87 protein-coding genes and 2 tRNA genes (2 of these 89 cut by a window edge) are annotated in these 115,343 nt (G+C 64.8%); 31 read left to right on the forward strand and 58 right to left on the reverse strand.

All coding sequences use genetic code 11. From position 1 onward, the window contains the following. The 4 genes in view from K1X11_RS00225 to K1X11_RS00240 are tightly spaced (at most 43 nt apart) and all read right to left on the reverse strand, a layout consistent with a single transcriptional unit that may run on beyond the window. On the reverse strand, positions 1–354 hold the 5' portion of the coding sequence (locus K1X11_RS00225) for an alpha/beta fold hydrolase (protein ID WP_221029145.1). The gene continues 159 nt to the left of window position 1, outside the view; only the first 354 of its 513 coding nucleotides appear in the window; its start codon is at positions 352–354; its stop codon lies off the left edge, out of view. 43 nt (positions 355–397) lie between these two features. Then, complete coding sequence (locus K1X11_RS00230) at positions 398–1,027, reverse strand: nitroreductase family protein (protein ID WP_221029144.1); 630 nt, start codon at positions 1,025–1,027, stop codon at positions 398–400. Positions 1,028–1,055: 28 nt separating this feature from the next. Further along, positions 1,056–1,994: an EamA family transporter gene (locus tag K1X11_RS00235; protein WP_221029143.1), complete on the reverse strand. Its 939-nt coding sequence runs from the start codon at positions 1,992–1,994 to the stop codon at positions 1,056–1,058. Between the two features lie 10 nt (positions 1,995–2,004). Next, on the reverse strand, positions 2,005–2,535 hold the full coding sequence (locus tag K1X11_RS00240) for a DoxX family protein (RefSeq protein WP_221029142.1): 531 nt from the start codon (positions 2,533–2,535) through the stop codon (positions 2,005–2,007). 122 nt (positions 2,536–2,657) lie between these two features. On the opposite strand from K1X11_RS00240, the gene K1X11_RS00245 reads away from it, so the two are divergent. Next, positions 2,658–3,533 carry a LysR family transcriptional regulator gene (locus tag K1X11_RS00245; protein WP_221029141.1) on the forward strand — a complete coding sequence of 292 codons (876 nt, stop codon included), beginning with the start codon at positions 2,658–2,660 and terminating at the stop codon, positions 3,531–3,533. 24 nt (positions 3,534–3,557) lie between these two features. On the opposite strand, the gene K1X11_RS00250 is transcribed toward K1X11_RS00245, so the two are convergent. Both K1X11_RS00250 and K1X11_RS00255 read right to left on the reverse strand, forming a co-directional pair. Beyond that, on the reverse strand, positions 3,558–3,914 hold the full coding sequence (locus K1X11_RS00250; RefSeq protein WP_221029140.1) for a DUF4870 domain-containing protein: 357 nt from the start codon (positions 3,912–3,914) through the stop codon (positions 3,558–3,560). A gap of 115 nt (positions 3,915–4,029) precedes the next feature. Beyond that, positions 4,030–4,914 carry a polyprenyl synthetase family protein gene (locus tag K1X11_RS00255; RefSeq protein WP_221029139.1) on the reverse strand — a complete coding sequence of 295 codons (885 nt, stop codon included), beginning with the start codon at positions 4,912–4,914 and terminating at the stop codon, positions 4,030–4,032. 43 nt (positions 4,915–4,957) lie between these two features. Here K1X11_RS00255 and K1X11_RS00260 point away from each other — a divergent pair, with 43 nt between their 5' ends. From K1X11_RS00260 to K1X11_RS00270, 3 genes are read left to right on the forward strand one after another with little or no spacing between them, the layout of a single operon-like run. Beyond that, positions 4,958–5,563: a DUF4013 domain-containing protein gene (locus tag K1X11_RS00260; protein ID WP_221029138.1), complete on the forward strand. Its 606-nt coding sequence runs from the start codon at positions 4,958–4,960 to the stop codon at positions 5,561–5,563. 31 nt (positions 5,564–5,594) lie between these two features. Next, the gene (locus K1X11_RS00265) at positions 5,595–5,858 is read left to right on the forward strand and encodes an FmdB family zinc ribbon protein (RefSeq protein WP_221029137.1); all 264 of its coding nucleotides are present in this window, start codon (positions 5,595–5,597) and stop codon (positions 5,856–5,858) included. A gap of 24 nt (positions 5,859–5,882) precedes the next feature. After that, positions 5,883–6,536: a hypothetical protein gene (locus K1X11_RS00270; protein WP_221029136.1), complete on the forward strand. Its 654-nt coding sequence runs from the start codon at positions 5,883–5,885 to the stop codon at positions 6,534–6,536. Between the two features lie 44 nt (positions 6,537–6,580). Here K1X11_RS00270 and K1X11_RS00275 read toward each other — a convergent pair whose 3' ends face one another. After that, positions 6,581–7,762: a phosphotransacetylase family protein gene (locus K1X11_RS00275; RefSeq protein WP_221029135.1), complete on the reverse strand. Its 1,182-nt coding sequence runs from the start codon at positions 7,760–7,762 to the stop codon at positions 6,581–6,583. Between the two features lie 14 nt (positions 7,763–7,776). Beyond that, positions 7,777–8,808 carry a phosphate acyltransferase gene (locus tag K1X11_RS00280; protein WP_221029134.1) on the reverse strand — a complete coding sequence of 344 codons (1,032 nt, stop codon included), beginning with the start codon at positions 8,806–8,808 and terminating at the stop codon, positions 7,777–7,779. A gap of 126 nt (positions 8,809–8,934) precedes the next feature. On the opposite strand from K1X11_RS00280, the gene murJ reads away from it, so the two are divergent. The 7 genes from murJ (at position 8,935) to K1X11_RS00315 (ending at position 15,965) form a co-directional block, all read left to right on the forward strand. Further along, positions 8,935–10,533, forward strand: coding sequence for a murein biosynthesis integral membrane protein MurJ (gene murJ / locus K1X11_RS00285; protein ID WP_221029133.1), 1,599 nt, complete (start codon positions 8,935–8,937; stop codon positions 10,531–10,533). Positions 10,534–10,562: 29 nt separating this feature from the next. Further along, a complete protein-coding gene (locus K1X11_RS00290; RefSeq protein ID WP_221029132.1) occupies positions 10,563–11,519 on the forward strand; it encodes a bile acid:sodium symporter family protein in 957 nt (318 codons plus the stop codon). A gap of 89 nt (positions 11,520–11,608) precedes the next feature. Beyond that, positions 11,609–12,184 carry a TetR/AcrR family transcriptional regulator gene (locus K1X11_RS00295; RefSeq protein WP_221029131.1) on the forward strand — a complete coding sequence of 192 codons (576 nt, stop codon included), beginning with the start codon at positions 11,609–11,611 and terminating at the stop codon, positions 12,182–12,184. A gap of 134 nt (positions 12,185–12,318) precedes the next feature. Continuing rightward, positions 12,319–12,666 carry a thioredoxin gene (gene trxA / locus K1X11_RS00300; RefSeq protein WP_221029130.1) on the forward strand — a complete coding sequence of 116 codons (348 nt, stop codon included), beginning with the start codon at positions 12,319–12,321 and terminating at the stop codon, positions 12,664–12,666. A 69-nt stretch (positions 12,667–12,735) separates the two neighbouring features. After that, positions 12,736–13,800, forward strand: coding sequence for an alkene reductase (locus K1X11_RS00305; RefSeq protein ID WP_221029129.1), 1,065 nt, complete (start codon positions 12,736–12,738; stop codon positions 13,798–13,800). A gap of 45 nt (positions 13,801–13,845) precedes the next feature. After that, positions 13,846–14,496, forward strand: coding sequence for an NAD(P)H-dependent oxidoreductase (locus tag K1X11_RS00310; RefSeq protein ID WP_221029128.1), 651 nt, complete (start codon positions 13,846–13,848; stop codon positions 14,494–14,496). 83 nt (positions 14,497–14,579) lie between these two features. Continuing rightward, on the forward strand, positions 14,580–15,965 hold the full coding sequence (locus K1X11_RS00315; protein WP_221029127.1) for an alkaline phosphatase PhoX: 1,386 nt from the start codon (positions 14,580–14,582) through the stop codon (positions 15,963–15,965). Position 15,966: 1 nt separating this feature from the next. On the opposite strand, the gene K1X11_RS00320 is transcribed toward K1X11_RS00315, so the two are convergent. Next, a complete protein-coding gene (locus K1X11_RS00320; protein WP_221029126.1) occupies positions 15,967–16,539 on the reverse strand; it encodes a pseudouridine synthase in 573 nt (190 codons plus the stop codon). Between the two features lie 66 nt (positions 16,540–16,605). Here K1X11_RS00320 and K1X11_RS00325 point away from each other — a divergent pair, with 66 nt between their 5' ends. Beyond that, positions 16,606–17,595, forward strand: coding sequence for a quinone oxidoreductase family protein (locus K1X11_RS00325; RefSeq protein WP_221029125.1), 990 nt, complete (start codon positions 16,606–16,608; stop codon positions 17,593–17,595). A gap of 33 nt (positions 17,596–17,628) precedes the next feature. Further along, a complete protein-coding gene (locus K1X11_RS00330) occupies positions 17,629–18,021 on the forward strand; it encodes a hypothetical protein (protein WP_221029124.1) in 393 nt (130 codons plus the stop codon). A 172-nt stretch (positions 18,022–18,193) separates the two neighbouring features. Here K1X11_RS00330 and K1X11_RS00335 read toward each other — a convergent pair whose 3' ends face one another. After that, positions 18,194–19,057, reverse strand: a complete 864-nt coding sequence (locus tag K1X11_RS00335; protein WP_221029123.1) for a DMT family transporter — start codon at positions 19,055–19,057, stop codon at positions 18,194–18,196. Continuing rightward, a complete protein-coding gene (locus K1X11_RS00340) occupies positions 19,054–20,160 on the reverse strand; it encodes a bifunctional transcriptional activator/DNA repair enzyme AdaA (protein WP_221029122.1) in 1,107 nt (368 codons plus the stop codon). Before K1X11_RS00340 ends, K1X11_RS00335 begins: the two co-directional genes overlap by 4 nt. 321 nt (positions 20,161–20,481) lie before the next feature. Between K1X11_RS00340 and K1X11_RS00345 the strand changes: the two genes are divergently transcribed. After that, complete coding sequence (locus K1X11_RS00345) at positions 20,482–22,575, forward strand: carbohydrate binding family 9 domain-containing protein (protein ID WP_221029121.1); 2,094 nt, start codon at positions 20,482–20,484, stop codon at positions 22,573–22,575. Positions 22,576–22,660: 85 nt separating this feature from the next. Here the strand turns inward: K1X11_RS00345 and K1X11_RS00350 are convergent, their stop codons facing one another. The 5 genes from K1X11_RS00350 to K1X11_RS00370 are packed head-to-tail and all read right to left on the reverse strand — an operon-like array spanning position 22,661 to position 28,953. Further along, on the reverse strand, positions 22,661–24,157 hold the full coding sequence (locus K1X11_RS00350) for a CoA-acylating methylmalonate-semialdehyde dehydrogenase (protein ID WP_221029120.1): 1,497 nt from the start codon (positions 24,155–24,157) through the stop codon (positions 22,661–22,663). Positions 24,158–24,176: 19 nt separating this feature from the next. Next, a complete protein-coding gene (locus tag K1X11_RS00355; protein ID WP_221029119.1) occupies positions 24,177–25,235 on the reverse strand; it encodes a transaldolase family protein in 1,059 nt (352 codons plus the stop codon). 26 nt (positions 25,236–25,261) lie between these two features. Continuing rightward, positions 25,262–26,185: a myo-inosose-2 dehydratase gene (gene iolE, locus K1X11_RS00360; RefSeq protein WP_221029118.1), complete on the reverse strand. Its 924-nt coding sequence runs from the start codon at positions 26,183–26,185 to the stop codon at positions 25,262–25,264. 33 nt (positions 26,186–26,218) lie between these two features. Then, positions 26,219–28,093: a 3D-(3,5/4)-trihydroxycyclohexane-1,2-dione acylhydrolase (decyclizing) gene (iolD, locus tag K1X11_RS00365; RefSeq protein ID WP_221029117.1), complete on the reverse strand. Its 1,875-nt coding sequence runs from the start codon at positions 28,091–28,093 to the stop codon at positions 26,219–26,221. After that, complete coding sequence (locus K1X11_RS00370; protein WP_221029116.1) at positions 28,090–28,953, reverse strand: 5-deoxy-glucuronate isomerase; 864 nt, start codon at positions 28,951–28,953, stop codon at positions 28,090–28,092. Before K1X11_RS00370 ends, iolD begins: the two co-directional genes overlap by 4 nt. Positions 28,954–29,000: 47 nt before the next feature. Here K1X11_RS00370 and K1X11_RS00375 point away from each other — a divergent pair, with 47 nt between their 5' ends. Next, a complete protein-coding gene (locus K1X11_RS00375; RefSeq protein ID WP_221029115.1) occupies positions 29,001–29,774 on the forward strand; it encodes an SDR family oxidoreductase in 774 nt (257 codons plus the stop codon). Positions 29,775–29,778: 4 nt separating this feature from the next. Here K1X11_RS00375 and K1X11_RS00380 read toward each other — a convergent pair whose 3' ends face one another. Further along, positions 29,779–30,789 (reverse strand): Gfo/Idh/MocA family oxidoreductase, encoded by a 1,011-nt coding sequence (locus K1X11_RS00380; RefSeq protein WP_221029114.1) that lies wholly within the window; start codon positions 30,787–30,789, stop codon positions 29,779–29,781. A gap of 158 nt (positions 30,790–30,947) precedes the next feature. Further along, positions 30,948–32,138, reverse strand: a complete 1,191-nt coding sequence (locus K1X11_RS00385; protein WP_221029113.1) for a Gfo/Idh/MocA family protein — start codon at positions 32,136–32,138, stop codon at positions 30,948–30,950. Positions 32,139–32,404: 266 nt separating this feature from the next. Between K1X11_RS00385 and K1X11_RS00390 the strand changes: the two genes are divergently transcribed. Further along, positions 32,405–34,444, forward strand: a complete 2,040-nt coding sequence (locus K1X11_RS00390) for a sodium:solute symporter family protein (RefSeq protein WP_221029112.1) — start codon at positions 32,405–32,407, stop codon at positions 34,442–34,444. An 83-nt stretch (positions 34,445–34,527) separates the two neighbouring features. On the opposite strand, the gene K1X11_RS00395 is transcribed toward K1X11_RS00390, so the two are convergent. Next, positions 34,528–35,589 carry a LacI family DNA-binding transcriptional regulator gene (locus K1X11_RS00395; protein ID WP_221029111.1) on the reverse strand — a complete coding sequence of 354 codons (1,062 nt, stop codon included), beginning with the start codon at positions 35,587–35,589 and terminating at the stop codon, positions 34,528–34,530. A 113-nt stretch (positions 35,590–35,702) separates the two neighbouring features. On the opposite strand from K1X11_RS00395, the gene K1X11_RS00400 reads away from it, so the two are divergent. Both K1X11_RS00400 and K1X11_RS00405 read left to right on the forward strand, forming a co-directional pair. Beyond that, positions 35,703–37,970: a TonB-dependent siderophore receptor gene (locus tag K1X11_RS00400; protein ID WP_221029110.1), complete on the forward strand. Its 2,268-nt coding sequence runs from the start codon at positions 35,703–35,705 to the stop codon at positions 37,968–37,970. A 55-nt stretch (positions 37,971–38,025) separates the two neighbouring features. Further along, positions 38,026–39,861 carry a hypothetical protein gene (locus K1X11_RS00405; protein WP_221029109.1) on the forward strand — a complete coding sequence of 612 codons (1,836 nt, stop codon included), beginning with the start codon at positions 38,026–38,028 and terminating at the stop codon, positions 39,859–39,861. A 253-nt stretch (positions 39,862–40,114) separates the two neighbouring features. Here K1X11_RS00405 and K1X11_RS00410 read toward each other — a convergent pair. Next, positions 40,115–40,190: transfer RNA gene (locus K1X11_RS00410), tRNA-Phe, on the reverse strand. A gap of 184 nt (positions 40,191–40,374) precedes the next feature. Further along, positions 40,375–42,819 (reverse strand): DEAD/DEAH box helicase, encoded by a 2,445-nt coding sequence (locus tag K1X11_RS00415; RefSeq protein WP_221029108.1) that lies wholly within the window; start codon positions 42,817–42,819, stop codon positions 40,375–40,377. 108 nt (positions 42,820–42,927) lie between these two features. On the opposite strand from K1X11_RS00415, the gene K1X11_RS00420 reads away from it, so the two are divergent. From K1X11_RS00420 to K1X11_RS00435, 4 genes are read left to right on the forward strand one after another with little or no spacing between them, the layout of a single operon-like run. Beyond that, positions 42,928–43,488: an RNA polymerase sigma factor gene (locus K1X11_RS00420; protein ID WP_221029107.1), complete on the forward strand. Its 561-nt coding sequence runs from the start codon at positions 42,928–42,930 to the stop codon at positions 43,486–43,488. After that, complete coding sequence (locus K1X11_RS00425) at positions 43,488–44,267, forward strand: hypothetical protein (protein WP_221029106.1); 780 nt, start codon at positions 43,488–43,490, stop codon at positions 44,265–44,267. Before K1X11_RS00420 ends, K1X11_RS00425 begins: the two co-directional genes overlap by 1 nt. Before the next feature lie 8 nt (positions 44,268–44,275). Then, positions 44,276–46,552 (forward strand): NAD(P)-binding domain-containing protein, encoded by a 2,277-nt coding sequence (locus K1X11_RS00430; RefSeq protein WP_221029105.1) that lies wholly within the window; start codon positions 44,276–44,278, stop codon positions 46,550–46,552. 39 nt (positions 46,553–46,591) lie between these two features. Next, entirely contained in the window at positions 46,592–49,459 is a 2,868-nt protein-coding gene (locus K1X11_RS00435; protein WP_221029104.1) for a M16 family metallopeptidase, read from the forward strand. 135 nt (positions 49,460–49,594) lie between these two features. Here the strand turns inward: K1X11_RS00435 and K1X11_RS00440 are convergent, their stop codons facing one another. From K1X11_RS00440 to K1X11_RS00460, 5 genes are all read right to left on the reverse strand, one after another. After that, entirely contained in the window at positions 49,595–49,987 is a 393-nt protein-coding gene (locus tag K1X11_RS00440; protein ID WP_221029103.1) for a SpoIIAA family protein, read from the reverse strand. 82 nt (positions 49,988–50,069) lie between these two features. Beyond that, a complete protein-coding gene (locus K1X11_RS00445) occupies positions 50,070–50,597 on the reverse strand; it encodes a flavodoxin domain-containing protein (RefSeq protein WP_221029102.1) in 528 nt (175 codons plus the stop codon). Between the two features lie 462 nt (positions 50,598–51,059). After that, positions 51,060–52,229: an endo-1,4-beta-xylanase gene (locus K1X11_RS00450; RefSeq protein WP_221029101.1), complete on the reverse strand. Its 1,170-nt coding sequence runs from the start codon at positions 52,227–52,229 to the stop codon at positions 51,060–51,062. Between the two features lie 77 nt (positions 52,230–52,306). Then, positions 52,307–54,346 (reverse strand): alpha/beta hydrolase family protein, encoded by a 2,040-nt coding sequence (locus tag K1X11_RS00455; RefSeq protein ID WP_221029100.1) that lies wholly within the window; start codon positions 54,344–54,346, stop codon positions 52,307–52,309. A 94-nt stretch (positions 54,347–54,440) separates the two neighbouring features. Further along, positions 54,441–55,991: a serine hydrolase domain-containing protein gene (locus tag K1X11_RS00460; RefSeq protein WP_221029099.1), complete on the reverse strand. Its 1,551-nt coding sequence runs from the start codon at positions 55,989–55,991 to the stop codon at positions 54,441–54,443. A 176-nt stretch (positions 55,992–56,167) separates the two neighbouring features. Here K1X11_RS00460 and K1X11_RS00465 point away from each other — a divergent pair, with 176 nt between their 5' ends. Further along, on the forward strand, positions 56,168–56,854 hold the full coding sequence (locus K1X11_RS00465) for a M15 family metallopeptidase (protein WP_221029098.1): 687 nt from the start codon (positions 56,168–56,170) through the stop codon (positions 56,852–56,854). 57 nt (positions 56,855–56,911) lie between these two features. After that, on the forward strand, positions 56,912–57,748 hold the full coding sequence (locus K1X11_RS00470; RefSeq protein ID WP_221029097.1) for a 2-keto-4-pentenoate hydratase: 837 nt from the start codon (positions 56,912–56,914) through the stop codon (positions 57,746–57,748). Between the two features lie 107 nt (positions 57,749–57,855). On the opposite strand, the gene K1X11_RS00475 is transcribed toward K1X11_RS00470, so the two are convergent. Then, positions 57,856–59,742 (reverse strand): sulfatase-like hydrolase/transferase, encoded by a 1,887-nt coding sequence (locus K1X11_RS00475; protein WP_221029096.1) that lies wholly within the window; start codon positions 59,740–59,742, stop codon positions 57,856–57,858. 38 nt (positions 59,743–59,780) lie between these two features. Next, on the reverse strand, positions 59,781–60,845 hold the full coding sequence (locus K1X11_RS00480) for a mechanosensitive ion channel family protein (protein ID WP_221029095.1): 1,065 nt from the start codon (positions 60,843–60,845) through the stop codon (positions 59,781–59,783). A gap of 324 nt (positions 60,846–61,169) precedes the next feature. On the opposite strand from K1X11_RS00480, the gene fusA reads away from it, so the two are divergent. Next, a complete protein-coding gene (gene fusA, locus K1X11_RS00485) occupies positions 61,170–63,251 on the forward strand; it encodes an elongation factor G (protein ID WP_221029094.1) in 2,082 nt (693 codons plus the stop codon). A gap of 109 nt (positions 63,252–63,360) precedes the next feature. On the opposite strand, the gene K1X11_RS00490 is transcribed toward fusA, so the two are convergent. After that, positions 63,361–64,182: a sugar phosphate isomerase/epimerase family protein gene (locus tag K1X11_RS00490; protein WP_221029093.1), complete on the reverse strand. Its 822-nt coding sequence runs from the start codon at positions 64,180–64,182 to the stop codon at positions 63,361–63,363. A 254-nt stretch (positions 64,183–64,436) separates the two neighbouring features. Here K1X11_RS00490 and K1X11_RS00495 point away from each other — a divergent pair, with 254 nt between their 5' ends. After that, positions 64,437–66,812 carry a TonB-dependent siderophore receptor gene (locus K1X11_RS00495; protein ID WP_221029092.1) on the forward strand — a complete coding sequence of 792 codons (2,376 nt, stop codon included), beginning with the start codon at positions 64,437–64,439 and terminating at the stop codon, positions 66,810–66,812. A gap of 517 nt (positions 66,813–67,329) precedes the next feature. Here K1X11_RS00495 and K1X11_RS00500 read toward each other — a convergent pair. The 12 genes from K1X11_RS00500 to K1X11_RS00555 form a co-directional block, all read right to left on the reverse strand. Continuing rightward, positions 67,330–68,583, reverse strand: coding sequence for an acetylxylan esterase (locus K1X11_RS00500; protein WP_221029091.1), 1,254 nt, complete (start codon positions 68,581–68,583; stop codon positions 67,330–67,332). A 20-nt stretch (positions 68,584–68,603) separates the two neighbouring features. Next, positions 68,604–69,386, reverse strand: coding sequence for an SDR family NAD(P)-dependent oxidoreductase (locus K1X11_RS00505; protein ID WP_221029090.1), 783 nt, complete (start codon positions 69,384–69,386; stop codon positions 68,604–68,606). An 18-nt stretch (positions 69,387–69,404) separates the two neighbouring features. Beyond that, positions 69,405–70,295, reverse strand: a complete 891-nt coding sequence (locus K1X11_RS00510; RefSeq protein ID WP_221029089.1) for an alpha/beta hydrolase — start codon at positions 70,293–70,295, stop codon at positions 69,405–69,407. 20 nt (positions 70,296–70,315) lie between these two features. Continuing rightward, entirely contained in the window at positions 70,316–72,448 is a 2,133-nt protein-coding gene (locus K1X11_RS00515) for a heparinase II/III domain-containing protein (RefSeq protein WP_221029088.1), read from the reverse strand. After that, a complete protein-coding gene (locus K1X11_RS00520; RefSeq protein WP_221029087.1) occupies positions 72,445–74,373 on the reverse strand; it encodes a DUF2264 domain-containing protein in 1,929 nt (642 codons plus the stop codon). The genes K1X11_RS00515 and K1X11_RS00520 overlap by 4 nt, the downstream gene beginning before the upstream one ends. 16 nt (positions 74,374–74,389) lie before the next feature. Next, complete coding sequence (locus K1X11_RS00525) at positions 74,390–75,394, reverse strand: hydroxyacid dehydrogenase (RefSeq protein ID WP_221029086.1); 1,005 nt, start codon at positions 75,392–75,394, stop codon at positions 74,390–74,392. A 4-nt stretch (positions 75,395–75,398) separates the two neighbouring features. After that, positions 75,399–76,478, reverse strand: a complete 1,080-nt coding sequence (locus K1X11_RS00530; RefSeq protein ID WP_221029085.1) for a class I mannose-6-phosphate isomerase — start codon at positions 76,476–76,478, stop codon at positions 75,399–75,401. Between the two features lie 9 nt (positions 76,479–76,487). Further along, the gene (locus K1X11_RS00535; protein WP_221029084.1) at positions 76,488–78,260 is read right to left on the reverse strand and encodes a sodium:solute symporter family transporter; all 1,773 of its coding nucleotides are present in this window, start codon (positions 78,258–78,260) and stop codon (positions 76,488–76,490) included. 126 nt (positions 78,261–78,386) lie between these two features. Continuing rightward, positions 78,387–79,442, reverse strand: coding sequence for a LacI family DNA-binding transcriptional regulator (locus tag K1X11_RS00540; protein ID WP_221029083.1), 1,056 nt, complete (start codon positions 79,440–79,442; stop codon positions 78,387–78,389). Between the two features lie 128 nt (positions 79,443–79,570). Beyond that, positions 79,571–85,024, reverse strand: coding sequence for a chondroitinase-B domain-containing protein (locus K1X11_RS00545; protein ID WP_221029082.1), 5,454 nt, complete (start codon positions 85,022–85,024; stop codon positions 79,571–79,573). 208 nt (positions 85,025–85,232) lie between these two features. After that, positions 85,233–86,099, reverse strand: a complete 867-nt coding sequence (locus tag K1X11_RS00550; RefSeq protein WP_225919216.1) for a PEP-CTERM sorting domain-containing protein — start codon at positions 86,097–86,099, stop codon at positions 85,233–85,235. Positions 86,100–86,145: 46 nt separating this feature from the next. Then, the gene (locus K1X11_RS00555; protein WP_221029081.1) at positions 86,146–86,940 is read right to left on the reverse strand and encodes a hypothetical protein; all 795 of its coding nucleotides are present in this window, start codon (positions 86,938–86,940) and stop codon (positions 86,146–86,148) included. Between the two features lie 245 nt (positions 86,941–87,185). On the opposite strand from K1X11_RS00555, the gene K1X11_RS00560 reads away from it, so the two are divergent. After that, entirely contained in the window at positions 87,186–88,718 is a 1,533-nt protein-coding gene (locus K1X11_RS00560) for a sialate O-acetylesterase (protein WP_221029080.1), read from the forward strand. 67 nt (positions 88,719–88,785) lie between these two features. Continuing rightward, positions 88,786–88,860: transfer RNA gene (locus K1X11_RS00565), tRNA-Glu, on the forward strand. 311 nt (positions 88,861–89,171) lie between these two features. Here K1X11_RS00565 and K1X11_RS00570 read toward each other — a convergent pair. The 10 genes from K1X11_RS00570 to pcaC form a co-directional block, all read right to left on the reverse strand. Continuing rightward, complete coding sequence (locus K1X11_RS00570) at positions 89,172–90,428, reverse strand: anaerobic sulfatase maturase (RefSeq protein WP_221029079.1); 1,257 nt, start codon at positions 90,426–90,428, stop codon at positions 89,172–89,174. 126 nt (positions 90,429–90,554) lie between these two features. Further along, complete coding sequence (locus K1X11_RS00575; protein ID WP_221029078.1) at positions 90,555–91,460, reverse strand: alpha/beta hydrolase family protein; 906 nt, start codon at positions 91,458–91,460, stop codon at positions 90,555–90,557. Between the two features lie 102 nt (positions 91,461–91,562). Further along, the gene (locus tag K1X11_RS00580) at positions 91,563–92,981 is read right to left on the reverse strand and encodes an SLC13 family permease (RefSeq protein ID WP_221029077.1); all 1,419 of its coding nucleotides are present in this window, start codon (positions 92,979–92,981) and stop codon (positions 91,563–91,565) included. A 3-nt stretch (positions 92,982–92,984) separates the two neighbouring features. After that, on the reverse strand, positions 92,985–94,175 hold the full coding sequence (locus K1X11_RS00585) for a 4-hydroxybenzoate 3-monooxygenase (protein WP_221029076.1): 1,191 nt from the start codon (positions 94,173–94,175) through the stop codon (positions 92,985–92,987). A gap of 6 nt (positions 94,176–94,181) precedes the next feature. Next, positions 94,182–95,525, reverse strand: a complete 1,344-nt coding sequence (locus tag K1X11_RS00590) for a 3-oxoacid CoA-transferase (RefSeq protein ID WP_225919215.1) — start codon at positions 95,523–95,525, stop codon at positions 94,182–94,184. Between the two features lie 7 nt (positions 95,526–95,532). Next, complete coding sequence (locus K1X11_RS00595) at positions 95,533–96,792, reverse strand: thiolase family protein (RefSeq protein WP_221029197.1); 1,260 nt, start codon at positions 96,790–96,792, stop codon at positions 95,533–95,535. A 71-nt stretch (positions 96,793–96,863) separates the two neighbouring features. Then, positions 96,864–98,183, reverse strand: a complete 1,320-nt coding sequence (locus K1X11_RS00600; protein ID WP_221029075.1) for a lyase family protein — start codon at positions 98,181–98,183, stop codon at positions 96,864–96,866. Then, the gene (gene pcaG, locus K1X11_RS00605) at positions 98,180–98,794 is read right to left on the reverse strand and encodes a protocatechuate 3,4-dioxygenase subunit alpha (RefSeq protein ID WP_221029074.1); all 615 of its coding nucleotides are present in this window, start codon (positions 98,792–98,794) and stop codon (positions 98,180–98,182) included. Before pcaG ends, K1X11_RS00600 begins: the two co-directional genes overlap by 4 nt. 8 nt (positions 98,795–98,802) lie before the next feature. After that, positions 98,803–99,531 (reverse strand): protocatechuate 3,4-dioxygenase subunit beta, encoded by a 729-nt coding sequence (gene pcaH, locus K1X11_RS00610; RefSeq protein WP_221029073.1) that lies wholly within the window; start codon positions 99,529–99,531, stop codon positions 98,803–98,805. After that, entirely contained in the window at positions 99,524–99,937 is a 414-nt protein-coding gene (gene pcaC / locus K1X11_RS00615; RefSeq protein ID WP_221029072.1) for a 4-carboxymuconolactone decarboxylase, read from the reverse strand. The genes pcaH and pcaC overlap by 8 nt, the downstream gene beginning before the upstream one ends. 209 nt (positions 99,938–100,146) lie before the next feature. Between pcaC and K1X11_RS00620 the strand changes: the two genes are divergently transcribed. Beyond that, positions 100,147–101,247: a LacI family DNA-binding transcriptional regulator gene (locus K1X11_RS00620; protein WP_221029071.1), complete on the forward strand. Its 1,101-nt coding sequence runs from the start codon at positions 100,147–100,149 to the stop codon at positions 101,245–101,247. A 322-nt stretch (positions 101,248–101,569) separates the two neighbouring features. Beyond that, positions 101,570–104,434, forward strand: coding sequence for a TonB-dependent siderophore receptor (locus K1X11_RS00625; RefSeq protein ID WP_221029070.1), 2,865 nt, complete (start codon positions 101,570–101,572; stop codon positions 104,432–104,434). Positions 104,435–104,569: 135 nt separating this feature from the next. On the opposite strand, the gene K1X11_RS00630 is transcribed toward K1X11_RS00625, so the two are convergent. From K1X11_RS00630 to K1X11_RS00660, 7 genes are all read right to left on the reverse strand, one after another. Beyond that, positions 104,570–105,505: a transposase gene (locus K1X11_RS00630; RefSeq protein WP_221029069.1), complete on the reverse strand. Its 936-nt coding sequence runs from the start codon at positions 105,503–105,505 to the stop codon at positions 104,570–104,572. 167 nt (positions 105,506–105,672) lie between these two features. Then, on the reverse strand, positions 105,673–106,251 hold the full coding sequence (locus K1X11_RS00635; protein WP_221029068.1) for a hypothetical protein: 579 nt from the start codon (positions 106,249–106,251) through the stop codon (positions 105,673–105,675). A gap of 173 nt (positions 106,252–106,424) precedes the next feature. Beyond that, positions 106,425–107,381, reverse strand: a complete 957-nt coding sequence (locus K1X11_RS00640) for an ROK family protein (protein WP_221029067.1) — start codon at positions 107,379–107,381, stop codon at positions 106,425–106,427. Next, positions 107,378–109,072: a beta-galactosidase gene (locus tag K1X11_RS00645; RefSeq protein WP_221029066.1), complete on the reverse strand. Its 1,695-nt coding sequence runs from the start codon at positions 109,070–109,072 to the stop codon at positions 107,378–107,380. The genes K1X11_RS00640 and K1X11_RS00645 overlap by 4 nt, the downstream gene beginning before the upstream one ends. Before the next feature lie 26 nt (positions 109,073–109,098). Beyond that, entirely contained in the window at positions 109,099–110,538 is a 1,440-nt protein-coding gene (locus tag K1X11_RS00650; RefSeq protein WP_221029065.1) for a sulfatase family protein, read from the reverse strand. Then, entirely contained in the window at positions 110,535–113,090 is a 2,556-nt protein-coding gene (locus tag K1X11_RS00655; RefSeq protein ID WP_221029064.1) for an alpha/beta fold hydrolase, read from the reverse strand. The genes K1X11_RS00650 and K1X11_RS00655 overlap by 4 nt, the downstream gene beginning before the upstream one ends. A gap of 123 nt (positions 113,091–113,213) precedes the next feature. Continuing rightward, entirely contained in the window at positions 113,214–114,452 is a 1,239-nt protein-coding gene (locus K1X11_RS00660) for an alpha/beta hydrolase fold domain-containing protein (RefSeq protein WP_221029063.1), read from the reverse strand. Positions 114,453–114,812: 360 nt separating this feature from the next. Here K1X11_RS00660 and K1X11_RS00665 point away from each other — a divergent pair, with 360 nt between their 5' ends. Continuing rightward, positions 114,813–115,343, forward strand: partial view of a sulfatase family protein gene (locus tag K1X11_RS00665; protein ID WP_221029062.1) — the 5' portion only. 801 nt of this gene lie beyond the right edge of the window; the window shows 531 of its 1,332 coding nt (coding positions 1–531); its start codon is at positions 114,813–114,815; its stop codon lies off the right edge, out of view.

Below are 115,343 nucleotides of genomic sequence, written 5' to 3' on the forward strand. Positions count from 1 at the left end.
CAACACGTCGGCCGGAGTTGCGGCATTGCCCTCGCGATAGGAAATGAGCCAGCGCTCGGGTTCGTCGTCGTCCTCCAGAAAGAAGGGCGAGATCGAGCCGAGGATGAGGTGCCGCGCCTCGAGCGCGCCGAGGTGGGCGTAGAGCGCGCCAAGCGAGAAGCCCATGACGATCTTGCCGGCGGTCTGCGCCCGCACCTGCGTGAAGACGGAAGTGACGCCGAAGGGCGGATGCGGGCCTTCCCAGTGGATTTGCACAAACTCCGTGTCCCAGCCGCAGCTGTGCACGAAATCGACGAAGGGACGGAACCGGCGTTTGGCGCCGGGCATGGGCGGCACGATGCAGAGCATGGGCATGGCGTCACGTTGCCCTGCACCGTGGCCGCGTCAATCCGAGCGCTCAAACGCGCTCCAGGACTTCGGAGAGGGGGCGGCGCGGCTTCTGTTGCCAGTTGCGCTCCGCGGCGTGACCGACGGTGACCAGCATGACCGGGATGTTATGCGCCGGCAGTTCAAAGGCTTCGGCCAGCGCAGCCGGATCGAAGCCACTCAGCGCCCCGGAGGCGTATCCGAGTTCGTTGGCGGCGAGCATGAGGGTCATGGCGGCGAGCGAGGCCGAACGGAAGGCTTCGTCGCGCTGCAACTGCGGGTTGTTCTCGTGGGAAGCCGTCGCCATGTCGGACCAGCCCTGTTGGACGGCGGACGGAATCATGCCGGCGTCGACCGCGGGTTGCAGGCGGGCGAAGAGGTGACGGTAGGCTTCGGTCTGACCGCAGACAATGAAGGTGACGGAGGCATCGCGCACCTGCGGTTGGCCGTAGGCGACGGCCTGGAGGCGTTCCTTGGCGGCGTCGGACTCGACCGCGATGAAGCGCCAGTTCTGCAGGTTGAAGGCGGTCGGCGCGCGGGTGGCGAGGTGTATCAGCTTTTCGACGACGCCTTCGGGGAGCGGGCGATCGGGGATAAAACGACCGACGGTGCGGCGGGTTTCGAGCAGGTCGGTGAGGGAGGATGTGGTGGTCGTATTCATGATGAGGATGGGATTGAGCGTTGCGTGTTTAGCGTTGCGGGCGCAGGGCCCACTGGAGGGTGAAAATGGCGGCCAGCACGATGGTCATGCCGGCGAGTTGGGTGGGGCTGAAAGCCTGGCCCAGCACCAGCCAACCGAGGACCAACGCGGTGAGCGGACTGAGCAGCCCAAGTGCGGACACGGCGCTGGCGGAGAGTCGACGGATGCCGCGAAACCAGAGCGGGTAGCTCAGCAGCGCGCCGGCGAGGCAGAGGTAGGTGTAGCCGACGATGTGCGTGACCTGCAGCTCGGCGATGGGGGCCTCGAGCCACCACGCGGCGGGTGCCAAGAGCAGTCCGGAGAAGGTGAGTTGCCAACCGGTGGAGGTGAGCAGGGGCACCGCCGGCGTTCCGGCCGCGGTGCGGCCGGTCAGGTAGGTGCCGAGCGCGAGGCAGACCGTGCCGCCAGCCGCGGCCAGCAGCCCGACCGGATCGAGATTGCTCGTCGCCGGCCCGGCGAAAATGGCGGCCATCCCGAGCACGGCGGTCAACCCGGCTCCGAGGGCCAGCAGTGGCGGACGGCGTTGGTCGAAGATCCAGGTGAGCCCGAGCACCAGCAGCGGCATGGTGGCGCCGAGGATGGCGGCAATGCCTCCGGGCAGGCGGTAGGCGGCGGCAAAGAGCAGGGCCTGAAAGAGGCCGATGTTGAGGATGCCGAGCAGGAGGAGGCGCGGCCAGGCTCCCCGTGGCAGGCGATGACCTTGCCAAAGCAGCAAGGCGAGACCGGCAGGCAGGGTGCGAATGCAGGCGGCGGTGAAAGGCCGCTCCGGGGGTAGCCACTCGGTGGTGACGAGGTAGGTGGAACCCCAGATCATGGGTGTGAGCGCGGTGAGGGCGGTGTCGGCCCAGCGGCGAGAGGATGCCGCTGCGGCCGAGCCTGCTTCGTCGAGCGGCAGGGAGACGGTGGGAGCTGAGGACGAAGCCGGCATCGGACGACCTTTAGCGGGCGTTGCGGGCGGCGATCAGGCGATCGAGGGAGAAGAGGCCGCCGCCGGAGACGATCAGGGCGAGGACGATGCCGAGCATCAGCAGGGTGTATTCGATGCCTTCACCGGCTTGGTTGCCATACCAGTTCATGAAGAAGCCGTGCTGCAGTTGGACGGTGACCATGGCGACGCTCATGACGGCGCCGATGGCCAGCGCGGCCGGGCGGGTGGCGAGGCCAAGCAGGAGGAGGAGCGGGCCGAAGAACTCAACGAGCACCGCGCCGAGGGCGAGCACGTAGGGGATGCCCATCTGCTCGGTGAAGAAGCTCATGGTGCCGGCGAGGCCGTAGCCCCCGAACCAACCGAGGAGCTTCTGGGCACCGTGCGGGAAGAGCACGACCGCGAGAGCGAGGCGGAGGAAGATCGGCGCGGTGGTGGCCGAGGTGTTGAAGAGCGCCTGACGCAGGATCGAGAACGTCGAGCCGGTGGCGGGAACGTTGAGGGAAGAGGGGGCTGAAGCCGTGGCGGTGGTGGAGGAGGACATGATGGAAAGGGGAGGGTTGGGAGGAGGGTTGGTTTGAACGTTGCCAGCATAGCGGAGCGGCGCGGTGGTGCCTAATACGCCGGTATTGCTTCCGGTATGCGGTTCATGCATACCCCCTCGCCATGAAGACACTGCGGACCTTTTTTGCCGTGATGGAAGAGGGCAGCGTGAACCGCGCGGCCGCTCGACTGGGCGTGGCGCAGCCGACGCTGTCGCGGCAGATTCAGGCGCTGGAGCAGGAGGTGGGGGGCTCCCTTTTTGAGCGCGGCACCTGGGGCGTGCGGCCGACGGACCTGGGTTTCAAGCTACGCGAAATGATGCTGCCGGTGCTGCGGGCCTATGATCAGGCGTGGGCGGAAGTGGCGGCGCACGCGAAGGGACGGCACACGCAGTTGCGGGTGGGTTACCTCGGCATGGCGGCCAACCGTTTCCTGAATCCTGCGCTGGCGCGGCTGCGCGAGGAGTATCCCGACATCAAACTCTGGCTCTTCGACCAGACGCCGGTGGAACAGCTCAAGGCGCTGCGCGCGGGCGAGCTGGACGTCGCATTGATCGGCCAGGAAGGCGCGGCGGTGGGCGATGATTTTTATCGCCGCAAGGTCAGTCGAATCGGGGTGTGCGCAGCTTTACCGTCGCAGCATCCGGCGGCGAAGCGCGAATCGATTTCGCTGGAGGAGCTGAAGCACGATGTGTTCATCGGCGTGGCGGAGTCGTCGGTGCCGGGGCGCAATGCCTGGGTAGCTTCGCTCTGCGCGAAGGCAGGATTTAAGGCCCGGTTTGTGGCGGAGACGTCCGAGGTCACCGAGACCTTCATGCGGGTGGTGGGGGACTCGGCGGCGTGTATTGTGCCCGACTACGTGGAAGGGTCCTCGCCGCCCGGGATCACCTTCGTGAAACTCAACGACGACTTTGCGACGTGGGATTTTTATGTGCTGCGCCAGCGCGGACGCGGCACCCCGGCGATTCGTCGTTTGGTGGAGTTGATCGGCGAACCCTGAGCGTCGGGTAGGGCGTGGCGCGGCTCAGACGTTGAAGAAACGGATCGTGAGCGGGTAACGGTAGAGCTCGTCGTTGGCGGCTTTGACGATGGCGATGATGACGAGCACGAACGCGGCGATGCCGAGCAGGAAAATGAGGAGCGAACCGAGGCCGAAAAGGAGGATGAGCGGCACGCAGAGCAGGCACCAGATCGTCCAGCTGAGGTGGAAGTTGAACGCCTCGGCGGCGTGGGCCGGCACGGTGGTGTGGTCGTCCTTGGTGACGAGGTAGACGACCAGCGGGATCAGTATCGGCGCGCTGAGGAACCAGGCGCCGTGGCTCAGGATATTGAGCAGGCGATGGGAGGATTCGACGGGCGTGACGTTGACGGGAGCGTTCATGGCAAAAGTGGTGTGAAAGGTGATGTTGAAGGTATCACCCGGCAGCTTACGCCAAAGTTGCAGCTCGTGGGTTTATAATTAGCCCGCGGCTATGGAACCGCTATCGGCCGCGGAGCTACGCTGCCCGGCTGGCCATGTTACGGGCGAGCGTCTGCAGGAAGGTGCTGTCGCCGGGCAGGGCGGAGAACGCGGCCACGGCGGCGTCGGTTTGCTCGGTGATGAAGCGACGCGACGCATCCAAGCCGTGGATACGCACGTAGGTGGTCTTCTCGGTCGCTTCGTCCTTGCCCACGGTTTTGCCCATGGTGGCGGTGTCGGAGGTGACATCGAGGACGTCGTCGACGATTTGGAAAGCGAGTCCGAGGTGCCGGCCGGCGGTGCGCAGGCGGTCGAGTTGCCCGACGTCAAAACCGGCCACGAGTCCGCCCATCACGAGGGCGGTTTCGATCATGGCGGCAGTTTTGTTGAGGTGGATGAATTCGAGTTCCTCCGGCGTGGCGTCGCCTTTGGCTTCGCCCTCGAGGTCGGCCATTTGACCGCCGATCAGGCGTCGGCTGCCCGCGGTCGCGGCGAGTTCGCGGATGAGGCCATGGGCGAGGGCGGGCCGATCGGCGTAAGCCTCGGCAAGCAGGGCAAAGGCGTGGGTGAGCAGCGCGTCGCCGGCGAGCAGGGCGGTGGCTTCGTCGTAGGCCTTGTGCACGGTGGGACGGCCGCGGCGCAGGTCGTCGTTGTCCATGCAGGGTAGGTCGTCGTGGATGAGCGAATACGTGTGCAGGCACTCGATGGCGACGGCGGCGGGCAGGGCCTCGTCGCCGTCCAGGCCGCCGAGTTCGGCGGCGGAGAGCAGCAGGGCGGGGCGCAGGCGCTTGCCGCCGGCCTCCAGGCTGTAGCGCATGGCGGCGTGCAGGCGGGCAGGGCGCGTGTCCGCTGCCGGAACATGTTGATCGAGGCCCGTTTCGACGCGGGCGACCAGAGAGTTTAATTTGTTTGTGACATCCATGAGGGCGTCGCTACGGTCCGGCTCAACCTTAGCTTCCGCCGCAATGCCGACCCTAGAACTCGTTTGCAAACGCCTTTTCGCGGACTCCTCGTGGTTCATTAAGAGCATCGTAGGAGCCCTGCTGCTGGTGGTGCCCATCGCGCACTTCCTGGCCTTTGGCTACCTGTATGGGTTGATTGAGCGCGCCCGTCGGGGTGACTCGGTCATTTTGCCGGAATGGGGGGAGTGGCGCCGGCTGTTTTTTGATGGGATCGCCGCGTTTGTGATCTTTTTGGTGCTGGGCGTGGTGCCGTTGGCGATCGCCTGGATGTTCACGCTGCCGCTGCGTCTGCTGGCTTACGGTGCCTTTGTTTACCTCCCGATGGTGCCGGCGGTGCTCATCGTGGGGCCGTTGGTGGTGGCGGGCATTTACCAATACCAGAAGCGCGAGGAGTATCGGGATGCCTTCCGGCTGCCGGTGCTGGGCGCCATGCTGCGGGCGGCGCGCGGTCGTTTTGTGCTGCCGACCCTGGCGCTCATCGGCTTCGTGCTGGCGGGTTATCCGCTCATGACCTTCACCGTTTTTGTGGGCTGGGCGTGCAGCTGGACCTACTACGCCGCTTCCTTCCGCTTTATCGAAGAAACGCGCCGCGGTGGCGTGAAGATTTGATTTTTTGCTCCGGTTAGACACCTAAGCGCTCATGCCGACCTACGACTACGTCTGCACCAAGTGTGAACACGAATTTGAAGCGTTTCAGTCCATGAAGGACGAGCCGCTGAAAACCTGCCCGAAATGCAAGAAACGCGCGTTAAAGCGACTTGTTGGCGGCGGGTCCGGGCTAATCTTCAAGGGCTCGGGTTTCTACATCACCGACTACAAAAACAAGTCCAGCGGCGGCAGTGAGAAGTCGTCGGCCAAGGATTCCGGCACGGCCGCCAAATCGACCGACGCCAAGGCGTCCTGATTCCACCCTCAACCCGTCCGTCTCATGCTCAGCTCCACCAAACCCGCCGCTCCCAGTTTATTTGAGATCACGCTCGGCGCGGTGCTGAGTGTGGTGTTGGGCGCGGTGCTCGCTGCGAGTTATCTGGCGGCCCAGCCGGTCGAGCAGGTGCGTTCGCTGCCGAAGGAGCCGGATGAGAGCACAGTATACTACGTGACGGGCTCCAGTCGCAGTTCGCTGGGACGCCAATGGCTGCGCAAGAAGCAGGTGCTGGTGGAGCAGGGCGCGTTTGAGCTCGAGTTCAATGAGGACGAGCTGAACACGTGGATGTCGTCGTCCCAGGCCAAGCCGGATGGGGAGGAAGAGTCCGGGGTGTTTGTCGCCAAGGGACTGAACTTCCGCATCGACGACGGCCAGTTGCAACTTGGTTTGCCGTGCACGTTTTCGCTGGCGGGAGTGACGCGCGATGTGGTGGTGCAGGCGCGGGGCGGTTTTGTCCGTGATGGAGGCGCTTACGCTTTCAAACCCGCGCAGCTCTACGTGGGCACGCTCGACGTGGCGCGACTGCCGGTGGTGGGTGACTTTTTCTACGATCGTTTGATCGCTGCTCAGGAGATTCCGGAGGATGTGGCGGCGGCGTGGGGGAGCCTCAGCCGAGTCGCCGTCGAGGGCAATGTGCTGAAGCTGGAGCGGCGCTGAGGTCGCCCGAAGGCGGAGCGGGACGAGCGCCGGCGCCTCAGCGCTCAGCGCTTCATGGCTTCGAGCAGGTTGGGGATGCCCACGTGCTCTTGGACGAGACGTTTGATGACCGGAATCTTGTCGGTGTCGCCCGGCTGCGTTTTCACCGTCATGCCGTTGATTTTGGAGGTCACGGTGTAGCTCTCGCCGGAGGCGGTCATCACGGGAATGCGAGTGCGGGAGAGGAGCTCCTTCAGCTTCGGGTGCGGCTCGATGTCGTTGGTGAGAATGATGCCGGCGATGGTGTCGTCGGGCGCGAGCTGGGCGCCGGAGATGGCGGCGAGCAGGATGTCGTCACGGTCGCCGGGGGTGATGATGACGGTGCCGCGCTCGAGGTGTTCAACGATGCCTTTGGCGGTCATGGCGCCGACGACGAGGCGTTCGACGCGCACGCGGGCTGCGCCGGCTTCGGCGTTGAGCCAACGGGCACTGATGTGTTCGGCGATCTGCGAGAGATTGGGATGGGACAGCACCGGCTGGATCGGCAGGACGCCGAGCAAGGGCACGCCGAGGCGAGCGAGACCGCGACCGGCGTAGTCGCGCACCATTTCCATTTTGTCTTCCTCGACCTTGTTGAGGATGGCGCCCACCACCTCGACGCCGGCCTTGTCGAACAGCGCCTTATTGAGGGCAATTTCATCGACGGGGCGGCCGATGCCTCCGGGGCAGACCAGGATGGCTTTAGCCCTCAGTAGCTTGGCGACGCGGGCGTTGGACAGGTCGAACACGCTGCCGACGCCGGCATGGCCGGTGCCCTCGATGAGGGTGAAGTCCTTTTCCCAGGAGACGCGGTCAAAGGCGCGGCAGATTTGGTCTTCGAGTTTGGGCAGGGTTTCGGCCGGGTCGGTGAGATAGCGGCGGGTGAAGCTGCCGTCGATGGCGACGGGGCTCATGCTCTCGATCGGCACGCGCACCTTAAAAATGGTGTCGAGGAGCACGGAGTCCTCATCGATCTGGCGGCCTTCGACCTTCACGAAACGTTGCCCGATGGGCTTGATGAAACCGACGCGCGGGAAGTGGGCCTGCAGCGCGGCGAAGAGGCCGAGGCAGGTGGTGGTCTTGCCGTCGTTCATGCGGGTCGCGGCCACAAACACGCGTTCGGTTTGCGTGTTGGTCGGGGCGGTCAGCAGCGGCAGAGCGGGCAGATTAAAGGGGTTGGTGGACGGAGAAGGTGTCTTGCTAGACATGAGCGTCGGGAAAGTCAGGAGTTGGGGAAGAGGAGGTCGCGGTCGATTGCTTGAAGGCCGCAGACGACGGCGGCGCCAAACACGTCGTGGGCGCTGGAACCACGACTGATCTCGGCGGCGGGTTTGGTCAGCCCGGTCACGATCTGACCGTAGGTGGCGGCCCCGGCGATGTGTTGCACGAGTTTGAAGGCGATGTTGCCGCTGTTCAGATCGGGAAAGATCAGCACGTTGGCGCGGCCGGCGACGGGAGACTCCACGTGTTTGGCCTTGGCGGTGTAGGCGTCGAGGGCGGCGTCGGCCTGGATTTCGCCATCGATCTCGAAGTCGAGTTTGGCGGCGGCCGCGCGCTCGCGGGCGAGTCGGGTGGCTTCACGCATCTTCAGCACCGAGGGGTGGGTGGCCGCGCCGTGGGAGGCGAAGCTGAGCATGGCGATGCGGGGCGACTCGTTGGTGAGGTGATGCGCGATGATGCCGGTGGAGATGGCGATGTCGGCCAATTGGTCGGCGGTCGGCTCGGGAATGACACCGCAATCGGCCATAAAGAGGGCGCCGTGGGTGCCGAGCGGTTTTTCGTCGAAACTCAGAATCATGAGCGACGAGGCGGTGCGCACGTGCGGCAGACGCGGGATGATTTGGAAGAGGGGACGCAGGGCGCTCGACGCGCTCTGGGTGGCGCCACCAACGAGGGCGTCGGCTTGGGCGTGCAACAGCATCATGGTGGCGTAGGTGCTGTTGTCGCTCATCGCTTCGCGGGCGGCCTCGAGGGTCATGCCCTTGGCGGCGCGCATCTGGTGAAACTCGTGCACGAACACCTCAAAGTCGTCGGCCCGGGAGGGATCCAACAGGCGCATGCCCTCGATGTTGATGTCGAGTCGCACCGCGAGACGCTTCATTTCGGTGCGATCGCCGAGGAGGATCGGCACGCCGAGGCGGCGGGTCACCCATTGGCGAGCCGCTTGCATGATGCGGGCATCGGCGCCTTCAGGGAAGACGACGCGTTTCGGGTGCCGTTGTAGTTTGGCCGCAAGTCGATTGAGCAGAGGCATGGACGCGGCGAAAGTGGTTTGTCGGTCGCCGGGCGTCAATGGCACTCACGGACGTTCGCTGGCACGAGCGTGGTCAGGTCAGGGTTCACACTTGTAAGGCCTTGGGGGGCAGGCGAGAACTGCGCGGTGTCCCGCAGTCTGAAGAACATCGGCATCGTCTCCGCCGCGACCATGGTGTCGCGGGTGCTGGGCTTGGGGCGCGACGTGTTGGTGACGGCGGTGTTTGGCACAAGTGCGTTGGCGTCGGCCTTCGTGACGGCCTTTACCTTGCCCAACCTGTTTCGGCGGCTGCTGGGCGAGGGGGCGCTGACGGCGGCGATGGTGCCGACCCTCAACGATGAGTTGGCGGCGCGGCAGAAGGCCGGGGCGTTTGCGCTGCTGAATCAGGTGGCAAGTTGGCTGGGACTGGTAACGTTGCTGATCGTGGGCGGATCCATGCTGGGACTGCACGGGCTCGCCGATGCGTCGTGGCTGGAGCGGGTGGTGGATAACGCGGCGACGGTGGAGCGCTGGCGACTGGCGGCGGAGATCGGCGTGTTCCTGTTTCCGTATCTGTTCTTCGTGTGTTTGGCGGCGGCGTTCAGCGCGGCGTTGCAAACGCTGAACCGTTTTCTGGAACCGGCGCTGTCGCCGATCTGGCTCAATCTCGCCATCATTGGCGCGTTGGGCGGTGCGGTGTGGGGACTGGGCATCGAGGTAGGGGAGGCGCGCATGCGCTGGTTGTGCGGCGGGGTGCTGGTCGGTGGATTTCTGCAGATGGCCGTGCCGGCGGGAGCACTGATGGTGCGGGAAGGGTGGCGGCCGCGGTTGGACCTGAGCCTGAGCCCGGCAGTGCGGGCGGTGCTGGTGTTGATGGGACCGACGGTGCTGGGGTCGGCGGTGTATTTGATCAACCTCGCGGTGTCGCGGGTGATCGGGCTGTCGCTCAACGAGGCGGCGGCGACCATCCTCAATCTCGCGACTCGTCTGATTGAGCTGCCGATCGGCGTGTTTGCGATCGCGGTGTCGACGGTGGTGTTTCCGCTCATCTCCAGTTACGCGGCCAAGCGGGAATGGGGCAAACTGGCGGCGGCGTATCATCACGGCATGCGCCTGGTGTTGGCGATCAACGTGCCGGCTGCGGCGGGTATGGTGGTGCTGGCCTCGCCGATCATTCGGGTGCTGTTTCAACGCGGGGAGTTTACCGGCGCTGATACCACGGCGATGGCGCCGGTGCTGATGGTGTTCGCCGCGGGGCTACCGTTTTTCGCTTACGTCAACCTGATGCTGCGCGCGTTTTACGCGGAGAAGGACACGCGCACGCCGGTGAAGGCGGCGGTGTTGAGTTTTGTGATCAATGTCGGTCTGAGCCTGTTGCTGATGGGGCCGCTCTCGACGATGGGACTGGCGCTGGCGAGCAACCTCGCGGTCGTGGCGCAGGCGGTCTATCTGCAACGCGCGCTCACGCGTCAGCGCCGCGAACTGGGCGTGGCGACCCTGTTGCCGAGCGTGGTGAAGATCCTCGTCGGCAGTGCCGCGATGGGTCTGGTGCTGTGGGGCGGGCTGCAGTGGATCGCGCCGGACGCGCAGACCTGGTGGGCGGATTTTGGCCGCTTGGCGGTGGGCGTGCCGGTAGGGGCGGGACTTTATGCCGCGGTGGTTTGGACCCTGCGGTTGGAGGGACGCGACGAGTTGTTGCGTTTGGTGCGTGGGCGTAAGCCGCGCGTGGATACAAAAGGACTATGATGAAAAAGTGGGTGGCTAAAAACTGGTTCATGCTCGGCATGCCCCTGGCGGTGGCGTTGGCCTGGGTATTCCCGGATATTGGGGCGAAGGGAGGTCTGCTGCGCACGGAAATCACGACGAAGCTGGCGGTGGCCTTTGTGTTCTTTTCGCAGGGACTCACTCTGCCGGCGAAGGCGCTCAAGGATGGCGCGAGTCAGTGGCAACTGCATCTGGCGGTGCAGCTTTTCGGGTTCCTGATTGTGCCGCTCATTGGCCTCGGTTTCGACGCAGTGGTGGGGGCCCAACTCGCGCCGGATCTACGGCTGGGTTTCCTGTTTCTGTGCGTGCTGCCCTCCACGATCGTGATGGCGGTGGCGCTTGCCACGGTGGCTGGCGGCAACGTGCCGGCCGCTATTTTTAACGCCGTGCTTTCCAACGTGCTGGGCGTGTTTGTGACGCCGATGTGGGTGGCGTGGCTGATGAAATCGAGCGGTCAGACCCTGTCGCTCGTCGACGTGTTGCAGGAGTTGTTTTTCCTCCTGCTGCTGCCGCTGGCGGTGGGGCAAATCGTGCGCCGTTTTGGCGCCGAGATTTGGGCCGACGCCAATCGCAAACGCCTCAACAACGCGGCGAACGCGATCATCCTCGTGATCGTTTACGCGGCGTTCTGCAATTCGGTGAAGGCCGATCTCTGGTCGTCGCACGGTTGGAAAACCTTCGTGGCGGCGGCGGTGGGGGTGATGGTGTTGCAGCTCGTCGCAGTGGGGGGCGCGGTGCTCTTGGCGCGCGTGTTTCGCTTCGCGCCCGCAGAAGCCATCGTGTTCACCATCACCGGCGCCCAGAAGAGTCTGGCGACCGGGGTGCCGCTAGCGAAGGTCATCTTCGGCGCGCACCCGGGTCTGGGGCTCATCCTGCTGCCGATCATGATCTATCACCCGTCGCAGTTGTTCCTCTGCGGCACCCTGGCGGGGCGGCACTTACGCAAGCACGGTGTGACGGACCGGTGACAAGAAAGTCGTCGCTCGGCTTGATTGAGCGCGCGGGGTTTGTAGCTTCCCGCCAGATGGGCCGAACCAGCAACGCAGATCAACGTCTCATGGACGCCGCACTCTCTCTCATGTGGGAGGAGAGTTACGGCGCCGTGTCGGTGGATGATATCTGTCGCAAGGCGGACGTCCGCAAAGGCAGTTTTTACTACTACTTCAGCTCCAAGTCCGAACTGGCCGTGCGCGCCTTGGACCGTATGTGGGAAGAACACAAGCGGGCACTGGAAGAGTATTTCGCCGCCAGCCGCGGTCCAATTGAACGCATTCGCGCCCGCTGCGACCAAGCGTTGATTTTTCAGCGCGAAATGAAGCAGCAATACGGCCGCGTCCTGGGCTGTCCGCTGTGTTCGCTCGGTTCGGAAATCTGCAACCAAGACTCGGCGATCCGCGACAAAGTGCGCGAGATTCTCGACCTCAAGGTCGGTTACTGGGAGCAGGCCATCCGGGAGGCGCAGGACTTGGGACTTTTGGTGGCAAACAATCCCACTCAGAAGGCGCGCTGCGCGATGGCCTTCTTCGAGGGCATGATCGCCCAAGCGCGCCTGCACGACGATCTCAGTCGATTGGAAGGTCTGGCTGACCAAATGTGCGAGCATCTCGGTGTGCGGTCTTCGGTGACGGCCTGATCGATGCGGCGAGGGGGTTAATGCCCGCTGCGCACGGGTTTGGGGAATTTAGGGCAGGGGATGAGCCCTCTAATCGTCGGAAAATTGCGTGAACCGCTTGCGCGAATCTAAACCTAGACGATTAGTCAACTATTATGAACCAAACCCCCACACTCCTCCCGGCCGTAACGGCCGCCACCTTTGAACACGATGTCCTCGAGGCCTCCCGCGAACGCCTTGTGGTGGTCGACTTCTGGGCCGAATGGTGCGGCCCGTGTAAGGCCATGGCACCGGTCCTCGAAGAGGCGCTCATCCAACGCGGCGAGGCCGTGAAGATCGTTAAGGTCGACGTCGACCGCGAACCGCGCCTTTCCATGCTGCATGGCGTGCGCTCGATCCCCACGTTGGCCTTCTTCCGCGACGGCCGAAAGGTCGACGAACTCGTCGGCTTGCAGGCGCTCGACCCGCTCTTGCAGCGCATCGACCGCGCCGCCACGGCCTGATCGCGCCGCGCTCGTCCGCTCCTCCGTCAGATTTCCCATTCCCGCTTCACTGTTCTCAACCCTCCGCTGATGCCCGTTCCTCAAACTGCTCTCGCCGCGCCTCTCCAGGTCGGCGCCTTCAATCTGCCCAACCGTGTGGTTATGGCTCCGCTCACGCGTTGCCGCGCCGCCCCCGGTCGGGTGCCCGCCGACTTGGCGGCCACCTATTATGAGCAACGGGCTTCGGCCGGCCTCATTCTGACCGAAGCCACCTCGGTTACTCCGATGGGCGTCGGTTATCCGGACACGCCGGGCATTTGGAACGATGCGCAGACGGAAGCGTGGAAGAAGATCACGGCGGCCGTGCATGCGCGCGGTGGTCGCATCGTCCTGCAGCTCTGGCATGTCGGCCGCATCTCCGATCCGCATTACCTCGAGGGCGCCCAACCGGTCGCGCCCTCGGCGATTCGTCCGGAAGGCCACGTGAGTGGGATCCGTCCGATGAAACCCTACGAGGTGCCGCGGGCGCTGGAGCGCTCCGAAATTCCCGAGGTGGTGCAAGCCTATCGTGACGGTGCGGCGCGGGCGAAGGCCGCTGGTTTTGACGGTGTCGAAATCCACGGTGCCAACGGCTACCTCGTCGATCAGTTCCTCGCCGATGGCTCCAACCAACGCACCGACGACTACGGCGGCTCCGTTGAGAACCGCGCCCGCTTCCTCCTCGAGGTGACGGATGCGGTGGTCGACGTCTGGGGCGCCGATCGTGTCGGCGTGCATCTCAGCCCGGGAGGCGCGTATAATGGCATGAGCGACTCCAACCCGGCCGAAACCTACGTGCACGCGGCCCGGGAACTCGGTCGTCGCGGTTTGGCGTTTATTTTCCTGCGCGAGACCCTCGACGGTCCGCGCCTCGCGCCGGCGATGAAGGAGGCCTTCGGTGGTCCGGTGATCCTCAACGACTCGATCGATCCCGACCAAGGTGCCGGTCTCGTCGAATCGGGTGAAGCCGATGCGGTGTCCTGGGGACGCCTCTACATCGCCAACCCCGATCTCGCCGAGCGCCTCATCGAAGGCGCGCCCCTCACCGAGCCGAATCCCGACACCTTTTACGGTGGTGGTGCCGAGGGTTATACCGATTATCCGTTCCGCAGCTGACCCTGTGCTCAGTCTTTCCGTATCCAGCAACCAACGACACCGAACATGAATCCGATTACCAAGGAAACCCTCCTCGACGCCCTCAAGTGGCGTTACGCCACCAAGCAGTTTGATCCGGCCAAAAAGATCGACGACGCCACCTGGGCCGCTCTCGAAGAAACACTCGTCCTCGCGCCCTCGTCCTACGGTCTGCAGCCGTGGAAGTTCATCGTGGTGGAAGACCCGGCCATCAAGGCGCAGCTCGTGCCGGCGTCCTACGGCCAGACCCAAGCGGCCGACGCCTCCCACTTTGTGGTCTTTACCGTGCGCCGCGGTCTCGACGACGCTCACCTCGATCACTTCATCGAGCGCACGGCCGAAATCCGCGGCATCACCCCCGACGATCTGGCGGGGTTCCGCAAGGTCATCGCCGGTTCCTTGGCGGGTGCGCGCCAAGCGGGTTTCCTGGATGCCTGGCAGGAGCACCAGATCTACATCGCGCTCGGTCAGCTCATGACCGCCGCCGCGCTGCTCGGCATCGACACCTGCCCGATGGAGGGCATCGACAAGGCGAAGTTTGACGAGATTCTCGGCCTCACCGGCACCGACTACGCCACGGGCGTGGCCTGCGCGGTGGGCTACCGTTCGGCCGACGATAAATACGCCGCGGTGCCGAAGGTGCGCTTCCCGGCCGTCGAAGTGATCGAGCGCCGGTAACGGTCCGGTTAACAATCTTCATACCCTGCGTCGAAGGCATGGCGAAGCTTTGACTTCGCCCATCTTCGGCGCAGGTTTTCGGCGTGAAATCACGTCGAGCGTTTATCCGTAGTGCGGGTCTTTATTCCGCGGCCTTTCTGGGGCTGCGCGCGTTGGTCAACAGTCCGCTCAGAGCGGCGTTGGAAGGCGCGGGCTCGGTGGCCGGTTTTGGTCCGCTGCAGGATAGCCCGGATGGCCTGATGCGCGTGGCGGAAGGTTTCCGCTACACCGCCTTTTCGTTCCACGGTGACGAGATGGACGACGGGCTGCTCGTTCCGGGCAAACACGACGGCATGGCCGCTTTTGCCGGTCCAGACGGCACCACGCTGCTGGTGCGCAACCACGAGATCGAGAGCGCGTGGCTCGACGTAAGTCCCTATGGTGAGGGCAACCATCGCTTCGATCGCGTGGACGCCTCGCGCGTTTACGACAAAGGCCATGGGCGTCTGCCGTGTATTGGCGGCACCACGACGCTGGTTTTCGATACGAAGACCCAGACCCTGAAGGGCCACCACCTGTCGCTAGCCGGCACGCAACGCAACTGCGCCGGCGGTCCGACCCCGTGGGGCACCTGGGTGACCTGCGAGGAAGTGAATGGCGAACGCGAGCCCGACGAGGAGGAGTGGCACGGCTACAATTTTGAAGTGAAACCCTCGGCCAAGCCGGGCCTGGTCGAGCCCGTGCCGCTGCGCGCGATGGGTCGCTTCCGCCACGAGGCGATCGCGGTCGATCCGACCTCCGGTGCGATTTACGAGACGGAAGACCTCGGCGACGGTTTGCTCTATCGTTTCCTGCCGAAGGAGCCGGGCAACCTCGCGGCCGGTGGACGGCTGCAGGCGCTGGTGGTCACCGGTATGAACCAAGCGGATACACGCAACTGGCCGGGCACGCCGGGCTTCCCGATCGGCCAGCCGCTGGCGGTGGAATGGCTCGATTTGGAGAATGTCGACAGTCCGGTGCTCGACCTGCGCCACCGCGGTCGCGCGGCGGGCGCGGCGGTGTTTGCCCGTGGCGAAGGTGCGTGGTGGGGCGACGGCGCGGGCTATTTCGCCATGACCAACGGTGGTCAGAACACCATGGGCCAGATCTTTAAATACGTGCCGAGTCCCTACGAAGGCACCGAACAGGAGAAAACGCAGCCCGGCACGCTCGAGCTTTTCGCCGAACCCAACGACACGGGGCTCTTGGCCAACTGCGACAACCTCACGGTGGCGCCGTGGGGCGACCTGATTGTGTGTGAAGACACCAGCGGCGTGTGCCGCGTGGTGGGCATCACGCCGGCCGGCGAATATTACGTCGTCGCACAGAACCCAACCGTGGGCCACGAACTGGCCGGCGCGTGTTTTTCGCCGGATGGTTCCACCTTGTTCGTGAACGTGCAAAACCCCGGTTACACCGTGGCGATCACGGGCCCCTGGCCGACGCGATAGCTCAGGCGAACACCAGCCGACGTTCGGCGTCGTTCAGCCCGCGCCACTCGCCCGGCTGGAGCGCGAGTTTAGCCAGTTCGAGCTGACCGATGGTGGCGCGGTGCAGGCGCAGGGTGGGGTGATCCACCGCGGCGGTCATGCGGCGCACCTGACGGTTTTTGCCCTCGGTGAGCACGAGCGAGATCCAAGCATCCGGCACATTTTTGCGATAGCGCACCGGCGGATCGCGCGGGGGCAGCGTCGGGGCCGGATCCAATAAACGCGCTTCACAAGGCGCGGTGTGATGACCGCGGATGTTCACCCCGGCGGCCAACTGACGCAGCGCGGCGGCATCGGGAATCCGTTCCACCTGTGCCCAATATTCGCGTCGATGACCGCGCTTGGGATCGAGCAAGCGGGTGTTGAGGCCGGGTTCGTCGCTGAGCAGCAGCAGGCCCTCCGAGTCCGCATCGAGCCGACCCAATGGATAGACCCGACTCGGCAGGCCAAAGTCCGCCAGGGTGCTCCACCGCGAACCGGGTTCGGGCGTAAACTGGGAAAGCACCCCGTAGGGTTTGTAGAGGGCGATGAGCACGGTCGCAGCAAAGGGAACCGGCCTGCGGGTTTGCGAGATCGAACAAGTGTGACCACTGGTGTGGGCATGCGAGCTGCGCTGTTTCCTTCCGTAAACGAACTCCAAGTGGGCGAAGTCGCCGATCCCGCGCCGAAAGCGGGCGAGGTTGTGGTCGAGCTCAAGGCGGCTGCCCTCAATCACCGCGATCTGTGGATCAAGCTGGGCAAATATGCCGGACTCAAATGGCCGATCATTCCGGGCTCGGACGGTGCCGGCGTGGTGGTTTCGGGCGGCGAGGAGGTCGGCTTTCGTCCCGGCGATGAGGTGATCCTTTGTCCGAGTCTAAATTGGGGCGACAGCCCGGCGGCGCAGGCCAAGTCCTTTGAGATTTTGGGCCTGCCACGCGACGGCACGCTTGCTCAACAAATCGCCATTCCCGCCGCGCAACTCGCGGCGAAACCCGCGCACCTCTCCTTTGAGGAAGCGGCGGCCTTGCCCTTGGCCGGACTCACCGCCTACCGCGCCCTGTTTTCACGGGCGCACCTGCAGGCGGGCGAGCGGGTCTTGATCAACGGCATCGGTGGCGGCGTGGCTCTGTTTGCCCTGCAGTTTGCGGTGGCGGACGGCGCGGAGGTGTGGGTGACCTCGAGCAGCAACGATAAGATTGCCCAAGCCAAGGCGCTGGGCGCGAAGGGCGGCTTCAACTACAATGACGAAACCTGGCCGAAGGCGGCGGAGCTGGAGGCCGGGGCCTTCGATGTGATTGTCGACAGCGCCGGCGGCGCGGGATTTGGAAACTTGGTCGACGCCGCCGCGCCGGGTGGTCGCATTGTGTTTTTCGGCGCCACCTGCGGCGACCCTGACACGCTGCCGATGCGCAAGGTGTTTTGGAAACAGCTCTCGCTGCTAGGCACCACGATGGGCAGTCCCGACGACTGGCAGGCGATGCTGGCCTTTGTCACCGAGCATCAAATCAAACCGCAAGTGAGCGCGACCTTCCCGCTCGGCGACGCCGCGGCGGCGTTTGATCTGATGGAAAAGGGCGGCCAGTTTGGAAAGATCGTCGTCTTGCCGTAAGGGGCCGAACGGCGTTTGTTGGGACTCGTTACCATGCTGTTCCAAAAGAAATCCTCCGCCCCACTTTCGCTCCCGCAATCGGAACGCGAAGCCATCGTCGATCTTCTGCACCTGTGCCTCTACGCTGATTCACACATCAGTCTGAAGGAAGGTCAGTTCATTGCCGATGTCGTCGACGTGATCGGCTGGGATGCCAATTTGTCTTTCCCGGTTTATGAGTCGCGGTCGATCGCCGCGGCCCGAGTCGCACGAGGTGGTGGTAAGGAAAAGCAGGATTTTCTGAGTTTTGCCGCCGAGCGCCTCCAGTCTCCCGAGGGCCGTTTGCTCGCTGTGGAGTTGTGCCGTGATCTTGCCGCCGCTGATGGAACCGTGCAGCGGGAAGCCACGGTGATCGGCGAGATCGTGAAGGCGCTGGACGCACGCTGAACATCGACGAGCTTCGGCGACAGCGGCGGAGACCGAGAGGCAACGGAGCGCGACCAAGGTCGCAGCCTACAGTGCGCGTCCGAACCCTCACTGTAGGCCGCGAGCTCGCTCGCGCTGCGTATGATGGCGGCGGAGAGGCACCGTGGAGAGGCCGACACGGCCGCTGCTACACTCAGACGCGTTTTTGTCCGACCACCAGCCAGGTGCCGGCGAGCATGATGGCGCAGCCTAGCAACATGCCGCTGGTGATGCGTTCGTGGAGTAGCAGGAAGCCCCACAGCATGCCGAAGACCGGGATCACGAAGGTGACCGTCGTGACGCGGGTCGGTCCGATGTCGGCGATGAGCCGGTAGAAGATCAAGTAAGCGACCGCGCTCGAAAGCACGGCGAGCACCAGCAGGGCACCGATCACGGTGAGCGACGGGACCGCGGTGGGCGGCGCGAACGGCAGGCCGAGCAGCAACACCGGCGCGACCATGAGTTGGCTGAAGGCGGCGTTGCCCTGCGGCGGCAGATGCGGGGCGCGCCGTTTGAGGTAGATGCCGTTGAGCGCGTAACAACAGGGCGCGATCAGGGTGATGCCAATGGCTCCGAGCACGACCGGCGTGAGCGCAACGTTGCCGAGTTTGTTGGCCAGAGTGACGCCGGTGATGCCGAGGAAGACGCCTAATCCGCGGCGCAGGTCAAAGGCTTCCCCGAGCCAAATGGCGGCGAAGAGCGCGCCGAACAGCGGGGTGGTGGCGTTGAGGATGGAGAGCAGCGACGCGGGCAACCACAGCGCGCCGATCGCGTAGCAGATGAAGGGGATGCCGCTGCCGAGCAGGCCGACTTTCAGGTAGCTCCACTTGTAGTCGGCCCAGCGCGCATCGAAGCGGATGGCGCGCAGGTAGAACACCAGCACGAGGCCGGCGATGCCTACGCGCCCCGCGGCGGTCAGCACCGGTCCGAGGACGGGCGCGCAAATGCGGATGAACACGAAGGACGCGCCCCAGATTGCGCTGAGGAGCGTAAATCGAATCCAATCCTGTGTTCTCATGCCGGAGCAGAAACGGCCAAACGGCGCTCGTGGTCGAGCAGCCATTGTTTGCGCCAAAGGCCACCGCCGTAGCCGGTCAGTTTGCCGTCGGCTGCAATCACGCGGTGGCAGGGAATGATGATGGAGATGTAGTTCATGCCGTTGGCGCGGCCGACGGCGCGCGACGCGCCCGGGCGACCGAGGGCGCTGGCCATCTGACTGTAGCTCTGCGTCTCGGCCGGACCGATGGTGCGCAGGTGCGCCCAAGCGACCTGTTCGAAGGGCGTGCCGGTGGGCGCGAGCGGCAGGTCGAAGGTGGTGCGGCGACCGGCGAAGTATTCAGCGAGTTGGGACGCGGCAGCGGTGAGTGTCGGATGCGAACCGGGCACGACGGTGACTTTGAGGCGTTCGCGCAGGGTGATGAGTTTGCGTTCGAGTCCGCGGCGGTCGACGAAGTCGAGCACGTGCAGCCCCTCGTCGTCGGCCAGCGCGAGCATGCGGCCGAGTGGAGTGGTGAAGCGTTCGGCGAAGAGCACGCGTCGCGTGGCGGCGGCATCGCGGGGGGCGGCGCCGAATAGACGGCGGACGGCCTCGCGGAAGCCACTGGCCGATTCGAAGCCTTGGGCAAACTGGGCCTCGGTCACGTTGCCGTGGTGACCAACCTCGCGCAGGGCGAGGCCCATGCGCCGGGCGCGGGCGTAGGCTTGGAAAGTCATGCCGTAGTAGCGGCGAAACTGGCGGCGAGCGGTGGACGGATCGATGCCGCGGGCGGCGAGTTCCTTTTCGGTGATGCGGCCGGTGGGGTCGGCTTCGACGGCTTCGCGCAATTGGATGACGAGAGGCGGTGGGGGCAGCTCGCGATCGATGGGTTTGCAGAGTTTGCAGGGACGGAATCCGGCGTGCAGAGCTTCGGACGGGTTGGCGTAGAATGAGATATTCTCCGGCTTGGGTTTGCGGGCCCCGCAGGTGGGTCGGCAGAAGATGCCGGTGGTGTGCACGCCGACGAGGAAGATGCCCTCCGCCGCGGAGTCGCGGGCGTAGAACGCGCGCATCATGGCGTCGCGGGAAGGCAGGGCGGATTCGGTCGGCGGAGGCATCGGCGCAGGCGCGAGGTGGTAGCTCATGGGGAGGAGCTTAGCAAATCGCCCGGCGCGCCCGCCGCCGATTTTCGGGCAGAGATATCTGTGGAGCTGGGGAACGCCATGAATTCTAACTGATAGACCCGGGACGACTGGTCGCGGGGCGGTGGGGCAAGTGTGATGGCGGTTGCCCCTCTGCCGTTGGCGCGGCCCCGTGTGTCGCGTCTGGACAGCGTGTTCACCCCCCACGATTTTGCCATGTCCCCAACCCCATGCTCCGTCTTGTTTTCTGCGTTCTGTGCCTCGGCCCTTTGCTCCGGGCGGGAGATCCTGAGGCGATGGTGGTCAAACCTGGGATTGGTGTTGTTGAGCGCCTTATGGCTGGGGGCGCAGGACGATGTCGCCACGAAGTTGCTCGAGTTGCCCGAGGCGACAGTCTCGATCTCGGTGGACGGCGCATTGACGGAGGCGTCCTGGTCCGGGGCCGCGGTGAGACGTGACCTGTTGCAGGTGGAGCCTTCGCCGGGTTTGCCTGGCAGTGAACGCACCGAGGTGCTGCTCCTGCGGGACGCGCAGCATCTGTATGTGGGCGTGCGAGCTTACGATCGGGAGGCAACGGGAATCCTGGCGCGGCAACTGCGGCGGGACGCTAGTCTGGGGGGCGACGATCATTTTGTGTTGGTGGTCGATTCGATCGGCGACCGGCGCGAGGGTTACCAGTTCAGCATCAATCCGCGGGGGGCGCGTTACGATGCGTTGGTGACGGGGCAGACCCTGAACGACGATTGGGATGGAATCTGGCAGGGACGCGCGCAGGTCACGGCGACGGGGTGGGAAGCGGAGATGGTGATCCCGTTTGCGACATTGTCGTTCCGCGATGACGGCACACCGTGGAACATCAATTTTGAGCGGCGCATCGCGCGCAAGAACGAGACGGTGCGTTGGACGGCGGCGAGCCGAAATCAGCGTGCGTATTACCTCGGCAGTGCCGGACAGATGACGGGCATGGCGGATCTCAACATCGGGCTGGGGCTGGACTTTCGACCCTTTCTGCGCGGCGGCTGGGAGGATGTCGCCGGCGTCGGGGACGACACTTCGCTGGATGCGGGTTTCGACCTCTTTTGGAAGATCTCACCCACGATATCGACGGCGTTGACCTACAATACTGATTTTTCGGAAACGGAGGTGGATGACCGGCTGATCAATCTGACCCGTTTCTCGACCTTCTTCCCGGAGAAGCGGGCCTTCTTTTTGCAGGACGCCGGGGTGTTCGCCTTTGGGGATCAGTCCAACAGCCTGCTGCCGTTTTTTTCGCGACGCATCGGATTGGATGCCCAGGGCAACACGGTGGATCTGCGTGCGGGGCTGAAAACGACCGGGCGCACGGGACCGTTTTCCTTCGGGGTGTTGGCTGCGCAAACACATGATACTTTGGGCAATCACAACCTGGGCGTGGCGCGCGGACGGTTTGATGTGTTGGAGGAGTCGACCGCGGGTTTCATCTTCACGCGAGGAGATCCGTTGGGTGGCGACAAGGACTGGTTGGGCGGCATTGATCTGAATTTTCAAACCAGCCAATGGCGCGGTGGCGACCAGACGCTGCGACTCAACGCGTATGCGCTCCAGACCTACGATGACGGCACCGACACCAACGCGGGCGCTTACGGCGTGGGGTTGCGCTACCCGACGGATCGCTGGTCGGTTACGACCAATCTGTTTCGCATCGACGAAGGCTTTCGACCGGCGCTCGGCTATGTGCGTCAACGGGGCATTTACAACGCTTCCGGCAAAGTGGTTCGACGCTGGCGCCCGGCGAATTTTGAGAGCATCGACTGGGGCACGGCGGTCAGTTACGTCGCGCGGCTGGACGGCGAACTGGACTACTTCGAAGCGTCGATCGTCGACTTCACCATCACCCCGCCTAGCCGGGAGTTTTTCGGGGCGTCGTGGTTCGTTTACCGGGAGGCGATCACGCAACCGTTTTTCATCGGACCCGGTGTGCTGGTGCCGACCGGAGTGCACGACACCCAACGTTTCTCGGCCTGGTTTGGCACCAGCAGCGCCCGGCCCTGGGGGGTGCGCACGGAGGTGTCGCAGGGTGGGTTTTACAACGGGGAGAGCTGGGAAACATCGCTTTCACTGGAGATGCGCGCGCTCGATCATTTTCACCTGTCCTTGGATCATGGATACTTCCAGGTCGATCTGCCGCAGGGAGAGTTTGATATTCACAATGCGGGCCTGCGGGCGGATGTGCTTTTCTCGCCGGACCTGAATCTTTCGCTGGTGGCCAACTGGGATAGTCTGTCGGAGGACCTGGGGGCAAACGTGCGGTTGCGCTGGACGCGCACACCGGGGCAGGACGTGTTCCTGGTGTTTAACCAAAACATCAGCACCGAGCACAGCTGGCGGGCGCTGCAGACCGGCGTTTCCGCCAAGGCCGTGTGGTCGTTCCGCTTCTGATCGCGGGACAAGAAAAAGCCCCGCCGCGAGTTGCCTCGGGGCGGGGCTGCAGTGCGGTCGGGATGAGCGCCGCACAAGAGGGGGATTACTTGCGCCAGATGTCGCCTTCGTCGGCGTGGAACCAGCGCGAGGTGGTGACCTTGGGTTGGGTGTAGAAGAGGATTCCACCGCGGCCCTGCATGGGCTGATCGCCAAAGAAGGAGTCGTTCCAACCGCTGAAGGGGAACATCGCCATGGGGGCGGGCACACCGACATTTATGCCGATCATGCCGGCGTTGACCCGGTGTTGAAACTCACGGGCTGCTCCGCCGGAGCGGGTGAAGATGACCGCTCCGTTGCCGTAGGCGGAGGCGTTGGCCTGGGCGATGGCCGCGTCGAGATCGTGCATGTGCATGACATTGAGCACGGGGCCAAACACCTCTTCCCGGGCCAGTCGCATGTCGTTCTGAACATCGTCGACGATGGTCGGGCCGAGGTAGAAGCCGTTGGGGGCGTCCGGCACGCGCACGGCGCGTCCGTCGGCGATGACGCGGCCGCCGCTTTGCTCGCCGCTGTCGACCAGGTCGCGCACGCGATCGAGATGCGCCTGGGTGATCAGGGCGCCCATGCCGGGTTGCGTCTCGACGTCGGTGCGGCCGACGGAGAGCTCGCGGGCGGCGCGCTGGAGTTCGGGCATGAGTTTTTGACCGCGATCTCCGACGGTGAGCACACTGGAACCAGCCATGCAGCGCTCGCCGGCACAGCCGAAGGCGGCGTTCATCACCGCCTCGACGGTTTTGGGAATATCGGCATCGGGCATGACCACCACGTAGTTTTTGGCGCCACCGTTGGCCTGCACCCGTTTGCCGTGAGCGGTGGCGGTGGTGTATATGTGACGGGCGATCGGCGTGGAGCCAACGAACGACACGGCGCGCACGTCCGGATGCTTCAGCAGAGCGTCGACAGAGTCGGCGCCGCCATGCACGAGGTTGAACACGCCGTGGGGCAGACCGGCTTCGATCAACAGCTCGGTGAGGCGGACGGCGGTGAGGGGCACCCGTTCGCTGGGCTTGAGCACAAAGGTGTTTCCGCACACCAACGCGAGCGGGAACATCCACAGCGGAATCATGGCCGGGAAGTTAAACGGCGTGATGCCGACGCAGACGCCGAGCGGGTGACGGGCCAGTTCACCATCGATGCCGCGGGCGATATTTGGCAATACCTCGCCCATGAGCAGCGACGGCGCGCCGCAGGCGAGTTCGACGACCTCGTAACCGCGGTAGAGGTCGCCGCGCGCCTCGGCGTAGGTCTTGCCGTGTTCGCGGCAGATGAGTCGGGCGATTTCGTCGAAGTGTTGTTCCAGCAACGCGCGGTAACGGAACATGACGCGGGCGCGCTCCACCACGGGAGTCGCCTCCCAGGCCGGAAACGCGGCGCGGGCGGCGGCGACGGCGGCGTCGACTTCGCTGGACCCGCCGGTGGGAACCTCGGCAATGACTTCGCCTAGCGAAGGATTAAAAACCGGGGTGCGCGGCAGGTCGGAGTAGTTGATCCATTCGCCGTCGATGTAGGCGGGAACAAGGGGAGGGGATTGATCTGACATAAAGGGCGGTGAACGGAGTTCAGTTGAGCATGGCTTCGCGCACGATGCAGAGCAGGTCGGCGTAGCCGCCGAGAAACTGTTTGAGGGTGTGCTGAGTGGCGCCGAAGCGGAGGAATTCGGGCGGTGTCATGCCGGCGGGATCGTAGGCCTTCACGAAATCGGGGAAGGTCTGTTCGAGCTCGTGCACGATCGCGGGGTCCACCGGATCATCGAGGGTGAGGGTGGGCGTGGTGCCGCTGTCGTTAAACGTCCGCCACCAGTTGTAGGGAATGGTCTGGAGCACGTCGGGGCCGATGATTTGTGACCAGTGGCCCTCGTGCCGATAGGCGGCCGCCAGCAGCGTGCCCGGGCGGCCAGCCGAGCGGAAGAGCTCGTGGGCGCGCTTAAACACCGCGATGCCGGCCCAGTTGATGGCTTGCTCCGCGGCGGAAATTCCTTCGGCCGCGGCGACGCGCTTGAGGTGATCGTCCACCCGGCCGATCATGAGAGTGATGTAGGGGCGTAGTCTATCGGTGGATACGCCGGCGGAACGGGCGCGCTGCAGGCCACGTTCGATGGCGTCGGACACAGCGATGGCTTGAGCGACCGAAAAGCTCACGGTCGCGTTGATGCGAATGCCGGCGGCGGTCAGATCTTCCATCGCGACGATGCCCGCCACCGTCGTGGGCAGCTTGATGGCGATATTGGGGGCGAGCGCGGCGAGCTGGCGGGCCTGCGCCACCATGCGCTGTGGGTCCGGGTAGAACTGCGGGTTCACCTGCATGGAGAGGAACCCCTTCTCGCCGTTGGACGCTTCGAAAACGGGCTGCAGGTGGGTGGCGGATTCGATGCCGAGGGCGTGGATCAGTTTCCAGGCGATTTCGTCCTCGGTCGCGTGCGGATGTTCGCGAATGAGGCGTTCGAGATGAGGGCGGCAGAGCTCCGGATGGTCCTGCGCGGCTTTGGAGACGATGACGGGGTTGGAGGTGCCGCCGACCGCGCCGAGCGCGACGGCTTCGGCGAGTTCGGAGGCGACTCCGGAATCGTTCCACCAATCCGCGCCGAGCGCGGTCATTTGCGACATGGGTGAGTCAATCATGGTAAATATGGGGGGGATGGGGAGGTTCAGGCGCCGGTGTGTTGGCGCACGTAGTCGCGGGCCGCGCGGGCTTTGGGCAGCGCGGGCACCTGCACGGGATCTTCCTCGGCCTCAACGACGAGCCAGCCGCGGTAACCGGCTGCGGCGAGGACGTTGAAGAGCGAGGGAAAGGAGATGCCCCCGGCCGGATCGCCGGGGATGGTGAACACGCCGCTCTTTACGGCGCGGTGGAAGGACCAGGCTTCGGTGCGGGCGCGGTCGACGATCGCGGGACGCACGCTCTTGAGGTGCACGTGGGCGATACGGGAGGCGTAGTGTCGGGCAACCGCGATGGGGTCGAGGCCGGCGAAGGCGAGATGGCCGGGGTCCAGCACCAACTGCAGCGATGGCACCGCCTGCATAAGGCGATCGAGGCTGGCCTCGTCCTGAATCACGGTGCCCATGTGATGATGGTAGGCGAGGCGCAGCGGCGTCGCGGCGGCGATGTCGACCAGCCGCGTGAGTCCGGCGATGAGTTGGCTCCATTGATCCGGCGTCAGGCGTGGCTGCGGGTTGTCGCCACTTCCCAAGGCTGTATCAGGATCGCCATGACAGCAGAACGAGCATTCGGCCACGATGGCCACCTGGGCTCCGGCGGCTTGCAAGCGTTGAAGGTGCTGATGAAAGCGGGCCTCTTCGGTCGCGAGATCCCGCGTGGCGAGGAAGGTGCTGTGCCAACCACCGATCAGCTGCAGCTCGTGCGCGGCCAGGGTGGTGCGCAGGTCAACCCCGGAGGCGGGGTAGGCGTGACCCAGTTCGGAGCCGGCGTAGCCAGCGGCGCGCATGTCGTGCAGGATGGTTTCCAGCGGCACGTCTCCGGCGAGATCCGGGAAGTCGTCATTGCTCCAGATGATGGGGTTGGCGCCGACCGAGCAGGCGGCGAGGGAAGAGGAAGCGAGGGGGGCAGACATGGCGGTCGGGGGCGGATTCGCAGGGGGGGCAGGTCAGTAGTGGAACCGTTGTTTCTGCCGGGCTTGTTCGTAGTCCGTGCGGGCTTTCTTGACCGACGGCAGGGCGGAGACTTCGGCCGGCGGCACGTCCCACCAGGAGAACGACTGCATGACCGAAGCGGTGGAAACGGGGATGTAGATGAAGCAGGTTTCCGTGGCCTCGCGGGCAGCGGCGAGAGCGGCCCGGATCGAGTCGCGGTCGGTGGCAGTGAAGGTGCGGGCACCGAGGCTGGCGGCGTTGGCGGCAAAATCGATGGGGATCACCCCGCCGTCGAGGCGGCGGGAGTTGGCGCTGCGTTCACGAAACTCGTTGCCGAAACTGCGCCCGCCACAGCCGCGTTGCAGGTTGTGGATGCAGCCGAAGCCGTGGTTGTCCACGAGTACGACGGTGATCTTTTTGTTTTCCTGCACTGCGGTGACGATCTCCTGGCTGAGCATCAGGTAACTGCCGTCGCCGAGGAAGGCGTAGACCTCGCGTTCCGGCGCGGCGATTTTCACGCCGAGGGCGCCGGCGATTTCGTAGCCCATGCAGGAGTAGCCGTATTCCGAGTGGTAGTCGGTGGCGGAGTGGCCGCGCCAGAGTTTGTGGATGTCGCCGGGGATGCCGCCGGAGGCGTGGACAACGGTGCTGTTGCCATCGCACGCCTCGTTGAGGAGGCGCACAACTTCGCTTTGGTAGATGGCTCCGTCGGGGCCGTGGGCACCGGGAGCGGTCATTGCCTGCCAGGGTTTTTCCCAGGCGCGGCGGGCGCGCGCGATGGCGCGCTGGTGGGTGGTGGGCACCTGCCAGCCGCGCAGGCGGCGACGCCAGGCGGCGAGCGTGGCGCGCGCATCACCCACGAGTGGCAGCGCGCCGTGTTTGGCGGCATCCATGGCGTTGGTGTTGATGGCGACAAAACGAACCTGGGGATGCTGGAACTGGGTTTTGGACGCGGTGGTGAAATCGGAGAGCCGCGTGCCGATCGCGATGACAACATCGGCGCGGGCGGCGATTTGGTTGGCGGCGGCTGTGCCGGTGACGCCGACGGCGCCGAGGCCGAGGGCGTGGGACTCGAGCAGCGCGCCCTTGCCTGCTTGGGTGACGGCAACGGGGATGCCAGTGGCGGTGGCAAAACGCGCGAGCTCGGCGGTGGCGTCGGCGTAGTGCACGCCACCGCCGGCGACGATGAGCGGAGCGCGGGCGCTACGCAGCAAGTCAGTGGTGGCGGCGAGGGCTTCGGCCACGGGCACGGTGCGATACTGGTCGTAGACGCGTTTGGCAAAGAAGTGGGCGGGGAAGTCGTAGGCTTCGGCCTGCACATCTTCGGGCAAGGCGATGGTCACAGCGCCGGTTTCCGCCGGGTCGGCGAGGACGCGCATGGCCTCGGGCAGGGCGGTGAGCAGTTGCTCGGGGCGATTGATTCGGTCCCAGTAGCGCGAGACGGGACGGAAACAGTCGTTGACGCTCGTTTCCTGGCTGCACGGGTGTTCGAGCTGTTGCAGAACCGGGGCGGGGCGACGGTTGGCAAAGATGTCGCCGGGCAGAAGCAGCACTGGCAGGCGGTTGACGGTGGCGGTGGCGGCGCCGGTCACCATGTTGGTCGCGCCGGGACCGACGGAGGAGGTGCAGGCGAGGGTGCCGAGACGTTGTTTGGTTTTGGCGAAGGCCGTCGCGGTGTGCACCATGGCCTGCTCGTTGCGCGATTGGTAGTAGGGCAGATCGGGCGACGCGTGTTCCTCGATGGCCTGGCCGAGCCCGGTCACGTTGCCGTGGCCGAAGATGCCGCAGATGCCTTGGATGAGGCGGTGTTCCTGGCCGTCGCGCCGGATGTATTGTGCTTCCAAAAAGCGGACGAGGGCGGCGGCAGTGGTGAGACGGATGGTCTTCATCGGGAAGCGGGGAGGGTCGGTTGCCAGCCCTGTTGCTGTGCATCGAGCAACCAGGTGTGAGCGGGGGTGAATTTAAATCCCTTGTAGGGACGGCGCGGGAGGTGGTGCACCACCCAGAGATAATACATGCCGTAGCCGGGCGCGGAGACCTGGGCGTGGTCGAGGCCACCGGGAATGCCAACCGTGTCGCCGTGACGGACCTTGAGGACGTCGTCGCCGAGTTCGGCGTGGCCGTAGCCGCGCGGGTCGGTGAAGCGGTAGTGGTAGATTTCCGGTTGGGCGTGGTGGTGGGGCGGATAACTCGACCAGCGGCCGGGGTAGTTCACCACCTCGCCGACCACGAGGTCGGAGTCCGGACGGGTGTTGTAGTCAAAGATCGTGCGCACACAGCGGCGGCAGGCTCCCTGCACCAAGCCGGCTCCACGATCCTCGCTGTCGACTGCGGAGGCGGGCGTAAAGCGGGTAGGCAGCGGAGCGGATTTGGAGGAACGAATGACGGCGAGCTCCGCGCCGCCGGTGCCGGCCTTGAGCTCCAGCTCCGTGCCGGCGCCGCAATGGTAGGTGGAGGGATCCTCGTCGAACAGGGACGCGCGACTGGCGAGGTGTTCCTGCGCGGCATCGCGGAAGCGGATCTCGCCGTGCAGGAGCACAAAAACGGATTCGACGGTGCAGGTCTCGCTGTGGCGTTGACCGCGGCGCAGGCGCAGAATGCCGAAGTCCATGTTGGTCTCGGCGGGGTCGCGGCGTTTGCTTCCCGGGGTGACGATGGCGGTATGTCCCAGGGGGAAGCGTTGGGCGGTGGAGGATGCCGGAGCCGGGACGCGACAGGAGGAGGAGTTAACTGTTCGATTTTTTGGCATATTCAAATCCTTGCGAAGTGCGCGGCGGCGAGGGAGGAGGCTGAGGCATGGAAAAAAGCCCCTCTTTGTTTTCCCTGCAGGGCCGTCGTGCGTTGGTGACCGGTTCGGGTCGCGGTCTGGGTTTCAGTTTGGCGCGCGGTTTGGCGCGGGCGGGCGCCGCGGTGGTGCTGAATGATGTGGCGGAGGACCGTTTGGCCGCTGGCGTGGAGCTCCTGCGCGGGGAAGGTGCCGCGGTCGAAGGTTGCCGGTTTGACGTGACCGATCCGCTCGCCGTGCAGCAGGCCATCGCGCAGCTGACCGCCGACGGCGGCGCCATTGATATCCTGGTGAACAACGCCGGCATTCATCGTTACGCGGCGCTCGACACCATGTCGTTGGCGCAATGGAACGATGTGCTGTCGGTCAATCTGACCGGTGCGTTCCTCGTCGCGCAGGCCGTGATCGGTGGCATGAAGCGGCGCGGCGGCGGCAAGATCATCAATATCTGCTCGCTCATGAGTGAAGGCAGCCGGCCGACGACCGGTAACTACACCGCAGCCAAGGGCGGGTTGAAGCTGCTCACCAAGTCCATGGCGGTGGAGTGGGGGGCACATGGCGTGCAGGCCAACGGGATCGGTCCCGGTTACATCCTGAGTGACATGACACGTCATCTCGCCGCGGATCCGCAATTTGACGGTTGGGTGCGAAGCCGGACGCCGGCTGGTCGATGGGGCACGCCGGATGACCTGGTCGGTGCGGCGGTATTCCTGGCCTCGCCTGCCGCGGATTTCGTGAATGGTCATGTGATCTATGTCGATGGCGGTTGGCTGGCCGCGTTGTAGGTGATCAGTCCTGATCCAGCGTGATGCGGCGGTCTTCGTGCAGAGAGCGGGTGGCGGCCGATGCGATACGTTGGGCCGCGATGCCGTCCTCGCAGGTGATGGCCGGGGCATCGCCGGCCCGCAGGCGGTCGACAAAATCCTGCAGCTGAATCAGGTAAGCCTGCGCAAAACGTTCGAGGAAGCCGGGCACGGTGTCGTGGCCGATGTGACCGGCGGACATGATTTGCAACGGGGTCTCACGGTCGTAACCAACCCGCAGGGTGCCATCGCGGCCCACGATCTCGGTGTCGATCGCGTAGCCGTAGACACCGTTGCGGCTGAGGTTCACCTGGCCGAGCATGCCGGAGGCAAACACCAGGCTGGTGAAAGCGTTGTCGACGTCTCCCACTTCGGCCACGGCAGGATCGGCGAGGGCGCCACCGGTGCTGTGCACGCTTTGCACGTCCCCCATAAACCAGCGTGCCAGGTCGAAGTCGTGAATGCCCATGTCGATGAACAAGCCGCCGCTGTTTTCGGGGCGCAGGTAGTCGAGAGGTGGTGGATTCCGATCGCGGGAACTGGATTTAAACACGAGCGGCGCGCCGATCCGGCCGGTGGCGATAGCGCGCTGGGCGGCAGCGTAGCCGGGGTCGAAACGGCGCATGAAAGCCAGGTGGAAAAAGATGCCGTGCTGGTTCACTGCCGCGCGCATGGCTTCACCCTCCGCGAGATCCAGCGAGAGCGGCTTTTCACAAAAGATCGCTTTGCCGGCAGCGGCGGCGGCGAGCACCACCGGATGATGGTAGCGGGTGGGGGTAACGACGACCACAGCGTCGACCTCGGGGTGGGTGACCAGAGACTCAAAATCGGGACAAGCCCGGGCGCCGGTTTCGGCGGCGACCGCAGCGGTCACGTCGGCCTGCACGTCGGTGACGGCCACCAGGCGGGCGTGATGGATTCGGGAAGCAAAATGGCCGGCGTAGATGCGGCCGAGGCGGCCGAGCCCGACGACTCCGATGTTGATGGGGGCATTCATGGGGGGGGGAGGAAACCGTGACCTCGGGGCGAGGTGAAAAGGGGATGCCCCACCGAAAGCGAAGGCCGCGGGGTTCGCGAGGGGGCGAAATTCTAACAGTTAAAATGCAGGGCTGCATGGACCCCGAGCTGGGGCGGAGGCGCAACGAGAAGAGGCGCTCAGACCTCGGGGTGAGAGACGGTGGATTGCGTGGGCAGAGTGGCCCAGGGAGCTCCGACTTGATGCAGGCCGACCCCCTGATGGGCAGCGGTCTGCAATGCCTCACCCAAACCCGGGACGTAGGTGCGGGGGCCATTTTCCTCCTCCTTTTGCACGGTGAAGGCCGCACTGATGGGGGTGGTGGGGATGCTGGCGTGAAGGGCCCAAACGCATTCCACGTGGGTCATGGCAAGATGTGGACCGCAGACGAACGCGTCCTCGCCGCGCCAGTGGGCAATGATGTCGCGGAGCATGACTTCGCGGGTGACTGATTCGGGGTTGGCCTCCTGGTGCCATTCCCCGTCGGCGTTGCTTAGTTTGGCGAAGCGATCCTGTTGCCACTCCGCCACGCCCTCGCTGCCTTCCAGGCGCAAGGAAGGACGAATCAGGTCCTTGGCGCTATGGGTCCCGTAGAAATCCATGCGGGGACGGTTGGGATGGGTGAAACTGAAGATGGCGGTGTCATACATCTCGATGTCTTGGGCGCGATAGAGCTCCCCGCCGAGTTGCCAGCCCTCGAGCGATTCGCAGTCGCAGAGGTGCAGCATGAGCATGACGAAGTGGGACATGGCGTTGTTGACCGGCGAATCCAGCACCCATTTGTCCTGAGATTTGCAGCGCCCGGCCCAGGTGTTGCGTTGGTAGTAGGCGTGGGGACGCGGCCACGCGCCGATGATGGTGGCGCGCTGCAGGGTGCCGATGGCACCGCCCTGCAGGTGTTTGCGCAGGGCCCGGACTTCGGGGGCGTGAAGGTATTGAAAGCCGATGGTGAGCTTGCGATCGCAGTCCAGCGCGGTTTGGGCGAGGCGCCGGGCCTCGGCCAGGGAACCGGTGAGCGGTTTCTCCAAGAGCACGTGCATGCCGGCGCGCAGGAGGGCTTCGGCCATCGGCGCGTGCAGATGGATAGGGGTAGGCACCACCGCGAGATCGATCGCCAGCTGGGGTTGCGCGGCCAACAACTGCTCGATCGAAGCGAAACGCTTGCATCCGAGGTCAGCCAACTGGCCCTGGGTTTCGGGGTTGAAGTCCTGAGGCAAAACCACGGCCGCAGCGAGCGTGAGCTCCCCCCGGCGATGAAAGTCCATCAGGTGGGCGAGGTGCACGCGGCCGTAGCCGCCGATGCCAACAATGGCGACGCGGGGGCCTTTCATCGGAGTTGGGTAAGGAGGGGGTGGGCACGGGTATCGCGGGTGACTGCGGATACGTTTGGAAGGGCCCGAAGGGAGAAAAGTGGGGGTTTCAGCTGGGGCATTGTCGAGATCGCAATCAACCCCGCAGCGAGCCACAACCCACTTGGTAAATTAACGGTTAGATCCCGCCGGCGGTTGCGAGTGCGCAGGTCCTGGATATCTCGATGGTTTCCCCGGCCGTCCGGCCTCGCGTCATCCCTCGCGTAACCCCACCCCAAGCTTTCTTTATGAACGGAATCCACTTCCTCGATATCCTCGTTTTCATCGCCTACATGGTGGTGGTCATTTACCTCGGTCGGCGCAGCAGCCACGGCAACACGAGCAATCAGGAAGGGTATTTTTTGGCGGGGCGGAAGCTGGGCAAAGTGTATCAGTTTTTCCTCAACTTCGGCAACGCGACCGACGCCAATGGCGCGGTGAGTGCGGCGAGCATGGTGTATCAGCAAGGTGTGTCGGGCGTGTGGCTGGGGTTTCAGCTCATTTTTCTCAATCCGTATTATTGGTTCATGAACACGTGGTTCCGCCGCGTGCGATTGGTGACCACGGCGGACCTCTTTGAAGACCGACTGGGGAGCCGGAAACTGGCTTCGTTCTACGCCGTGTTTCAGAGCCTCGCGGCGATGTTTGTGGTGATCGGTTTCGGCAATCTGGTGACCTACAAAATCTGTGCCGCGCTGGTGACCAAGCCGGAGGTGCAGTGGACGGTGGAGGAGCGTTCGGCGGTGGAGGGGCATGCCGCGTTGCATCAGTTGGAAATGAGGTTGGCCGAAGGGCCGCTCGGTGAAACGGAGGCGGTGGAATTGGCGATGTTGCGGGAGAGGGATGCCCGCGGGGAACTGCGCAGTTTCGTGACCGCGTTGCAGCCATTTAGTTTTTATCTTTGTTACACCTTGGTTGTAGGCATCTACGTCGTGGCGGGAGGCATGGCGGCGACCGCGATGAACGAGGTCCTGCAAAGTATCATCATCGTGGCGTTTTCAGTGATTCTGGTGCCGGCGGGATTGGTGGCGATTGGTGGATTCGATGCGCTGCGGGACAGGGTGCCGGCCAATATGTTTGAGTTGGTGGGGAGTAATGCAGACCTGCAGCAGATTACAGGCCTGTCGCTGTTTGCGCTCTTCCTCGTCGCGATCATTCAAATCAACGGCATCATCGGAAACATGGGGATCAGCGGTTCGGCCAAGAACGAATACGCCGCGCGCCTGGGGGCAGTGACGGGAACCTACGCCAAGCGTCTGATGTTCATCCTGTGGGCCTTTGCGGGGCTGATCGCCGTGGCGATGTTCTCGGGCGCAGATACTCTGGCGGATCCGGATCTGGCTTGGGGCACGATGTCTCGCCAATTGCTTGGCCCGGGTATGTTGGGGCTGATGATCACCGGTGTGTTGGCGGCAAACATGTCGACGGTTGCCGCGCAGACCGTGGCGGTGTCGGCCTTGATTGTCCGCAATGTTTATCATCCGTTCTTCCCCAATACGACGCAGCAGGGAGCGGTGCGATTGGGGCGGATCATGGTCGTGCTGGCATTGGCCGTGGGCGTGGTGGCGGCGATGATGATGGACAGTGTTTTCTCCGCGCTGCTGTTGGTGCAGACGGTGAGTGTGCCGTTTGGCGCCGTGGTCATGTTGATGTTCTTTTGGCGCCGACTCACCTGCGTGGGCGTGTGGGCGGGGCTCTTGCTCGCCATCGGGCTCAATGTCGTCGGCCCACTCTTCCTTTCGCAGCTTGATTCCATTCGTTCACACCCCGCGTTGACGGTGCGGGCGGAGGATTCGATGGGGCGTCCTCAGCCGATTTATTTTGAGTCGGTGGAGCGCCCAGTCGGCCGGGAGCTCGATGGGGATCTGGAGGGCAAGGGGCGCTTCCATCTGGAATTGGTCATCGTGAATGCGATCGGCTTCGATGTGGAAAAGATGAGTTCCAGCGGACGCTTTGCGGCGCGCTTTTTCTTCAATGCGATATCGCCGTTTATCTTCCTGATCGCAGTGAGTCTCCTGACCCGTCCGCCGGAGAAGTCCCGGGTGGATCAGTTTTTCGGTCGGATGAAGACACCGGTCGGCGCGACGGCGCAGGAAGAGGACGAGGCCTTGGCCGCGACGCAACGGGATCCCCATCGTTTTGATGACCAGAAACTGTTCCCGAAATCCTCGTGGGAATTCACCAAGTGGAATCGCGTCGATACCATTGGTTTTGTGGTCTGCTGCGCCGTCTCCGGAGCCATCATCTGGTTGTTCCAGATCCTGCTCGATCTGGCGGCGGGAGCCTGAGCGTGAGGATGGGGCAGAGTGCTGATCCGCGCCCGCAGATGCAGGCCGTGGCGAGGCGCAACTGAACTGCACGTGGAGGGGGCTCAGGTCTTCTTTTTGGTGCGAGAAGCACGGGGCTTGCGCTCCGGTCGGATGGTCGGACCGTCCGACCAAATGGCGTCGACCGAGATCGACTTGGGATAGCGTGGTATCCCATGCTCGCGACGATGCAGCATGGCGACGACGGACTCGACGGCGGTCGCACCCAGGAGGTGCGGGCGCAGGTCCAAACCAGCGCAAGGATCGGAGCGTTCTGTGGTGTTAATGCGAAAGAATCCCACGTCTTCGGGCACGCTGATTTTCAACGCCCGCAACCAATCGATCACGACCTGCCCGTGACCCACGATAACGTCGGGTCGGTAGCGCCGAAACCAGCGGGTGAAGGTGCCTTTATGCAAGGTTTCGGCGATGAGTGGCGGCACGGGAGGGCCCTTGGGTTTTTCGCGAAACTGGGAAAGAAAACCCGCGCTCCATTTATGATCGACGCGGCTGTCCTTGCGGGCCTCGAGACAGAGACCGATGCGCCGGTAACCATGCGCGGTCAACTGTGCCACCGCGTGATGCATGGAGAGGTAGTGATCAGGTTGGACAGTGTGCAGACTGGGGTTACTGAGGCGGTGATCCATGCCCACCGCGGCGATCTGCGAAAAGTCGAAGCGCGAGAAGTCCTGCCGTTGATCAAAAGGCAGAAAAATCACGCCGGGAATGCCGCGGGCAAACAGCACGTTGTTGAGGCGGGTAACGGAAAGCGCCGGGGCGGTGCGACCGACCCAAAAAAGCTCGGTGCGAAAGCCCAGTTCCTGGGCGCGTTTGGTCGCGCCCCGCACGACCTCCTGGTGAAACAACATCAACTCCGTGCGGTCGTCGATGGCGACATCCACCAAGCCGATGGTGCCGTTGAAGCCGAGGTGTCGGCTGCGGCGCAACGCCGAGAAAGTCGCGCCCAACAGCGGGTTGCGTTCATAGCCGGCTTCCCGGGCGGCACGCTGCACGCGTTCGCGGGTTTCAGGCTTCACGCGTTCACTGTCGCGGAGGGCTTCGGAGATGGTGGCGGTGGAGAGTCCCAGCTGCGAGGCGAGGCTGCGAATGGTGGCGGGGCGGGGCATAATTTAACCGTTAGAAAACAAATCCTTCGCTAGCTCGCAAGTCTTCAGCCCCACTGCAGCCATCGAATCCCCAGCGAAGGATTCATCACCCCTAACCCTAGACATTACCCCTTATGAAATTGATCTCTCCCATCCTGCGGGGGGTCGCGGTCTTGGCAGTGCTGCCCGCCGCGTTTTCGCAGACCACTGAAGAGGATAACGACGTGATCGAGTTGGCGGAATTCACCGTCGATGCCGATCTGGCAACCGGATATCGTGCGACCACTTCACTGACCGCCACAGGCATCGGTGCCAAGATCATGGATACGCCCATAGCCATCAATGTGCTGACGGAAGACTTCATGAAGGACACCGCCACCACGGAGCTGCGTGAGGCGCTGCAATTCGTGCCGGGCGTGGGCACTTCTCCGCGCAATGAGTCGGAGTTCACCCTGCGCGGGTTCTCCGGCAATATCTCCTATCGCAATGGTCAGTATCGACGTCAGAACTACACCTCTTGGAACGCCCAGCGGGTGGAGGTGCTGAAGGGACCGGCGGCGATTTTCTTCGGCACGGTGCGTCCCGGCGGTGCCATCAACTACGTGACCACTCGACCGAAACTCGGTGAATCCTTCACCGACGTGCAGGCCGCCGTGGGCTCGGAAGACTACTACAAGGCCGGCTTTTTCACCAATGTGCCCGTGGGCGACAATCTGGCGTTCCGGTTTGGTGCCGGTGGCTTGGATTCCCTGGGCAAGGCGATGTTCGACTATCGCAAGGAGAGCTATTTGGGCGCCTCGATGCTGTGGGCGATCACGCCGAACCAGCAGTTGATTGTCGATTTGGAAACCGTTCATCGGAACAACTATATGCAAAGCAGCCGCGGGTATGCGGTGTCGCATTCCGACTACCTCTTCAACCCGGCGGTGCCAGCGGGCATGACGGTTCGTGCCTGGCTCGACAGTCAGGGCCGCACGGATGAGCCGACCTACAACATCTATGCGCCGATTTTTGGGGCGGATGATCCCTACGGGCGCTTCTACGGCTACTCAGAGGACAGTTTTGAGAAGTTCATCTCCCGCACGGTTGACGTCGAATACCTGGCCCGCATCGGCGACAGCCTGGTCTGGCAAACGCAGTTGAACTACGGCTACGACGAGCAGCCGGGCATGCGTAGTAATTATGGTGATACGACTCCGTTTGCGGACGGCACGGTGAACCTTGCCTTCGAGCGTTGGAACAACATCCGCGACTCCTACAACGCCAAAACCAAGCTGACTTGGCGCTATCACCTCGGCGAAACCAGCCACACCCTGCAGGCCGGTTACGAGTTTCAGGATGTGATCTTCAACAAGCCCGGTTACTACGATCCCGCTTCGCAACGCTACAACGGTTCCCTGCGCGGAGTGGACATCATCGGATTTGATCCGAGCAGCGATCCGCAGCCCAGCGGCGAGGCGACGATTCAAGCCAGCGGCCAGACCTTCGACATCACCCGCAAGATCACCGAGACCAACGAGGCCTACTTCATCGTCAACCAGAGCCGCTTCTTTGACGAGCGTCTGCACGCGCTCTACGGGGCGCGCAACAACATGCTCTCGCGTAAGGTGGCCTACACCCGTCCGGTCACGAATGCCGACAGTGGACTGGGTTCACCGGAAGGTTGGACGCCGCAATACGGCGCGCTCTTCAAGCCGCGGCCCGACCTGTCTTTCTTCGCGGTTTACAGTGAGTCGATTGAGCCCAACTACGCCATCGATGCCGACGGTAACACCGCTCTGCCGATCGAGACCGAAGGCATGGATTTTGGGATCAAGTCCGAGTTGTTGGACGGTCGTCTGGCCGGCACCTTCACCTATTACACCCTGGACCGCGGCAACGTCGCCGCTCGTGACACCGATCGGGAAATCGCGACCGGCAACAGCCCCTACTATATCTTCGGTAACACCAGCAGCTCGGAGGGCATCGAATTGGAGCTGAACATGGCGCCGACGGATAACCTGCAGTTGGTCTTCGGCTGGTCCCACATGTTCGAAGCCGAAGTGACCGAGTCGACCGACCCGGCCCGTATCGGTCAGGCCCTCAATTACACTCCCGACGACAAGGTCAGTGTGTGGAGCCGCTACAGTTTCGACACGGGTTCGCTGAAGGGACTGACGGTCGGCTTGGGTGGGCGTTATTCGGCCGCCGCCCGCATGACCGGAGATCCCAATCGAGTGATGGTGGAACCCTCCTTCTACGTCATGGATCTGATGTTGAGCTACAACCCGAAGATCTTCGGCCAGGAGGTGCGCACCCAACTCAACGTGAAGAACCTCTTCGACAACGATTATCGGGAAGGGCCGCAGGGCATGTTTGGTCCGCCCCGCAGCATCATCCTGAGCATGTCCACGCGCTTCTGAGCCACCACCCGTCAAAGCGAGTAGCCCCTCCTCCCAACCCCTCGATAGTATCCTCATGACTGGTCTCCGCATCCCCCGATGGTTCCTTCCATTCATCGTCCTCTCTGTCTGGTTTGGCGCGGCCACGGCCGGTCGCGCCCAGAGTGGCGAAGATGTGCTTCGGCAACTCACTGCTGCGAACGATGCACTCATTGATTCGCTGCTGGAGCGCGAACCAATTGCTCGGTTCGGGGGACCCCGGGGGCACGGCGCGGAGATCATGATCGTGGCGGCGGCGCACGCCAATCCGCGTTCCCGCCACCATCATGCGGCGGCCCTGTTGCCGCTTTTGGAGCGCAACATCGCCGCGTTGGCGTCCACTCAGAATCCCAGCGGATTGTGGGATGGGGGGAACATCGATTCGCCGCCGGACTCCGCCTTCGTGCTGAAGACCTTGGCCAAGGGACAGTGGTTTCTGGTCGAGGATCAGCAGGCGTCGACCGCGGATGTGCGCCGAGCATTGGCCTCCGTCATCACCCACGCCGCCGACGGCGTGCGGGCGGGGGGCGTGCATACGCCCAACCATCGCTGGGCCATCTGTGCGGCTCTGGCGCACGTAAATGCCGTGGTGCCGGATCCCCGGAACATCGACCGCATCGACCAGTGGTTGGCCGAGGGGATCGACGTGGACGCCGACGGCTTGTGGGCGGAGCGCAGCTCGAACTACACCTCCGATGTCAACAACCCCGCCATCCTCGAGGTGGCGCTGCTCCTGGATCGTCCGGAACTGCTCGAACCCATCCGTCGCAGCCTCGAGGCCCGGTATTACTTCTTCGAGCCGAACGGCGAAGTCGACACGGTGGCCTCTCGCCGGCAGGACCAACGTCCGGGCTCGATCAAGCACGTGTGGGAATATTATTTCCCCTACCGCTACCTGGCGGTGCACGATCAGAACGGTCGCTATGCCGCCGTCGCACGTTGGATCGAGCAGGACTTCATGGAGGACATCGGACAACAAGCGACCAACATGAGCTCGCCGCTGACGGTCATGCTCATGTTTCCCCGCATGCAACAGCCGATGCCGCCGACGGAGGCGTGGCCGGAGTCGTTTGACCACGTCTACGAGCACAACTCGATTGCTCGTATCCGGCGTGGTGATACGACAGCGACCGTCTTTGGCGGCAGCGACTGGTATGCCGGTTATGGGCACGGTTCCGGACTCTCCACCAATCCGACCTTCTTCAAAATGCGAAAGGGGGAGGTCATCCTGGAATCCGTGCGCATGGCGCCGCGGTTCTTCTCCACCGGCTTTTTCTACAGTCAAGGGCTGGAAGTCGAAGGCGACCGCTACGTGCTGTCGCAGGAGCTGCCGGTGCCCTATCATCTGCCGATGCCGGCCGAGAAGCGTAACGCCGACGGCCAGTATAAGCTCGAGCCCGACATGGGCACGGAGGGGCTCCTTGGTCGGTATTTCAGCAAAATGGGTTTTGCGGATCGTCCCACCCACGCGGTCACGCTGAACAGCAAGGTGACCGTCGAGGAAACGGACGGTGAGTTTGCCTTGGCGATTGAGGTGGAAGGGCCGCCCGACCTGCCGGTAACGATCGAACTGGCCTTCCGGCCCGGCGGTGAATTCACGGGCGTGGAGCCGGGAGACGGACCGCGCAGCTGGTATTCGCGCAATCGAGAGGACACCGAACCCACCAAAGGCGTCTATAACTTGAAGGAAGGCACGGCCAGCTACACGGTGGGAGACGATCGGTTGGAATTTGGTCCCGGCACGTTTACGCAGCCGCCGCATCGTTTGGAGGGGGAAACCGTGACTTGGATGGGCGGGCGCATCGAGTCGGTTGGTGATAAAGTTTACCTCACCGGCAAGACACCGTTTCGCCATGTGATTCGGTTCAGGTAGGTTGAGGGCCCCGGAGGTGGCGGGTAACCGCCTCCGGGGTCTGTTCTGCGGGGGGGGGCGCGGAGGGGCGAAGAGGCGGCGAGGCTGGCGTGGACGAAAGTAAATCGCTAGGGACGTGAATAGGCGCGAAGCGGAGTGTGGAAACCGGCGAGACTGGGGCCGACATGCCCTGGAACGCGATCGCTCGAAGCGACGGATAGCGCGCGTCATCGCTCAGTGCGGCTAAACCACAACCCTAATTTGGTCCTTAAAGTGGTGGCGAGACCCGGAATCGAACCGGGGACACGCGCATTTTCAGTGCGCTGCTCTACCAACTGAGCTATCTCGCCGTCAGAGGAGGGAGGAGAGCACCGTTTCAACGGCAGGTCGTCAACAGGTTTTTGTGGAAGAAAATCTGTTGGGGCAGTGCGACGCTCACCGGGACGTGGCCGCGGCATCTTGCCGCGGTGCTTTCGGGCGGGGCGCGCCGAGGCTGGAAGCCTCGGCCACGGGCGGGGCGTCGGCGGTTCTGGCTTATTTCAGGAGGTCGCGGAGGTCGGCGAGTTCGAGTTTGGCGGCGGCGGCGTCGCTGGCTTCGAAAACATCGGCGAGTAGGGCGCGCTTCTGCTCCTGCAGGCCGAGGACCTTTTCCTCCACGGTGTTGCTGCAGATGAGCTTGTAGCTGGTGACCACCCGGTCCTGGCCGATGCGGTGGGCGCGGTCCGTGGCCTGGGCCTCAACCGCCGGATTCCACCACGGATCAAAGTGGATGACAGTGTCGGCGCCGGTGAGGTTGAGACCGGTGCCGCCGGCTTTGAGGGAGAGAAAGAACACCGGAATGCTGTCGTCGCTCTGGAAGGCGTCGACGGCGGCCTGGCGCTGTTTGGGGTTCATGGCGCCGTCGAGGTAGGCGTAGGGCACCTCGGTGGCGTCCAACTCGGCGCGCAGCAGGGCCAGCAGCGAGGTGAATTGGGAGAACACGAGCACGCGGTGGCCTTCGTCGACGATCTCGTCGAGCAACTCGCGGAAGGCAGCCAGTTTGGCCGACCATTCGGGCGGGGCTTCCTTTTGCACGAGGCGTGGGTCGCAGCAGGTTTGTCGCAGGCGGAGGAGTTGGGTGAGGGTGGCGAGGCGCAGGGCGTTTTGGGAGGCGCCGGAAGCTTCGAGGTCGAAGAGGGCGCGTTCGCTGTCCTCGTGGGTGCGGCGGTAGAGCGCGGCCTGTTCGGGGCTGAGGTCGCAATACACCACCTGCTCGATCTTGGGTGGAAGCTCGGGGGCGACGGCGGTTTTGGTGCGGCGCAGGATGTAGGGGGCGGTCTGCGTGCGCAGGCGGTCGTCATACCAGCGGCGGTCGTCGCCGCGGGTGCCGGTGGGGATGGGTTTGAGGAAGCCGGGCAGCAGGAATTCGAAGAGGGAGCGCAGGTCTTCGAGAGAGTTTTCCAGCGGCGTGCCGGTGAGCAGAAAACGGCTGGAGGCGTCGAGGGCGCGCAGGGCCTTGGCGTTGCGGGTGCGGCGGTTTTTGATGTGTTGGGCCTCGTCGGCGATGACCGTGCACCAACGGTTTTGGGCGAAGATGGCGCGGTCGTTGGCAAGGGTGCCGTAGGAGGTGATGATCAGATCGTGCGCGGCGGCGTCGGTCGCGGTGTTGAGGCGCGAATTGGCGTGGTGCACAAAGACGCGCAGGTTGGGCACAAACCGGGCGGCCTCGCGGCGCCAGTTTTCAACCAATGACGCTGGTGCGATGATCAACGTCGGGGACGGGGCATCAGAAGTTGGGATTTGGGATTTAGGATTTAGGATTTTCGCGGAGCGGAGCGACGCGACCAACGCAAGGGCTTGGAGGGTTTTACCGAGGCCCATTTCGTCGGCGAGGATGCCGCCGAGCTCGTGGTGGTGGAGGTAGTGGAGCCAGGCGACGCCGAGTTTTTGGTAGGGGCGCAGGATGGATTCGAGCGCGGTTGGCAGGGGCGCGGGGCGGAGGGTGGAGAGGTCGCGCAGGGCGGAGCTGAGCTGACGCCAGGCGGCGGGGGATTTAAAGCCGGGGGCGAGGTCTTCGAGCAGGTCGTCGACCTCGGCGGCGCGGCTGGCGGGAATGTGGTGGGTCTGGCGGGTGCCGCCGATGGCGGTCTGGTCGCCGGCGAGCGCGCTTTGCACGGCGCCGACGCGGCGGGCGGCGGCTTGGTCGATGAGGTAGATCTTGTCGCCAGCTTCGACGTATCCGCGACTGCTGGTGAGGGCGCTGGCGATGGCGGCGGGCGGAGCGTCGCCGGCGCGCAGGCCGACGGTGACCTCAAAACCGTCCTCGGCGGCGCGGATGGAGGTCTCGACGTCGGCCAGGACGATGTTGGCGGTGTTGCGCTCGAAATTGGGGGTGAACTCGGCCTGGAAGTCCTCGCGCAGGGTGTCGAGGTGGGTGGAGAGGAAGGCGAGGGTCTTGTGGCGGTCGCGCAGCCACCACTTGCGGTTGGAGGGCTCGAGACGGAAGCCGTGGTCCTTCAGCAACTCGAGGGCGGAGCCGTAGGCGTGGGATTCGCGGGACGGCAGGGTGATGGCGAGGAAATGTTGGGAACCGTCGACCGTGAGCGGGACGAGGTCCCGCTCACGGGGGATTTTTGATTTTTGATTCTCGATTTTGGATTGCTGGGGCGCGGCGGGTGGTGGCTTCGGTGCCTCCGGTTGCTTTAAAGACTCCGAGACGCCGCGGAGGAGGGGGCCGACCCAGAGCAGGGTTTTTTGGGGGGCGTTGACGAAGGCGAAGACAGGTTGGCCGCGCAGGAGGTTGACCAGTTCGCTGAGTTGGGCGCGGGTGAGCTGGAGGAAGAGCACGGGCGCGGGGGCGGCGCCCATGCGTTGCAGGGCGGCGAGGGCGGGCAAGAGTTCCGGGGCGGGCGGGCGGCTCAAGTCGACCTCGACCTTGAGCGCGATGGCGTCGCGGGGGGCGGAGTTGGCGAGATTGGGCGGCAGGAGGAGTCGGATCATGCGGGCGGGGGACCGTGGGGCGTGGCGGGAGAAAGAGAAAGATAAAGAGATGGAGAAAGAATTCTTGGTTGGGAATAGGACCGGGCGGGGCATGCTCTTAGTGGCTGCATGAGTCACGATGTCTTTAACCAGCTGGTGGATACGCACTATACCCCGCTCTATCGGTTTGCGCTGAGTTTGGCGCGACGGGAGGCGGATGCGTGCGATCTGGTGCAGCAAACCTTCTTTATCTGGGCCAAAAGCGGGCACCAGTTGCGAGAGGTGTCGAAGGCCAAGACCTGGCTCTTCACCACGCTCTACCGGGAGTTTTTGCGCGGGCGGCGGCGCGATCAGCGTTCGCAGTCGATCGAAGACCTGCCGCCGGCAGAGCAGGAGTTGCCGGCCGAGACCATCGATCAGGCGCGTTCGATGGATGGTCAACAGGTCGTCGAGGCGCTGCAGGAGGTGGACGAAGTGTTCCGCGCGCCGCTCACCTTGTTTTACCTGGAGGATTTGAGTTACCAGGAGATCGCGGAGACGTTGGACGTGCCGATCGGCACGGTGATGTCGCGCCTGTCGCGCGGCAAAGCGCAGTTGCGCAAGTTGTTGGCTCGCAAGGAAGCGGGTGGCAGCGGCGAGAACGGCGGGATTGTTGAATTTCCAAAAACCAAGAGTGGAGGGACCCACTGATGACGAACGAAGAAGCAAAATTCCTACTGCAAGGTTATCGGCCCAATGGTCGTGACGCCGAGGATCCGGCGCTGGCGGAGGCACTGGCCCGCGCGGAGCGTGATCCGGCGCTGCGCAACTGGTTTGAGCGCGAACAGGCGTTTGACGCGGTGATCGCGGGCAAACTGCGCGAAGTCGCGCCGCCGGCCGGGTTGCGCGAGTCGATTCTCGCCGGCACGCGTCTGAGCGAGCAACCGGTCGCCGAGCCGGCCCGCCGCTCGCAGGCGTGGTGGCGCAGCGGCTGGGGCGTGATGTTGGCCGCGGCGGCGGCGGTCGCCATGATGGTGACGCTGGCGCTCAACCCGTCGGCTGATGGCCCGGTGGTCGCATCGCTGCCGCGGGCGGAGCTGTTGTTAAAAACCTCGCTGGCCGACTATCGGGGGGCACATCCGGCGACGCCGCATGCCGATGAACTCGGCACCTTTGGGGCTTGGTTGGAAGCCGACGGCAATACGCTGGCGACGCAGGTGATGCCGGTGGATATGGAGGAACTGCGCCGGTTGGGCTGCCGGGCGATCGAGGTCTCCGGCATGGAGATGTTTGAGATCTGCTTCGTGCGCAACGGCGAGTGGTATCACCTCTACATCGCGCCGCGAGACGGCTTCGACCCGGACTCGCTGCACGAAGAGCCCATGTTTCATGAGCAGGGCCAGTTCGTGGCGGCGTCGTGGTCGGACAAAGACTACGTCTACCTCGTTTCCAGCACTTCCGGTAAAGACGCCCTGCAGGCGCTTCTCTGATTCCGACGATGAGCCGCGTGCGCAACTATCTGAACTGGCTGCATCTCCAGTGGCCGGCGGGCAAGGTCGACAAACTGCCGGAGGTGAACGCCGACGGCACGACCGCGGTGCCGGGCGTGCGGGTGGTGGGTGACCTCACCGGCGTGCCGCTGCTGAAGTTCTCAGCCGACTCGGGCGCCAAGGCGGTCGAGGCGATCGCGGCGGAGCTGGGCAACGACATCGGCGCGGAGAGCGGGCCGGTGGATGTCGCCATCATCGGCGCCGGCGTGGCTGGCATCGCCGCGGCGCTCGAAGCCAAAAAACGCGGTCTGCGTTTTGCGGTGTTTGAGGCGACGGCGGCCTTCACAACCATAACCAATTTCCCGAAGGCGAAGCCGATCTACACCTATCCGACCGATATGGTGCCGGCGGGTGACCTGCACTTTCGCGCCGACGTGAAGGAAGACCTGCTCGCCGAGCTTGAGCAGCAGCGCTCGGCCGCGGGCATCGAATACAAACGCGTGCGCATCGAGCGGGTGGAGCGACGCGGCGGTGAGCTGCGCCTGCACCACGCGGGCGGCGAACCGTTTCTGGCCAAACGCGTCATCGTCGCGATCGGCCGCAGCGGCAATCATCGCAAGCTCGGCGTGCCGGGCGAGGACCGCGAACACGTCTTTAACCGCCTGCATGATCCGGCGGAGTTTGCCGGGCGCGACGTGGTTGTCGTGGGCGGCGGTGACTCGGCGGTGGAAGCGGCCGTGGCGCTGGCGCAGGCCGACGCCAAGGTGACCCTGAGCTATCGCGGCGACGCGCTGGTGCGGGCGAAACCCGAGAACGTTGCGGCGCTCGAAGGCAGCGGGGTGCGCCTGATGCTTAAATCGCAACTGACCGCGATCGAGACGGACAGCGTGACGGTGAAGCCGGCCGACGCGGCGGCGGAGACGGTGCCGGCCGACGCGGTGTTTGCGCTCATCGGGCGCGAAGCGCCGCTGGATTTTTTCCGCCGCAGCGGCATTCCGATTCAGGGTGAGACGACGAAGTGGGGCTGGGTCGGTTTGGCGGCGATGCTGCTCTTCGCCATTTTTATCTACACGTGGAAGAGTGGTGGGCCGACCGAGAGTTGGATCGACCCGGCGGGGTTTGCGTCGTCGCTGCAGGAGCAGGTTGAGGACCGCTCGACGATCGTCGGCACGCTGGCGGTGTCGCTGCACTCGCGGTCGTTTTATTACACGCTGCTCTACAGCTCGCTCATCCTGTGGTTTGGCATCGCGCGCATTCGACGCCGGCGCACGCCCTATGTGCGGCGGCAGACGATCGCGCTGATGGTGGTGCAGTGGATGCCGCTCTTCATCCTGCCGGAAATCATCCTGCCGTGGGCCGGCTACAACGGCGCCTTTTCGGGCGGCGGCGTCGGCGAGGCGGTGGGCGATGCGTTGTTTGAAAAATACGTTTCGCCCGAGGAATACGCGGTGGAGATGTGGCCGGAGAACGGCCACCCGCGGGCGTATTGGCGCGCCTACGGACTGATCCTGGCGTGGCCGCTCAATGTGTATAACGTATTCACGCAGTCACCACACTGGTGGTGGATCGGGATTGGTCTGCTGCAGACGGCGGTGCTCATCCCCTGGATGGTGCGGCGTTGGGGCAAGGGCGCGTATTGCGGCTGGATCTGTTCCTGTGGCGCGCTGGCCGAAACGATGGGTGACCGGCATCGTCACAAGATGCCGCACGGACCGGGCTGGAACAAAGTCAACGTGATCGGGCAGGTGTTTCTGGCGGTGGCCTTCGCGCTGTTGGCGGTGCGCGTGGTCGGCTGGGTGCTGCCGGGCTCGTGGTTTGATCGCGGCTTCGATGTGATGCTGGAAGGCAAACTCGACGGCCAGACGACCGCGGGCTGGTTCCTGAGCTACAAGTGGTTTGTCGACGTGCTGTGGGCGGGCGTCATCGGCGTGGCGTTTTATTTCAAATACTCCGGCCGCGTGTGGTGTCGTTTCGCCTGTCCGCTGGCGGCGCTCATGCACATCTACGCCCGGTTTTCGCGCTTCCGGATTTTCTCCGAAAAGAAGAAGTGCATCTCCTGCAACGTGTGCACCTCGGTGTGTCACCAGGGCATCGACGTGATGGCCTTTGCCAATCGCGGCGTGCCGATGGAGGACCCGGAATGTGTGCGTTGCTCGGCCTGTGTGCAGAGCTGCCCGACGGGCGTGCTGAGCTTCGGCCGACTGTTGGCCGACGGCAAACCGCTCTTCGACGACCTCGAAGCGTCCCCGGTGCGAATGCAGGAAAGCGCGCTGGCCCGCCGGTAGGGGTTGAAATCGTGACGGGGGCGGATTGTTTCCCAAACGATGCTTTTTACTCCGTGTCTGCGCAGGTTTTGGCAACTGGCTTGGTGGGTAGCGGCGACGGCGCTGCTGGCGATCGGGCTGCAGGCACAGTCGGCCGCGCGCTCGGGCCGATGGGCGCATGAAGACAGCGCGCTGACGCCGGACGCTCGGGTGGTGTGGGGCAAGCTGCCCAACGGCGTGCGTTACGCGCTGCGGCCACATGATGCGGTGCCGCAGGCGGCGACGTTGCAGTTTCTGGTGCTCTCGGGCTCGATGGACGAGCGCGACGACGAGCGGGGCCTGGCTCACTTCATCGAGCACATGTGTTTCCGCGGCACGGAGAGTTTCAGCGAGGAAGCGATGGTGGATTTTTTCCAGGAGCTGGGCATCGAATACGGCAGCGACGTCAACGCCATCACGACCTTTGACCACACGGCCTACGCGCTCGATTTTCGCGATGCCTCGGAGGAGTTGCTGGGGCGCGGGTTGGACCTGTTTCGCAGTTTTGCCGACGGCGTGTTGTTTACCCCGGAGTCGATCGACAACGAACGCGGTGTGATCCTGAGCGAGCTGCGCGGGCGCGACAGCATCGGCGCGCGGGGGCAACTGGCGTCGATGCAGACGATGTTTGAGGGCCTGAGTTTTCCGAACCGCACGCCGGGTGGTTCGCCGGAGAGCATCGAGTCGCTGCGGCCCGAGCAGTTTCGCGATTTCTACGAGCGCTGCTACCGGCCGGACCTGATGGTGATTGTGGCGGCGGGGGATTTTGATCCGGCGCTGCTCGAGCAGATCATCACCGAGCGTTTTGGTTCGATGAAACCGGCCACGCGGCCGCTGCCGGAGCGGCATACGGGAGCGCTGGCGGAGAGCCGCGGCATGCGCGCGGATGTGTTTCGGATCAGCGACGTGGGCTCGGTGCGCGTCACGACGGCTTCGGTCGCGGCAGAGCCGGCCGGAGCCGACAACAAGGCGGCGCGGGTATTGGGCCAGCAGCGCAGCTTCGTGCAGACGCTGTTGAACAGCCGGCTGCAGATGGGCTTGATGCCGACGCCGGGCGCGGAGGCGGGTTACGAAACTTTGCTCGGTTACGAGGCGGCGATGGCCAGCGTGATGACGGCCGCGCCGGTGTGGAAAACGCATGTCGCGGCCTTGGACGACACGCTGCGCTCGACCTACCAATACGGTTTTGAGTGGTCGGAGGTGCAGCCGCTGCGCGACCGGAATCGGCGCATGATCGAGTTGTTGCGGGAGCAGTTGGCGCATTCCGATCCGCATGGGGTGTGTCAAGCGCTGCTCGACTCCATTGTGGAGCACAAGGTCTTCGTCGGCCGCGAAACGGAAATCAACTGGATGGGCGAGTGGCTGGACGGCTTGAGCTTGGCGCAGGTCAACGCGGTGTATCGCGACCTGTGGAAACTGGACACGATGAGCTGGCACCTGAGCGGCGATCTGCCGGCGGAGTTCAAGGCCGGCGAGGTGCTTACGGAGCTGGGCAAGTCGCGCGACAACGATCCGCGCCAACTGCATCCGAGTGAGCGTGAGGAGCATCACTTCGAGTTGAAGGATTGGGGCGAGGCGACCGAGTGGGAGTTGGTGCGCGACCTCGATGAAGTGGGCGCGAAGCTCTTCAAGTTTGGCAACAACGTGCGCTTCAACTTCCGTCCGTCTCCGCACGAACCCGGAGTGGTGCGCATGGTCGTTCGAGTGGGCCCGGGGCTGCTCAACCTGCCGGGTAACGAACCGGCGCTGAAGGAGTTTGGCCTACAGACCTTGTTCTCCAGCGGCACGATCAACTACGGGCCGGATGACCTGCGCGAAATCATCGGCGAACAGCTGCTGGAGTTTGATCTCAACGTCGATGACTACGACGCGCTGACCTTTCGCGGCGCGGCGCAACGCGAGGACCTCACCGCGTTGCTCGGGGTGGCGACGGAGTTTTTGTATGCGCCGAAATTCGGCACCTACGTGCACCGCAACGAGAAGATGAAGGCGGCGATGACGCGCGCGTCCAACTCGATGGGCATGCAAGAAGGCATGCGCGAATTCACCGACTACCTCTTCGAAGGCGACGCCCGTTTCACCTGGGGCACGATGGTCGACTATCTTGGGCTCAGCTCAGTCGATGTGCGCAAGTGGCTGCAAAAGCCGCTGACGGAAGGCTATGTCGAAGTCACCCTCGTGGGCGACATCAGCGAGGAGGATGCCTTGGCGGCGGTGCAACGCACCCTCGGCCAACTCCCGACGCGCGATGTGGAGAAGGTGGTGCCGCGCAACCGCAAGCCGGTGAAGCTGGCGGCGCGGCCGGGCTTCAAGCGCATCGAGTTTGTGGGCGAGCGTCACCTCGCGATGGTGATGGGCGTTTGGCCGGTCGAGGGCGAACTCGACACGCGGGATCGGGCAGCGCTCTACCTGCTCTCGAAGATCCTGGAGCTGCACGTGCGCGAAGAGATTCGCAACAACCTCGGCATGGCTTACTCGCCGACGGCAAGTTTTGAAAACTACGATGGGTTTCCGGAGTTTGGCCTGCTGCGGGCGATGATCGATTGCTCGGCCGATGAGACCACGAAGATCGCGCGGCTGGTCGAAGACATCGCTTGGGAGATCTCGCGGAAGGGCGTCGACGAAGGTGAGTTCAAGGGCGCTCGCGGTATTCTCTCCAGCCGCATTCGGCGGGCCTTCATGGACAACGGCTTTTTGCTGGAGGAACTCATCCGCGCGCAGGAGCGCCCGGAGTCGGTCGAAGAGATGCTGGCGCTTAAGGAAGGGCTGGTCGACGAGATCACGCTCGAGGAAGTGGACGCGTGGGCGAAGAAGGTGCTCACGCGCCGCAACAGCCGCACCGCGGCGATCGTGCCGAAGCAGTTCATCGGTCTGTTCGAGACGAACTGATCGCTGAGGCGAACGCACGGCGGGGCGCGGCAAACAAAACGCCCACCGGCTGGGGCCGGCGGGCGTCGGGCGCGCGAGACGCGCGAGTGCAGTCCGGTGGTGCCGGTGCACAAAGTGTCGGTGGTGGTGGGAGCGTCAGTCGCGGGCGTTGGCGGTTTCGACCACGGCGCCGGTGATCCAGGCGATGGCCTCGTCGAGTTGACCTTCTTCGAAGGTGCGGAATTCGCCGTCGAGGACCTTGGAGCCGAGTTGCATGGCCCATTTGAACCAGGCTTGGGCGCCGACCACGGCGATGTGTTTGAAGTCGTGGCGATGTTTGTAGCCGAAGCGGGCGTCGTCCCACATGGCACCGAAGTCCCAGCCTTCGAAGTTTTCGTCGAGGTGAAGGACGAGGTTCACTTTGCCCTGTTTGGCGATGGCTTGTTCGATCCGCGGGGCAAAGTCGGATTCGTAGTCACGGGCGCTGAGGATGCCGGTCGCGGAAAAAACGAGGGTGTCCTCGGAGGGGGAGGGGAGTTGGTCAATCATTGGGGTTTGGGGCTTTGAGGTTTGAGGGGGTAGAAAAGCCGGGAAAGGGGGCGGTGGGAGGCACCGCTGGGGAGCGTGCGGGTCAGTTCACGCCGGACGTCTCCAGTTGCCGTTTACGCTCGTAGAGGCGGATCTGGCGGCAGGTGGTCGCGATGAAGCTCTGGAGCATGGCGGTATCGAGGTCTTCGACGGACTTTTTGACGCCAGCCATGTTTTTGACGACCCAGCGCTGCAGCATGGACATGCGGTCAAAATAAAACGCACCGCCCAGACGGGCGGTGGCGAAAGCGTGGGCGCGCAAGCGCAAGGGGTAGGCGGCCTCGAGTTGTTCGGCGGCTTCCTCGTCCTGCTTCATGCAGGAAATAAACAACGCGAGGGGATGGCGCAGCAGGCGATCATGGTAGCGTTCGCAGAACTCGCCGACGGCGGGTTGGATCGCGCCGATGTGGACCGAGCCGCCAATGAGAATCACCCCGGCCCTCGAGAGGTCGGGATGCGGGTGAGTGGACAGGTCGAAGGTCTCAACCGGACCGGGCAACTCGCGGGCGATGCGCTGGGCGCACATCTCGGTGAAACCGTGAGTCGAAGCGTAAACGATGAGCGTGGACATGATCGCATTCTCCTCGCGGAGCGGAGCGCGGACGACCGGGGAAGGGGTTTTCCATGGACAACGGACGTGCTTCGCAGCGCACGTCGAAAAATAGTCCCAAACCGGTCCCCAAGTAAATGCACATTTGGCCAATTGGTGGGCATCCCTTGACCGGCAGGAATTTAGGGCTGCGGTGTCGGATTTGCAAAGGGGCCACGGATCGCACGGATAACCACGGATATGAGCACTGAAGTCGGGGCGGACTGCGCGGTCGCCGCGCAGGTTTTTCCGTAGAAACGCCAGGGGAAAAGCGGCCGAGACGGCCGCTGCTACAGGATGAGGCGGGGTGTAGCCGTGGGCGTGTCGCCCGCGTTCGTTGGAGTGGTGGCAGTCTCTGAGGGCGACCATAACGCGGCGATGCCGCGAAGGCGGGATCGCTGCGCGCCAACGCGGCTACTGTGCGGGCCGTCAGAGGGCCCGGTGTTACGGGGTGGTCGCGAGCTCGAGCACGCGATGGAAGGCGGGCTTGGGCTGACCTTCGCGATCGAAGAGTAATGGGTAATTGGTGCGGCCGCGGGCGGGCCAGTTGTTGAGCCAGGAATCGGCGTCGGTGACGCCCCAGAAGGTGACGCGTTCGATCTTGTCGGCGTGTTTGAGCAGCAGCGCGAAGATCTCGGCGTAGCGGTCGGCGAGGCGTTCCTGTTCGGCGGCGGGCAGGCCATCCGGGAAGGGATTGTTTTCCGGCGTGGCTTGGCGGGCGGCGAGGTCGACGTTGGCGCCATCGGCACCGAAGAACTGGTCGCGGCCGAGGAAGTCGACGTCGAGTTCGGTGATGTGCAGCGGCAGGCCGGTGGAGGCGAGGTGGAGGATGGACTCCTCGATCTCGGTGATGGTCGGACGGTGCATGGACCAGTGGCCCTGCAGGCCGATGCCGTCGATGCGCACGCCCTTGGCTTTGAAGTCTTCAACCATGGCGACGACGCCGGCGCGGCGACCGGGCTCGGTCATGCCGTAGTCGTTGTAGATGAGCTTGGCGTCGGGGAAGAACTCGGCGGCGATGCGGAAGGCCTGTTCCTCGAAGTCGTCGCCGATGATTTGGTTGAACTTGGACTGGCGTTTTGAGCCGTCGCTTTCGATGGACTCGTTGACGACGTCCCAGAGATCGATGGCGTCGCCCCAGCGTTCGGCGTAGAGGCGGGCGCGTTCGCGCATGCGGGCGAGGAGGGCGTCGCGGGAGAGCGGGTTGCCCTCGGCATCTTCGTAAACCCAGTCGGGGGTCTGGCTGTGCCAGAAAAGGCAATGGCCGATGGTGTAGAGGTCATGCGCCTCGGCGAAGTCGATGTAGGGCTGGACGTATTCGTAGTGGTAGACGCCCGGCTCGGGGTTAAAGACGCCCCACTTCATGGCGTTGGCCGAGGTGACGGTGTCGAACTGCTGCGCGGAGATTTGTAGGGCGGGATTGGACAGGTCGCGCAGATACCAGCCGTTGACGGTCGACCCGATGCGGAACTTACCGGCGTAGGCGTCGCGCAGGGTGGTGGCGGGTTGGGTGGCCGTGGCGACCGCGACACCGCCGAGGATTCCGATGGTTCCGGTCAGGCCGCGGATGAGGCGGGCACACCGGTTAGGGGCGCAAAAAAACGGGAGGGTCACAGGGCATGGTTCTGCAGTTGTCCCGGGGCGACAAGTGACGGTCGTGTTATGCGTTAACTGCGGCGCGTGGTCGGGAATCAGAGGTGTTTGGCCAGGAAGGCCTCGATTCGGGAATAGAGTGCGTCGAGGTTGCGCAGTTGCTCCATGCCGTGTCCTTCACCGCCGGCGAACAGGACCTCGTGAGGGATGTGGTTTTTTTCCAGTTCATCGACCAGGTGTTTCGATTGGCGGATGGAGACTACGGTATCCTTTTTGCCGTGGGCGACGAAGACGGGGATCTTGATCTGGTCGATCCGATTGAGCGGGGAGATCGCTTCCAGGTCCGCGCTAGTGGCCGAGGCCTCGAGGAGGTTGCGGCGCAGCACCTGATAACGAGCATCCTCGAAGCGAAAACGCTGCATGTCGTCGATCAACTCCTGCCAATCGAAAACGCCGGCGTTGCTGATGGCGCAACGATACAGGTCGGGCTCCTGCGTGGCGCCGGTGAGGGCCAGGTAGCCGCCGAACGAGGAGCCCATGATGGCGATTCGGTCGGGATCGATGAGACTCATCTTGCGCAGGGCCTTCACGCCATCGGTGACATCGTGGTGCATCTTGGCGAAGTCCCAGGTGTCACCGGGGAATTTCCAATCGTAGCCGGTGGAGCCGCGGTAGTTGGGTTGGAAGACGGCGTAGCCGCGGCTGGCGAGGAACTGGACCTCGGGATCCCAGCCCCAGATATCGTTGGCCCAGGGACCGCCGTGCGGCAGGACGACCAGGGGCACCGGATTGGCCTCGGAGGCGGCGGGCGGGATGGTGAGGAACCCTTCCAGTTTCACGCCGTCGCGGGCTTTGAACTGGATGATGTGCATGGGCGCACTGCGATCGGGATCAATCCAGGGCGCGCTCTGTTTCAGCAAGCCGAGCGACTTCTTTTTCAGGTCGAGCACGTGAAAGATCGGAGGCTGCTTGTCGGAATAGGAGGCGAGGATGAAGTGACGTCCCTCCTCGTCCATGTCGACGATCAGCACGATTTGCCGGGGCAGGCTCTGTTCCACCATGGCCTGCACCTGTCGCATGGTCTCGTCGAACCAGACCGTGCGGGTGGCGACGCTGTCGATCCGCAATCCGATCATGCGCCGTGAGCGGGGATCTCGGATGATGGACGCGGATTCGGGGTCGTAGGCGTCATCCTGATACACCATTTCACCGAGTTGGCCCGAGCGGGCGTCGAAGCGGTGCAGGGCGCGCGGCGAGCCCGCTTGGGTGGGCCCCATGACGATCAGCTCCCCGGGGTCATCGCCGGCGCCGATGATGTAGATCTCATCGAGATCGGCAGGGCTTTCGTGCCACTCGTCCTGCTCGAGATAGTGCAGCGTGAACCTGCCGCCTGAGGCTGTGGTGGCAAAGGCGAGTTCGCCCAAACGATCGGTGAAATAGGACGTGACGACCGGTCCGGGGGCTTTGGGAAACGTGCGTTTGACGGTGGCCTGGATGCCGTAGGTCGAGAGCGGGTCGTTATTGGATTGGAAGCCGGTGCCCCCGAGGACGTGTTCCTCGCGGCGGGAGCGGATGCCGACGCGGGTGTTGATCTGCACCACGCCGTAGTCGCGACCATCATCGTAGGCGTTGCGCCGGACCCACACGAGCGGGAAGTCGGGCGTCTCGAGGGGGAGGCCGATGATTTGGCAGGCGCTGTTCTGCTCGACGGAGAAGGACTTCCCGCTGGGCTCGGCAATGTAGAGACCGGAGGCGTAGAGGTTGTCCTCCACCACCGTGAGCAGAACACGTTTGTCGTTGAGCCAGACATAGCTGGCGACGTCGCGGTTGGCCGACGGGGTGACGGTTTTGATTTTATTCTTCTCCAGCTCGACGAAGAGCAGGCCTTTGCGGTCGGCCGACATGGGCACAACCGCGGCGACGTGGGTGCCCTTGCCGTTCAGGGCTGGCTGGGAAAACAGCCAGGGGCGGAAGAAGTCAGTGACCGGAATCGGTTGGTCGGCGGGGACCGGGGTGGCGCGTTCCGTGGGGTCGTCGGCGCCGTGGACGGCGGCGAATCCGCCGGCGAGAACTGCGATGAGGAGCGTGAGGGAACGCTGGCGAAGCGCGGACCTGACGGGGCGAATGGTTGCGGGCATGAAGCGGGGGAGGGTGAGATGACGGCCAGTCGATCACGTTCGACGAAGCCGGAGGCAGCAGGGGCGCGCAACACCATTGGCATCCCGGATATTGTCAGGGACTGCTCTGCACTGGAGCGAAGGGTTTCCCGTCGTTGAGGGGGAAGACGAGTGGGGTGACGGTGACGGCGTCGCCGTCGGGGCTGAAGTGGAGGGCGAGCTCGGGGGTGTAGGTGGTCTCAGGGAGGCTGAAACGCACGGTGAAGGTGTTTTCGTCGGTCCACGCTCCGGCGGCGCCGACGTCCTGCGCGGTGCCGGGCATGGGACGGTTTTCGAGCACTTGGAAGGCGCCGGTGCGGCCGGTCAGCCAGCGGTCGTAACCGACGGCGAGCGTGTGCGTTTCACCATCCACGGTGCCGTGGAAGGTGGCCTGGTCTTGTCCAAACTCGATGGATACAGCGCTGAAGCGGGAGGCGTTGGCGGGCAGCTGGTAGGTGCGGCCGCTGACGGTGGCGGCGAGAGGCGAGGTGGCGGCGCCGGCGGGACGGTCGTAGCTGAGGTGACTCAGGCGTTCGGCGAGGGCGGCGGCGGCGGTGTTGTCGGCGGGCAGCGGCACAGGCGCGAGGCCGGGCAGGAGGTGTTTCCAGACGGCTTTCATGACGCCGCCCATGTCGTTGGTGCCGGACGTGATGGCGACGACGGCGTCGTATTGGGGCATGACGATACAGAACTGACCGAAGCGACCGTCGCCGCGGTAGAAGCCGGGGATGCAGCGCCAGAATTGGTAACCATAACCCTGGTCCCAATCGCTTTCGGGGTTGCTGCCGTTGGAGGACTGTTTGCGAGTGGCGGCCGCGACGTAGTCGGCGGGCAGGAGGCGTTGGGCGTTCCACTCGCCTTGCTGCAGGTAGAGTTGGCCGAGCTTGGCGATGTCTTCAGTGGTGGCGCGCATACCGAAGCCGCCGAAGGCCACGCCGTCTTTGCTCTGGTCCCAGTGCGGGGTGTTGATCCCGAGTGGTTCAAACAGGCGCGGCGTGAGGTAGTCGATGAGGCTCTCGCCGGTCGTTTTTTCCACGGCGGCGGCGAGCACGTAGGAGGCGGGAGTATTGTAGAGGAAGTGGGTGCCGGGTTTGTGGGCGACGGGCAGGTGCAGGAAGTCGTTCACGAGCGTGGTGTCGGCGGTGCCGGCCCAAGAGAATTTACTTAGGTCCTCGTCGTGGTGGCCGGTGTTCATGGCGAGCAGATCGCGCACGCGCATGTTGCGGAGGTGGTCGGACGGCTCGGCGGGCGCCTCGGCGGGGAACAGTTCGATTATGGGCGTGTTGAGCGTGAAGTGCCCCTCGGCGATGGCCATGCCCACGGCGGTGGAGGTGAAGCTCTTGGAGAGGGAAAAGAACATGTGCTGGGCGTCGGCGTGGTGAGGCGTCCACCAGCCCTCGGCGACCACCTGACCGTGGCGCACGAGCATGAAGCTGTGCAGCGCGTCGATGTTGGCGTCGACGTCGTCGATGAAGGCTTGAATGGCCGCCGACGAAACACCCTGCGCTTCGGGCGAGCCGCTGCGCGGGAGGGAGGATTCGGCACGAGCGAGGGGGCTAAGCAAGGTGCCGAGGAGCATGAGCATGGAGAACGCAGCGACGCGGCGTCCGAGGGGCAGAGAGGTCATGATGAGGCGGGGTGGAGGTGAAGCCGGGGTAGGTGAAAAACGTCGGTCGCATGACCGGGGGAAGCGAGGGATGGCAGGCTGACCGTTGACCCCAGAAACGCGCTGGAGCTGGAGGTTGCGCGCCGCGGGTTTTTGGGCCAAGGGTGGAGTCGATGGGGTTCTGGCGAAACAGACTGATGCTGGGGACACTCGGAGTCGTGCTCGCAGGGACGAGTTGTCGGGCGGACGACGGCGAGGTCGGATCGTTGCCCGCGGGGTTTGTGCGTCTGGCGGAGGTCGCGCCGACCGTGCAGCAGGAGCCGCGTTATGCGACGGCGGATAATTTTGTGGGGGAGCCCATTCACGGGTATGAGGCGCCGACTGTGGTTTTGACCGTGCCCGCGGCACAGTCGTTGCGCGCGGTGCAACAGGCGCTGTTGGAGCAGGGACTGAGTCTAAAGGTGTTCGATGCATACCGGCCGCAACGGGCGGTGTTGCACTTCGTGCGCTGGGCGCGGGATGAAGATGATCAGCGGACGAAGGCGACGTATTATCCGGACGTGCCGAAAGCGGAGTTGTTTGAACGAGGTTACATCGCGCTGGAATCGGGCCACTCGCGAGGGAGCACGGTGGACGTGTCCTTGCTGCGACGGGTAGCCGACGGCACATGGCAGGAGCTACCGATGGGCACGCCGTTTGATTTTTTTGGGCCGGAGTCTGCCAGCAGCTCGGAGGCGGTTTCGGCCGAGGCGCAGGCCAACCGAAAGCGACTGCGCGCCGTCATGGAAAAACACGGCTGGATTGCCTACGAGGCGGAGTGGTGGCACTTTACCCTGCGCGACGAGCCGTATCCGGAAACCTACTTCGATTTTGTGGTGCGGTAGCGTAGTGTGTTCGCACGCGCCCTGCTTTCGCCAACCTGCAGACCTCCCGAAATTGCCATGCCTACCCTGACTCGACTCTTCCGTTTTGCCGCCGCTACTGTGCTCTCCATCGCCACCTTGTCCGCTCAGGAGCCCGGCGAATGGGCCGACGAGATCATCAAAGCGCTCGACCGCAAACATCCGATTCCGGCCATCGGCGTCACCAGCCGCAATCCGACCGAATACATGGGTTACCGGGTGCAGCGTGAGTTGGTGAAGAAGTTGGTCGAAGCCGGTGACGAAGTCGTCGGGCACAAAGCCGGGGCGACGTCGGAGGCGGCGCAGGTGAAATTTGGGTTATTGGAGCCGGTGGCCGGGGAGCTCTTGAAGTCACACCTGAAAAATACCGCGACCTTTGTGAGCCTGCGCGGCAAGGACGGGGTGATGATCGAAATGGAGATCGGGTTTGTGCTGAAGCTCACCATCCGCGAAGCGCCGGCCAATGTGGAGGAGCTGAAGGAGTATGTGCGCGAAATCGTGCCGGTGGTGGAGTTGCCCAATGTGGATTTCACCGAGGAGCGGATCACGCCGGCGGATCTCATCGGCAGTAATGTGGCGGCCTCGACGGTGGTGGTGGGGCGCCCCAAGCGAGTGGGCTTGGTCGACTTGAACGATGTTGCAGTGACCTTGGAACGCGGTGGCGAAGAAATTGCCACGGGCGTCGGCAGCGATGTGATGGGCGACCCATGGGAGGCGTTGCTATGGCTGGTGCGCCAACGCCTGCGCGAAGGTTACGAAGTGAAGCGCAATGACCTGTTGATCACGGGCGCGATGGGGCAGGTGGTGTCGGCCAAGGCCGGACGTTACGTGGCCGATTTTGGCAAGCTGGGCCGCGTGACGTTCTCGATGCGCTGAAGCGGCGAGTCGAGCGCGCGGAGAGGCAGAGCGTGTCGGGCGTGAAGCCCGACCCACGGCAAAGCTCCGCATCCAAATTTGTGGGTCGGGCTTTATGCCCGACGGCGTTATTCGGGCTGCTCGGTTTCGTTGCCGGCGAGAATGTGTTCGAGCAATCGGTCGACGTAACCGCCGTAGCGCGGGTGCGGCAGATCCGTGGACTCGCGCGGATAGGTTTTGAGCAGCGGGTGGAGCGGAGAGGCAATGGGGCCGAGTTGGTCGATGACCTGCAGGGCCGAGACCGCGGCGAAGTGATCGTGGGTGGGATCGGCGAAGGCACCGAGGTGTTCGAGCGCGAGGGCGCGGTCGTTGCGGTTGCCGCGGTGGACGAGGAGCTCGGCGGCGGCGATGGCGACCTCGGGCGACGGGTCATCGAGCATGTTCCGCAGATGGGGGACGTGATCGTAAGCGACCGACGGGTGCTGCAGGCCGAGATGGCGCAGCGTCCAGTAACGCACCGCGGAGTCGTTGTCCTGTAGTTGGCGTTCCACTACGGCGGTAGGAAGCGGCGGGCCGAGGGTGGCACGACCGGCGACGGTGGCGAGGCGGTGCACGTCGTAGTGGCCGGACTCGCGGGCCCAGTCGTAGGGCGACGTGTCGCCGGCCCGGCATTTGATTTCGCCTTCGGGCAGGAAGCCGAGGTCCCGGGTGGCGATGAGGTGTTGAAAGAGCGCGGAAGAGAGCCGGTCTTTGGTCGCGACGTGGGCCGGATCGTTGGCGAGGTTGTGGATCTCGAGTGGATCGGTGTGGAGGTCGTAGAGTTCTTCGGGCGGGGTGGGCTCCCAGAAGGCAGCTTGGGCGGCGTTGAGTTCGCCGGCCTGCCATTGTTCAAACCACAGGCGGGTGGTCGGGGTCTGAAATTGGTAAGCGACGTGTTGGCCGGCGGGGAGATCCGGGCGGAAGTTGCGCACGTAAACGTAGTGACCGTCGGTGACGGTGCGGACAAAGTCGGTGCGTTCGTCCATGCGACCGCGGAAACCAAACATGAACTCCGGCGCGGGCGTGAGATGTTCGCCGAGGAAGGCGTGACCTTGCATCCATTCCGGAGGCTTGATGCCGATCAAGCTGAGCAGGGTCGGCGCAAAATCGACGAAGCTGACCAGGCGGTCGGTGGCTCCGCCGGGCGTGTAGTCGGCGGAGCGGAGGTGGGCGAATTTCTCCGGGATGTAGACGACCAACGCGATCTGTTGGCCGCGGTTGTTGGGGTTGCGTTTGTGGCCCGGCATGCCCGCGCCGTGATCGCTGTAGTAGAAGATGATGGTGTCTTCGGTGAGGCCGTCGGCGGCGAGTTCGGCCAGGCGGGCGCCGGCGGCAGCATCGGCGGCGGTCACGCTGTCGTAATATTGCGCCCAGTCCTGGCGCACGGCGGGGGCGTTGGGGTGATAGGGCGGGACGGGCGCGTGGGCCGGATCGTGAATGGCCTCGTGGGGGCGTTTGCGCAGCTGGCTCTCGTGACTCTGAAAGGCGTTGAAGATGGCGAAGAAGGGCTGGGAGGGATCGGCGCGATTGCGCCAGTGGGCGCTGCGGGAGGATTCGTCCCAGAGGTCGGCTGGGGTGGAGAGGTTGTAATCGGTCTTTTCGTTGTTGGTGCAGTAGTAACCGGCTTCGCGCAGGAAGGTCGGGTAGGGCGCCTTGCCGGCGGGCGCGGGCGCGAAGCTGCGCATGTGTTGGGTGCCGGTGGAGGGTGGATAGAGTCCGCTGATAAGGGTGGTGCGGGCGGGCGCGCAGACCGGGGCGTTGGACCACGCGTGATCGTAGCGCAGCCCGCGACTGGCGAGGGCATCGACATGGGGCGTGGTGGCGTAGTCGTCGCCGTAGCAGCCCATGTCGGGACCGTGATCCTCACTGGTGAGCCAGAGGATGTTGGGGCGGTCGGCGGCGGTGGTCGTGCTGGCGGCGGTGGCGAGCAGCGGCGCGAGTGCGCAGCACAGGGCGATGAGGCGAAGGAGGGGCATGGGGCAGGACGTTGGGCGAGCGTGAACAGAACGGCGTTTCAGGACGAGGTGGACTCGTGGTCGTCATGTTTACGCAGGAGGGATTCGCGCTCTTCCTGGAGGCGTTGAATCTTGGCGGCGAGGGCGGGGGCGGCGTCTTTGCCGGTGGCGCGTGGATCGGCTTCGAGGCGTTTGATTTCGGCTTCGATCTCGGCGAGCCGGATTTCGGCGGCTTCGGCTTCCTCGGCTTTGTCAAAGGCGAGGGTTTCCGCGGTGGGGGGCTCGGGTTGGGTCGAGCTGGAAACCGGGGTGGCGGCGGAGGGCATGATGGGCTGTTCCTCGGGAATGCGCCGCTGGTTCATGATGGCAGGCGAGGCGATTTCGATGCCCGCGCCGTGGAGCGCGTCGAGCACGTGGCGGTTGAGGATGGAGCGGGTGGTGAGCAGGCTTTTCACCTCAGTGAGCAGCCCGGCGACGCGGTAGGTGACGGCGTAGTCGCCGAGTTCGCTGACTTGCACAAACGGATCGGTGAGGCCGGCGTCGGACGCGGCCTGTTTGAGCAGCCCGTCGATGGTCGCGTGGTGGACGTCGTAGCCGAGCGAGAGGGAGGTGGAGACGATGGTGCCGGAGGCGCGGATGGTGGTGACCGGGTGGGTGATCAAGAAAGTGTGGGGAAAGGCAATGAGGTCGCGGTGTTCGGTCTGGACCTCGGTGTCGAGCAGCCCGCGCTCGGAGACGCGACCAAAGTGGTCCTCGACGCGGATGAAGTCGCCAGTGCGAAACGGTTTGGTGATCCGCAGCATCATCCCGGCGGTGAGGTTGGCGAGGATGGTGGTGGAGGAGAACGCGAACATGCCCGAGATGATGAGGCCGATGAGCCCGAGCACCTGGTTACGGCTGCTGTCACTGACCGGCAGGGCTAGGGCGAGCAGCGCGATGGCGACAAGGGCGAGAAACACCATGATCAACTGGCGGGGCAGCCGGCGCTCGTTGCCGAGGTTGGGAAAGCGGCCGAGGAGCAGCCAGTGGGCGATGCGAAGCACGATACCGCAGATGGCAGCAGTGGCTACGAGAGGACCCAGTGCAGCGAGCAGGTCGGTCACCGAAGCGAGCGGAAGGGGCATGGCGGGACCTTGGCGGGTGGGGCAGAGGGGAGCGAAAAGAAAATGCGACAGGGGGCGCGGGATCGGCTTGGGCAAGCTGCTGATGCCTCACCTTTTGCCAATGCATGTGCACGGCTTGGGCTGGGGACGTTTCGGCGTTGGCGAGCGGCGGGTAACGTCGCAAAATCGTCACCATGTTGGCACGCGCTACAGTGGAGCCCACCCGCCGCCCAGAGCGGCATAGTGGACGCGGCCGGACCGAAGGAGCGAGCGACTCAAGGCTCGCCACGGCAATCGGAGACCGCGCGCGGGCCTGAATAAACCCCCAATCATAGGAATACCCCCATGGCCGACTACCCCGCTCCCAAAATTAGAAACTTAACCCTGGTCGGCCACGCCTCAGCCGGAAAAACCGTGCTTGCGGAAGCCATGCTGGCCTGCGCCGGTGAGATCGGCCGCATGGGTTCGATCGAAGCTGGCACCACGCAGTCAGACTTTCATCCCAGCGAAAAGGACCACGGCATCTCCGTGCATGCGACGCTGCTCACCCTGGAGTGGGCGGGCGCGAAACTGAATCTATTGGACGCCCCCGGTTACCAGGACTTCAGCGGCGAGGCGTTGAGCGCGCTGCGCGTCGGTGATTCCGCGGTGATTGTGGTGAATGCCAGCCAGGGCGTTGCCGCCGGCACCGACAAGATGTGGAAAGCGGCCGATGAGTTTCACCTGCCCAAAACGCTGGTGGTCACCGGTATCGATAAACCCAATACGGATTTCAACGCGGTGCTGGAACAGGCGCGCGAACACTTTGGCACCAACGTGTTTCCGCTCACCCTGCCGCTCGAGGGCGGCCCCGGGTTCAATCGGCTGCTCGATGTCATGCGCAGTGAGGTGTTGACCTACCGGACCGACCAATCGGGCGCCTTCACGGAGGCACCGGCGGAGGGCGCGCTGGCGGATCAGGTGAAGGCCCTGCACCGGCAGCTGATCGAATATGTGGCGGAGTCGGACAACGCGCTGATGGAGAAATTTTTCGAGCAGGACGGCCTGAGCGAAGAGGAGCTGCGCCAGGGGCTGCACCAGGCCTTGGAAGACGGCGTGTTTGTGCCGGTTTTCGCGGTGTCGGGCCTGAACAACATCGGCGTGAGTCGTTTGCTCGACCACATTGCCAAGTATGAGTCTTCGCCGGTGGACCATCATCGCGTGAAGGGGCGCACGCCGGAAGGTGTGATGATCGAGGTCGACTTGGCGGACAAAGGCACGGTGATGCACGTCTTCAAGACGATGAACGAGCCGGGCGTGGGTGAGTTTTCGCTCTTCCGCGTGTATGCCGGCGAGGTGCGCAATGGTCAGGAGCTCTTCAATCCGGCGCGCAACACCACGGAGCGCATCGGCCAGTTGTATTACCTGAATGGGCACAAACGTGCGCCCACCACGGTGCTCGGTGCGGGTGACATCGGTGCGGCGGTGAAGCTGCGCGACACCCACACGGGCAACACGCTCTGCGATCCGGAGCGCCCGGTTGTATTGCCCGCGGTCAAGTTCCCGCGGCCCAATATCCATGGCGCGCTGGTGTGCGAATCGCGCGGTGACGAGGACAAGTTTGCGGTGGGGCTCAACACCCTGCGCGAGGAGGATCCGTCCTTCCACCATCGGGTGGATGACGAGGTGCATCAGACGATCATCTCAGGCCAAGGCGAGATTCACCTGCAGGTTACCCTGGAGCGGCTCGTGCGCCGATTCGGGGTGAAGGTTTCGATGGTGCCGCCGCGCGTGCCGTATCGCGAGACGATCAGCGGGACCGGCGAAGCCAAATATCGTCATAAGAAACAATCCGGCGGCGCCGGGCAGTTCGCCGAAGTGTGGCTGCGCATCGCGCCGGGTGAACCGGGCTCCGGGATCGATTTTAAACAGTCTCTGGTCGGCACCAATGTGGACCGCGTGTTTGTGCCCTCCGTGGAGAAGGGCGTGCATCAAGCGTGTCAGGAAGGCGTCATCGCTGGCTGCAACATTGTCGATGTGCAGATCGATTTCTACGACGGCAAGATGCACCCGGTGGACTCCAAGGACATCGCCTTCCAGATCGCGGGGTATCACGCCTTCAAGGACGCGTTTGCGCAGGCTCGTCCGGGACTCATGGAGCCGATCTACGAGATTGTGGTGACGGTGCCGGAAGACTGCGTGGGTGACGTGTTGGGCGATCTGTCCTCGCGGCGCGGTCGCATCATGGGCGTCGACGCCGACGGGCACTTCCAAGCGATCAAGGCGCATGTGCCGCAACGCGAGTTGCATAACTACAGCACGCGCCTGCGTTCCCTCACCGCGAGTCGGGGCGTGCACACCGAAACCTATGTGAGTCACGAACGCGTGCCCCGCGAGCTCGAGGCGACCATCATCGCCGAAGCGCAGGCGGCTCGCGCGACGGAATAGGTGGATGGTCGTTCTTTTTTGCCGGGATTGGTCGATGGCTCGACTGATCCTGGCGAAGAGGCCGGGCTGACGCGGTCGAGGACGTCCGCGTCCACCTGGCGGCAACACGCTAAGTCTCACACAGCGCGCGGAAACGGGGGAGGGCTTCGGCCAGCGGCGGCAGGTAGGGATGCCAGTGTTGCTCCCACTCAAGTGACAGTGCGCCACGGTAGCCGAGTTGGTTCAGGACGGTGAGCGCTTCGGCCCACGGAAATTTGCCGTCGCCGGGCAGGCAGTAGGTGAAGGGTTTGCGCGGTGAGGGTTTGTTGATGCTGTCCTTGAGGTGCACGTGACACACGGCGTCGCCCAGCAGGGCCGCGGTGTCGGGCAACGCGACGCCGGCGCGCCACGTATGGTGCAGATCCCACAACACGGCGAGGTCGGGCAGTTGCTGGCGCAGCGCTTGTAGCGCGAGCGGATGCACCAGCGCGTCGTGCGTTTCGACAGCCAACTGGGTGCGAATACCGGCGCGATTTCGCTGCGTTTCCCAATCCGCCATCCACGCGGCGACCTGAGCCCAGTGGCTTGCGGAGGGTGGGGTGCTCGCGTCGCCGCCATCAAAGACGCGCAACCACGGACAATCCAGCGCGTCGGCGGTGGCGCCCAAGGTCTGTAGCGCGGTGATGTCTGCGGTCGTTGCCTCGAGTAGCTTCACCGAGGTGCCGAGCATCGGGACTTTGAGTTGGCGCTGAGTGAGGTCGTGTCGGGCGTTCGGCGGTCTAGGCAAAAGGTCCGCTACGTTAGTCGGCTCCAAGGTCTCGCCACGAAGACAGCGTAGTTCGATGCCCGCCATGCCGGAGGCCTGAGCGAGGTCCAGGGTTGAGTCCCAATCAAGAGAGGGGCACCCGAGCGTGGAGAAGGAAAGAGGGCGGGCAGCGCGAGCGTTGAACATGGGAATGAAGATGCCAAGTGAGCGAGGGGGGCGACGTATGGCTGCGCCACAAATAATAATAAAACCGGTTCGTAAGAGGAGAAACAGGCAATCGGACGAGGCGAACGTGGACGAGAATAATAATTATAAATTTGAGCTTGCCGGACCGCGCGAGAGGCGCGATAGCAACAACGCTGATTTCTCGAAGTCGTGCCTTGGCGGCGAATTCGCTGCCGGGACGACGCATCCCCCGCATCCCCCTAACCCAGTTGTTTATGAAACCGTTTTTCGGTCTGACCGCCTTGCCGCGGTTGTCCCTTGCTGCGTCGTTGGCGACCTTGTCGTGCGCCCATCTGCCGGCGCAAACTGAAGCCGCGGACGATGAGCCCACCAATGAGGAGGTCGTCACGCTCAAGGAATTTTCCGTCACCGCCACCACGCCCAGCGAGTATGGTGCGGCGGAGTCCACCACCGGCACGCGTGTCGCCAGTCGGATTCGCGACCTGCCGTTTTCGGTCAATGTCGTGACCGGCGAGTTCCTCGATGACTTCGCGGCCTTTGAGTTCCGTGAACAGTTCGGCTACACCAGTAGTGTCTCGGTGTGGGAAACGCTCTCCACCGGCTACAACCTGCGCGGCTTTGATGCCGACGTGCAGCTGCGCAATGGCTTTCGTCGCATCGGTCTGATCGACAAGGTCAACGTCAGTCGCGCCGAAGTGATCAAAGGCCCCGCCGCGTCGATCTACGGCACGGTGCTGCCGGGCGGCACGATCAACGTGATCACCAAGAAACCCGAGGCGAAGCAGAAGACGCAGATGACCCTCTACGGGGGCAGCGACGACATGTATCGCGTGCGGCTTTCGTCCACCGGTCCGGTCAAGGACAGCGAGTCGTGGTTCTACCGCATTGATGCGGCCCATCACGCCAACGACTACGACCAGCCGTTTAAGCACAAGGAGCAGCGCACGGTGGCCGCGCAGTTGCTCTGGAAACCCAACAGCGACACCAGCTTCCTGATGGAATACGAGTGGTTGGAGCGCGACGAAGTGGCGATCGCGAGCACGAGTATCCCGATGCTGACCGAGGTCGCGGATGACCCCTACCGGGAAGGCCGCACCTATACCCGCTACACGGGGCTCGCTCTCGACCTGATGGATTTTAATCCGCAGGGACCGCTCAACTATTCCGACCGCTACGTGCACAATGTGACGGCGACCTTTGAGCATCGCTTTAACGACATCTTCTCCCTGCGCAGCAGCGGCAACTGGTTCGAGCGCGGCTTGGAGCGCCAGGAAGTCGGCAGCCGCAGCCGGATCAATTCGGCCACCGGTCTGATGGATCGCGGCACCCCGCGCCTGCGTCCCTATGGTGAAGGTGGCGCGAGTTGGCAGACGGACCTGCTGGCTTCGTGGGAGAGTGGCTCCGTCTCGCACAAAACGCTGCTCACAGTCGATTACCAGCGTCAGACTGAGACCCCGGAGCGTTGGGACATGACCGCCACCGCGATCGCCAATGGCGGCATGCCGGCCGACGTGCTGGGCGGCCTTGATCCGGCCAACCCCAACTACGATTTTGTGACTTACCGCGAGGACCCCTCGCTCTACGCGCTGTCGCAGAAAGAGGATAACTCCCTCGATCTCTGGGGCGTGTTCCTGAGCGAGCGCATGACCCTCGCCGATGAGCGCATCAACCTCATGGCCGGCGTGCGTTACGACTACGTCGACAGCCACGCCCGCGATCTGCGCAACAACACCGACAGTCGTCGCAACATCAACGAGACCACCTACCAGTTGGGCGGCAACTGGCGCGTCACGCCGGGACTTTCGCTCTTCGCCAGCACCTCCAAGTCGTTCGTGCCGCAATTTGGCGTGGGCCGCGCCATCGATGGTTCGACCTACGACCTGCCGAACGAAACCGGCGAAGGCTGGGAAGCTGGCTTCAAGGCCGACATGCTGGAAGGGCGCCTCACCTTCACCACGACCTACTTTGATATCGATCGCGCCAACGTGGCCCGTGACACCTTCGACCTCGATACCGGCGCCACCATCACGGTGCTTTCCGGCGCCGAGACCTCGTCGGGTGTGGAGTTCGATTTCAACTGGGTCGTCACGCCGAGCCTGCAGTTCTTCGGCGGCTACGGTTATGTCGACGCCAAGTATGTTAGCCACGCCCAGGCCCCGCACCTCGAGGGCATCCCGCTGCGTCGCGCGCCGAAGGACAATTTGGGCGTGGGCGTGAAATACACCGTCAAAAACGGCACGCTCAAGGGCCTGTATTTCACCGGCGGATACAAGTATTACGGCGAGTCGCTGGTGAATCCCTCCACCGGTCGTCGTATCACCGCGAGCAGCAGCCGTCCGATTCAGAATCTGCGTCTGCCGAATGGTCGCCTCATCTTTGCCGACCTGCCGGAAGGTGAGTTGATCTACAGCGGTGAAGCCCGGGTCGACGACGGTCGCGAGTCCATCTTCAACGACTCGTATGGCATCTTTGAAGCCGGTGTGGGTTACAGCTGGCGCACGCATGAGCGCCGCTATCGCCACAAGGTGCAGCTGAACGTGCGCAACCTCAGCGACGAGGTTTACACCTACGGTTCCGCCGGACCGGGTCAGGGCCGCTCCTTCACCGGCACCTACGACCTGAGCTTCTGAGTTCTAGAGAGTTCTTGGGGTTAGTTATAAGTTAGGACACAGATCGAACACCCGGCCACGGATCACACGGTGCCTCGCGAGGGCCCGCGGGATCCGTGGCCTTCTGCGTTTGGGAGCGGAGGGGAATGCAGCAGCGAGGCAGGGGGGCTTGGATACAGAGGTCTCAGAGGGGGACACAGAAAGGCACAGAGGAAGTCACCGGAGGAGACGGAGTGGCCACGGATCACTCGGATTAGCAGGGATGAGGTGCTGTAGCCGGGGTCGGTGACCCCGGGAGAGCGGCGGACGGCGGAGAGGCAGCGTAGCGCGAGCAAGCTCGCAGCCTACAATGCCGTGTTCGAAGCCGCCCGGTAGGCCGCGAGCTTGCTCGCGCTAACGTTGGAGTGGTTTGACCACGCGGCCGAGGGGCAACGTAGAGCGGCCGAGAGGGCCGCTGCTACACTCGGACGAGGGATGTAGCCGCGGGCGTGTCGCCCGCGTGCGGTGGAAGGAGGGGCGACGCGGTGCCGGCCTCGCCTTACTGCACGCCGGCCATCGCGGCGACGCGATCGGCGTAGTGTTTCGCGAAGGGGCGGGAGGAGCGGTGGCCCATTTCCTTTTCGATCATGAGCGTCTTTTCCACCGCGATGAGGTTGTAGACGGCCTGCATGCTGGTGGGCGGGCAGGTTTCGTCGTTGTAGCCGAAGGCCAGGCTGATCGGGGCGTGCAAGCGACGCGCGAAATTGGCGGTGTCGTAATAGCGCGTGGTCTCCAGTTTGGCGGCGGTTTGGTTTTCCGGCTTGGACAAGAGATGCGGCCAGCCGCCGGCGCGGCCGGTCAGGTAGCCCGTGGTGTCGCAGTAGGCGGGGTAGTTGGTGACGGTGCCGGTGACGCGTGGATCGAGCGCGGAGGTCACGATCGAGAGTTGTCCGCCTTGGCTGCCGCCGGCGACCACGAGGCGCGTATTGTCCCAGTTTTCCTCCTGGGTGAGCACATCGTTGGCGCGCAGACAGGCGAGGTAGACGCGCAGGAAGTAATAGCGGTCGCGGTTATCGAGGTTGAACTCCGGGTAGTAGTTCAACGCTCCGGCGCGGAGGTTTTGGTAGAGCGGCTCGGGCAGATCCACCGGGATGCCGTGAATGCCGATCTGAAGCACAATCATACCGCGCGCCGCGAGCGACTTCTCGCCGGTGTAAGGGCGCACCCCGGCGCCCGGCACGCGCAGGACGGCTGGGTAGCGACCGGGCGCGGCGGGCATGGTGAGCATGCCGTAGAAACGCATGGGGCGGTCGCTGAAATTCCAGGCATCAAAACTTACTTTGTAGACGAGCACTTCCTCGGTCGAAGCCTCCACGTCGAGTTCGCGGCTGAGGTTCATCGGGATGGCGGCGAGGCGTTCGATGTAGCTCGCCCAGAAGGCGTCGAAATCGGCCGGATCGGTTTGGGTGACCGTGAGTTGCTCCGGCGCGAAGGCGGCGGTGGCGAGCGCACTCTGTTCACCGTAGCTGACTTTGCAGCGCAGGAAGCCGGGCGAGGTCATTGAGCCGGTGAGCACCAGCCCGGCGGCGGGCACAGTGACCGCCGCGTAGTCGGTTTCGAAGCGCTCCGGGCCGAGTTGGTAGGTGACCGTTGCGTCGGGCACGGGCTGACCGTCGTCGAGCACGCGCACCGTGAAGGTGGCGGTGTCATCGAGGCCATACACCCAGTCGGCATGATCAAGCGTGAGGGAGAGTTCGGGCGCGGCGCGCAGGGCGGCCGCCAGCAGCAGGAATGCGAGGGCGAGGCGTTGCATGGCAGACTTCGTTCGGGGAATCAGCCGCACCAGACGCCGCCGTTCACATCGAGGGTGGCGCCGGTGATGAAACCATCGTATTCGCTGGCCAGATACACGGCGGCGCGGGCGACGTCGGCGGCGGTGCCGGCGCGACCGAGCGGGATGGCGGCGATGGTGGCGCGGGCGGAGTCGTCGGTGGTGTGCGTGTTGTGAAAGGCGGTGCCGAGGATGAGGCCCGGGGCGAGGGCGTTGACGCGGATGCCGACCGGGCCGAGTTCGGCGGCGAGCGCCCGGGTGAAGGTGAGCACGGCGCCTTTGGCGGTGGCGTAGGCGAGGGAGCCCCCGTGGCCGCCCTTGCGGCCGGCGAGCGAGGCGAGATTGACGATGCTGGCGCCTCCGTGCTGACGGGCGGCGGCGGTGAGATGCGGCAGGGCCGCGCGGGTGACACGCATCATGCTTTGCATGTTGAGCGACATGACGCGTTCCCAGAAGCCATCATCGATCTCGGCGAGGTCGTGGCGGGCGATGAGGGAACCGGCATTGTTGATCAACAGGTCGATGCCACCCAGTTCAGCGGCGGCGCTGGCCACCAGTTCGTCGCCGCTACCGGGGGCGGTGAGATCAGCCGCGGCGGCGGCAAAACGGCGGTCGAGATGACTGGCGCGGGTGGCGAGGGCCGCCGAGCCGGTGGCGCTGGAGTGATAGTGCACAAAGACGTCGCAGCCGGCTTCGAGCAACGCCTCCGCAATAGCGAGGCCGATGCCTTGGGCACCGGCGGTAATCAGAGCGCGTTTACCGGCAAGTTTGGGGAGGAGGGGCATGGCGAAAAGGATGGCACTTCAGTCCTCGTTGGCGACGGGCAACAGATGCAGGCGGGTAAGAAAATCGCTTTGGAGTTCCGGCACCTTTCGCTTCCAGCTCGGGACATCCTGCGTGTAGTTGTGCCCGCCGCCGGGCACGGGGTGAAACTCGCAGGTGTTGCCGGTCGCCACCAAGGCGGCGTGCAGGGCAACGGATTGGGCAAAGGGCACGAGGCGATCGGCATCGCCGTGGATCAACAACACCGGCGGCATCGTCGCATCGAGGTGTTGCAGCGGTGAATAACGGTCGGGCTCGGCGACGTTGAAGCGGTCGCCGCCCACGCCAGTCGCGGCCGAGGTGTCGGAGGGCGGGGAAGAGAGGATGAGCGCGGCGGGTTTAAAGCGCGGAGCCTCCTCCTCCTCGGTCAGCTCGGGCGGTGAGGTCGTGATGGCGGTCCACAGGGCGAGGTGCGCGCCAGCGGAGGAGCCGACAACGATGATGCGTTGTGGGTCCACGCCGAGTTCGTCGGCGTGGTCCTGGATCCAGCGAATCGCGCGGCGCGCGTCGGCCACGGTGTGACTGGCATCACTGTCCGGCCAACGCTGGACGACCCGATAATCGGGCGCGAAGCCCACCATGCCGAGGCGGGCGGCGGCGCGGGCGCCACCGATGGATTTTTCCGGGGTGCCGTGTTGCCAGCCGCCGCCGAAAAATTTCACGAGGGCGGGCCGCCGATCGGTCGGTTTCCAGCCGGCGGGTTTGACGATGTGCAGCCGCACCGGCTCCGGTTGCGCGTCGCGGTAGATCACGGTGTCCGCGCCGGGGAAGCTGGTGGGAGTGGCGGGCGTGTTTTGGCCGTAGCTGAGGGCGGCCGACAGCGGCGCGACCGCCCACGCGAGCACGAGACTCAGGATTTGTTGCGAGCGCATCGGGGTGGTGGCGGCGACGATCAGTCGATCGCGACGGCGTCGTCGGTGAGCGTGATGGTGTCGACCTGGCCGTCGGGGCGTGTGACGACGAGGCGACCGCGGGCATCCACGCTGGCGGTGAGGGCGGACGCGCCGCCGAGTTCCGGCTCGGGCCAGAGCACGGCGAAGACGATCTGGTCGTCGGCGGGATCGCGGGCCTCGAGCGTGAGGTGCATGTGATCGCGCCACTTGGTGGTGACCCAGTAGTGCTCGTCGGAGAACTGATAACGCGGATCGATCGGCACCGGGTAACGGTCGGTGATGGCGGCAAACCACTTGGTGGCGGGAGCGACCAACTGGGTGGTGAGCGATGCCTGTTCGCCGTTGATGAGGGCCTGCTGGGTCTGGTTGTTCCAGCCGAGGTCAAACTCGGCGTGCAACAACCAGGAGAGTTTCACGGGATCGTGGGTGATGACGTGATCGCGCACGACCAGGTAGCGTTGATCGACGAAGAGCAGGTCGCGGGTTACGCGGCGCAGACGGCCTTTCGGCTGGCGGGTTTGGTAGGCGATGGTGGCGTCGCCGGTGGTGAGCGCGTAACGGTCGCCGACCTCGAAGCGGGTGATGCGGCCCTTGGCCTCGCGCACCTGTTGCTCCTGACCCTCGCCGTCGATGAGGATGGCGTTTTTGGAAAGGGTTTGCCAGGTCCAGCCCTTGTGGTGGGGCGAGCGATGGAACTCGCGGTTGGCGGAGTTGATGGCGAGGCCCTCGCCGTAGGCATTCAGGATGAAGCTGTTTTGGTCGGGATGGCTGTGACTGTAGGAACCGTAGGGGGAACTTTTGAAGGTGATGTGGATATCGTTGGCGGGATCACCGAGGGCGGAGTGGAAGGACACCCAGCCGACGTCATCAAAATGTCGATACGGCGGCAGGTCGGCCAACGGCGCCGGCGCGGGCAAGGGGTAGCGGCTGCCGATGAAGTTGCGGATGAGCAACTCACCCGAAGTCGGGTAGCTGCGTTTCAGTTCGCCGAGGCCGGCGAGGGCAGCGGAGGGACGGTCGTCGGTCTTGAGCTGGGCGTAGCTCAGGAAGTAGCCGTTCTGCTGCACGCGGGCGAGGTGGGTGAGGTATTCCGCCATGGCCGGTTCGAGGTTGAAGTGGCCGGCGTTGGAGGCGTCGCCAAAGGTGGTGTGCAGGTAGGGTTGCACATTGTAGAGGGCGAAGTAGCCGGTGTTGCGCCAGAAGGGCGCGTCGTAGGCGAGCGGGTCGCCGATGGCGGCGAGGGTGTCCTGAAAAATGGCGTGCTCGAAGGTGCCGCGCCAGTAAGCGCTGCCCTCGGCCCATCCCCCCGCGTCGCCGCCGAAGGGGCTGAACTGATCGCGGTAGAAGGTGTAAGCAAAGTCCCACCAATCGCGCGCTTCCTCGGGCAGGTCGTCCCAGAGCGCGAGGCCGGTGAGGCCAACCATGGCCATGAAGCGCACGGGGTGGCTTTGGGGTTTCACGCGCACGGAGTTGCGCTCGAGTTTGGAGATGCGAGCCTCGCGGATCCAGCGCACGGTGCGGTTGCCGCGCTCGCGAAAGTGGTTGAGCACCTGGGCGCGTTCGGCGTCGGTGAGTTCGTCGCGGAGCTGGTCGTAGATGAGAGGGAGTTTGCGCCAGAGACGGAAGTTGCCCTCGTCGTTGTAGTAGATGTCGGTCGCGCCGAGGACGGCGCCGCTCTCCCAATCGGGCGCGAAGTGCCAGTCGGTAGAGCCGAGGAGAAATTCTTTGGCTTTGGAGAGATAGCGTTCTTCGCCGGTCACGATCCAGCACAGGGTGGCGGCTTCGGCGATGCCGGAAATGCGCCCGGCGACATCCTGCACGTCGCGCCATTTGTCGGCTTTGAGACTGTCGCGTTTGCTGGGCTCGGGGTCGCCGTAGGTGACGGGCTCGGCGGGATGCGGGAAGTCCATGTAATCGCGATCGAGGTCGGCCTTGATCGCGGCAAACGCGGCGGCGCCCTCACCCGTGGTGCAGTAGGCGCGAAACGCGTCGTGTTGGCCGGCGACGACGAGGGTGCGCGGACCGTGGGCGGGCACGATGGAGGCGGGGTCGGCCGCGGCGCGGGCTGCAGTCGGAAGTGCAGCGCTCAGCAGGCCGATGGAGAGGGCAAGGGAGGAGAGCAGGGTTTTCACGATAAAGCGGGGAGCAGGGGATGTTGCAGGTTCCAGGAACCAAGAGCGGGGTGTTGCAGCGACCAGGTGCCAGCGGCTTGAGGACCGACGGTCCACGGAGCGGCGGCGGTCCGATCGCGGCCGGTCCAAACCAGCGCAGCGACGATGGCGGTCTCGCCGGCGGCGGAACCGAAGGAGGTGGTGTCGACGACCGGCGTGACGTGGTAGGGCGCGCGGAGATGCGTGCGCGGCGTGGTGTCGTCGAGACGCGTTTCCCAGTCGGCCGAACTGAAACCCAGCAAGGGCTGCAGGACGGTGCCGTGGCCGTCGTTGCGCCACGCGGCGTGAGCCGTTGTAGCCGGGGGCGTTGACCCCGGACCGGCCTCACCGAGGCCGGCTACAGTGAGGTGCTTTGGATCGCTCGCGGCGAGGGCGTAACCGCCGAGGCGGAGCGTGCCGGGTTGGCGGTTGGTGCAGACGTGGATCTGGAGCAGCCAACCGGCGCGCCAGAAGATGACCGTATCGACGGTGCAGTTCACCTGGCCGTGTTTTACGCCGAGGTTCCAGACGTAGCGCGAGTGGGTTTCCGTCATCTCGACGGCGACGGTGGAATGGCGGGCGAAACTGCGGCCATCGGGCAGGTGTAGCGTGAGCGCGGAGTCGCTGGTGGTGGCGGTGGCGAAGGGTTTCGCGATGCAGAAATCGACGTTGGTGCGATAGGCGGTCTTGCTCCACTTCGCCGCGCCAAAATCGACGTGGGAGATGGTGATCTGCGAACCGGCGTTGATGATCTCCACCTCGCCCGCGACGCTGCGCACGGTGAGGCCGGGCACGGGCATGACGTGCACGTAATCTCCTTGTTCGGCGGGCAACGGGGATTCCGGTTCGTGCCAGAACGGATGCTCGGGCAGCAGCACGAGGGGCGCAAATCCCTTGGCCGCCCAGTAAGGCGAACCACCGCAGGAGTAGTGCTCGGCCATGTCGCGAAACTCATCGATCCAGCCGACCGAGAGCAGGCCCTGGCTTTGCGTGATCGGGCGCGAGAGGAAGTAGTCGAGGTTGCGCGTGCAAAGGCGACGCAGCATGCCGAGCGGCTGAGCGGTGGTGCCGGCCGCGGCGCTGAGGCCGAAGACGTTGATGCCGTTGAAGCGGTAGCAGATCGAGCGACCGAAGGCGGGGTGGGCGCCGTCAGCGGCGAAGAAATGCACGTAGTCGTCGACGAAGCGACCAGCCCAGGTGTTCCAGCGTGCGGCGCGGGCGGGTTGAGCGGCGCCGTGGAGGCGGGCCCACCAGAGGCCGTAGAAATGAAAGGCGTAGGCGTTGTAGTGATCGTAGGCCTGGTTGATGCCGTCCTCGAACCAGCCGTCGCCGCGATACATGCCCTCGAGCCGATCGAGGAAGGTGTCGATGACCTTGCGATCGGTGGGATGCCCGTAGCCCTCGGCGCCGAGAAACTCGAGGATGTGCACGCCCATGAAATAGTGGTTGTTGTTCACGATCCCGTTGCCGCGGGCGGAGGCCAACCAGTGGGCCACCTGATCGCGCTGGGCGGACGTGAGCGGATCCCACAACTCGGCGCGGGCGATCTGCAGGCCGATGCAGAGCAGCCCGATTTCCACGTGGTGTTGGTGGTAGTTTGCGTCGGGCCCCCAATACTGCGGGTGCGTCGGATCGGAGCCGATCAGCAAGCCGGCGCGAAACCACTCGGCGATCGCGGCGCGCAGCGCGGTGTCGTCCGGATGTGGCGCGGATTGCAGCCAATGCGCCGCCAGCAACAGCGGACGCGCAAAGGACTCGAGGCGGTCGGCCTGCGCGTCGTGATTGGTGGTGGCCGGACCGTCAATGGGAATGCCGGCGGCCCCCGGCGCCATGTGCGGCAGCAGGGCCTCCAGCAGACCGCGGGCGGCGTTTTGCCAATGACGATAGGAGGGCGGTAGGTCGGACATGGCGCGGGCTGCTCAGTCAGGTCGAGCTGGCGTAAACGTCGGGCGTGATGACGGCGCGCAACGGCTCGCCGGCGGCGTAGGCCTGCAGGTTGCGCACCCCGAAACGGCCGGCGTCGACGCGGCGGTCGGTGGTGGGGCCGCCGAGGTGCGGGGTGAGGGCGACGTTGGTCAGGCCGCGGAAGGGGGAATCGGCCGGCAGCGGTTCAATGCCATAGACATCGAGACCGATGAACACCTCGCCGCGGCGGGCGATTTCGAGCAGGGCGGTTTCGTCGACGGTGGCACCGCGGCCGACGTTGACGAAGAGGCTGCGCGGGCGCAGGGCTTCGAGGTGTTCGAGGCGGATGGAGTGGTGCGTCTCCGGGGTGAGTGGGGCGAGTTCCACCACGATGTCGTGATCGCGCATCAGCGCATCGATGGTAGGGACGACACGGATACCGTGGGACGACGCCAGGCTGGGCGTGAGGTCGGGCGCATGCACGCCGATGTCGCAGCCGAAGGGCGCGAGCAGTTTGAGCAACTCGCGGGCGACGCGCCCAAATCCGCGGATGCCGACGCGGCGGCCGAAGAGCGAAGCGGTGACGGTGGAAGGGTCCTTCCAGCCGCCGTGCAGGTGCATGGCGATGGCCCAGTGGGAGGTTTGGCGCAGGCCGGTGAGGATGTGCAGCAATGCGCCCTCGGCGACGATGCGGCTGATGGAGTCGCCCCAATTGCTGACGATCAGCCCGGCGGCGACCTGTTCACTGGAAACGAGTTTGCGCACGGATCCGGCGAGGTAGCAGACGTAGCGCAGGCCGGGTGGCAGGTCGGCGGGCAGCGGTGGCGTTTTCCAGCAGGCGAGCAGGACCTCGGGATTGTGGGCGTGGAGCTGTTCGGCCCAAGACTCGGCGGTGAGTTCCTCGGGGCGCAGCGTATCGACGCGGGCATAAGCGGCGGCGATTTCATCACCCAGCGGGGCAGGGAGAAATTCGGTCTCCTCCTGGACGGTGAGACAGGTGAGTAAGGTGGGGCGCGGTGGCATGGCGTTAGTTGGCGGGAAAACACTCCAGCAGTTCAGCGGAGTCTTCGGGCAGCAGATCGAGGGCATCGATGCCGGCGGGAAGGAAGAAGGATTCGTGGCAACGCACGGTGTGACGGCGGCCGGCGTGGTGCAGGTGCACGGTGCCGCGGGTGACGGTGCAGATGGCACAGGTGGGTTCGCTCTTGGTCACCGGTTCGTGCAGCACGGTGCGGCAGACCCGAAAACAATCAGTGCGGTCGGGGCCGATGAGCGTCTCCTGCCAGGAGTGCGGACCGAGGACGCGGCACTGGCTCGGGCGGCAGCGGAAGGGCGATTCGCCATCGACGAGCGGGTAGGCGTTGAAGTCGACGAAGGAGAGCGCGAAGTCGACGTCGCGCCCCATGAAGCGGGCGGCTTCGGGCAACACATAACCGTCGCGCACAAACTCGAGGCGGGCGACGAGGTCGGACGGTTCCTGGATTTCGACCATGAAGATGCCTTCGCCCAAGGCGTGCGGGACGCCGCCGGGAATGAGGTAAGTCTGGCCGGGCGCGACCGGCACCTTGTCGAAGCAGGCGGTGAGCGCTGCCATGTCCTGCCGCTCGATCCAGTCGCGCAACTGCGCGGGTGTGGGCGGACGTTGGAACCCGACGTAGATGTAGGGATCGTCGACGCCATCGCGCACACCGAGGATGTGGTAGGCCTCGGTTTTACCGCTGGGTGAATCGAGATGTTGGCGCGCAAAGGCGCGCGGCGGATGGCATTGGAAATGAAGCCGCGTGGCGGAGTCCAAAAACTTCACCAACAGCATGGGCGCCGGGCCGTAGCGCGCGACGTGGGCCGCGCCGAGAAAGTAGTCGGGATCGCTGGCAATGAGGTCGGCGAAGTCCACACTCTCGCCGGCGTAGGTCACTTGGGAGACGCCCTCGCGGGGAAGGTCGCGACCGGGGTTGCGGGCGAGGGTGACGGAGCCGATCCAATCCTCGGCCAGATGTGAATCGGCCGGGGTGCGTGCGCCCGCGATGCGATCCAAGGTGGCGCCGCCGGTGTAGGAGCGCCACACCCGGTTGGGCGGCAGCAGGACGATGGAATCAGCGGGAGGCATGACGGCGGATCAGGGTTGCTCCGGATGACGGTCGGCCGGTGTCGGACGGGCGCGCGAGAAGCGCACGAGCAAGGTGCCGATGGTGATCACGGTCGCGCCGCAGAAGATGAACGCGAGGCGGCCGATGGTGGGGTTGGGGATGAGCGCCATGAGCACCACGATGCTGCCGTAGGGAATGCACAACCACCCCATGAGCCGGGCCTGACGATCGTCCGAGGCCGGGGCGGATTCTTCGCGGGCGTAATCGACCGGCGTGTCGATGTTGGTGCAGAAGCGCTCGATCTCCTCGCGCTGGGCGGCAGGGGCGCGGTTATAAAAACGGCGGGTGAAGAGGAACCACAACACGCCGGCGGTGGTGATGGTGAACACGCCGATGCCCTGTTCCCAATTCTGCCGCTCAAAGGCGGTCACGCCATCGCGGGTGCCGAAGACACCGGCGGCCCAATCGATGTCGAGGTAGGTGGTGGTGATGAAGCTGACCGCAAAACAAACCAGCAGCGTGGACCAACCCGCCCAACCCGGCGTGCGGCGAATGATCAGGCCGAGCACCAAAGGCACGATGTAGGGCAGGCTGACGAGAATCTGGAATTTGAGCATGAGCTCAAACAGCGAGAGGTCTTTGATTTCGCTGTAGAAGATGGCGACGGCGATGACCAGCAGACCGAGGGCGACGGTGGAGGCTTTGCCGACGTTGAGCAGCTCGCGATCGGAGGCCTGCGGGCGCAGCAGCGGTTGGTAGAGGTTCTTAACGATGATGCCGGCGTTGCGGTTGAGGCCGGAGTCCATCGAGGACATGGTCGCGGCGAAAATGCCGGCGGCGAGCAGGCCCATCATGCCTACCGGGTAGACGGTGCGCGCGATGGCGAAGTAAGCGCCCTCGGAGGGTTTGGAGAGTTGCGGAAACACCTCGGCCAGATCCGCGCCGGTGGCCGATTGAATCATCGGCGGCAGGAACCAGAACACGAGGCCGCCGAGGAAGAGACCGCCGGCGAGCAGACCGGCTTTGCGAGCGTGGCTGCCGTCCTTCACGCAGAGGTAGCGGGAGGCGTCATTGAGGTTGTTGGTGGAGAGGAACTGCTTCAGCAGGATGGCGATGCACCAGAAGATGAGGAAGTCGTCGGAGAAGAGTTTGCCGGGATCGAACGACGTGGTGCTGAGCTTCTCGACCACGGTGCTGAAGCCGCCGATGTGAGCGATGGCGAGGAAGGTGGTGACGATCGTGATGGGGATGAGGATGAGCACCTGCACGAAGTCGGAGGCGATCACCGCCCAACTGCCGCCCAGTAGTGACATCAACAATACACAGAGGCCGGTGATGAGGATGGTGGTGCGCACCTCGAAGCCAAACGCGGCGGCGAAGAAGACGCCCATGCCGTAGAGCCAGATGCCGGCGCTGAGCATCTGCAGCGGCACGATGATCCAAGTAAAGGTCTGCTCACTGGCGCGGCCGAAGCGCTGGCGCACGGCTTCCATCGAAGTAATCACGCGCATCTGCCGCATGCGGGGACCGAAGTAGGCGGCGTTGAAAAAGAAACCGATGGCGTTGGCGAAATAGATGACGATGATCGGCCAACCATCGAGGTAGGCGCGACTGGCCGCACCGGTGAAGGTCCACGCGCTGAAAGAGACCATGAAGGCCGAACCGCCCGCCATCCACCAGAGCACCTGGCCGCCGCTGCGGAAGTAGCTGCCGACATCGGAAATGAAGCGGCGGAAGACCCAGCTGATTGTCAGCATGAAGACAAAATAGAGGGCGAGAACGGCGTGGTCGTAGGCAGACATGGAGGGGTTTCGGCCAGTAGGAAATAATAATTATAAATCGACAACTCCAAAGCGCCAAAGAGCGGAAGAATTTCCGAAACGCATCAGGAGGGGTAGAGAGGGAAAGCAGGCCGGCTTGCCGCTGGCTCAGCGGGCCGGCAGGCCGGTGGACTCGCCCACGAACAGCCGGGAGCTGAGCACCAAGTCGTGGTAGGCACCGGAGTTGTCGCCGCCGCGAGAGAGGGCCAGGCGGGCGGCTTCGCGACCCAGGTCTTCCGGATCACAACCGGCGGCGGTGATGCTCGGGGAGGCTTTGGTGGCGGTGGCGGAGTAGTCGGCGGCGGCGAGACTGACGTCGGCCGGCACGTGCAGACCTTCGCGTTCCAACACGCCGGCGGCGCCGAGGGCCATCTGCAGGTTGTAGGTGACGAAGGCGGTGGGGAAATCCTTGCGGCGGCGCAGTGGCATGAGGCTGAGCATGGCTTCGTTGCCTTCGGCACGATCACCTTCGGCGCGCTTGACGACGTAGCGCGGATCGAGGGTGAGCCCGGCCAACTTGAGGGCGGAGCGCAGGGCGTTGAGGCGGTTTTCGTGGCGGGAGAGGCCGGCGTTGCCGCCGAGCCAGCCGACGCGTTGGTGGCCGAGCTCGCGCAGATGGTCCACGAGGGACTTCAAGGCCTGCGGTTCATTGCCCAGCACCGAATGGCAAAAGCCGGTGTGACGGGCGGAAACCGCGACGATGTGCGTGGTGTGCTCGCGGAGCTGCTCGAGGAAGGCGTCGCCGACCTCACCGAGGAGCACGACCCCTTTGATGGCGTGGCCGGCGCCGAAAAGCTGAGCCAGACGGGCGGGCGTCATGCTGTCTTCCGAACCGAGCAGGGCGCCGGTGTAGCCGTCGTCGAGCAACTGGTCGTTGAGACCGTGCAACACGTGGTTGAAGTAGCTGCCCTGGGTGTGGAGGTTCACACCGGCACGCAGAATGATGCCGATCTGGCGCGTGCGGATGTCGTCCGGCGTATCCTCGAGGCGAATACCCTTGGGTTTGTAACCCGCCTTCATGGCGTAATCCCAGATGCGCTGATAGGTCTCCGGATGGATCCGATCACGCTGTCCGTTCAGGGTGAGCGAGACCAAGGCCTGGGACACACCCAGCTCCTTGGCGATGCTCTGTTGGGAAACGCGGGCCTTTTTACGCACGGACATAGGCTTGATAATTATGAGGCCTAATCGAGAGGATTTTTGCTTAAATCTGACCGGGGGATTCAGATGTGAAACGCGGATTTCTCCCCGCTGGCAGGGACCAGCGGAGCGAAATGGGCGGGTGAATCACATCAGTCCTCGAGCAGGTAAGCCTCGATGATGGCGACGCCCGGAGTGCCGCTGGCGGCGTTGGCGTGATAAGTATAAGTGCCGGGCGGCAGGGTGAGCACGATGGCGGCGTCGCTGGATCCGGCGGCGAAGGTAAATGCACCGCTGGCGGCGATGGCCTCGGCGACGGACGTGGCGTTGGCCCCGGCCGACCAGTTATCGTTGCGACCGACCTCATTGCCCTGGCTGTCGTAAACCACGATGGCGGGATCGGCGGCCGGGGCGTTGACGCCAAATTGCAGCAGTCCGGGGCCGGCGCAGCGGATGAGCACGCGGCGGGAGGTGGCACCGTGCACGGCGAAACCGCCCATGAGCGTCGCGTCGCCCGTGCCGATGGTGCCACGGATGGATTGGTTGAGCAGGCGTCCGGTGCCCGGCGTGAGGTCGTAGGTTTCGAGCAACACGTTGCCGGTGCTGCCACCGTTGGCGGTGACGTGGCTGGTGTAGGCGCCCGGGGCCAGTTCAACCACGAGGGCGGCGTCGCGTTCGCCGGCACGGAGGGCGAAAGCGCCGGTGGCGGCGCTGGCGGTGGTGATGCCAGCTGCGTCGGACTCCTCCCAACCGGCATTGCGGGCGAGCACGGCACCGTCGACGGTGTGCACCACCAGCTCGGGCGTGGTCATGAGGTCACTGACTCCGAAGTGGGCGAGACCCGGACCGACGGCACGGATGAGGAGCGACTTCGATTCGGTGCCGCCGATGACGATGCCGTTGATGAGGAGCTGGTCGCCGGAGCCGGAGCTGCCGCGGGCGGAGTAGTTGCGAATGCTGACGGCCTCGGTCGGCTCGTTGGGGTTGGGATTGCCCGTGCCCGGGTTGCCGGTGCCGGGGTTGCCGCCGCTGCCACCGGTGGAGGTCGGCAGTTCTTCGGCACCGAGGTCGGGCGACGCGTCGCGCGGCTGGCCGAAGAGGTCGCGGCTCACCGGGATGGAGAGGGCACCGGCGGCGTCACGGGCGGGGGAATCGGTCGCGGTGCGATACCAACCGAGGGTCTCGTCGTAGGTGAAGGTGAGCGCGGCCGCGGTGAGCGCGCCGGTCGGCAGGCCGCTGGCGTCGCCGTCGCGGTAGAGGTTGTGTCCCCACGTCTGCTGCGCGATGGCGGGGCCGGTGATGAGCGCCTGTGTGGTGCTGGTGGTGTGGGCGAAGAGGTTGTTGGCAATCTCGCCGCCGATGGGCAGCACGTCGCGATCGCGGGAGCCCTCGCCGGTGCCGAGCTCTATGCTGGGGCCGTCGATATTGATGAAGGTATTGTGGGCGATGATGGCGCGGTGGGCGGCGGGGTAACCGTCGGAGGAGGGATTGGTCTGGCCGGCGTAGACGGCGACGGCACCCATGCTGTCGGGCTGCAGGTTCTCGAAGTGATTGTTGATGATGCGATGGTCGGCGCCGATGACGCGCACGCCGCCGGCGGCTTCGCGGTTACCGCCGAGGAAGCGGTTGCCCTCGACGATGCAACGGTCGCCGTGGCGCAGGGTGAGGGTGCCGCGGGATTCGAAGAAGGTGTTGTAGCGGTAGGTGTTGGCGTGGGTCTTGTTGGAGATGATCTCCACCTCACCATCAACGTGGTCGAACGTATTGTATTCCACGATACAGTTGGCGTCGATCTGGGTGGAGGAGCTGTCGCCGATGCGGATGCTTTCCCAACCGTTTTCCCCGCCGCCGTAGATGCGATCGGCGAAGCGGTTGTGATCGATGCGGTGGTTCACCGGCACGCCGTCGAACCAAACCACCACGGTGACGCCGGGCACGTCGTGGCCGATGAAGGTATTGTGATCGATGCGGTTATTGGTGCCGAAGACGGAGACGTAGTAGACCTTGGTGCCGGCGGCCGGGTAGTAGTCCTCGATGGTGACGTTGGTCACCCGGGAGTGGTGCGCGGGCGTGCCGTCGCTGCGGCGGAATTGGATGATCTCGTCGTCGTTGCCGGTGTAGCTGTCGCGGAAAACGAGGTCACGCAGCACGAGGTATTCGCCGGAAAGCTCGGCGCGGGAGCCGCCCTGCAGGATGGTCTCGCCGGGCGTGACCGCGCCCACGGTGATGGGCTGAGTGGCGGTGCCGGTGCCGTGGAGGCGGATGACGGTGTCGGTCCAGGTGCCGGCGGCGAGCAGGATGGTGCGGCCGGGCACGGCGGCGGTGAGCGCGGCGTCGAGCTCGGCGATGGTGGTGACGATCACCTCATCACGCGGCGTGGCGGTGATGGTGATGGTATCCGTATCGGCACTACCGGCGGTATTGGTGACGCGCAGCCAGACGGAGGTGGTGGCGTCGAGGGCGGTGAGATCGAGGGTGGCGCCAGTGGCTCCGGCGATGGGGGTGGCGGTGTCGCCGGATTCACCCTCATACCATTGGTAGGTGAAGGGGCCGGTGCCTTCGGGCGTAACGGTGATACTGGCGTCCTCGCCGGCGGTCACGGCCGCGGGGGCATCGATGGCGCCGACGGTGGGCGCGACCACGACCGGGTCGCCGCCACCACCACCGCCGGTGTTGCCGCCGGTGCCGAGGGTTTCGCTGCCGTTGAGCGACTGGATGAGGACGTTGTCGATGACGAAGCCGGCTTGGCGGGAGGAGTCGGCGTAGATACCCATCTGGCCGAGGTCGTTGTTGCTGGCGTAGAAATCGACCTGTGGCGCGTTGGTGGGATCGGGCGTCTGGTGGAAGAGGTAGGTGCCGATGAAGACGTTGTTGAGGAAGACGGCGACGGAGTTGGTCGCGACGGAACCGGAACCGAGGGCGGTGCCGGCGAAGGCCACGGCGTTGGTATCGTGGGAGTTGACCAGCAGGGTGACGTGGTTGGTGACGGCCGGGTTGTAGGAACCGATGGTGGTGCTGCCGTCCACGCCGTTGATGGCGAGGTTGCCGTTCTGGTGCACACGGAACTCGAAGGGACGGAAGTCGGAGTTGTGCACGTCTTCGCCGGCGCGGCCGAGGGTGAAGGCGAGGCGCTGATTGCTGTCCTCGGGATCGGTCGGCGTGTAGGTGCGGCGGAAGTCAAAATCGACGCGGGCGTTTGAGAGGTTGGCGCCGCCGGCAAAGGGGAAGAACCAACGGGTGACGGCGTCGGCGGCCTGGTCGAAGAAGTAGAGGGACTGGTCGCCGTCGATGGCGGCGGGCGTGGAGCCGGTGCCGACGACGTGGAAGCCGTTGGTGGCGGTATCGGAGCCGGGGGAGCCGTAGTAGTCGCCGGCGGGGCGCTCGCCGACGGTGTCGGTCTCGAAGTTGTTGCTGTAGTAGGGATCGGTGAGGGTGCCGCTCGCGCTGGTGGTGGCGGAAACGATGGCAGCGCTGGCGGGGTCAAAGCCGTCGGCGGTGGCGCTCACGCGGTAGTCGTAGGTGGTGGCGGCGGTGAGGCCGGTATCCGAAAAGCTGTTACTGTTGGCGGCGAGGGTGGCGATGGTGGTGAAGTCGCCCGAGCCGGTGCGCCGCTCGACGATGTAGCCGGACTCGTTGTCGGCGGCGTCGGTCCAGGTGAGGTTGATGGCGGTGCTGCTGGCGGTGGTGGCGGCGACGCCGGTGGGCGCGTTGAGAGTGGGCACGACCACGCCGGAGCCGAGGGTCTCGGAGCCGTTGAGCGACTGGATGAGCACGTTGTCGATGATCATGTCGAACAGGCGGGAGGAGTCGGCGTAGAAGCCGATCTGGCCGAGGTCGTCATTGCTGGCGTAGAAATCGACCTCGGGAGCGTTGGTGGGGTCGGGCGTCTGGTGGAAGAGGTAGGCGCCGATGAGCTCGTTGTTGATATAAACCTGCACGGTGTTGGGCGCGACGGAGCCGGTGCCGAGAGCCGTGCCGGAGAAGGCGGCGGCGCTGGAGTCGTGGGAGTTGACCAGCAGGGTGAGGCGGTTGGTGGCGTCGGCCGGGTAGGTGCCGACGGTGGAGCTGCCCTCGATGTAGTTGATGCCGACGTTGCCGTTTTGGAAGAGGCGCACCTCGAAGGGGCGGAAGTCGGAGTTGGCGAGGTCGACGCCGGCGCGGCCGAGGGCGATGCCGAAGCGCTGGTTGCCGTCCTCGGGATCGGCGGGGGCGGCAGTGCGGCGGAAGTCGACGTCGACGCGCACGGCGGAGAGGTTGGTGTCGTTGGCGAAGGGGAAGAACCAACGGGTGACGGCATCGGGGGCGGCGTCGAAGAGGTGCAGCGACTTGGTGCCGTCGATGGCGGCGGGCGTGGAGCCGGTGCCGACGACGTTGAAGCCGTTGGAGGCGGTGTTGGAGCCGGGGGAGCCGTAGTAGTCGCCGGCCGGGCGCTCGCCGACGGTGTCGGATTCGAAGTTGTTGCTGTAATACGGATCCGTGAGCGGGGCGACAGCGCTTGTGGTGGCCGAGGCGGTGGCGGAGGTGGCGTGGTCGAAGCCGGTGGCGGTGGCGCTCACGCGGTAGTCATAGGTCGTCTCGGGCGTGAGGCCGGTGTCGGTGTAGCTGGTGGTGTCGGCGGAGAGCGTGGCGATCGTGGCAAAGGCGTCGCTGCCGGTGCGGCGTTCGAGGAGGAAGCCCTCTTCGTTGGCGGCGTTGTCCGTCCAAGAAAGTTGGATACTGGAGCTGGAGGCCGCGGCGGCGGAGAGACCGGAGGGAGCGTTGAGCGTCGGCGTGGTGGTGCCGGCGAAGGACTGGAGGACGAGGTTGTCGACGATGAGACCGCCCTCGCGGGCGGTGTCCTGGAAGAAGCCGAATTGACCGAGGTCGTTGTTTTCGGCGTAGAAATCGATCTCAGGCGCGTTGGTGGGATCGGGCGTCTGGATGAAGGTGTAGGTGCCGATGACGGCATTATCGACGGCGACGAGGAAGGAGTTGGCGGGCACGGAGCTGGCGCCGAAACCGCTATCGGCGTAGCTGGCGGCGGTGCTGTCGTGGGAATTGATGAGCAGGGTCAGGTGGTGCGTGGTGGCGGGATCGATGGTGATGATCGTGGCGGTGCCTTCGGCGGAGCGGGCGATGATCTTGCCGTTGTTGACGAGGCGCACCTCGAAGGGGCGGAAGTCGGAGTTGGGCAGGGACTGACCGGCGCGACCGGCGGAGAGAATGAAACGCACCTCGTCGTTCTCGGGATCGGCGGGGGCGTAGCCGGGGCGGAAGTCGAGATCGACCTGGAGGTTGTCGACGTTGGTGCCGCTGTTGAGCTCGTAGAACCAGCGGGTGGTGGCTTCCGTAGAGAGATCGTAAAAGTAAGCGGATTGATTGCCGCTGATGGCGGCCGGGGTGGAGCCGGTGCCGACGACGATGATGCCGTTGGTGGCGTTGTTGGCGAAAGGCGAGATGGCGGCGCTGCTGCTGGGAATCTCACCCACGGTGTCGGATTCGAAATTGCTTTCGAAATAAGTGACCGCAGGCAGGAGGGAGGCGGTCATTGTGCCGATTAACGCACTGGTCAGAAACGAGGTGCGGCGGGCGGGGCGGGTGACGGTGAGGAAACGGAACGGATTCATGGGGGAAATGGGAGCGCGCCGATGGAGTTCCGGCGCAAAAGGGGGGCACGGCGAAGCCAACTCGACCGGCGAAGGCGGTCGGACAAAGAGGGGGCGCTTCGCTTGGATCACCGCAGTCGGCGGCCGCTAGCCGTGCGACTGCCGGTGATGGCGAGGCGGAGCAGGATCGCGGATTACCGCAGCGATCGAGGCCGGGGGGCGGCGGATATCAGGCGGTGGTGGCGGCCTGGTGGCGGCGACGGCGCCAGGCGGCGAGACCGAGGGCGGCGGCACCAAAGATGGCCGCGTAAGTGGAGGGCTCGGGCACCGCCGAGAGGGAGCTGGCGTAGATGTTGTCGATAGCGAAATCGGAGACGTTGGTCCCGCCGGAGTAGAAACCGAAGCGGCCGAGGGTAGCATCACCATCGGTCGTGCCCGCCCCCATGGTAAATCCCATTGAGTCGCCGAGGAGACTGCCGTTGACGTAGAAAGCGGCGGAGTTAGCGGCGAGGGTGGCCACGCCGGAAGTGTCCGGGCGTGTGTAGGCAAGGGTATTGGTTCCGTGATCGTTGATGAATATTTCAACCGACTGGAGAGCGGTCATATCATAAGTGGTAGTGAGAATCGAGGAACCGCTGTCGTCGCGCAGTCGCAAAGTGCCGCTGGCCCCGTTGGCGTAAAACCACATGCCCACGCCACGGGTTCCGTTGGAGTTGAGAGCGTAGGACGTGGTGGTGTTCCAATCGCTGAAACCGAAGATCAACGGTTGGGTAGCGCTACCTGTTGGGTTGGGCACCAGGTTTTGCAGATCGAATGAAATGTAGAGTGAACCGAGTGGCGCGTCTCCCACGTTGTATTCCAGATAGGCCGCGTCACCGCCGACGTCATTGATGCGCGCGGCTTGGTCGGTGCCGATGACGCCACTGCCGGTGATGATGGTGGTTTGGCGGGCGGCGGCCGCGGTGGCGGGAGCTGCACCCAAGGTGTCGTTTTCGAATGTGTCGTTGAGGTATACGGTCTGGGCGCCGACGGAGCTGATGGCGGCGGTGGCAGCAAGAAGACAACTGAAACGGCGAAGGATAGAGGGGGTAGTCATGATAATTGCGATGCGTTTGCGAGTCAGAGTAGAGAAGAGGGGAGGGTCAGGATGAAGGCAGGAGATCGAGGCGCGCCTGATGGATGGTGAAGGCGGAGACGGTTTTGGAGCCGGGGGAGATCGCCAGGCTGTCGAACGCGGTCTCGATGTCTTTGCTGTCGGTGCGAGTGAAGACGCCGGTCTGTCCATTGGAGCCGGTGAAACTGATGCTCACGCTCACCTCTTTGGCGGCGGTGCGGGTGACGCTGAGTTCGGCGGTGTAGATCTGGCCGGATTCCAGTTGCAGCAATTCGCCGCCGGAGCTCGGCAGCATCGTGAAGTTTTGCGTGGTGGAAAGCAGGCGATCCCCGTTGCCCGTGCGTTTGCCGAGACGGATTTGGCGACGTTTGGCTGGAGCAGGATTGGTGAGGGCGATGTATCCGCGGTAGCCCTCGTATTCCATGGCACTGTTCATCTTGTCGTCGAAGGCGTGCGCGCCATGGGAATTGAGCAGACCGATGCGCAGGCCGCCGGGGGAATCGGTCGGGCCCTCGACGGAGAATTGCAGTGAGAGGACCAGTTTTTGTCCGACTTCCAACTCGAGCGGTTTCCCCTCTGGTGTGAAGTGCGCGAGCACCTGGCGACCTCCGCCGTTTTGCCGCAGCCCGTCGGTCGTCACTTCCAAGGTTGAGGCACTGGAGGACGTATACCATTCCAGCGAATCCGGCGGATTGAGATGCATACGTTCTTCGTCGGCGAAGGTCTCCTCGAAGATGACTTTGGCGGAGAGGGAGCAGCAGGAGAGCGCGAGCAAGGTGAACGCGGCACGAGTCAGCGGACGGCGCGACGGGGAAACAGGCATGAGTAACGAGGGGTTGAGGGGGAGGGGCCAGAGGCGGGGGCTCCGCCAGCGAATGATTCGACAGAGGCTTCGTTGCTAAAGCGGGTCAAGTAAAAATCATAATTATGAACTTGAGCCCCGCGAAGCTTTCGGCGGTGGTCGTAGGGGTGGTTCCAAACTGAGGAATCGAAACCGATTAACCCCAAAATCGCATGCCCCTCGCTAAGCATAATAAAATTAAATTAACTGTGTTATTCTCATTGCTTGTGACGCTGTCGGCCGGCCTGAGCGCCCCGCTCGCCGCCGCGGTGAAACTGCCGGCAATGTTTGGCGATCACATGGTGTTGCAGCGCGAACAGGCGGTGCCGGTGTGGGGCTGGGCGGAACCCGGGGAGGGCGTGACGGTGAGCTTCGCGGGCCAAAGGGTGAATGCGACGGCCGCCGATGACGGCACCTGGCGGGTGGAACTGGCGGCGATGGCGGCGGACGCGTCGGGTCAGACCTTGGTCGTTGCCGGGGAAAACCGCGTGGAGCTCACCGGAGTGTTGGTCGGTGACGTTTGGCTCTGCAGTGGGCAGTCCAACATGTATTTGTCGGTGTCGCAGGCCGATGATGCGGAGGCCGAAATCGCAGCAGCGGATTTTCCGGAGATCCGGCTTTTCTCCGTCGATCGTCAGGTGGCGGAGCAACCGCAATCGGAGGTGACCGGAGAATGGTCGGTGTGCAGTCCGGCCACGGTGGGACGCTTCTCGGCAGTGGGATATTTTTTCGGGCGCCAGATTCATCGCGAGGTCGGCGTGCCCGTGGGGCTGATACACAGCTCCTGGGGAGGCACGCGGGCGGAGGCGTGGACCCCGTGGCAGGATCTCTTGGCTCACGATGATCTGCGACCGATCGCGGAGCGCTGGGAGCAAGAGGTGGCAAATTTTCCACAGATCAAAGCGGAATGGGACCGCAATTACCCGCAGGTGTATCAGGAGTGGAAGGAGGAGGTGAAAGCGGCTCGTCAGGCGGGGCGGCCGACGCCGTCACGTCCGCAACTGCGCACCGGCCCGGGCACCAAGTATGCGGCGTCCGGGCTCTACAACGCGATGATCGCGCCGTGGGTGGGTTTTGGGCTCAAAGGTGTGATCTGGTATCAGGGCGAAGCCAACGCCGGGCGCGCGGAGCAGTATCGCACGCTGTTCCCCGTCATGATCGAAGCGTGGCGGCGGGAGTGGGGGCGACCAGAGTTGCCGTTCCTGTGGGTGCAGTTGCCGAATCTGGACCGTCAGCCCGAGCCCTCGCGCAGCGGTTGGGCGGAGTTGCGGGAATCGCAGCTCATGACGTTGAGCCTGCCGATGACCGGCATGGCGGTGACGATCGACGTGGGGGATCCGAATGATCTGCATCCGACGAACAAGCAGGCGGTGGGGCAACGGCTGGCGCTGGCGGCCGAGCACCTGGTTTATGGGCGGGAAGCGGCGGGTCGGCTGAGTCCGACGCCGCAGGACTTTGCCATCGTGGAGGGCGCGGTGGAGGTGACCATGCGGGCCCCGGGGGGGCTGCGCGTGCGCGAGGGTGAGGAGACGCTGCGTGGCTTCGTGGTGGCGGGGGACGATCATCGCTGGGTGCCGGCACAGGCGGAGATCGTGGGTGAAACGACGGTGCGGGTGTGGAGTCCGGACGTCGTCGCGCCGGTGGCGGTGCGTTATGCTTGGGCGGACAATCCCGACTGTAACCTGCAGGGAGCCGGTGGTTTGCCCGCCTCGCCCTTCCGCTCGGACGACTGGCCGGAGGTCACGACGGGGCGGCGTTAAAAGATTAGCGGGAAATTAGCTTGCAAGGAGGGGGCAGGCTTTTGATTTTCCGCCCTCTTCTGCACTCGCCCCTATCGTCTAGCGGTTAGGACAGATCCCTCTCACGGATCAGACCGGGGTTCGATTCCCCGTGGGGGTGCCAGAGATTTTCGAACAGGGAGCTTCGATTTTCGATTGGCCTCGAGGCAGAGAAAGCGCGGAAACCGAGGGTGGAGTGGCGCGGAGCTAAAGTGGGAAATGAGGCCACGGATGGCACGGATAACCACGGATCCTTGGCACTGTAGTCGGGGCGGGCTGTGCAGTAGCCGCGTTGGAGCGCAGAGACAACGTGGTCGTCTTCGGGCCACGCTTTCACCTCCGGCTCAAGCGCAGCTATTTTTCGTCTCCAGGGCGTATTCATCCGTGCGAATCCGTGCTGATCGTTCGGGAAAACGACGAGTTCGCACTGACGCTTTACTTCAGCGGCTTGTAGCCGGGGATGGACTTGGATTGCACGAGGTCCATCGCGGCGGCGGGGGATTGGCGACGCTGGTAGAGGTCGGCCATGACACGCATCACTGGGGCGATGTGATTAAAGAAGGCGCGGTAACCTTCGCAGAGGTAATGCAGGCCTGGTTCGCCGGCGGGGGTGGTGAGGAAACGCGACTTGGGGCAGCCGCCGTTGCAGACGAAGCGCACTTCACAGTCGCGACAGTATTGCGGCAGGGTGTCGCGTTTGTCGGTGCCGAATTTGCGCTGACGCGGACTGTTGACGAGTTCGGCCAGCTCGGTGTCGGCGATGTTGCCGAGTTTGTGCTGCGGGTAGACGAAGTGGTCGCAGCTGTAGAGGTCGCCGTTGTGCTCGATGGCCAGAGCGTCGCCGCAGGTTTCGGCGTGGACGCAGATGCCGCCGGGCGCGCCGACCCATTTGCCGAGCGCGGTGTCGAAGAGCTGCACGAAGGTTTTGCCAACATCTTTGCGCACCCAGCGGTCGAAGATGCGCATGTAGAACTCGCCAAAGTCGCGCGGCAGCACGCTCCAGCTGTTCACGGGCAGGTCCTCATCGGTGGCGCCGGGGCGTTCGTCGGGGCTGGCAAGTTCGAGGCCCCACTCCCGGGTCTGGGCGCCGGGTTGGCGTTCGATGATGGGGATGAACTGCAGGTAGTGGCTGCCGATGCTTTTGAGGAAACGGTAGACCTCGAGCGGCTTCTTGGCGGTGGCGCGGTTGAGGCAGGTGAGGGTGTTGAAATCGACCTGATGCTTTTTGAGCACCTCGATCCCACGCATCACCTGATCAAAGGTGGAGCGGTCCTGCTTGTCGACGCGATAGCGGTCGTGCAACTCGCGCGGACCGTCGATGGAGACGCCCACGAGGAACTGGTTTTCGTGCAGGAAGGCGCCCCATTCGTCGTCGAGCAGGGTGGCGTTGGTTTGGAAGGCGTTTTCGATCGTCTTGCCGCCGGCGTATTCACGCTGCAACGACACGACGCGGCGGAAGAAGTCGACGCCGAGCAGGGTGGGTTCACCGCCTTGCCAAGCGAAGCTCACGTGATCGGTGGGCTGGGCGGCGATGTATTGCTGGATGTAGCGCTCGAGCCGCTCGGGCGACATGCGCCACTTGGCGTCGGTGTAGAGGGCCTCCTTTTCGAGGTAGAAGCAGTATTTGCAGTCCAGGTTGCAGATCGGCCCGATGGGCTTGGTCATCACATGGAACGGGCGGGAGGCGATCATACGGAAGGGGCAGGGAGCGGAGTTCGTCGGGCGCGGCGCCGCGAGGTTGGGCACAGAGGATGAACTCGGGGATGGCGGCATCGGTCAACCCCAGCTCGTGTTGCCTCGCCTGTTTTCGCGGCTCGGTCAGGGGCTCGTGGTGTGCTGCTGCACAAACGAGAGAGATTGGGCGACGGCGTCGCGGAAGGCGGGGGAGTCGGGGCCGTTGGTGAAGCTGTGCCCTTGATCTGGATACAACTCCAACTGCACGTCCTGGCCGGCGGCGCGCAGCAGCTCGGCCAGTTTTTCATTGATCGGGCTGAGCCCGTCGGCGGTGCCTTGGATGAGCAGCACGGGCGGGGTGATCGCGGCGACGCGTTTCATGGCCGCCGGGCGATCGATGTCGGCGTCGGTGAGTGGTTGATCGCGCATGGGGCGGCCGCGCAGGCCGATGAAGCGGAAACTGGCGGGCGCGTTGAGCACGAGGCAGCGCGGGGTGATTTTGCCGTCGGCGACGGCCTGGAGCGTGATGGCGCCGCCGAGGCTGTTGCCCATCACGGCGACGCGATCGCCATCGAGATCCTCGCGTTCGCTCAGCGCGGTGAGCACGGCGGCGACGTCGTCGGTGGCGTTGACCGGGCCGCGCAGGACCTCGAAGGGGCGGTTGGGCGTGTGACCACGATAGTCGGCGACGCAGACCGCCCAGCCGGCGGCGAGGAAGGGATCCCAACGTTCGGGCTTCGCGAGCGATTGCAGGCCCTCGAGGCCCCGACCGCCGGGTGCGGCGTGGAAGAAAACGAGCACGGGCGCGGGGCCGTTGCGGTCGGCCTGAAGCTGCAGCAGATAGGGGATGCGGGTGTCGTCCGGCGAGATGGCCGTGTGCGCCGACCAGGCCGGATCGACGCCGGAGTCAGGCAGGGATTGCTCGGCGTGGACGCAGGCGGAGTTGGCAAACCCCAGCAGCAAGCAGGCGATGATCGCGCGAACACAGTGAATCCGCCGGTCGACCAGCCGGGTCGCAGCCGTGGAATGGCGTGGGGAGAGAGGCAACATGGGGTGGCTGTGACGGTCAATCCGGCGCGGCACGGAACGCGATCATGATCCGGGTTTTCCCGTTGACTGAATTCGGGCCACAAAGCGCCCGACGAAGCGGTGTCAGCGCAGTCCGACCAAGGGGCCGATCACGTAGATCAGCCCGGTCATGGCGATCACCCAACCGACGCTGATGAGCGCCCCCGGCCACAGCATGTCGGTCATGCGATAGTAGCGCGTGCCGTAGGTGATGAGTGACACAGCGTCGAGCGGTAGCAGGAATCCGCAGGACGCGGTGAACACCACGGGCAAGGCAAACAGTGCAGGCGGCAATCCCGCTTGCTGGGCGAGCACCACCACCGGTGGCACAAGCACGGCGGTCACGGCGGGCAGAATGGGAATGACCAAGTGAATCACGACGGTGACCGCGCTGATGGTCGCGATGATCGCCAACGGATGCCACGTGGCGAGTCCGCCGAGACTGTGGGTGACAAACCACTCCGCCAAGCCGGTGTCGCGGCAGGCGACGCCGAGCGAGGTGATGCCGCCGATCATGAAGAGCGCCTCCCAGCTGACGGACTTCATGGCGCGGTCCCAGCTCAGCAGTTTGAAGCCGGGCATAAACATGGCGATGGAGCCGAGGAGGGCGACCATGGTGGCGTTGAGGGCGCGCGGATACCACGTGCTGGCGATCCACAGCACCAGCATGGTGCCGAGCAATTGCAGTGTGCGGCGTTCCGCGCGGTTGAGTGGACCCGGCGCCTCAGTCGGTGGCGGCGCGATGTTGGTGATCTCCGGCGGATACACCCGCACGAGCACCCACCAGGCGAGCGGCACGAGGAGGATGACCATGGGCACGCCGATGGCCATCCAGTGAAGGAAGCCAACCTCCACGCCGCCGAAGTCCTTGAGCAATTGCAGCCCAAGCAGGTTCACCGAACTCCCGGCCGGTGTGGCGATGCCGCCGATGAAGGCGGCGATGGGAATGGCCAGCATGAGCGCGCGGCCGAAGTTGGATTTGCCGGGCTCAAGCCCGTCGCGTTGCAGCAGGCTCAAACCGAGGGCTGCCCAGATCGCGCAGGCGGGCACGTCCGACACGATGGACGAGAGGGTCGCCGCGCCGACCATGAAGGCAAAGATGACGCGGCGACTGTCGGTGCCGGCACGGCGCAGCAACCAGCCGGCGAAGCGGCGATCGAGTCCGGAGTCCTGCACCACGGCGGCGATGAGAAACATGGCCAGCACGAAGAAAAACACCGGCGTCATGAAGCGCGCGCCGGCGGTGTTCATGGGCGCGACCACGAAGACTGGCTGGGCCGCGATCGCAAGCAGCGCGGTGACGCCGATGGGCAAGGCTTCGGTGACCCACAACACGAGGCAGCCGACGAACAGCGCGGCGAGTCGACGGGCCTCAGGCGTCAGGCCGTCGGCCGGCAACAACACCCACAGGGCGAGTCCGGCGACGACCGCGCCGATCAAGCCGGTAATCCGACGGGTGGTCGGGTCGAGTGCGCCGAGGGGACGGGGCGGGGCGGCGCACATGACTCAGTTGAGTTGGGCGTTGAAAGGCAGACCCACGTAGTTTTCGGCGAGGGTGCGGGCGGCCGAGCGGGAGCTGCAGACCTGCTCGAGTTGCGCCAATTGCAGCCGCTGTTGAAACGGGTCGGCATCGGCGAAGCTGTGCAGCATCGAGGTCATCCACCAGGAGAAGTGTTCCGCGCGCCACACGCGGCGCAGGGCGGTGGGCGTGTAGGTGTCGAGGGCCTGCGAGCCGCGGCCGGCATAGTGCTCGCCGAAAGAACGGGCGAGCACCTGCACATCGGCGACGGCGAGGTTGAGGCCCTTGGCGCCGGTGGGCGGCACGATGTGCGCGGCGTCACCGGCGATGAAGAGGCGGCCGTGTTGCATGGGCTCGGCCACGAAGCTGCGCATCGCGACCACGTTTTTTTGGACGATGCGCCCGACCTTGGGCGTCCAACCGTCGTGCGTGGCGAGGCGGGTGTGCAGTTCGCTCCAGATGCGATCGTCGGACCATTGCTCCACTTTGTCGTTGGGGTCGCATTGCAGATACATGCGTTGGAGCTCGGGCGAGCGCGTGCTCACGAGGGAGAATCCGCGCTCGTGGTGGGCGTAGATCAATTCGTCCGAGGACGGCGGCGCCTCGACGAGGATGCCGAGCCAGCCCAGTGGATACACCCGGGTGAAATCCTGCCGTTGCGGTCCGCCGATGAGTGGGCGGGACACGCCGTGAAAACCGTCGCAACCGGCGATGAAGTCGCAGTGCAACGCGGCCTCGGTTTCGCCGTCGCGGTAGGTGAGGCGAGGGCGCTCCGTGTCGATGTCGTGCACCTGCACGTCGTCGGCTTCGAAGACGATCTGTCCGCCGGTGGCGAGGCGGGCGGCGACGAGGTCTTTGATGACTTCGTGCTGCGCGTAGACGGTGATGTTGCGATCGATGAGTTCGGTGAAATCGATGCGGTGGGTGCCACCGTTGAAGCGCAGGTAAATGCCGTCGTGCACGGCGCCCTCGCGCTGCATGCGGTCGCCGAGGCCGATCGCTTTGAGCAACTCGACGGTGGCGTGTTCAAGCACCCCGGCGCGGATGGTGGATTCGATGTCGTCGCGCGAACGGGACTCGAGCACGACGGATTCGATGCCGGCGAGGTGGAGGAGGTGGGAGAGCAGCAGACCGGCTGGACCGGCGCCGATGATGCCAACTTGGGTGCGAGTAACCATGGGGAATCAGAGATGGGTGGTGAAGGGGGCGGAGGTGCGGGCCCGCACTTCGTCGAGGGACGCGCCGGGCATGAGTTCGATGAGACGCAGCCCGCCGTCGCAGCGGAAGACGGCGAGCTCGGTGATGACCAGATCCACGGCGCCGAGCGCGGTGAGCGGCAGGGTGCATGACGGCACGAGCTTGGGCGCGCCGCTGCGCTCGTTGTGGTTCATGGTGATGATCAGGCGGCGGGCGCCGGAAGCCAGGTCCATGGCCCCGCCGACGCCGAGCAGCGGTTTGCCGGGGGCGGCCCAGTTGGCGAGGTTGCCGGCGCTGTCGACCTGGAGGCCGCCCATGATGGCAACGTCGATGTGGCCGCCGCGAATCATGCCAAAGGAGTCGGCGCTGTCGAAGTAGCTGGCGCCGCGCACGGCGGTGACGGGGATCTTGCCGGCGTTGACCGGGTAATCCAACGCGCCGCCGCCATCGGCGGGTGCCGGGCCGACGCCGAGCATGCCGTTTTCGGTGTGCAGGATGAGGCCGTGTTCCGGCGTGATGAAGTCCGCCACAAGGGTAGGGATGCCGATGCCGAGGTTGACCACATCGCCGGGGTGAAGTTCGGCGAGGGCGCGGCGGGCGATGGCCTCGCGATCGGGATCGGCGCGGCGGGCGCTGGCGCTGAGGCTGGCGGAGGAACCCAGGTCTTCGAGCGTCGTGTGCGCCTGCACGAGCCCGTCAACATAGCAACCCGGTGTGTGAATGGAGTCGGGATCGAGTTCGCCGACGGGCACGATGTGTTCGGCTTCGACCAGGACGAGGTCGGCGGCGGTAGCCATGGCGCGGTTGAAGTTTTGTTCGGTGCGGCGGTAGATCAGGTTGCCGGCCGTGTCGGCTTTCCAGGCGCGCAGAAGCGCGACATCGCCGCGTAGTGCCGGCACAAATACGTGGGGTGTGCCGCGCAGCTCGCGCACCTCGCGGCCCTCGGCCAGTGGCGTGCCGGCAGAGGTCGGTGTGTAGAAGCCACCGATGCCGGCGCCACCGGCGCGAAGGGCTTCGGCGAGCGTGCCCTGGGGCATCAGTTCGCATTCGATCTCGTCGGCCTGCGCGGCGGCGACGGCTTCGCGGTTGCTGGTAAAGAAGGAACCGATGGCGCGACGGAGCTGGCCATTGCGCAGGAGGCGTCCGCCGCCGAGACCGGGTTCACCGACGTTGTTGCCGATGTAGGTCAGGTTGCGGGTGCCGCAGTCGGCGAGGGCGTGCAGCAGGTGGACGGGGTTGCCGGTCATGCCGAAACCGCCGACCAGCAGCACGGCCCCCTCGGGGATGCGGGCGGCGGCTTCGGCCGCAGTGAGTTGAGGCACAGTTTTCATGCCGGGTTCAGAGGGCTTCGAGGACCGTGGCTTCGCCTTGGCCGACGCCCACGCAGAGGGTGGCGAGGCCATGGGGCGCGGCGGTGCCGGCGGCACCCTGGCGGCGGAGCGCGTGCACGAGGGTGGTGACGAGGCGAGCACCGGTGCAGCCGAGCGGATGGCCGAGCGCGATGGCTCCGCCCGAGACGTTGGTGGTCGCCTCGTCGAGGCCGAGTTGGCGCATGACGGCGAGGGCCTGGACGGCGAAGGCTTCGTTGAGTTCGGTGAGGGCGACGTCGGCGAGGGTGAGTCCGGTGCGCTTCAGCACGTGGCGCACGGCGTCGACCGGACCGAGGCCCATCAGGCGCGGGTCCACGCCGGCGGTGGCCGAGCCACACCAGCGCGCTAGGGGCTGGAGGCCGAGCGCGCGGGCGCGGGAGGCCGACATGAGCACGAGGGCGGAGGCGCCGTCGTTGAGCGAGGAGGCGTTGCCGGCCGTGACGGAGCCGCCGGTGCGGAAGGCGGGTTTGAGGCGACCCAGCTTTTCGAGGCTGGTGGCGAGTTCGTAGCCGTTGTCCGTGGCGCGAGCAAAGGGCTGTTCGTCGATGGCGACGGTGATGGGCTCGCCCTTGCGTTGCGGAATCACGACGGGCGCGATCTCGGCGGTGAAGTGACCGGCGTTGATCGCGTTGATCGCGCGGGCGTGGCTCTGCAGGGCGAAACGGTCCTGATCCTCACGGGTGATTTCGCCGCCGGGGAAATCGGCGCGACGGCTGAGCTCCTGCACGTTCTCGGCGGTCTCGCCCATGGTCTCGAGCGGGAACTGGGCTTCGAGGTGTGGATTGGGATAACGCCAACCGAGGGAGGTGTCCCAGGCGGTGAAGTTGCCGAAGGCGGGCGGCGTGCGCGGCAGACTGTAAGGCGCGCGGGACATGCTTTCGACGCCACCGGCGATGATGACCTCGGCTTCGCCGCAACGGATCGTGCGGGCGGCGTGATTGACGGCGGACAGACCGCTGGCGCAGAGGCGATTGAAGGTGAGCGCGGGCACCTCGTGCGGCAGACCGGCGAGCAGCGCGCCCATGCGGGCGACGTTGCGGTTGTCTTCGCCGGCTTGGTTGGCGCAACCGAGGTAAACCTCGTCGACTTCGGCGGGAGGCAGCCCGGCGCGATCCAGGGCGGCGGCAATGACGTGGGCGGCGAGGTCGTCCGGGCGGACGGATGCGAGCGCGCCACGCACGCGGCCTATGGGCGTGCGGACCGCGCTCACGATGACAACATCGGGCATCATGGCGGGTAAGGTTGGGTAAGGGAGGAATGATCCGGCGGTGGGTCGGACCGACGGTATTGGGAAAGTGGTTACGCGTGGGGCGCGGAATCGAGACTCGCCAGCATGGCATCGAGCTGGCGGTGCGCCGGAGCGAGGTGGGCGGCGGGATCGGTCAGCCGGTCCCAGTCGATGGGCGCGTCGGTGCGCTCGCGGAGGAGCGAGATGAGGTCACCTTCGCCGGTGCCGACGTCCGCGATGGCGGCTTTGACGAGGGCGCGTGCTGCTGTGGGTGGCAGGTGTTTGGACAGGGCGAGGGTGGCGGCCTCGGCCCAGACCAGACCGCGAGTGGCGTCGAGATTGACGCGAGCGCGGGCGACATCGATGCGGAGGCCGGTGGCGAGCGTTAGGGCGGTGTCGAGGGCGTCGATCGTCGCGGCGAGGATCAGCGGCAGATGCGTGAGTTCGGCGACGGTCGTGGCGGTGCCGCGCTCGTGTTCAGGCGGTGGATACAGGGAGAGTGCGTTGCGCTCGTGGATGACGCGGCGGGCGGACTGCAGCAGCGCTTCGCAGCGGATGGGATTGCATTTCTGCGGCATCGCGCTGGAGCCACCGGCGGCGCCGACGGAGACGTCGACTTCGGCAATGTCGGATTGGCTGAGGAGGAGCAGGTCTTGGCCGAACTTGCACAGGCTCTGGGCGATCAACACCAGCCAGTCAGCGGTCTCGAAGAGGGCGTCGCGCTGGGTGTGCCAGGGGAGCGGCGACGGGGCGAGGTTGAGGGCGGCGGCAAATTCGCGGATGATGGCCGGACCGTGTTCGCCCCAGGCGGCGAGGGTGCCGGCGGCACCGCCGCATTGCACGGAATGCAGGCGTTGGCGGAGGGCGGGCAGGCGGGTTTGGTGGCGGCGCAAAGGCGCGAGCCAGTTGCCGGCTTTGAGGGCGTAGGAGGTCGGTAGCGCCGCCTGGAGGTGGGTGCGGCCGAGGCAGTAAGTCTCGCGGTGATCGTGAGCCAGATCGGCGAAGGCGAGCACGAGGCTGGCGAGGCGGCGGTCGCAGGTGTCGAGTCCGCGGGAGAGTTGGCAGACCAAGGCGTTGTCGAGGATGTCCTGAGTGGTGCCGCCCCAATGAACCCAGCGGGCCGCGGGCTCGCCGACGTGTTGTTTGAGTTGAGCGACGAGGCCGAGCACGGGGAAACCGTGGGTCGCTTCGCTGGCAGCGAGCGCGGCCTCGTCGATTTGAAAGGTGACGGCGGCGGTCGCGATGGATTGGGCGGCGTCGGCGGGAACGGCCCCGGCGCGAGCCTGAGCTTCGACCAGCGCCAGTTCGACGTGCAGGAGCTCGTGCCACCAAGCGGGGCCGCGAAACAGCGCGGCGGCGTTGGCATCGGCGTTGTGGGCCGACTTGCTCATGGGTGGAAGAACAGGGTCTCGGAGTCGCCCTGCAGGTGCAGGTCCCAGTGGTAGACGCGGACGTCGCTGTCGGCGTCGTTTTGTGGGAGCGCGAGCAGGCTCTTTTGTTGCGCTGCGGAAAGGCTGGCAAAAACCGGGTCGGTCGCGTTGGCGGCGGCTTCGTCGGCAAAATACATCCGCGTGGCGAGGTGCGTCAGCAGGCCGCGGCCAAAGACATGCACGGCGAGATGAGGGGCGAGCGGCGAGACGTCTTCGGTCGCGGGCACGGTGCCGGGTTTGACGGTTTCGAAGCGAAAGGTTTGGTCGGCGTGAGTCGTGTCACTGCGGCCGAAACCGAAGAAGTGGGGATCGGCGTCGGCGTGGCGCGGATCGGCTGGATGGCGGTAACGGCCGTGGGCGTCGGCTTGCCAGATCTCCAGCATGACGTCGGGCAAGGGCGCACCGTCGCCGTCGAAGACCTGTCCGGTGACGATGATGCGCTGGCCTTGGGCACCCTCGCGGTGGAGCACGTTTTCACCCGGGAAGATGAGGCCGTAGTGAAAGAACGGGCCGACGGTTTGGGAGGGCGTTTGCCCGGATACGGAAGCGGATGCGGTGGCGGTGGCGGACATGTGCGCGCTCACAGTTTGAGGTTTTCGAACGGGGTCATGCGGCCGCCGCAGAGCACGATGTCGAAACGGTAGCCGAGGCCGAAGCCTGGTTCGGTGACGGCGTGATCGTAGTCGGAGATCAGGCGTCGGCGGATATCCTCGTCGGGGATGCTGTTGTAGATCGGGTCCAGCTTGAGCAGCGGGTCGCCGGGGAAATACATCTGGGTGACGAGGCGGGTGGGGAATTGCGGGCCGAAGAGGGAAAAATGGATGTGGGGTGGCCGCCAGGCGTTGGGCTGGTTGCGCCACGGATAAGCGCCGGGACGGATGCTGATGAAGCGGTAGCAGCCCTCGTCGTCGGTGAGGATGCGACCGGCGCCGGTGAAGTTGGGATCGATGGGCGCGTCGTGTTGGTCGAGCTTGTGGATGTAGCGGCCGGCGGCGTTGGCCTGCCAGACCTCAACGAGGGCGCGGCGCACGGGCCGGCCGGTGTCGTCGATGACGCGACCGGTGACGATGATACGTTCGCCTTGCGGGGCGCCGTCGCGGACCCCGTTGCGGGTGAGGTCGTGGTCGAGCGGCTTCAGGCGGTCCTCGCCGTAGACCGGGGCGGTGAGTTCGGCGAGGGTCTGCGGGCGCGGTAGAAGACGCTGACGCGGGGCGCGCGCGAGGGTGGAGCGGTAGTCCGGGGAAAGATGCGGTGGATGCACCGCATCGGATAGGCGGGGGGCGAGAGGCAGGGGGAGGGGATCAGGCATCGGAGGCGGTTGAGGGCGGGAGGGATGCGAAGATGGACTTGGCCAAACTCATGGCGTGGTTGGCGGCGGGCACGCCGGCGTAGACGGCCACGTGGAGGAGCGCCTCGCGCACGTCCTCCGGGCTTGTGCCCGTATTTTGGATACTGCGCAGGTGGAGGGCGAGTTCGTGCTCGCGGCCCAAACCGGCGAGCAGCGCGATGGTGATGAGGTGGCGGGTGCGGTCGTCGAGTCCGGGGCGTGACCACACGCCGTCCCATGCGACTTTGGTGATGAAATCCTGGAAGGGCGCGTCGAAGTCCGTGGTCGCGGCGATGGCGCGATTGACGTGAGCGTCGCCGAGAATGCGGCGGCGGGTGGACTCGCCGGGGCGGGGCGAGGAGGCGGAATCAGGTTGGGGGTCGGGCACGGGGAGGGTAGGACTGGAGGTAACCCGCGGCCGGCGACCCGAGACCACGGCCTTGACGGTTTACCCGTTTACTAAAATCGGGGGGCCGGCCGACCGAGGGGATGGTGGCACTTCCGACGCACCATGCCGCGGGCGAGGGGATGGAGACCGCGGGCGGACGGCAAAATGTCGATTGACACGGGTGATGCGCCGGTGCGTCTAAGAGCACCATGCCCCCCGCCCGCAAGAAGCCTGTCGGTTCGAAGTTCGTAACGTTACAGGACATCGCCGCCCGGGCCAAAGTGAGCGTCACCACGGTGTCGTTGGCCCTGCGCAATCATCCCCGCATCAGCGAGAAAACCCGCACGCGCATTGCCAAACTTTCGCAGTCGATGGGCTACCGGTTGAATCCCTTGGTTTCGGCGCATATGTCCTACCTGCGCACGGGGCGACCGGTGAACGACGGGCTGAACATCGCCTTCGTCTGCAACGCCTCGCTCAAGGAGGTGAACCGCGATACGAGGCGGCCACACCGGCACTACTACAAGGCGGCGCAGGAGCGGGCGCAGGAATTGGGTTTCGACGTGCGCTTTTTCGACCTTTCGGAGCCCGGCATGACGCCGCGCCGCCTGTCGCAGATCCTCGAAGCGCGCGGCATCTCAGGCTTGGTGATCGCGCCGCTTACCGATGGCCTGGGCGTGAGCGATATTCAGTTTAAATGGGAGAGCTTCGCCACAGTGGCGATCGACCACACCTTCATTTCTCCGCGGCTGCACACGGTGTGTAATGACGAGTTTTCGACGGTTGGACGGCTGGTGCAGCGCCTGCTCGACTTTGGGCACGGGCGGATCGGCATCGCGATGCCGACCTTCATGGACGATCACGCCAATCACTTCTGGTTGGCGGGGTATGAAGCCTTTCAGAAGCTCACCGAGCCTTCGCAGCGGATTGATAACTTCATTACCGAGAAGTGGACCCAGCGCGACTTCATGCGCTGGTATAAAAAGTGGCGTCCGGAGGCGATCATCACGATTAACGACGACATCCTCGGATGGCTGAAAGAGGCCGGGGTGGACGTGCCGGGAGAGGTGTCGTGCGTGACCTTGTATTGGAAGGAAGACCGGCCGCACTTGAGTGGGTATTATCCCAACCACGAGAAAGTGGCGGCTGGTGCGATTGACCTGGTGGTGGCGCAGTTGCAGCGCCACGAACTGGGGTTGCCCACCAATGACAAAACCATGCTGATTCAGGCTGAATGGAAGGCGGGCAAGACATTGCGTCGCGTGACGGCGGAGGGCTTCCAAGCGCCGTTGCGGGTCTGGACACGGTGAGCGAGGTTGAGTCCGACGGTCGGCATAGGGGAAAAGTGAATACAACTGTCCGGCGTGGTTTGCCTTTATTGGAGTCAACGGATAAACCATCTCGCATGTAGCTCGTTTCCGACCGCAATCGCAGCATGGCCAGCATCAGTGAAGCCGCCGGCTCTTTTGGAGAAGGCAAAGGCGAGCACTGTTACCCTTCACCCCTCCCCACCTAGCCATGTGTTCCTGCGGCGATTGATGCCGGGAACTGACCTTACACCCCCCGACTATGACTCGAAACCCCCATTGTTTCCCCCGCCGTGCCGTGGGCGCTGCTCTGATTGCCGGAAGCATGCTCCTCCCTGGCGCGACGTGGGCTCAGACCGCTGCGAACGACAATTCTGCGGCGTTGGAAGACGACACCACGATCTACCTGAATCCCTTTATAATCGATGCCGAACAGGACGAAGGTTACGTCGCGCAGAATGCGGCTTCTGGCTCGCGTTTGAGCGCCAGCCTGAAGGACACCCCGGCGCCGATCTCGGTGTTCACGGCGGAGTTCATGAATGACATCGCCGCGACCGACCTCTCCGCGCTTTCCGACTACGTGGTGAACACGGAGCGGATCCCTGGTTTCCAAAACGGCCTGGCCGCCGGCAGCAACCAGGTGGAGTTCGACACGCAGTTCCGCATTCGCGGTCTCCCGGCGAGCAGCAACACCGGCCGCTCGGTCAACTTCTTCAAATATCCGATCGCGGTCGACTCGTATAACATCGAGCGCGTGGAGTTCGCCCGCGGGCCGAACTCGATTCTTTTCGGCGTCGCGGCCGCGGCCGGCAACTTCAACGTCTCGACCAAGAAGGCGCGGCTCGATCGCGATCGCATCGAGGTAAGTTTCCGCACCGACGAATACGACCAGGCCCGCGTGGCTGTGGACGTGAACCAGACGCTGGTCGACGGTCGTTGGGCCCTGCGCCTCAACGCCCTGCGCGACCGCGAGAACAGCTGGCGTCCGTTTGAACACAAGGACGCCGACCGCTTCGCCGTCGCGACCAAATGGCAGATCACGCCCTCCACCGTGCTCGATCTCGAGTATGAGACCGGAGACGTGGATCAATCGCGTCTCGTGCCGTGGGCCGGTCTCGACCGCACGACGGCCTACTTCGCCGCCGGTCAGCCGACCTATGGTGGTTTCCCGCCCGCACCCGGTGCCGGTCTGGAGCTGGTGCGCACCAACTACTTTGTCTACGACACGGCGACCGGCACGCTGACTGACTGGCGCAACTCTGCGGTGTCGGCGTTGGCCAGCCATCCGGATTGGAATGCTCCGTTTGTGCCGCCGGATCAGCAGATCCTGTTGAGCGACTTTTCGGTCATTCCCAAGGAAGCCGCCATCGCGGGTCCGGGTTACGGCAACGTGGTCGACTACGACACCTTCACGGCCACGCTGCAGCAGCGCGTTACGGACGATCTGAACCTCGAACTTGCCTTCAATCGCGTCGAGGACAGCTACCTCAGCAACGCGCTCACGCCGCTCGACATCACGGTCTATTGGGATCCAAACGTGAACCTGCCCGACCGCACGCCGAACCCGAATGTGGGCCGTCCCTTCGTGGAAGGTTCCGCCGGTATTCGCCTGCGTGAGGAGCTCGCCGAAGACCTGCGTTTCACCGCGGCCTACGATCTCGATCTCGGCAAGATCTTCGGCCGCCATCAACTGGCTGGACTGCTGGAGCACCGTATGGAGGAGACCACGCGCATCGCGACAATCGAGAAGATTGCCGATCCCGGCACCGCGGCGCTTCGCCGCAATCCGGACAACCGCGCCAACAACATCAAACGTCGCACCTACATCGATGTGAACGGCCCGCTCGAAGGTATTGCCATCCCGGACTGGAACGACACCGACGTCGCCGGCACGGTGCAGTATCCCTCGCAGAATGGCGTCTATGACTATCGCTCGGAGTTCGACTCCATGATGATCGCCGCTCAGAGCCATTTCTGGGAGAACCGCATCGTCACGACGCTGGGTTATCGCGAAGACAAAGCCGATTTCTACGACAGTGAGTCGATGCGCACGGGCGACCCGCTCGGTGCCTACACGGTCGGCACCTGGGAAGCGGTGCGCAACGCGACGCCCGACAAATACAAGGCGATCACGCGCAGTCAGGGTGTTGTCTTTCACGCCACCGACAAGATCTCGGTCTTCTATAACCACGCCTCCAACTTCGCGCTGCCGAATCCGCAGTTGATCGTTTTCCCGGGCGACCGTGGACCGCCTCCGCCGCGCGGCGAGAGCGACGACTGGGGCGTGAAGTTCAGCCTCTTCGAAGGCAAAGTCTTCGCCACCGTCACCCGCTACGAGACGTCCGCCCGCGACGACGCCGACTTCGGCCTCGTGACCGGCAACAACAACATCAACGACATCTGGAATACCTTCGAGATGAACGGCGTGTTGGCCGACGTGCTCTCCGACCTGAACATGGACACGGCGCTCACCGCCAGCGACCTGCAGGTCAACGCTGGCGGCAATACCTTCGACTCCGACTCGGAAGGGTGGGAATTCGAAGTGGTGGCCAACCCGACCCGCAGCCTGCGCCTGTCGTTTAACTTCTCCGACAACAAGACCGTGCGGTCCAACATCGGCAAAGAGGTGCTCGCCTACGCCGATCTGCGGGCTGCGGCCTGGACCTCGGGTGACCGCGGCGGTTACGTGATCAACACGGCCGGCGCGCCGATCACGCCGAACGATCCGGCCGATGGCTTGACCACGGTGGCCGAGACCCTCGACACGCTCTACAGCGGCATTGAGAACACGCTCGTGCGACCGGAAGGCGCCCGCTACCTCGGCAGTCCGACTCAGTCGGCCAACCTGCGGGCCAACTACATGTTCCGCGAAGGTAGCCTGAAAGGCTTCTCCGTCGGCGGTGGTGTGCGGTGGCGCGGTGATTCGGTGGTGGGTTACACCAGCAGCGATCCGGCGACCCGTGAGCTGATCAATGGCGACGCCTACACGCTGGTGGACTTCAACGTCGGCTACCGCCGCGACTTCGAGTTCTTCGGCAAGGAGACCAAGTGGTCGATCCAGTTCAACGTGAACAACGTCTTCGACGAAGATGATCTGATCCCGACCGAGACCTTTGCCGACGGCACCCTGCGTCAGTATGTCTTCCAGACCCCGCGCAAATGGATCCTGTCGACGAAGTTTGAATTCTGAACCTCGTCGCGGGCCGCCGCCCGACACTCTTCCGCATCAGGTATGCTAAAACCAAAGCCCGGCCGAGAAGTTGGCCGGGCTTTTCCAGTAAAGGGGTCAGGCTTTGTAGTTTGTAGTAGAGGCCCTGTCGACGGGTTACGCCGAATCGTTTTTCAGCGCGTTCACGCGACGGCTAACCTCATGGAGGCCGCCCATGTTGAGTCGCTCTGCGAGCCATCGGTTGGTGACGGTCGTTTCGTCCTTCATCGCTGCTGCGATTCGCACCTTCCATTCCGCCGACTTTGGTTCGGTCAACGCATCAACCTCGCGACGCTTCGCTTTCTTGAGGTGATGCCGCAGTCGTTCCGACCACACCGCATCCCGGTCAGGGCCTAGCGCGGTCCTTTGAACCTCCGGGTGCTCGCGCAGCTCCTCGTGTTGCTCAATCAACGACTTCTTAAACTTGGCTGAGCCGAGCACCCATCCCTGACACATCGATTCAAACTTCAGTTCTTTTTGCGCACGTGAGTCGGTTGCGAGAAAATCCAAGTATTCGCGGTAGGCGCGACGGCCGGGTTTGTTGTCCGCAAGGCCTCCGGCGTGAACCAGTGATTCAGATGCATCGAACCATGCCGGACGCTTCTTGGGATGCTCGATCCAATGCGCACTACTCCACGGCCACTCACCGAGTTGCTCGGCGGTCGCCAGCCTCGCGCGGACGGGGTTGAGGTGGATGTAGTGGCACAGCGCACCGAGATAATCGCTGCCTTCGACCAACAGGCTTTTGTAGCGGCCCTGGAAAAGGTGACCGCGTTCTGACCGGAGACGGTTGAACCGGGTGGCAAACGTTCCCTGCCAGATCTTCATGCCCTCGACCAAATCTCCGCGCGGCGTTTCCAGTGCGATGTGGAAGTGGTTGCTCATGATGACCCACGCATGGACCCGCCAATCCAGCTTGGTGGCGACTTCGTCCAAGCCGCGCAAAAACGCTTCCTTGGCTCCGTTGGTGGTGAAGATACGGCGACGGTAGTTCCCGCGATTGATCACGTGGTAAATCGCGCCTTCGTATTCAAGCCGTGGCTGGCGGGGCATGGAACAACAGGGATATTGGGATGCTCGGGCGCCTCAACTACAAACTACAAAGCCTGACCCCTTACGGCTCTTGCTTCAACTACAAACTACAAAGCCTGACCCCTTACGGCTCTTGACCCCTTACGGCTCTCTGTGGCTCGTTGGCTCGACTGGTTGGTTGGCCTTCTTCATAGATCTGATGACCAGAAATCGATTTCTTCTGAACACGAAATCGGATAGAACCGGCGTTCCGCCGCCGAATACCTGAATACGCCCTTCACCGGCACCTCGCCAATCTCCGCGTCGCCTTTCTCATCGTAGCGAACGGCCATTCCAGTAACGACAAAGTCGAGATACGGGTAGTCTCCTTCTCTGTGCCACTCGCATTTAAGCAAGCCTCCGCGAAATGTGCTACCATCGGCGTGCATATCATAGACTCGCACCGTCAGACCCGGAAGCGATACGGTGCCGTTTCCTTTCGTGGAGATACCGAAGCGAATCTTGATCAACTGGGAGTCGCTGATCAGGACACCGAGAACCACTTCCTCTGACAACGAAACTTTGTCTCGTAAGCGCTCGGCTTCGGAGACTGCGGCGGCATCGGGCCAAACGATCAATTGCTCGTCGCTCTCGTCGGCTCTTGTCGCGAGGGGAAGAACTAGGGTGAAAGCTAATGCTGCGAATCGCATCTTTCCGGCCAACGTTGTATAGGCACAATTATTTGTGCGATAAAACGGTAAAGGTCCAAAACCCAAGGGATAAGGCAAGGGATTTGAAAAAGAGTGTGGCAGAATGACCCGTGTTTCGCGCAGTGACGGTTCAGCAGCATCGTGGTGCAGGTGATCGCTACGTAGTGTGATTCGGGCAACGGCGCGAGGGGAGCGGCCGACATCGCTGCGGTCGCGGGACCGGCGGCCGCCGCTACAATCGGAAAGATTGCTTAACCCAGCACGCCCAGGCCGTGGAGGGCGGCGCAGATGGCGCCGTAGTCGCCGATGCGTTCGCCGAGGCGGGCGGAGCGGATGCTGCAGGTCTGGGCCCCGGGGGACAGGGCTTCGGCGTTGATCACGCGGCGCATGGCCGGTTCCAGCCAGCGGCGGCAGCGTCGATAGAGGTTGCCGGCGACGATGCACTCGGGGTCGAGGGCGTCGATGAGCAGGGCGAGCGCTGCGCCGAGTTTTTCGCCGGAGAGGCGCAGCACGGCTTGCGCGGTGGCATCACCGGCGTCGGCGGCGCGGCCGATGGCTTTGGCGGTGGGATGCGCCTGACGCCAGACGCGCCAGTCTGCCGGGCGCTCGGCGGTGGGGAGGTATTGCACCAGCTCAGGCAGGGCACCGCCGCTGCAGTAGCCTTCAAAGGAGCCGCGTTTGTGGTAGCCCTCGGGGCCGCGGGCGGCGAGGCGCCAGTGGCCGACTTCACCGGCGTTGCCGTTGGCGCCGGTGACGAGCCGGCCGTTGAGCACGATGCCGGCGCCCATGCCGGTGCCGGCGGTGAGGTAGATGAGCGAGTCGCAGTCGCGGCCGGCCCCAAAGCGCCACTCGGCGAGGGCGTTGGCGTTGGCGTCGTTGACGAGGAAGGAGGGCGCGCCGGTGAGGTGGGTCAGTAGGCGCGTGATGGGCACTTCGTCCCAACCGGGCAGGTTGGGCGGCGAGAGGATGAGTCCGCGTTTCGCGTCGAGGGGGCCGCCGCAGGCGATGCCGATCGCCACGAGGTCGCGCGGGAGACGTCCGCGCAGGCGGGCGCCGATGTTTTCAAAGGTCTCGTCGGGTCCGGCGGACGGAAACTCGTCGAGGCGTTGGAGTCGGCCCTGGGGGCGCCAGCGGCAGAGCGCGACCTTGGTGCCGCCGATGTCGATACCGAGGTAGCTGCCGGCCGGAGCACTGGCCGTGGCGTTCATCGTTGGCGCCGCGGGGAAGCGGTGGGTTTGAGCGCGCGTAACATGCCGCGATACCAGCGGGCCCAGCGGGGGCGGTCGTCGCGATCGGCGGAGTGGCGGGCAAAGTCGTCGTCGGGTTGAGCGAGGCAGGCGACGACGCGGCCCTGGCCGACGTCGTGCGCGAGCACCACCGGACGTTTGCGCTTATCTTTGGCCAACACCTGGGCGGTGCGCGGTTCGAAGCCAGTGAAGACGCCTTTGGCGAAATCGGTGAAGTGCCAGGTCTGGCCGAAGGCGACCACGCCGGGGGCGGAGGGCGCGTAGAGATCGGTGGCATCGGCGCCGAGCAGGGCGTTGATTTCGACGCCGCAGGTGGTGAGGTCGACGCCGTGCCACAGCACGCGGCCGCCGTCTTCCACCCAGGCCTGCAGCTGCTCCACCTCGCGGGCGGTGAGGGAGGCGCCGGTGATGACGATGGTATGGGCGCTGATGTCGGTGAGCGGCCGGTCGCCGCGCACGACGCCGACGCGGTGGCCGAGTTCGGTGAGGGTGTAGTGGGCGATGACGAGGCGACGGGAGAGCTCCTGCGGCACGTTGCCGGGGTTGAGCGGCTCGTCGCGATCGTAGTAGTGGAGCGGCCAATACAGGGCGACGTCACCCTGGTCGGTCACTGGCTTGGGGCGGTCGGCGAGGGTGGCGATGAATTCGCCGAAGACGCGCAAGGTGGGTTTGAGTTCGTCGCGGTCGTTGGCGATGCCGAGCGGACCCTCGAAGGCGTTTTTGTTGTAGGGATGGCCGGGGGCGCTGAAGTCGCGCAGGCTCCACCAGAGGAAACCGTTGGCGCCGGCCTCCCAGGCGGCGGGCAGCATGGCGCGCAGATAGGTGTCGCAGCACTCGCCGAGGGTGAAGATGGTGCCGAACTCCTGCATCATGACCGGACCGAAGGCACGGGCGCATTTGAGGTAGAGCGGGAAGAGGCTGGCGGTGAGGGGATCGGTCATGCCGTCGACCGAGAGGGAATGCCACGCCCCGTTGGGGTAGGTGTGCATTGAATACAGGTCGCAGCCCTCCTGAGCGTCGAAGCGCCAGCCGGTGTCGACGGTGATCTGGGCCTGTTCGTTGCCGGAGATGATGAGGCAGTCGGGGTAGGCGCGGCGCACGGCGCGGTTGACCTCGGTGCACCAGGAAATGACGTCGGCGGGCGGCGCCTCGAGGCAGTCGGGCAGGCAGCAGATCTCGTTGCCCTGATCGACGGCGAGGATAGTCTGGCGGTGCGGCGCGAGGGCGCGGGCGACGCGGCCGGCGAAGGCGAAGCCGCGGCGGCGCAGGGTGGGATCGGCGAAGAGGTTGCGGCCGGCTTTCCACTCGGGCCAGAAGATGCCGCCACTCATCCAGCCGACGAAGAGGGACGGCTGGGTGAGCAGTTTGCGCTTGGCGCACCATTTGAGGAAGGTGTCGAGGCGCTTGAAGGCGGTGGCGTTGTAGCGGCCGGGCGTGGGCTCGAAGTCCTGCCAGCGCACAAAGAAACGCACGCAGTTGAAGCCGAGGGCAACCATCGTATCGAGGTCGTGCTGGATCTCGCGGACGGGCCAGCGTTGCCACATTTCGACGCCGCAGGAGCCGGGCCAGTAATTGACGCCGACGGGAATGATGCGTTGCTCCCCGCGGGCGAAGTAGCCCGAGGAGGTGAGGTGAAAGACGGGTTTGGGCATGGAAAAAATGACGGGCAAGCCGTCCGTCAGGGCCGGGCGTCGATCATGGTGCCGTCGGCCAGAACAAACTGGTTGGAATACGGGTAGGTGTGTTTGTGCTCCGGCGCGATGGGGTGGGCGTCGTAACGCTGGCGCTGGAGGTCGGGCTCCCAGAGCTGGTGGAGGCGCGCGAGGAGGCGGTCGCGTGTGGTCGAGTGCGCGGGATCGTTGAACAGGTTGTGCTGCTCGGCCGGGTCGGCAGAGAGGTCGTAGAGCTCGTCCGCGCCGTCGAGGTAGTGGTTCAACTTCCAGCGGTCGGTGCGCAGCATGCAGCCGGCGTGGGCGGGCTCACCGAGGACGACGCTTTCGCTCCATACCTCGTCGCGGTCGAGCGCGGCGCCGGTGAAGAGCGGGGCGAGGCTACGGCCGCGGCAGGAGTCGGGGGCCGGGACGCCGGCGAGCTCGCAGAAGGTGGGATACCAATCGACCAGCCCAACGAGGTCCGACACGCGGCGCGGCGTCGGGATGCCGGCGGGCCAACGCACCAGCAGCGGCACGCGGGCGCTGGCGTCGAAGAACACGGTCTTTTGCCAGGTGCCGCGCTCGCCGGCCATCTCGCCGTGATCGCTGGAGTAGATGACCAGGGTGTTTTCGCGCAGGCCGAGGTAGTCGAGGGTGGCGAGGATGCGGCCGATGGCGTCGTCGATCCATTCGATGCAACCGTAGTAAGCGGCGAGGGCGCGTTCGTGGGCGGCGCGGTGGCGTCGCTCCGGGTCGGGTTCGCCGTTGTTGCGCATGGCGGCGCGCACGAACGGCACCTCGCGCTCGAACTGGCCGGGCGGAACCTCGGGCAAGCTGACCTTGCCGGCGTGGCGCTCGAAGTAGTGCGCGGGTGGGCAGAGCGGGAAATGTGGTTTGTCGAAGTGGACGCTCAGGCAGAACGGATCGTCGGCGCGGGTGGCGGTGTGCGCCTGCAGCCACTTGGCGGCCTCGGCCACGCAGATCTCGGTTTGGGTGAGGGGGAGCGGAATGCCGGACGGACCGGCGGGTTTTACGACGCCGCCGAGGCCGGATTCGCCGCGGTCGGGACGGCGGGCCGGGTCGGGTTGGTGGGCCTGGCCCTTGAGGTCGCCGTAGGGACGTTCCTGATACCCCTGATATTGATCGCCGTTGAAGTGAGTTTTGCCGATGACGGCGGTGCGGTAGCCGGCGGCGGAGAGCGTGGCGGGGAAGGTCGGCAGGCGGCCGTCGAGCACGTGGCGGTTGTCGTAGACGCCGTGGTCGCGGGAGAGGGCGCCGGTCATGAGGCAGGCGCGGCTGGCGGCGCAGACCGGGTTCTGGCAATAGGCGCGATCGAAGGTGAGGCCCTCGGCGGCGAGTTGATCGAGGGCGGGGGTGGCGAGGGTCGGGTGCCCGGCGTAACCGGCGCAGCCGGCGTGGTGCTGATCGCTTAGGAGGAAGAGGATGTTGGGACGGAGAGCGCTCACGGCTGCGGCAGGGTCCATTGGTTGGTGAAGTGACCGGCTTCGACGATGCCGGCGTCCTGCACGCGAATGAAGTCGGGCAGCAGGTTCACCGGCTGGATGTAACCGGCGCGCAGCCCGAGGTCCGGACGGCTGAGCACGGCGGTTTGCCAGACGACGACGTAGTGGTCGGGGCTCTCGGGATTGGGCTGGATGAAGACGGTGTCGCCGGTGAGCAGCTCGCGCGGCAGTTGGGGGGCGTAGCGGCGCAGCAGCGGGTGACTGTCGACCGAGCCGAAGAGGATGAGGTCCTTGGTGGCGATGTCCTCGGCGGTGACGGCAGCGGCGGGTTTGAGCGGGAACTCGCCGTGGATGACGAGGCGGGTGGGCGGATTGCGAATGGCGTCGAGCTCGGCGATGGCGAGTGCGCGGTCGCCGGGGGCGTCACCGTAGACGGCGAGGAAAGGGCGGGTGAAGGCGTCGCCGACGGGACCCTGCAGGCCGGGGCGTTTGGCGCCGGCCGGTATGGCCGGAGCGGATACAGTGGACCAGGCACCGGCGGCGTCGCGGGTGAGATGGACGATGGCGCTGAGTTGCTCTGCGGGGATGACGGAGTCGTCGATGGCGAGGGCCGGCATGGCGTCGGCGGTGATGCCGGCGTCGGCGAGGTGCAGGGTGAGCGCGGCGATGTTGGCGGTGGTGACGTTGAGCGTGGGCGGCGTGGGGGCCGGAGGTTTGATACCGCGGCGACGCGCGGCGGGCGGCAGGGGAGGCGGAATGCCGTTGTCGTGGGTGGCGGTGATCGTGGCGACGGTGGCGGGGGCGCTGAGTTGGTCGATGTCCACCCAATAGGCGCGGTGGTAGCGCAGGGTATTAGTCATGAACTTCACCTCGGGCGGGGCGGTGGGCGTGGGCACTTGCGTGGCCTGGGCGGTGAACATGGCGTGGGACAATTCGCGGGCCCAGTAGTGACCCTTGCCGGGGAAAAACTCGGTGGTGGCGAAGCCGCCGGCGGCGACGACGCCGTCCATGAAGAAGGTGGAATCGGTCTGGATGCCGGCGCCGGCGTTCTTGAGATAAACGAGGACGTTGCGGGCGTTGGGGAAGAGGTTTTCCTGACTGAACATCACGAGCTGCGGGCGCATCCACGCGGGCAGGGCGGTCGGGTCGGCGAGTTCATCGTCGAAGCCCATGGCGGCGTCGATGGGGGTGATGCTGCCGAAGCGATCGGGGTAGTGCAGGCCGACCATCCACGCGCCGGCGCCGCCCATGGAGTGGCCCATGATGAAGATGCGATCATCGGGGATGGAAACGCGGCGGCGGGTGTCGGCAATGGCTTCGAGCACGTCGGTTTCGCCGATTCCCTGATAGAAGGAATTGCCGCGGCCGAAGGGGTGAATGACCACGGTGGGATCGTCGGTGTCGATCCACGCGGTGACGCCCTGACCGGTCCAAGTCTGGCGGCGATCGGCGAGGGTTTTGGGACCGATGCCGTGGAGTTGGATGAGGAGATCGTAGGGTTTGGCCGGATCGTAGCCGGGCGGCACCCACAGACCGTAGGGTTGCACGGAGCCATCGGCAGCCGAGCGGAAGTAGCGCATCTGGTATTCGCCCGGCGTGAGCGGCGTGGTGGCGTCGGCGGCGAGCAAGCGTTCGAGTTCGGCGAAGCCGGCCTCGGATTCGTAGGTCAGGTAGTCGACGCCGTCGCGCGTGATGACGCGGGACTCGCCCGGCATGGGGGTGTCGGGTTCCGCGGCGGCGCGCGGGCGGGAGGAGGGCGCAGATGCCGCGGAGGTCGTGGTGGTGGAGCTGGTGGAAGCGGAAGCGGCGGCAGGGAAACGGGCGAACCACGGCAGGATGCGGTCGTTGGCATCGGCCTCGCGGAGGATGCCGGGGTGGTTGACGCCGGGATAGGTGTAGCGCTCGTAGGGCGTGCCGACCTCGGCGAGCACCTCGGCGAGGAGGGCGGACCATTCCGGCAGCACGCGGGTATCGGCTTCGCCGTGGAGGATGAGCATCGGCGTGCGGATGTGGCGGGCCTGCTCGGCGGAGATGTAGAGGCGCTCCGGGTTTTCCTGAATGCCTCCGGCCATGATGGCGGCGGCGGCGACGAGGTCGGGATGTTCGGCGACGAGCCCGCAGGTGAGGATGGCACCCATGCTGAAGCCCCAGGCGTAGCGGCGTTCGGGGGCGACGTCGGGCAGGGCGGCGAGAATATCGAAACAGGCTTTGGCGCGGCGGATGTTTTCGGGACTGGCGGCGTTGTCGGGATTGCGCATCTGGCCCGGGCCGGCGTGGGCGTAGTCGACCGCGATGGCGACGTAGCCGGCGTCGGCGAACTGTTGGGCGCGATGGCGTTGATTTGCGGCGGAACCACCGAGACCGTGGCTGAGCAGCACGGCGGGGCGGGGACCGTCGGCGGGGGCGGACGGCTCGATGAGGATGCCTTGGAGGGTGGTGTCACCCCAGGGGAGGGTCCAGGTGTCGCCGTCGCGTTGAAAGCCGGTGGGCAAGGCGGCGCTGAGGACGGTGGCGAGGAGGAGGAAGCCGGTGAAAAGACGCAGGCGAAGGGTCATGGGGAACAGGCGGATAAGGGAGCCTAACAGGAACGGGGACGAGCGGAGGCGGCGGAGCCGGCGGCGCGAATCGACGGATGACGCGACGGAAGCGATGCGGCCGCCGCGGGGCGCGGCAGGGGGTTAGTTGCGACGGCGCAAGCGATCGGTGGCCTGGTTGTGTTCGGCTTCGGTGAGGAAGCCATCGCCATCGGCGTCGAGGCGGCCGAAGAGGCGATCGGGGCCGGGGAATTCCTCGCGGGAAATTTTACCGTCGTGATTGCGGTCGGAGCGCTCGGTGAGCTGGGCCCAGGTAGGCGGTCCGGAGCGGTTGCCAGCGTTGTTGTTATTGTTGTTGGCGGCGGCGTTGTTGTTGGCGCGGGCGGGGGGCGGCTCGATGGGGCCGGCGGGCACGGAAGAGGTCATGGCGGTCGGCCATTCGGTGGCGGCGGTCGTTTTGCCGCGGAGGTGGAGATCAAGGAAGGCGCTGACAATGGGCACGAGTTTGTCGCCGGGGAAACCGCGACCGTGACCGCCGCCCTCGACGGTCACGAAATGGGAGGGCAACTCGAGTTTACCGAGCGCGGCGTGGAGCAATTCGCTTTGGTGGTGAGCCACGACCGGGTCGGCATCGCCGTGAATGATGAGGAAGGGCGGATCGTCGGAGGTGACGTAGGTAATCGAGTTGGCGGCCTGCACTTTTTCGTAGTTGGCCGGATCCTGAATGGCGCCGCCGATGAGGACGGATTCGGGGGACGCGGGATCGTCGTGCACGATGGGCGAATCGGGCAGAGCGTGGGCGTCCATCTGGGTGAAGTCGGTGGGACCGAAATAATCAACGACAGCTTGCACCCGGGAGGATTCGTCGAGGTGGGCGCCGACGTCGAACGCGGTCACGTCTCCGCTGGTGCCGACGAGCGCGGCGAGGTGTCCGCCGGCAGAGGAACCACCCACCGCAACGTGGTCGGGATCGATACCGTAGTCGGCCGCGTGGGCGCGCAGCCAGCGGATGGCGGCTTTGCAGTCCTCGATCTGGGCGGGGAAGGTGGCGTGTTGGCTGAGGCGGTAATTGAGGCTGGCGACGGCGTAACCTTGGCCGACAAAACCCTGGCGCAGGGGCGGGACGCCGTCCTTGTTGCCGGCGCGCCAGGCGCCACCGTGAATCCACACAAAAAGTGGCACCGGACCCTCGGCGGATTCGGGCAGGTAGAGGTCGAGCACCTGACGTTCATGGCCGTCGACCACGTAGGGCAGGTCGCGGTGGGCGATCACGCCGTCGGGGAGAGGGCGGGCATCCTGAGCCGGGAGCGAAATCATGGACGTGAAAGCAAGGGCGATCAGGCCAACAAGACCGGCCGGGCGGGAGCGAAAGGGGAGTTTCATGGGAGTGGGGAGAACGGGGAAGGGGGCTGGTGGATCGACCGTGGAGGGCGGCGAAGGGCTCGCAATGGCTTGCGCGGTTTATCCGTTGACGGTGTGAGGCGGACAAAGTTTCACGCCCGACGAGCAGAAGCGCGAAATCGGGTTTTGGAGACGGGGGGCAGGATGGCGCAGGACCGCAATTTGCTCAACGGCTAAACCTACAAAGGCGTGGCGAGTCAGGCGGTATCAGGGGAAGCATGACGACGCTTCAACCGATGCCCTGCAATGGGCGTCACCCCTTGGCTCCGAACCGAGTTTTACCCCCACTCCTGGTTCCCTCCGATTTCCCGCCGCGCCGCCGGCCCATCTGACTCCTTCTTCATGAAACCCCGCTTGAACATACTTCATCTTCATTCCCACGACACGGGTCGTTATGTGCAGCCCTACGGGCATGCGGTGTCGACGCCGCGACTGCAGGCGTTTGCCGAGCAAGGGGTGCTCTTTCGCCAGGCGTTCTGCGCCGCGCCGACCTGTTCGCCGAGTCGGGCGGCGTTGCTGACGGGGCAGTCGCCGCATGTCTGCGGCATGCATGGGTTGTCGAATCCGCCGTGGTCTTATCGGCTCAAGGATGTCGGCCACCTGTTGCCGCATACGCTCAAGTCCGCGGGTTATCACGCTGTGCTCGGTGGGGTGCAGCATGTGACGCCCAAGGAAGAGATCGGCACGCAAGGTTTCGACGAAATCCTCAACCATGACGACATGGGCGAGGACGTGGCGGATCTGCATGAGCGGGCAGCAGCTTTTGTGCATCGGGCGGCGCAAGCCGAGGAGCGAAAGCCGTGGTTCATGACGGTGGGTTTCGACCAAACCCATCGCGATAATTGCCAAGGCGAACCGGAGTCCGGCGGCGGT

Source organism: Actomonas aquatica (assembly GCF_019679435.2).
Taxonomy (GTDB): domain Bacteria; phylum Verrucomicrobiota; class Verrucomicrobiia; order Opitutales; family Opitutaceae; genus Actomonas; species Actomonas aquatica.

What these genes read in the sequence shown, in the direction of transcription:
- K1X11_RS00350 (WP_221029120.1), bottom strand. Translation starts at nt 24,157, where the DNA reads ATGTCAGATCAATCCCCTCCCCTTGTTCCCGCCTACATCGACGGCGAA.
- K1X11_RS00245 (WP_221029141.1), top strand. Translation starts at nt 2,658, where the DNA reads ATGAAGACACTGCGGACCTTTTTTGCCGTGATGGAAGAGGGCAGCGTG.
- K1X11_RS00270 (WP_221029136.1), top strand. Translation starts at nt 5,883, where the DNA reads ATGCTCAGCTCCACCAAACCCGCCGCTCCCAGTTTATTTGAGATCACG.
- K1X11_RS00455 (WP_221029100.1), bottom strand. Translation starts at nt 54,346, where the DNA reads ATGCCCGCAACCATTCGCCCCGTCAGGTCCGCGCTTCGCCAGCGTTCC.
- K1X11_RS00590 (WP_225919215.1), bottom strand. Translation starts at nt 95,525, where the DNA reads ATGAAAACTGTGCCTCAACTCACTGCGGCCGAAGCCGCCGCCCGCATC.
- fusA (WP_221029094.1), top strand. Translation starts at nt 61,170, where the DNA reads ATGGCCGACTACCCCGCTCCCAAAATTAGAAACTTAACCCTGGTCGGC.
- K1X11_RS00375 (WP_221029115.1), top strand. Translation starts at nt 29,001, where the DNA reads ATGGAAAAAAGCCCCTCTTTGTTTTCCCTGCAGGGCCGTCGTGCGTTG.
- K1X11_RS00305 (WP_221029129.1), top strand. Translation starts at nt 12,736, where the DNA reads ATGCCCGTTCCTCAAACTGCTCTCGCCGCGCCTCTCCAGGTCGGCGCC.
- K1X11_RS00530 (WP_221029085.1), bottom strand. Translation starts at nt 76,478, where the DNA reads ATGCCTCCCGCTGATTCCATCGTCCTGCTGCCGCCCAACCGGGTGTGG.
- K1X11_RS00400 (WP_221029110.1), top strand. Translation starts at nt 35,703, where the DNA reads ATGAAATTGATCTCTCCCATCCTGCGGGGGGTCGCGGTCTTGGCAGTG.
- K1X11_RS00280 (WP_221029134.1), bottom strand. Translation starts at nt 8,808, where the DNA reads ATGCCTCTGCTCAATCGACTTGCGGCCAAACTACAACGGCACCCGAAA.
- K1X11_RS00420 (WP_221029107.1), top strand. Translation starts at nt 42,928, where the DNA reads ATGAGTCACGATGTCTTTAACCAGCTGGTGGATACGCACTATACCCCG.
- K1X11_RS00535 (WP_221029084.1), bottom strand. Translation starts at nt 78,260, where the DNA reads ATGTCTGCCTACGACCACGCCGTTCTCGCCCTCTATTTTGTCTTCATG.
- K1X11_RS00550 (WP_225919216.1), bottom strand. Translation starts at nt 86,099, where the DNA reads ATGACTACCCCCTCTATCCTTCGCCGTTTCAGTTGTCTTCTTGCTGCC.
- K1X11_RS00395 (WP_221029111.1), bottom strand. Translation starts at nt 35,589, where the DNA reads ATGCCCCGCCCCGCCACCATTCGCAGCCTCGCCTCGCAGCTGGGACTC.
- K1X11_RS00495 (WP_221029092.1), top strand. Translation starts at nt 64,437, where the DNA reads ATGAAACCGTTTTTCGGTCTGACCGCCTTGCCGCGGTTGTCCCTTGCT.
- K1X11_RS00460 (WP_221029099.1), bottom strand. Translation starts at nt 55,991, where the DNA reads ATGACCTCTCTGCCCCTCGGACGCCGCGTCGCTGCGTTCTCCATGCTC.
- K1X11_RS00545 (WP_221029082.1), bottom strand. Translation starts at nt 85,024, where the DNA reads ATGAATCCGTTCCGTTTCCTCACCGTCACCCGCCCCGCCCGCCGCACC.
- K1X11_RS00640 (WP_221029067.1), bottom strand. Translation starts at nt 107,381, where the DNA reads ATGAACGCCACGGCCAGTGCTCCGGCCGGCAGCTACCTCGGTATCGAC.
- K1X11_RS00330 (WP_221029124.1), top strand. Translation starts at nt 17,629, where the DNA reads ATGCTGTTCCAAAAGAAATCCTCCGCCCCACTTTCGCTCCCGCAATCG.
- K1X11_RS00440 (WP_221029103.1), bottom strand. Translation starts at nt 49,987, where the DNA reads ATGATTGACCAACTCCCCTCCCCCTCCGAGGACACCCTCGTTTTTTCC.
- K1X11_RS00595 (WP_221029197.1), bottom strand. Translation starts at nt 96,792, where the DNA reads ATGCCCGATGTTGTCATCGTGAGCGCGGTCCGCACGCCCATAGGCCGC.
- K1X11_RS00260 (WP_221029138.1), top strand. Translation starts at nt 4,958, where the DNA reads ATGCCGACCCTAGAACTCGTTTGCAAACGCCTTTTCGCGGACTCCTCG.
- pcaG (WP_221029074.1), bottom strand. Translation starts at nt 98,794, where the DNA reads ATGTCCGCCACCGCCACCGCATCCGCTTCCGTATCCGGGCAAACGCCC.
- K1X11_RS00445 (WP_221029102.1), bottom strand. Translation starts at nt 50,597, where the DNA reads ATGTCCACGCTCATCGTTTACGCTTCGACTCACGGTTTCACCGAGATG.
- K1X11_RS00240 (WP_221029142.1), bottom strand. Translation starts at nt 2,535, where the DNA reads ATGTCCTCCTCCACCACCGCCACGGCTTCAGCCCCCTCTTCCCTCAAC.
- K1X11_RS00480 (WP_221029095.1), bottom strand. Translation starts at nt 60,845, where the DNA reads ATGCCCCTTCCGCTCGCTTCGGTGACCGACCTGCTCGCTGCACTGGGT.
- iolE (WP_221029118.1), bottom strand. Translation starts at nt 26,185, where the DNA reads ATGTCTGCCCCCCTCGCTTCCTCTTCCCTCGCCGCCTGCTCGGTCGGC.
- K1X11_RS00660 (WP_221029063.1), bottom strand. Translation starts at nt 114,452, where the DNA reads ATGAAACTCCCCTTTCGCTCCCGCCCGGCCGGTCTTGTTGGCCTGATC.
- K1X11_RS00310 (WP_221029128.1), top strand. Translation starts at nt 13,846, where the DNA reads ATGAATCCGATTACCAAGGAAACCCTCCTCGACGCCCTCAAGTGGCGT.
- K1X11_RS00335 (WP_221029123.1), bottom strand. Translation starts at nt 19,057, where the DNA reads ATGAGAACACAGGATTGGATTCGATTTACGCTCCTCAGCGCAATCTGG.
- K1X11_RS00370 (WP_221029116.1), bottom strand. Translation starts at nt 28,953, where the DNA reads ATGCCAAAAAATCGAACAGTTAACTCCTCCTCCTGTCGCGTCCCGGCT.
- K1X11_RS00465 (WP_221029098.1), top strand. Translation starts at nt 56,168, where the DNA reads ATGCTGGGGACACTCGGAGTCGTGCTCGCAGGGACGAGTTGTCGGGCG.
- K1X11_RS00500 (WP_221029091.1), bottom strand. Translation starts at nt 68,583, where the DNA reads ATGCAACGCCTCGCCCTCGCATTCCTGCTGCTGGCGGCCGCCCTGCGC.
- K1X11_RS00470 (WP_221029097.1), top strand. Translation starts at nt 56,912, where the DNA reads ATGCCTACCCTGACTCGACTCTTCCGTTTTGCCGCCGCTACTGTGCTC.
- K1X11_RS00435 (WP_221029104.1), top strand. Translation starts at nt 46,592, where the DNA reads ATGCTTTTTACTCCGTGTCTGCGCAGGTTTTGGCAACTGGCTTGGTGG.
- K1X11_RS00555 (WP_221029081.1), bottom strand. Translation starts at nt 86,940, where the DNA reads ATGCCTGTTTCCCCGTCGCGCCGTCCGCTGACTCGTGCCGCGTTCACC.
- K1X11_RS00655 (WP_221029064.1), bottom strand. Translation starts at nt 113,090, where the DNA reads ATGACCCTTCGCCTGCGTCTTTTCACCGGCTTCCTCCTCCTCGCCACC.
- K1X11_RS00265 (WP_221029137.1), top strand. Translation starts at nt 5,595, where the DNA reads ATGCCGACCTACGACTACGTCTGCACCAAGTGTGAACACGAATTTGAA.
- K1X11_RS00540 (WP_221029083.1), bottom strand. Translation starts at nt 79,442, where the DNA reads ATGTCCGTGCGTAAAAAGGCCCGCGTTTCCCAACAGAGCATCGCCAAG.
- K1X11_RS00525 (WP_221029086.1), bottom strand. Translation starts at nt 75,394, where the DNA reads ATGCCACCGCGCCCCACCTTACTCACCTGTCTCACCGTCCAGGAGGAG.
- K1X11_RS00290 (WP_221029132.1), top strand. Translation starts at nt 10,563, where the DNA reads ATGCTCGGCATGCCCCTGGCGGTGGCGTTGGCCTGGGTATTCCCGGAT.
- K1X11_RS00355 (WP_221029119.1), bottom strand. Translation starts at nt 25,235, where the DNA reads ATGATTGACTCACCCATGTCGCAAATGACCGCGCTCGGCGCGGATTGG.
- K1X11_RS00340 (WP_221029122.1), bottom strand. Translation starts at nt 20,160, where the DNA reads ATGAGCTACCACCTCGCGCCTGCGCCGATGCCTCCGCCGACCGAATCC.
- K1X11_RS00250 (WP_221029140.1), bottom strand. Translation starts at nt 3,914, where the DNA reads ATGAACGCTCCCGTCAACGTCACGCCCGTCGAATCCTCCCATCGCCTG.
- K1X11_RS00325 (WP_221029125.1), top strand. Translation starts at nt 16,606, where the DNA reads ATGCGAGCTGCGCTGTTTCCTTCCGTAAACGAACTCCAAGTGGGCGAA.
- K1X11_RS00645 (WP_221029066.1), bottom strand. Translation starts at nt 109,072, where the DNA reads ATGCCCAAACCCGTCTTTCACCTCACCTCCTCGGGCTACTTCGCCCGC.
- K1X11_RS00580 (WP_221029077.1), bottom strand. Translation starts at nt 92,981, where the DNA reads ATGTGCGCCGCCCCGCCCCGTCCCCTCGGCGCACTCGACCCGACCACC.
- K1X11_RS00425 (WP_221029106.1), top strand. Translation starts at nt 43,488, where the DNA reads ATGACGAACGAAGAAGCAAAATTCCTACTGCAAGGTTATCGGCCCAAT.
- K1X11_RS00415 (WP_221029108.1), bottom strand. Translation starts at nt 42,819, where the DNA reads ATGATCCGACTCCTCCTGCCGCCCAATCTCGCCAACTCCGCCCCCCGC.
- K1X11_RS00235 (WP_221029143.1), bottom strand. Translation starts at nt 1,994, where the DNA reads ATGCCGGCTTCGTCCTCAGCTCCCACCGTCTCCCTGCCGCTCGACGAA.
- K1X11_RS00575 (WP_221029078.1), bottom strand. Translation starts at nt 91,460, where the DNA reads ATGTTGCCTCTCTCCCCACGCCATTCCACGGCTGCGACCCGGCTGGTC.
- K1X11_RS00275 (WP_221029135.1), bottom strand. Translation starts at nt 7,762, where the DNA reads ATGTCTAGCAAGACACCTTCTCCGTCCACCAACCCCTTTAATCTGCCC.
- K1X11_RS00600 (WP_221029075.1), bottom strand. Translation starts at nt 98,183, where the DNA reads ATGAGCAAGTCGGCCCACAACGCCGATGCCAACGCCGCCGCGCTGTTT.
- K1X11_RS00380 (WP_221029114.1), bottom strand. Translation starts at nt 30,789, where the DNA reads ATGAATGCCCCCATCAACATCGGAGTCGTCGGGCTCGGCCGCCTCGGC.
- pcaH (WP_221029073.1), bottom strand. Translation starts at nt 99,531, where the DNA reads ATGCCTGATCCCCTCCCCCTGCCTCTCGCCCCCCGCCTATCCGATGCG.
- K1X11_RS00620 (WP_221029071.1), top strand. Translation starts at nt 100,147, where the DNA reads ATGCCCCCCGCCCGCAAGAAGCCTGTCGGTTCGAAGTTCGTAACGTTA.
- iolD (WP_221029117.1), bottom strand. Translation starts at nt 28,093, where the DNA reads ATGAAGACCATCCGTCTCACCACTGCCGCCGCCCTCGTCCGCTTTTTG.
- trxA (WP_221029130.1), top strand. Translation starts at nt 12,319, where the DNA reads ATGAACCAAACCCCCACACTCCTCCCGGCCGTAACGGCCGCCACCTTT.
- K1X11_RS00295 (WP_221029131.1), top strand. Translation starts at nt 11,609, where the DNA reads ATGGACGCCGCACTCTCTCTCATGTGGGAGGAGAGTTACGGCGCCGTG.
- K1X11_RS00255 (WP_221029139.1), bottom strand. Translation starts at nt 4,914, where the DNA reads ATGGATGTCACAAACAAATTAAACTCTCTGGTCGCCCGCGTCGAAACG.
- K1X11_RS00630 (WP_221029069.1), bottom strand. Translation starts at nt 105,505, where the DNA reads ATGCCCCGCCAGCCACGGCTTGAATACGAAGGCGCGATTTACCACGTG.
- K1X11_RS00230 (WP_221029144.1), bottom strand. Translation starts at nt 1,027, where the DNA reads ATGAATACGACCACCACATCCTCCCTCACCGACCTGCTCGAAACCCGC.
- K1X11_RS00520 (WP_221029087.1), bottom strand. Translation starts at nt 74,373, where the DNA reads ATGTCCGACCTACCGCCCTCCTATCGTCATTGGCAAAACGCCGCCCGC.
- K1X11_RS00405 (WP_221029109.1), top strand. Translation starts at nt 38,026, where the DNA reads ATGACTGGTCTCCGCATCCCCCGATGGTTCCTTCCATTCATCGTCCTC.
- K1X11_RS00390 (WP_221029112.1), top strand. Translation starts at nt 32,405, where the DNA reads ATGAACGGAATCCACTTCCTCGATATCCTCGTTTTCATCGCCTACATG.
- K1X11_RS00505 (WP_221029090.1), bottom strand. Translation starts at nt 69,386, where the DNA reads ATGCCCCTCCTCCCCAAACTTGCCGGTAAACGCGCTCTGATTACCGCC.
- K1X11_RS00510 (WP_221029089.1), bottom strand. Translation starts at nt 70,295, where the DNA reads ATGCGCTCGCAACAAATCCTGAGTCTCGTGCTCGCGTGGGCGGTCGCG.
- K1X11_RS00385 (WP_221029113.1), bottom strand. Translation starts at nt 32,138, where the DNA reads ATGAAAGGCCCCCGCGTCGCCATTGTTGGCATCGGCGGCTACGGCCGC.
- K1X11_RS00475 (WP_221029096.1), bottom strand. Translation starts at nt 59,742, where the DNA reads ATGCCCCTCCTTCGCCTCATCGCCCTGTGCTGCGCACTCGCGCCGCTG.
- K1X11_RS00625 (WP_221029070.1), top strand. Translation starts at nt 101,570, where the DNA reads ATGCTCCTCCCTGGCGCGACGTGGGCTCAGACCGCTGCGAACGACAAT.
- K1X11_RS00570 (WP_221029079.1), bottom strand. Translation starts at nt 90,428, where the DNA reads ATGATCGCCTCCCGCCCGTTCCATGTGATGACCAAGCCCATCGGGCCG.
- K1X11_RS00430 (WP_221029105.1), top strand. Translation starts at nt 44,276, where the DNA reads ATGAGCCGCGTGCGCAACTATCTGAACTGGCTGCATCTCCAGTGGCCG.
- K1X11_RS00585 (WP_221029076.1), bottom strand. Translation starts at nt 94,175, where the DNA reads ATGGTTACTCGCACCCAAGTTGGCATCATCGGCGCCGGTCCAGCCGGT.
- K1X11_RS00490 (WP_221029093.1), bottom strand. Translation starts at nt 64,182, where the DNA reads ATGTTCAACGCTCGCGCTGCCCGCCCTCTTTCCTTCTCCACGCTCGGG.